At 70.4% G+C, this 95,605-nt stretch carries 80 protein-coding genes and 1 riboswitch (2 of these 81 running past the window's edge); of the genes, 44 read left to right on the forward strand and 36 right to left on the reverse strand.

The window, feature by feature from the left end; translation table 11 throughout:
* Positions 1–771, forward strand: the 3' portion of a protein-coding gene (locus tag ACSHV8_RS49080; RefSeq protein WP_436527355.1) for an intradiol ring-cleavage dioxygenase. It extends 273 nt beyond the left edge of the window; 771 of the gene's 1,044 nt are visible here — the last part of the coding sequence; the start codon falls outside the window, past its left edge; the stop codon is at positions 769–771.
* Between the two features lie 90 nt (positions 772–861).
* Here ACSHV8_RS49080 and ACSHV8_RS49085 read toward each other — a convergent pair whose 3' ends face one another.
* Complete coding sequence (locus ACSHV8_RS49085; RefSeq protein ID WP_436527356.1) at positions 862–1,110, reverse strand: SCO4226 family nickel-binding protein; 249 nt, start codon at positions 1,108–1,110, stop codon at positions 862–864.
* Between the two features lie 115 nt (positions 1,111–1,225).
* On the opposite strand from ACSHV8_RS49085, the gene ACSHV8_RS49090 reads away from it, so the two are divergent.
* Both ACSHV8_RS49090 and ACSHV8_RS49095 read left to right on the forward strand, forming a co-directional pair.
* Positions 1,226–3,970, forward strand: coding sequence for an ATP-binding protein (locus tag ACSHV8_RS49090; RefSeq protein WP_436527357.1), 2,745 nt, complete (start codon positions 1,226–1,228; stop codon positions 3,968–3,970).
* Positions 3,971–4,033: 63 nt separating this feature from the next.
* The gene (locus ACSHV8_RS49095; protein ID WP_436527358.1) at positions 4,034–4,756 is read left to right on the forward strand and encodes a hypothetical protein; all 723 of its coding nucleotides are present in this window, start codon (positions 4,034–4,036) and stop codon (positions 4,754–4,756) included.
* Positions 4,757–4,822: 66 nt separating this feature from the next.
* On the opposite strand, the gene ACSHV8_RS49100 is transcribed toward ACSHV8_RS49095, so the two are convergent.
* From ACSHV8_RS49100 to rnhA, 3 genes are read right to left on the reverse strand one after another with little or no spacing between them, the layout of a single operon-like run.
* Positions 4,823–5,407 (reverse strand): TIGR03086 family metal-binding protein, encoded by a 585-nt coding sequence (locus ACSHV8_RS49100; RefSeq protein WP_436527359.1) that lies wholly within the window; start codon positions 5,405–5,407, stop codon positions 4,823–4,825.
* Between the two features lie 54 nt (positions 5,408–5,461).
* The gene (locus tag ACSHV8_RS49105; RefSeq protein ID WP_436527360.1) at positions 5,462–5,881 is read right to left on the reverse strand and encodes a MarR family winged helix-turn-helix transcriptional regulator; all 420 of its coding nucleotides are present in this window, start codon (positions 5,879–5,881) and stop codon (positions 5,462–5,464) included.
* 60 nt (positions 5,882–5,941) lie between these two features.
* Positions 5,942–6,406, reverse strand: a complete 465-nt coding sequence (gene rnhA, locus ACSHV8_RS49110) for a ribonuclease HI (RefSeq protein ID WP_436527361.1) — start codon at positions 6,404–6,406, stop codon at positions 5,942–5,944.
* 249 nt (positions 6,407–6,655) lie between these two features.
* Between rnhA and ACSHV8_RS49115 the strand changes: the two genes are divergently transcribed.
* The 8 genes from ACSHV8_RS49115 (at position 6,656) to ACSHV8_RS49150 (ending at position 16,098) form a co-directional block, all read left to right on the forward strand.
* Complete coding sequence (locus tag ACSHV8_RS49115) at positions 6,656–7,576, forward strand: ABC transporter ATP-binding protein (RefSeq protein WP_436527362.1); 921 nt, start codon at positions 6,656–6,658, stop codon at positions 7,574–7,576.
* Entirely contained in the window at positions 7,573–8,334 is a 762-nt protein-coding gene (locus tag ACSHV8_RS49120) for an ABC transporter permease (protein WP_436527363.1), read from the forward strand. The genes ACSHV8_RS49115 and ACSHV8_RS49120 overlap by 4 nt, the downstream gene beginning before the upstream one ends.
* 196 nt (positions 8,335–8,530) lie before the next feature.
* Positions 8,531–9,367 carry an ABC transporter ATP-binding protein gene (locus ACSHV8_RS49125; RefSeq protein WP_436527364.1) on the forward strand — a complete coding sequence of 279 codons (837 nt, stop codon included), beginning with the start codon at positions 8,531–8,533 and terminating at the stop codon, positions 9,365–9,367.
* A complete protein-coding gene (locus ACSHV8_RS49130; RefSeq protein WP_436527365.1) occupies positions 9,364–10,182 on the forward strand; it encodes an ABC transporter permease in 819 nt (272 codons plus the stop codon). The genes ACSHV8_RS49125 and ACSHV8_RS49130 overlap by 4 nt, the downstream gene beginning before the upstream one ends.
* Positions 10,179–11,315 carry a sensor histidine kinase gene (locus tag ACSHV8_RS49135; RefSeq protein WP_436527366.1) on the forward strand — a complete coding sequence of 379 codons (1,137 nt, stop codon included), beginning with the start codon at positions 10,179–10,181 and terminating at the stop codon, positions 11,313–11,315. The genes ACSHV8_RS49130 and ACSHV8_RS49135 overlap by 4 nt, the downstream gene beginning before the upstream one ends.
* Positions 11,312–11,929 carry a response regulator gene (locus tag ACSHV8_RS49140; RefSeq protein ID WP_436527367.1) on the forward strand — a complete coding sequence of 206 codons (618 nt, stop codon included), beginning with the start codon at positions 11,312–11,314 and terminating at the stop codon, positions 11,927–11,929. The genes ACSHV8_RS49135 and ACSHV8_RS49140 overlap by 4 nt, the downstream gene beginning before the upstream one ends.
* A 305-nt stretch (positions 11,930–12,234) precedes the next feature.
* On the forward strand, positions 12,235–12,399 hold the full coding sequence (locus ACSHV8_RS49145) for a hypothetical protein (protein WP_436527368.1): 165 nt from the start codon (positions 12,235–12,237) through the stop codon (positions 12,397–12,399).
* A 218-nt stretch (positions 12,400–12,617) separates the two neighbouring features.
* A riboswitch (cyclic di-GMP riboswitch) is annotated at positions 12,618–12,696 on the forward strand.
* A gap of 15 nt (positions 12,697–12,711) precedes the next feature.
* Positions 12,712–16,098 carry a Calx-beta domain-containing protein gene (locus ACSHV8_RS49150; RefSeq protein ID WP_436527369.1) on the forward strand — a complete coding sequence of 1,129 codons (3,387 nt, stop codon included), beginning with the start codon at positions 12,712–12,714 and terminating at the stop codon, positions 16,096–16,098.
* 54 nt (positions 16,099–16,152) lie between these two features.
* Here the strand turns inward: ACSHV8_RS49150 and ACSHV8_RS49155 are convergent, their stop codons facing one another.
* From ACSHV8_RS49155 to ACSHV8_RS49165, 3 genes are read right to left on the reverse strand one after another with little or no spacing between them, the layout of a single operon-like run.
* Entirely contained in the window at positions 16,153–18,129 is a 1,977-nt protein-coding gene (locus ACSHV8_RS49155) for an ABC transporter ATP-binding protein (protein WP_436527370.1), read from the reverse strand.
* Positions 18,126–19,862 carry an ABC transporter ATP-binding protein gene (locus tag ACSHV8_RS49160; RefSeq protein ID WP_436527371.1) on the reverse strand — a complete coding sequence of 579 codons (1,737 nt, stop codon included), beginning with the start codon at positions 19,860–19,862 and terminating at the stop codon, positions 18,126–18,128. The genes ACSHV8_RS49155 and ACSHV8_RS49160 overlap by 4 nt, the downstream gene beginning before the upstream one ends.
* A complete protein-coding gene (locus ACSHV8_RS49165) occupies positions 19,853–20,470 on the reverse strand; it encodes a TetR/AcrR family transcriptional regulator (protein WP_436527372.1) in 618 nt (205 codons plus the stop codon). Before ACSHV8_RS49165 ends, ACSHV8_RS49160 begins: the two co-directional genes overlap by 10 nt.
* A gap of 97 nt (positions 20,471–20,567) precedes the next feature.
* On the opposite strand from ACSHV8_RS49165, the gene ACSHV8_RS49170 reads away from it, so the two are divergent.
* Positions 20,568–22,223 (forward strand): sulfatase-like hydrolase/transferase, encoded by a 1,656-nt coding sequence (locus tag ACSHV8_RS49170; protein ID WP_436527373.1) that lies wholly within the window; start codon positions 20,568–20,570, stop codon positions 22,221–22,223.
* A gap of 232 nt (positions 22,224–22,455) precedes the next feature.
* Here the strand turns inward: ACSHV8_RS49170 and ACSHV8_RS49175 are convergent, their stop codons facing one another.
* Complete coding sequence (locus ACSHV8_RS49175) at positions 22,456–23,427, reverse strand: Acg family FMN-binding oxidoreductase (protein ID WP_436527374.1); 972 nt, start codon at positions 23,425–23,427, stop codon at positions 22,456–22,458.
* 302 nt (positions 23,428–23,729) lie between these two features.
* Between ACSHV8_RS49175 and ACSHV8_RS49180 the strand changes: the two genes are divergently transcribed.
* Positions 23,730–24,443 carry an adenosylcobinamide amidohydrolase gene (locus ACSHV8_RS49180; protein WP_436527375.1) on the forward strand — a complete coding sequence of 238 codons (714 nt, stop codon included), beginning with the start codon at positions 23,730–23,732 and terminating at the stop codon, positions 24,441–24,443.
* A 326-nt stretch (positions 24,444–24,769) separates the two neighbouring features.
* Here ACSHV8_RS49180 and ACSHV8_RS49185 read toward each other — a convergent pair whose 3' ends face one another.
* Positions 24,770–25,354: a DUF1684 domain-containing protein gene (locus tag ACSHV8_RS49185; protein WP_436527376.1), complete on the reverse strand. Its 585-nt coding sequence runs from the start codon at positions 25,352–25,354 to the stop codon at positions 24,770–24,772.
* Between the two features lie 97 nt (positions 25,355–25,451).
* On the opposite strand from ACSHV8_RS49185, the gene ACSHV8_RS49190 reads away from it, so the two are divergent.
* Entirely contained in the window at positions 25,452–26,429 is a 978-nt protein-coding gene (locus tag ACSHV8_RS49190; protein WP_436527377.1) for a class I SAM-dependent methyltransferase, read from the forward strand.
* Here the strand turns inward: ACSHV8_RS49190 and ACSHV8_RS49195 are convergent.
* Complete coding sequence (locus ACSHV8_RS49195) at positions 26,426–27,220, reverse strand: HAD family hydrolase (protein WP_436527378.1); 795 nt, start codon at positions 27,218–27,220, stop codon at positions 26,426–26,428. The genes ACSHV8_RS49190 and ACSHV8_RS49195 overlap by 4 nt on opposite strands.
* Before the next feature lie 138 nt (positions 27,221–27,358).
* Between ACSHV8_RS49195 and ACSHV8_RS49200 the strand changes: the two genes are divergently transcribed.
* From ACSHV8_RS49200 to ACSHV8_RS49215, 4 genes are all read left to right on the forward strand, one after another.
* A complete protein-coding gene (locus ACSHV8_RS49200) occupies positions 27,359–28,507 on the forward strand; it encodes an NAD(+)/NADH kinase (RefSeq protein ID WP_436527379.1) in 1,149 nt (382 codons plus the stop codon).
* A 4-nt stretch (positions 28,508–28,511) separates the two neighbouring features.
* Complete coding sequence (locus ACSHV8_RS49205; RefSeq protein WP_436527380.1) at positions 28,512–30,170, forward strand: FAD-dependent oxidoreductase; 1,659 nt, start codon at positions 28,512–28,514, stop codon at positions 30,168–30,170.
* A gap of 2 nt (positions 30,171–30,172) precedes the next feature.
* Positions 30,173–31,642, forward strand: coding sequence for an ATP-binding protein (locus ACSHV8_RS49210; RefSeq protein ID WP_436527381.1), 1,470 nt, complete (start codon positions 30,173–30,175; stop codon positions 31,640–31,642).
* Between the two features lie 205 nt (positions 31,643–31,847).
* Complete coding sequence (locus tag ACSHV8_RS49215) at positions 31,848–32,237, forward strand: SRPBCC family protein (protein ID WP_436537330.1); 390 nt, start codon at positions 31,848–31,850, stop codon at positions 32,235–32,237.
* Positions 32,238–32,431: 194 nt separating this feature from the next.
* Here ACSHV8_RS49215 and ACSHV8_RS49220 read toward each other — a convergent pair whose 3' ends face one another.
* The 4 genes from ACSHV8_RS49220 to ACSHV8_RS49235 all read right to left on the reverse strand — a co-directional run bounded on the left by ACSHV8_RS49220 (position 32,432) and on the right by ACSHV8_RS49235 (position 36,095).
* Positions 32,432–33,298, reverse strand: coding sequence for a class I SAM-dependent methyltransferase (locus ACSHV8_RS49220; protein ID WP_436527382.1), 867 nt, complete (start codon positions 33,296–33,298; stop codon positions 32,432–32,434).
* A 155-nt stretch (positions 33,299–33,453) separates the two neighbouring features.
* On the reverse strand, positions 33,454–33,957 hold the full coding sequence (locus tag ACSHV8_RS49225; RefSeq protein ID WP_436527383.1) for a mycothiol transferase: 504 nt from the start codon (positions 33,955–33,957) through the stop codon (positions 33,454–33,456).
* A gap of 13 nt (positions 33,958–33,970) precedes the next feature.
* Positions 33,971–34,738 (reverse strand): hypothetical protein, encoded by a 768-nt coding sequence (locus ACSHV8_RS49230; RefSeq protein ID WP_436527384.1) that lies wholly within the window; start codon positions 34,736–34,738, stop codon positions 33,971–33,973.
* Positions 34,739–34,748: 10 nt separating this feature from the next.
* Positions 34,749–36,095 carry an MFS transporter gene (locus ACSHV8_RS49235; RefSeq protein ID WP_436527385.1) on the reverse strand — a complete coding sequence of 449 codons (1,347 nt, stop codon included), beginning with the start codon at positions 36,093–36,095 and terminating at the stop codon, positions 34,749–34,751.
* A gap of 142 nt (positions 36,096–36,237) precedes the next feature.
* Between ACSHV8_RS49235 and ACSHV8_RS49240 the strand changes: the two genes are divergently transcribed.
* Entirely contained in the window at positions 36,238–36,996 is a 759-nt protein-coding gene (locus tag ACSHV8_RS49240; protein ID WP_436527386.1) for a Clp protease N-terminal domain-containing protein, read from the forward strand.
* A 30-nt stretch (positions 36,997–37,026) separates the two neighbouring features.
* On the opposite strand, the gene ACSHV8_RS49245 is transcribed toward ACSHV8_RS49240, so the two are convergent.
* From ACSHV8_RS49245 to ACSHV8_RS49255, 3 genes are read right to left on the reverse strand one after another with little or no spacing between them, the layout of a single operon-like run.
* Positions 37,027–38,784 (reverse strand): prolyl oligopeptidase family serine peptidase, encoded by a 1,758-nt coding sequence (locus ACSHV8_RS49245; RefSeq protein ID WP_436527387.1) that lies wholly within the window; start codon positions 38,782–38,784, stop codon positions 37,027–37,029.
* A gap of 10 nt (positions 38,785–38,794) precedes the next feature.
* On the reverse strand, positions 38,795–40,567 hold the full coding sequence (locus ACSHV8_RS49250; protein WP_436527388.1) for an N-acetylglutaminylglutamine amidotransferase: 1,773 nt from the start codon (positions 40,565–40,567) through the stop codon (positions 38,795–38,797).
* Positions 40,567–43,137: a glutamate--cysteine ligase gene (locus ACSHV8_RS49255; protein WP_436527389.1), complete on the reverse strand. Its 2,571-nt coding sequence runs from the start codon at positions 43,135–43,137 to the stop codon at positions 40,567–40,569. Before ACSHV8_RS49255 ends, ACSHV8_RS49250 begins: the two co-directional genes overlap by 1 nt.
* A gap of 177 nt (positions 43,138–43,314) precedes the next feature.
* Between ACSHV8_RS49255 and ACSHV8_RS49260 the strand changes: the two genes are divergently transcribed.
* Together ACSHV8_RS49260 and ACSHV8_RS49265 are read left to right on the forward strand one after the other, a co-directional pair.
* A complete protein-coding gene (locus ACSHV8_RS49260; RefSeq protein ID WP_436527390.1) occupies positions 43,315–44,385 on the forward strand; it encodes an NAD-dependent epimerase/dehydratase family protein in 1,071 nt (356 codons plus the stop codon).
* 231 nt (positions 44,386–44,616) lie between these two features.
* Entirely contained in the window at positions 44,617–46,785 is a 2,169-nt protein-coding gene (locus ACSHV8_RS49265) for a SulP family inorganic anion transporter (RefSeq protein WP_436527391.1), read from the forward strand.
* Positions 46,786–47,184: 399 nt separating this feature from the next.
* Here ACSHV8_RS49265 and ACSHV8_RS49270 read toward each other — a convergent pair whose 3' ends face one another.
* The 5 genes from ACSHV8_RS49270 to ACSHV8_RS49290 are packed head-to-tail and all read right to left on the reverse strand — an operon-like array spanning position 47,185 to position 51,559.
* Entirely contained in the window at positions 47,185–48,540 is a 1,356-nt protein-coding gene (locus ACSHV8_RS49270; protein WP_436527392.1) for an amidohydrolase family protein, read from the reverse strand.
* Positions 48,541–48,545: 5 nt separating this feature from the next.
* Positions 48,546–49,763, reverse strand: coding sequence for a kynureninase (gene kynU / locus ACSHV8_RS49275; RefSeq protein ID WP_436527393.1), 1,218 nt, complete (start codon positions 49,761–49,763; stop codon positions 48,546–48,548).
* Complete coding sequence (locus ACSHV8_RS49280) at positions 49,760–50,611, reverse strand: tryptophan 2,3-dioxygenase (protein WP_436527394.1); 852 nt, start codon at positions 50,609–50,611, stop codon at positions 49,760–49,762. The genes kynU and ACSHV8_RS49280 overlap by 4 nt, the downstream gene beginning before the upstream one ends.
* 30 nt (positions 50,612–50,641) lie before the next feature.
* Complete coding sequence (locus ACSHV8_RS49285; RefSeq protein ID WP_436527395.1) at positions 50,642–51,031, reverse strand: YchJ family protein; 390 nt, start codon at positions 51,029–51,031, stop codon at positions 50,642–50,644.
* 15 nt (positions 51,032–51,046) lie between these two features.
* Complete coding sequence (locus tag ACSHV8_RS49290) at positions 51,047–51,559, reverse strand: methyl-accepting chemotaxis protein (protein ID WP_436527396.1); 513 nt, start codon at positions 51,557–51,559, stop codon at positions 51,047–51,049.
* Positions 51,560–51,889: 330 nt separating this feature from the next.
* Between ACSHV8_RS49290 and ACSHV8_RS49295 the strand changes: the two genes are divergently transcribed.
* From ACSHV8_RS49295 to ACSHV8_RS49325, 7 genes are all read left to right on the forward strand, one after another.
* A complete protein-coding gene (locus ACSHV8_RS49295; protein WP_436527397.1) occupies positions 51,890–52,885 on the forward strand; it encodes a LacI family DNA-binding transcriptional regulator in 996 nt (331 codons plus the stop codon).
* A 294-nt stretch (positions 52,886–53,179) separates the two neighbouring features.
* Positions 53,180–54,559, forward strand: a complete 1,380-nt coding sequence (locus ACSHV8_RS49300) for an ABC transporter substrate-binding protein (protein ID WP_436527398.1) — start codon at positions 53,180–53,182, stop codon at positions 54,557–54,559.
* 55 nt (positions 54,560–54,614) lie between these two features.
* The gene (locus tag ACSHV8_RS49305) at positions 54,615–55,553 is read left to right on the forward strand and encodes a carbohydrate ABC transporter permease (RefSeq protein WP_436527399.1); all 939 of its coding nucleotides are present in this window, start codon (positions 54,615–54,617) and stop codon (positions 55,551–55,553) included.
* Between the two features lie 14 nt (positions 55,554–55,567).
* Positions 55,568–56,455, forward strand: a complete 888-nt coding sequence (locus ACSHV8_RS49310) for a carbohydrate ABC transporter permease (RefSeq protein WP_436527400.1) — start codon at positions 55,568–55,570, stop codon at positions 56,453–56,455.
* 79 nt (positions 56,456–56,534) lie between these two features.
* Positions 56,535–58,088: an alpha-amylase family glycosyl hydrolase gene (locus ACSHV8_RS49315; RefSeq protein ID WP_436527401.1), complete on the forward strand. Its 1,554-nt coding sequence runs from the start codon at positions 56,535–56,537 to the stop codon at positions 58,086–58,088.
* Positions 58,089–58,166: 78 nt separating this feature from the next.
* Positions 58,167–60,935: a galactose-binding domain-containing protein gene (locus ACSHV8_RS49320; protein ID WP_436527402.1), complete on the forward strand. Its 2,769-nt coding sequence runs from the start codon at positions 58,167–58,169 to the stop codon at positions 60,933–60,935.
* A 71-nt stretch (positions 60,936–61,006) separates the two neighbouring features.
* Positions 61,007–64,828 (forward strand): discoidin domain-containing protein, encoded by a 3,822-nt coding sequence (locus ACSHV8_RS49325; RefSeq protein WP_436527403.1) that lies wholly within the window; start codon positions 61,007–61,009, stop codon positions 64,826–64,828.
* Positions 64,829–65,134: 306 nt separating this feature from the next.
* Here ACSHV8_RS49325 and ACSHV8_RS49330 read toward each other — a convergent pair whose 3' ends face one another.
* Both ACSHV8_RS49330 and ACSHV8_RS49335 read right to left on the reverse strand, forming a co-directional pair.
* A complete protein-coding gene (locus ACSHV8_RS49330; RefSeq protein WP_436527404.1) occupies positions 65,135–66,157 on the reverse strand; it encodes a Gfo/Idh/MocA family protein in 1,023 nt (340 codons plus the stop codon).
* A 97-nt stretch (positions 66,158–66,254) separates the two neighbouring features.
* Complete coding sequence (locus ACSHV8_RS49335) at positions 66,255–67,130, reverse strand: hypothetical protein (RefSeq protein WP_436527405.1); 876 nt, start codon at positions 67,128–67,130, stop codon at positions 66,255–66,257.
* A 125-nt stretch (positions 67,131–67,255) separates the two neighbouring features.
* Here ACSHV8_RS49335 and ACSHV8_RS49340 point away from each other — a divergent pair, with 125 nt between their 5' ends.
* Complete coding sequence (locus tag ACSHV8_RS49340) at positions 67,256–68,077, forward strand: methyltransferase domain-containing protein (RefSeq protein ID WP_436527406.1); 822 nt, start codon at positions 67,256–67,258, stop codon at positions 68,075–68,077.
* Here ACSHV8_RS49340 and ACSHV8_RS49345 read toward each other — a convergent pair.
* The 4 genes from ACSHV8_RS49345 to ACSHV8_RS49360 form a co-directional block, all read right to left on the reverse strand.
* Positions 68,074–69,561, reverse strand: coding sequence for a glycoside hydrolase family 130 protein (locus ACSHV8_RS49345; protein ID WP_436527407.1), 1,488 nt, complete (start codon positions 69,559–69,561; stop codon positions 68,074–68,076). The genes ACSHV8_RS49340 and ACSHV8_RS49345 overlap by 4 nt on opposite strands.
* A complete protein-coding gene (locus tag ACSHV8_RS49350) occupies positions 69,558–70,640 on the reverse strand; it encodes a glycosyltransferase (protein WP_436527408.1) in 1,083 nt (360 codons plus the stop codon). Before ACSHV8_RS49350 ends, ACSHV8_RS49345 begins: the two co-directional genes overlap by 4 nt.
* Positions 70,637–71,803 carry a glycosyltransferase gene (locus tag ACSHV8_RS49355; protein WP_436527409.1) on the reverse strand — a complete coding sequence of 389 codons (1,167 nt, stop codon included), beginning with the start codon at positions 71,801–71,803 and terminating at the stop codon, positions 70,637–70,639. Before ACSHV8_RS49355 ends, ACSHV8_RS49350 begins: the two co-directional genes overlap by 4 nt.
* 158 nt (positions 71,804–71,961) lie before the next feature.
* Positions 71,962–72,963, reverse strand: coding sequence for a glycosyltransferase family 4 protein (locus ACSHV8_RS49360; RefSeq protein ID WP_436527410.1), 1,002 nt, complete (start codon positions 72,961–72,963; stop codon positions 71,962–71,964).
* A gap of 82 nt (positions 72,964–73,045) precedes the next feature.
* On the opposite strand from ACSHV8_RS49360, the gene ACSHV8_RS49365 reads away from it, so the two are divergent.
* Positions 73,046–74,752 carry a glycoside hydrolase family 13 protein gene (locus ACSHV8_RS49365; protein WP_436527411.1) on the forward strand — a complete coding sequence of 569 codons (1,707 nt, stop codon included), beginning with the start codon at positions 73,046–73,048 and terminating at the stop codon, positions 74,750–74,752.
* A 962-nt stretch (positions 74,753–75,714) separates the two neighbouring features.
* Here ACSHV8_RS49365 and ACSHV8_RS49370 read toward each other — a convergent pair.
* A complete protein-coding gene (locus tag ACSHV8_RS49370; RefSeq protein WP_436527412.1) occupies positions 75,715–75,861 on the reverse strand; it encodes a hypothetical protein in 147 nt (48 codons plus the stop codon).
* 61 nt (positions 75,862–75,922) lie between these two features.
* Positions 75,923–77,506, reverse strand: coding sequence for a CocE/NonD family hydrolase (locus ACSHV8_RS49375; RefSeq protein ID WP_436527413.1), 1,584 nt, complete (start codon positions 77,504–77,506; stop codon positions 75,923–75,925).
* A gap of 55 nt (positions 77,507–77,561) precedes the next feature.
* Here ACSHV8_RS49375 and ACSHV8_RS49380 point away from each other — a divergent pair, with 55 nt between their 5' ends.
* The gene (locus ACSHV8_RS49380; RefSeq protein WP_436527414.1) at positions 77,562–78,185 is read left to right on the forward strand and encodes a TetR/AcrR family transcriptional regulator; all 624 of its coding nucleotides are present in this window, start codon (positions 77,562–77,564) and stop codon (positions 78,183–78,185) included.
* Between the two features lie 116 nt (positions 78,186–78,301).
* Positions 78,302–80,362, forward strand: a complete 2,061-nt coding sequence (locus ACSHV8_RS49385; RefSeq protein WP_436527415.1) for a peptidoglycan recognition protein family protein — start codon at positions 78,302–78,304, stop codon at positions 80,360–80,362.
* Here the strand turns inward: ACSHV8_RS49385 and ACSHV8_RS49390 are convergent.
* Positions 80,355–81,545: an FAD-dependent monooxygenase gene (locus tag ACSHV8_RS49390; protein WP_436527416.1), complete on the reverse strand. Its 1,191-nt coding sequence runs from the start codon at positions 81,543–81,545 to the stop codon at positions 80,355–80,357. The two genes, ACSHV8_RS49385 and ACSHV8_RS49390, sit on opposite strands and share 8 nt — an antisense overlap.
* Before the next feature lie 104 nt (positions 81,546–81,649).
* On the opposite strand from ACSHV8_RS49390, the gene ACSHV8_RS49395 reads away from it, so the two are divergent.
* From ACSHV8_RS49395 to ACSHV8_RS49415, 5 genes are all read left to right on the forward strand, one after another.
* Positions 81,650–82,549, forward strand: coding sequence for a TetR/AcrR family transcriptional regulator C-terminal domain-containing protein (locus ACSHV8_RS49395; RefSeq protein ID WP_436527417.1), 900 nt, complete (start codon positions 81,650–81,652; stop codon positions 82,547–82,549).
* A 29-nt stretch (positions 82,550–82,578) separates the two neighbouring features.
* On the forward strand, positions 82,579–83,148 hold the full coding sequence (locus tag ACSHV8_RS49400) for a hypothetical protein (RefSeq protein ID WP_436527418.1): 570 nt from the start codon (positions 82,579–82,581) through the stop codon (positions 83,146–83,148).
* 63 nt (positions 83,149–83,211) lie between these two features.
* Positions 83,212–83,844: a bifunctional 4-hydroxy-2-oxoglutarate aldolase/2-dehydro-3-deoxy-phosphogluconate aldolase gene (locus ACSHV8_RS49405; RefSeq protein WP_436527419.1), complete on the forward strand. Its 633-nt coding sequence runs from the start codon at positions 83,212–83,214 to the stop codon at positions 83,842–83,844.
* Between the two features lie 131 nt (positions 83,845–83,975).
* Complete coding sequence (locus ACSHV8_RS49410) at positions 83,976–84,872, forward strand: sugar kinase (RefSeq protein ID WP_436527420.1); 897 nt, start codon at positions 83,976–83,978, stop codon at positions 84,870–84,872.
* Positions 84,873–85,089: 217 nt separating this feature from the next.
* Positions 85,090–85,506, forward strand: coding sequence for a PRC-barrel domain-containing protein (locus tag ACSHV8_RS49415; RefSeq protein ID WP_436527421.1), 417 nt, complete (start codon positions 85,090–85,092; stop codon positions 85,504–85,506).
* 53 nt (positions 85,507–85,559) lie between these two features.
* On the opposite strand, the gene ACSHV8_RS49420 is transcribed toward ACSHV8_RS49415, so the two are convergent.
* A complete protein-coding gene (locus ACSHV8_RS49420) occupies positions 85,560–86,255 on the reverse strand; it encodes a MerR family transcriptional regulator (protein WP_436527422.1) in 696 nt (231 codons plus the stop codon).
* A gap of 61 nt (positions 86,256–86,316) precedes the next feature.
* Here ACSHV8_RS49420 and ACSHV8_RS49425 point away from each other — a divergent pair, with 61 nt between their 5' ends.
* From ACSHV8_RS49425 to ACSHV8_RS49440, 4 genes are read left to right on the forward strand one after another with little or no spacing between them, the layout of a single operon-like run.
* Positions 86,317–86,787 (forward strand): DUF6194 family protein, encoded by a 471-nt coding sequence (locus ACSHV8_RS49425; protein WP_436527423.1) that lies wholly within the window; start codon positions 86,317–86,319, stop codon positions 86,785–86,787.
* Between the two features lie 39 nt (positions 86,788–86,826).
* Entirely contained in the window at positions 86,827–87,411 is a 585-nt protein-coding gene (locus ACSHV8_RS49430; protein ID WP_436527424.1) for an isochorismatase family protein, read from the forward strand.
* 7 nt (positions 87,412–87,418) lie between these two features.
* On the forward strand, positions 87,419–88,303 hold the full coding sequence (locus ACSHV8_RS49435; RefSeq protein WP_436527425.1) for a GlxA family transcriptional regulator: 885 nt from the start codon (positions 87,419–87,421) through the stop codon (positions 88,301–88,303).
* Positions 88,300–88,965 carry an HAD family hydrolase gene (locus ACSHV8_RS49440; protein ID WP_436527426.1) on the forward strand — a complete coding sequence of 222 codons (666 nt, stop codon included), beginning with the start codon at positions 88,300–88,302 and terminating at the stop codon, positions 88,963–88,965. Before ACSHV8_RS49435 ends, ACSHV8_RS49440 begins: the two co-directional genes overlap by 4 nt.
* Here the strand turns inward: ACSHV8_RS49440 and ACSHV8_RS49445 are convergent.
* The 4 genes from ACSHV8_RS49445 to ACSHV8_RS49460 are packed head-to-tail and all read right to left on the reverse strand — an operon-like array spanning position 88,956 to position 92,765.
* Positions 88,956–89,759 (reverse strand): pectate lyase, encoded by an 804-nt coding sequence (locus ACSHV8_RS49445; RefSeq protein ID WP_436527427.1) that lies wholly within the window; start codon positions 89,757–89,759, stop codon positions 88,956–88,958. The two genes, ACSHV8_RS49440 and ACSHV8_RS49445, sit on opposite strands and share 10 nt — an antisense overlap.
* Before the next feature lie 36 nt (positions 89,760–89,795).
* Positions 89,796–90,809, reverse strand: coding sequence for an XdhC family protein (locus ACSHV8_RS49450; RefSeq protein WP_436527428.1), 1,014 nt, complete (start codon positions 90,807–90,809; stop codon positions 89,796–89,798).
* Positions 90,802–91,365, reverse strand: a complete 564-nt coding sequence (locus tag ACSHV8_RS49455) for a nucleotidyltransferase family protein (RefSeq protein ID WP_436527429.1) — start codon at positions 91,363–91,365, stop codon at positions 90,802–90,804. The genes ACSHV8_RS49450 and ACSHV8_RS49455 overlap by 8 nt, the downstream gene beginning before the upstream one ends.
* A 47-nt stretch (positions 91,366–91,412) precedes the next feature.
* Positions 91,413–92,765, reverse strand: a complete 1,353-nt coding sequence (locus ACSHV8_RS49460; RefSeq protein ID WP_436527430.1) for a hypothetical protein — start codon at positions 92,763–92,765, stop codon at positions 91,413–91,415.
* 141 nt (positions 92,766–92,906) lie between these two features.
* Between ACSHV8_RS49460 and ACSHV8_RS49465 the strand changes: the two genes are divergently transcribed.
* The 3 genes in view from ACSHV8_RS49465 to ACSHV8_RS49475 are tightly spaced (at most 5 nt apart) and all read left to right on the forward strand, a layout consistent with a single transcriptional unit that may run on beyond the window.
* Positions 92,907–93,830, forward strand: a complete 924-nt coding sequence (locus ACSHV8_RS49465; protein ID WP_436527431.1) for a hypothetical protein — start codon at positions 92,907–92,909, stop codon at positions 93,828–93,830.
* Positions 93,827–94,267 carry an ABA4-like family protein gene (locus ACSHV8_RS49470; protein WP_436527432.1) on the forward strand — a complete coding sequence of 147 codons (441 nt, stop codon included), beginning with the start codon at positions 93,827–93,829 and terminating at the stop codon, positions 94,265–94,267. The genes ACSHV8_RS49465 and ACSHV8_RS49470 overlap by 4 nt, the downstream gene beginning before the upstream one ends.
* Before the next feature lie 5 nt (positions 94,268–94,272).
* Positions 94,273–95,605, forward strand: partial view of a sensor histidine kinase gene (locus ACSHV8_RS49475; RefSeq protein WP_436527433.1) — the 5' portion only. It continues 32 nt past the right edge of the window; 1,333 of the gene's 1,365 nt are visible here — the first part of the coding sequence; the start codon lies at positions 94,273–94,275; its stop codon lies off the right edge, out of view.

The following is a 95,605-nucleotide window of genomic DNA, read 5'->3' on the forward strand; positions in this document are numbered from 1 at the left end:
GACATCCGGTCGTCGTTCGGCACCTCGACGACCGTGGCCGAGGGCGTCCCGCTGGAGTTCTCGATCACCGTGGTGGACCTGGAAGGTGCGCCGGTGACCGGGGCGGCGGTCTACGCCTGGCACTGCGACCGGGACGGGAACTACTCGCTCTACTCCACCGGGATCACCGGCGAGAACTACCTGCGCGGCATCCAGGAGACCGACTCGACCGGCACGGTCACCTTCACCAGCATCTTCCCGGCCTGCTACTCGGGGCGCTGGCCGCACATCCACTTCGAGGTGTACTCGTCACTGGCCAACGCGACGAGCGGCGACGGACCGATCGTCAAGACCTCACAGATCGCTATCCCGGAGGAGTTCGCCGACCTGGTCTACGCCACCGACGGCTACAGCAGGAGCGTCACCAACCTCAGCCAGGTCACCCTGGCCACGGACAACGTGTTCGGCGACGACTCGGCGGCCCGGGAACTGGCCACCGTCACCGGCAGCGTCTCGGCCGGCTTCGTGGCGAGACTGACCGCCGCGGTCGACCCGGCCGGGACCGAGCAGAGCGGTGGCACGCCGCCCTCCGGGGCCCCGTCCGGTGCGCCGCCCTCGGGAGCGCCTAGCGTGTCGCCGAGCGCGAGCGCCGGCGCGTCGACCAGGGCCGGTGCGTCCGCCAGCGCGACGGCGAGCGCGACCAGGACCGCCGCCGCTCCGAAGCCGACCGGGAGGCAGCAGCAGCCGCAGAAGAAGAAGGAACGGCACTGGTGGAACCCGTTCAGCTGGTGACGGGCTCACGACGTACCCGATAATTGTTTTGATCGTGAAAACCGGGACGCGGGCCGGCCCCCAAGCGAACCCGCGTCCCGGTCATCCCACTCAGACCTCGGCGGTCAGCTCGAAGACCTGCGTGGTGGGGTGGCCGGCGCGCTCGTGCACGCGCATCACGGCCTCCTTGCTCGGACCGGTGCTCAGGCAGAAGACCTTGCCGGCCTCGGGGTCGAGCCAGGCGCGCTCGAAGTGCACGCCCTCCTCACCCTCGATCTTGAGATCGGCGTCGTGCGCCGCGTTCAGCTGCTCGGCGGTGACCCCGAAGAAACCGTCGTGCACGTCCATGAACTTCGCCATCGGAACATCCCCTCGCTGTGGCGTTGTGCCTGTCGCTACAGCCTGCCCCCGGCGGCGCCGTCGGACATCGGTCATAACACCTAGGAAGCCGAAGTTCGCCTCCTAAAGTTCCGCTGTGACCCTCAGTAGTCCGGTCCTGATCGGACGGAACGACCTGCTCGAACTCGCCGACCGGCGACTGTCCGAAGCCGCCCAGGGCCGCGGCGAGCTGCTCCTGCTGGCCGGCGAGGCCGGCATCGGCAAGACCCGCCTGCTCCGGGAGATCAGCCGGCGCGCCGGCGCGGCGGGCTTCACCGTGCTCGGCGCGGCCGCCGTCCCGGGCGACACCGAAGTGGCCGGGGGCCTGCTCACCGACCTCGGCGCCGCCCTGCGACGGGATCCGTCGACCGCGGCCACGGGCGACCGGATCCGGCTCCGGTTACGCGACGGCGCCGAGGGCGACCCGGAACGCCACCGGCGGCTGCTGGTGGCCGACCTGACCGAGATGATCGAGCGGGTCGCCGCCGCCCCGCGTCCGATGCTGATCACCCTGGAAGACCTGCACTGGGCCGACGACCTCACCCTGGACGTGCTCGCCCGGCTGGCCACGCGCGCCCGGGCGCTGCCGATCCTGCTGGTCGGGACGTACCGCAGCGACGAGTTGTACCCGCGCGTGCCGATGCGGATGTGGCGGACCCGGCTGCTCACCCAGCGTCACGCCGAGGAGATCCGGCTGCCGCGGCTCGGGCGCGACGACACCGCGGCACTGGCGGCCGCGATCACCGGCACGATCCCGGCCCGGATCGCCACGGTGTTCGACCGCAGCGACGGCATCCCGTTGCACGTCGAGGAGTTCCTGGCCGCGCCCGACGGGGTGCCGGACACCCTGGCCGACGCCGTTCTGCTCCGCGCCGAGCAGCTCGGCCCGGACGCCCGCGAACTGGCCGGGGTGGCGTCGGTGCTGGGCCGGTCGTTCGACCTGGACCTGCTGGTGGCGATCACCGGTCTCGCGCCCGCGACGATCGACGCGGCGCTGCGTGAGCTGGGCGAACGGTTCTTCGTGCAGGCGCGCGGGGACGGGCTGGCCTACGACTTCCGGCACGCGCTGATCCGGGACGCGCTCTACGCCGACCTCACCCCGCTGCGGCGGCGTGACCTGCACGGGAAGGCGGCCGAGGCCGCGGTCCGGGCCGGGTTCGCGGCGGCCTTCGTCAGCGACCAGTTCGAGCGCGCACAACGATTCCCCGACGCTTTCCCGTACGCGGTGAGCGCCGCCGCCGAGGCCGCCGCGCTCTTCGCGCACCAGGAGGCGGCCGAGCTCTACCGCCGCGCGCTGCGCACCGCCGCCCCCGGGGCCGACCGGGCGTCGCTGCTGGCCGCCTACGCCGCCGAACTGGCCGCGATCGACGACAACCTCGGCGCCGACCGGGCGTACTCACAAGCTCATGAACTGTGGATCGAAGCGGGCGACCCGGACGCGGCGGCGGGACTGCTGCCCGGCTGGGTCGCGGTGCGGCACCTGCTCGGGGACGGCCTCGACGAGCGGGTCTCCGCCCTGCGAGCCGGGCTGGCACAGTCGGCCGGGGTGACCCGCGCCCGCCTGCACGCGGCGCTGGCCGCGGCCTACATGCTGGACCGGCGGCTGACCGAGGCGCTGGCCGACGGCTCGATGGCTCGCCGGCTCTACGGGGCCATCCCGGACCTCGACCTGGACGCCACGGTCGGATCCGTGCTGCTCTTCCTGGGCCGCCTCGACGAAGGCTGTGAGCTGCTGGAAAGCGTCATCGAGCGGGCGCGGGCGGCCAACCTCGAACGGGAGGCCGCGCGGGCGTACCGGATGCTCGGCTCGTCCACGTCGGTGCTGGTCGAATACGACCGGGCGGAACGCTGGCTGACCGCCGGCATCGCCTACGCGGAACGGGTCGAACGGTTCAACGACCGGCACTACATGGCCGCCCACCTGGCCCACGTCCGCTGGGCGACCGGGGACCTGGCCGGTGCCGAGACGCAGGCGCGGGCCGCCCTGGCCGACGGGCGGGGCGGGATCACGACCCGGATCACCGCATTGCACGTACTGGGATATGCCGCTCTTGTCAGTGACCCGGCGGCGGCCCGGACCGCCCTGACCGAGGCCGCTGAGCTCGGCGGGGCCATGCGCGAGCTGCAGCGCGTCTCGCCGGCCTGGTGGGGGCTGGCCGAGCTGGCGCTCCTGGCCGACGACCCCGGCGCGGCCATCGCCCGGTGCGAGGAGGGCTGGGCGGCCTCGGCCGCGGTCGGGGACGCTTCCTACCTTTTCCCGTACGTCGTGACCGGCACCCGGGCATACCTGGGGAGTGGGGGACCCACCGCGGCCCGGGAGTGGGTCACCCGGGTGTCGGAACCGCTCCTCGAACGGGGGATTCCGGGAACCCTGGGCGCGCTCGACCACGCCTGGGGGTTGATCCACCTGGCCGAGGGGCAGACCGGGAAAGCCCGCACGGCACTGGCCGCGGCGGCCGAGTTCTGGACCGCCCGCCGGCGCTTCTGGGAAGGCACCGCGGTCCGGCTCGACCAGGCCCGATGCGCCCACCGGTCCCGGCGGCCGGGCGAAGCGGCGGCCCTGGTCACGGCCGCCCGATCGACGTTCGGGGTGCTGCCCGCGGCGTGGCTCGCCGGAACCCCGGCGGCCGCCGACTCGACCGAATCGTCCCTGCTCACGGCCCGGGAACTCGAAGTGGCGCGGCTCGTCGCGGCCGGGCGGACCGACCGGGAGATCGCCGGGCAGCTGGTGATCTCGCCGCGGACCGTGGCCGCCCACGTGGAACACATCCGGACCAAGCTCGGCGTGGCCCGGCGGACCCAGATCGCCGGATGGCTCGCCACGGTTGAGCCGACAAGCTAATTCCATCGGGGTAATTCAAACGGGCCATAGCTCGTGGTCTATCCCATCGGCACAATCTCCCGCATGAGCGCACCGGGGAACACCGTCATCCTGCTCGTCCTGGTCGGCCTGTTCATGGGCTGCGCCGGGTATGCGCTGGGGCGGCTGCACGAGCGGCGGATGAGCGGGGAGGAGCGGGAAGAGGCGTACCGGGACGGGTATGACCATGCCGCCCGCAGGGTGTTCAGCATGGCGGCCCGGGTGGCCGGGCCCCGGCGGCGCGGGGCGGTCCGGGCGTCCGCGGTGGTGGGGGAGGAGGGTGCCCGATCGGGTGAATCGGAGCCCGTCGAGGAGGTGTCGGCGCCCATGCCGGCCGCTTCGGCTCCCGCTCCGGCCTCTCCCTCGGCTCCCGCTCCCGGCTCGGCTGCGGCCGGGCCGGTGGGGATGCCGCCGGGCTTCGGGTTTCCGGCACCGGCGCCGCATGTGGTTCCGGGGCTGCCCGTTCCGGCCGCGGAGGGTGGGGTGAGCTACTCGTCGCTGCCGGATCCGCAGTGGTCCGCGGAATCCACGCCCCTGCCGGCTTCTTCGCCGCAGTCGGCCGTTCCGGCCTCTGACGGTGGGGCGTCGGTGCCGCAGCCTCGGGCGCGGCACTCGGCCGAGCCGGAGCGGGGCGGGCGGCACACCGTGCCCGACGAGCTGGTGCAGGCGGCGACCTACAAGCTGGCCGCTGATCGGGTGGCGCGGGCCAAGGTGCGGCGGCCCGAGGATCCGGCCGATCCGCCGGTGCCGCGTCCGCGCGGGCAGTGAGGCTTCCCGGCCGCTGATCTGGATTGGCTTTTGGCCAGCGTCGGCTTTGGTCGGGGCCGGCTTTGGTCAGGGCCGGCGGCCCAAGAGCAGGAGGATCTCGGTGAGAGGGTCGGTGCCGGGGGTGATCGGGTGGGCCGGGGCGAAGGCCGCGCCCGGGGCCAGCCGTTCCGGGCCGTTCGGCACGGAACGGGCGATCGGGAGGGTGGTGGCCAGGACCTCGGCGGGCGGGCTGAACGGCCGGGACAGCGTGGTGGCGACGTCCCAGCCATGGACGACGTAGTCGACCAGGTGGAACGCGAGCGCCATCCGGGCCGGGAAAGTGCGGTCGGTGCTCAGTTCGGGCAGGTGGACCTCGCGGTCGAGGGCGTCCGGGGCGGCGAAGGCCTGCAATACGGTCTCGGCGGCTTCGGTGTACCGGTCGGAGAAATCGGCGCCCGGCCTGACCGGCTTCCATCGGGCGAGGTCGGGGCCGTGGCCCTCGACGGCGGCGGCGAAGCCCAGGTGCTGGACGGTCATGTGGGCCAGCAGGTCGCCCAGGTCCCAGCCGGTGCACGGGGTCGGGCGGGTCAGGTCGGCGACGGTGGCCCGGGCGACCAGGTCGATCGTGGCGCGGACGACGGAGGCGTGGAGTTCCGGAGTAATCGTAGGCATGAGCTTACGATCTACCTGTGCCTACGATTAGTCAACCTCGTGAAGGCGCCGCGATCAGGTGGCTGGGTGGTCGGCCAGGGCGGACAACGTACGCAAGAAGGCGTCTTTGTCAGGTTGGGAAACGGTGACCATCAGCAGGTCTTCGGCCGCCCGGATCTCCTGCCGGATCGCCCGATGCACGTCGCGGCCCTCCGGAGTCAGGCCGAGGAGCCGGACGCGTCGGTCGGCCGGATCCGGCTCGCGCTCGATCAACCCGCGTTTCTGCAGGTCGTCGAGGACCGGGATGAGGCGGGTCTTGTCCGCGCCGATGCTCGTGGCGAGCGCCGCCTGAGTCCGGACCGCGCCCTCGGCCAGCCCGTTCAGGACGACGTAGGCCCACATGGTCACCCCGTGGCGAGCCAGAATCGGCTGTTCCATCGCGATCAGGCGGCGCACGAGCCGGGCCGCCATCGCGCCGAGATCTTCCCTAGCCATCCGCGCAGCTTTTCACGCCGTAGCGGTGGGTGGCTCTTCCCGGGCCGTGGGCTCGGTGGGTCAGCGGGCGGCGGCGACCGCTTCCTGGAGGCCGCGGGCGGCGAGGCGGTCGGCGCGCTCGTTCTCGGGGTGGCCGGCGTGCCCCTTCACCCAGTGCCAGCGGACCTCGTGCCGGCGGACCGCCTCGTCGAGACGCTGCCAGAGGTCGACGTTCTTGACCGGCTGGCGGGCCGACGTCAGCCAGCCGTTGGCCCGCCAGCGCGCGACCCACTTGGTGATGCCGTCCCGCACGTAGACGCTGTCGGTGTAGATGTCGACGGTCAGCGGGGCGCGGTTCAGCATCTCCAGCGCGCGGATCGGGGCCATCAGCTCCATCCGGTTGTTCGTCGTCGAGGTCGCCTCGCCGCCGCACAGATCCTTCTCGGCGCTGCCCCAGCGCAGGACCGCACCCCAGCCGCCCGGTCCGGGATTCGGCGCGCAGGCCCCGTCGGTGTAGATCTCGACGACGTGGCTCGGCTCACTCATGCCGCGAACCCTATCGAAACCGCCGGCCCGGAGAAGGAGGGCGACCGGCCGAAAGTACGGGTGGGGGGTTCTTCGGTAGGGCGCGGCGGCGCGGCCGGAGGAGAAGAGTGGTGGCAGACATCGAGGGGGTGAAGGCACGTGACGAGTGAGAGAGGCCATCCACGGGCCGCCCCGGGCGGGCCCCGGTCACGGCCGCCGTATCGTGGCCGGAGGCGGATCGGATGGGCGGAGCTCATGGTGGGTGGCGACGTGGCCGCGGTTGAGGTACGAGACGTCGTGGTGCGCTACGGCGACACGACAGCCGTCAAAGGGGTGTCGCTGTGCGCCCCGCGCGGGCGGGTGCTCGCCCTGCTGGGGCACAACGGCGCCGGCAAGACCAGCCTGCTCCAGGTCTGCGAGGGCTTCCGCCAGCCGGACGCCGGCACGGCCCGCATCCTCGGGCTGGACCCGGTCGCCGAGCACGACGCGCTGATGCCGCGCCTGGGCATCATGCTGCAGTCCGGCGGCGTCTACCCGTGGGCCGCGGCCGGGGAGATCCTCCGCCTGTTCGCCTCGTTCGCGGCGAACCCGCTGGACCCGGACATGCTGCTCGACCGGCTCGGCCTCCGCAAGGTGGAGAAGACGCGGTTCCGTCGCCTCTCCGGCGGCGAGCAGCAGCGGCTCAGCCTCGCGGTCGCGCTGGTCGGGCGCCCCGAGCTGGTGTTCCTGGACGAGCCGACCGCCGGCATGGACACCGAGGCCCGGCACACCACCTGGCAGCTGATCGAGGAGCTTCGCGGCGACGGCGTCTCCGTGCTGCTCACCACCCACCTGCTGGACGAGGCCGAGCGCCTGGCCGACGACGTGGTGATCATGCGGTCGGGCGAGGTCGCGGCCACCGGGACCCCGGCCGAGCTGACCGCGGCGGCCGGCATCGACCTGCTCGAGGTCCGCGCCGACCCGGGGCTGGACCTGGTCCCGCTGAAGGCGCGGCACGAGGTCACCGAGACCTCCCCGGGGGAGTATGCGATCACCGGCGCCCTGGACACCCACGCCCTGGCCGACATCCTGGGCTGGTTCGCCTCGGCGGACGCGCACGTGACCGCGGTGAGCAGCCGCCGCCGCACCCTTGAGGACGTCTACCTGTCCCTGACCCGCCAGCACAGCACTGCCGTAGGAGCCACCAAATGAGCGTCGGAACCTTCACCCCGGCGCCCGGGCGGGCGCCCATGCGCACCATCATCGGCAAGCAGATCCGGATGGAGCTGCTGCTCACGGCCCGGCGCGGGGAGGCCGTGGTGCTGGCCATGGGCGTGCCACTGCTGGTGCTGCTCGGCGCCGGCCTGACCCACGCGACGAACCTGCCGACCGACGACCGGCTGGGCTTCGTCGTTCCCGGGGTGCTCGCGCTGACCGTGATGTCGACGGCGTTCACCGGGCAGGCGATCACGACCGGCTACGAGCGGAGTTACGGGGTGCTCAAGCGCCTCGGCGCCTCCCCGCTGACCCGGCCCGGGCTGCTGCTGGCCAAGGTCGCGGCCATCCTGGTCCAGATCGTGCTGCAGGTGCTGTTCCTCGGGCTGGTCGGGGTGCTGGTCGGGTGGCGGCCGCAGTTCGGCGACATCCTTCCGGCCGCCGGGGTGACCGTGCTGGCCGCGGCCGGGTACAGCGGGCTGGCCCTGCTCCTGGCCAGCGTCCTCAAGCCGGAGACGACGACCGGCGCGGCCACGCTGATCTACGTGCTGATGCTCTCGGTCGGCGGGATCATGTTCGCCGCACCCGACCTGGGCACGGTCGGCTGGTTCCTGCTGCCGCTGGCCGCGCACGCGCAGGCGCTGCGGGACACCCTGATGAACGGCACGAGCATTCCACTGTCGATCTGGCTGGCGCTGGGGGCGTGGGCGGTCGTCTGGCTGACCATCGCCGCCCGCAAGTTCCGCTGGGAGTGACCCACCGCCGCTGAGGCGCCCCTCCGCCTCTGCGCGCCGCGCGCCTGCGCCTTGCGCGCTCGCGCCCTGCGCGCCCGCGCCCTCCGCGCCCGCGCGCGCCTCCCGGGGGGAGCGGCGTGTCCATCGATCGGTGGACACGGGGTGACGGTCGCGTGGTCGTTCCGGGGGAGGGGCTGCGGGCGGGACGATCGTCGGCATGGAAGCCATTGAGGTGACCGGACTCCGGAAGACCTACCGGGGCCGGGAAGCGGTCGGCGGGATCGACCTGGTCGTGGCCCGGGGGGAGATCTTCGCGCTGCTCGGGCCGAACGGGGCCGGGAAGACCACGAGCGTGGAGATCCTGGAGGGACACCGGCGGCGGGACGGCGGGGAGGTCCGGGTGCTCGGGGAGGACCCGGGCACGGCCGGGCGGGACTGGCGGAGCCGGATCGGGATCGTGCTGCAGGACGCCGACGACGCGGCCGATCTGACCGTGGCCGAGATGGTGCGGCACGTGGGCGGGTTCTACCCGCACGCGCGGGGCGCCGACGAGTTGATCGAGCTGGTCGGGCTGACCCCGAAACGGGACAGCAAGATCCGCACGTTGTCCGGGGGACAGCGACGACGGGTGGACGTGGCGCTGGGCATCGTCGGGCGGCCCGAGCTGCTGTTCCTGGACGAGCCGACTACCGGGTTCGACCCGGAGGCGCGGCGGCAGTTCTGGGACCTGATCCGTACCCTGGCCGGCGACGGCACGACGATCCTGCTGACCACGCACTACCTGGACGAGGCGGAAGCGCTCGCGGACCGGCTGGCCGTGCTGGCCGACGGGCGGATCGTGGCCGAGGGCACCCCGGCCACGCTGGGCGGGCGGGCCGCGGCCGGCTCCAAGGTGTCCTGGCAGGAGGACGGGCGCACCCGCACCGAGCAGCTCGCCGACCCGAGCGACCTGATCCGCAAGCTGGCCGCCGACGGCACCGACCTGCGGACCCTGACGGTCACCCGGCCGACCCTGGAAGACATCTACCTGACCCTGATCGGAGCGCGGCGATGACGACCACGACCACAGTCGAGCGGGTGCCGGTCACGACGATGAGCCTGAGCCGCGGCCGGGTCGAGGTGCGGCAGTTCTTCCGGGACCGGACCGCGGTGGTGTTCACGTTCCTGTTCCCGGCGATGCTCCTGCTGCTGTTCGGGACGATCTTCGGGGACTCCTACGACCAGACCGGGGTCGACGCGAGTCAGGTCTACGCGGCCAGCATGCTGGCCTACGGCATCCTGACCACCGGTTTCGTGACGATGGGCACGGGGCTGGCGCTGGACCGGGAGGACGGCACGCTCAAACGCCTGCGCGGAACGCCTCTGCCGGTGACGTCGTACCTCATCGGGAAGTTGATTCTGGTTCTGGTTCTGAGCATCGCCGAGGCGGCGCTGCTCATCCTGGTCGGCACGCTCGTCTTCGACATGCCGCTGCCGGACGCGAGCCACTGGTTGACGTTCGCCTGGCTGATGATCCTGTCGGTGACCGCGTGCTCGCTGCTCGGGGTGGCGGTCAGCGCGATCGTCAAGCACGCCCGCAGCGCCGGCGCGATCCTGAACGTGCCGGTGGTGGCGCTGCAGTTCATCTCCGGCATCTTCATCCACCCGATCACCCAGCTGCCGTCGTGGCTGATCACCGTGGCGTCGTTCTTCCCGATCAAATGGATGGGCCAGGGCTTCCGGTACGTGTTCCTCCCGGACAGCATGAAATCCCTGGAAGCGGCCGGGGCGTGGGAGCTGGGCCGGACGGCGTTGGTGATCGGCGCATGGTGTGTGATCGGATTGGTGCTGTGCCTGGCGACCTTCCGGTGGAGCGAAAAGGACCGATGAGCGAGTCGGCCGAGGTCCACGTCGCCTATTCGCGCCTGTGGGACGTCTACTTCTTCGTGATCGCGGCCGCCAACGCGGCCGCGGTTCTCGCCTCGGGCGAGCCGATCGGCGACGTGGTGGCCGCGGGGACGGCGATCGTGGCCCTGGCGGTCGTGCACGCGACGATCGGCTGGCGGGTGGCCCGCGGCCCCGACGGTCCGCTTTCGATCACTGTCCTCGCCGTGCAGGTCGGGCTCTTCGTGGTGGCCGCGTCGACCGTTCCGGCCGCGTCCTGGCTGCTGTTCGCGATGATCCCGCTGATCTTCCAGATGGCCCCGGTCCGAGTCGCGATCGGCGCGGTTGTGCTGGTCACGCTAGTTCCGTCGATGGTCGACCTGGTGACCGGGCAGGGCGACCTGAAGCACGACCTGGTGATCTCGGCGATCTCCGCGATGGCCGGCATCTGGCTCGGGATGTGGATCATCCGGGTGATCCAGCAGAGCACCGAGCGGGCGAAACTGATCGCCGAGCTGGAGGCCAGCCGGGCCGAGGTGCAGCGGCTCTCCCATGAGGCCGGGGTGACCGCCGAGCGCACCCGGCTGGCCGGTGAGATCCACGACACCCTGGCCCAGGGCTTCACCAGCATCATCACGCTCATCCAGGCGTCCGATCCGGAGTTGCGCGACGAGCGGCTGGCGCTCGCGGTGCGCACCGCGAAAGAGAATCTGGCCGAGAGCCGGGCCATCGTCGCTGCCCTCTCACCCTCCGCTCTGGCTTCCGGTTTGCTTGATTCGGTACGGCGTCAAGCGTCCCGTTTCACCGAGGAGACCGGCGTGCCGGCCGGCTTCCGGGTCACCGGTGAACCGCGTGACCTGCCCACCCCGGTCGAGGTGGTGCTGCTGCGGGCGACCCAGGAGGCGCTGACCAACGTGCGCCGGCACGCTCACGCGAACGAGGTGGCCGTGCTGCTCGCGTATTCTCCGGTTTCCGCGCGAGTGGTCGTGCGGGACGACGGCCGCGGGTTCGACCCGGACGGCACCGACGGGTTCGGGCTGCCGGGGATGCGCCAGCGGGCCGAGCAGGTCGGCGGCACGCTCACCGTCCGCAGCGACCCGGACACCGGCACGACGATCGAACTGGAGGTGCCCGCATGATCCGGATCCTGCTGGTCGACGATCACCCGGTGGTCCGGATGGGGTTGCGCGGCATGCTCGACGCCGAACCCGACCTGACCGTGATCGGCGAGGCGTCCGACGGGGCCGAGGGCGCCGAGATCGCGCTGCGAGAACGACCCGACATCGTGCTGATGGACCTGCGGATGCCCGGCGGGGACGGGGTCGAGGCGACCGGGCGGATCCTCGCCGGGAACCGGGACATCAAGGTGATGGTGCTCACCACCTACGAGTCGGATCGGGACATCCTGCGCGCGATCGAGGCCGGCGCCAGTGGATACCTGCTGAAGGACGCGTCCCCGGCCGAACTCGCCGACGCCGTGCGGGCGGCCGCGCGCGGGGAGACCGTGCTCGCGCCCAGCGTGGCGTCGACCCTGGTCCGGCAGGTGCGCAGCCCGGCGCCGCCGGCCCTGTCGGCCCGCGAGACCGAGGTGTTGAAGCTGGTGGCGGCCGGGCTGACCAACGCCGACATCGGCAAACGGCTGTTCATCTCCGAAGCCACGGTCAAGACGCACCTGCTTCGCGTCTTCAACAAGCTCGACGTCGCCGACCGCACCGCCGCCGTGACCACGGCCATGCGCCACGACCTGCTCTGACCGGCCGCTCCCGGCTGTGGGCGGGTTTGTTGCTCTGACCGCGACCAACCGACCACGTCGCCCTGGAGGGTTTCGCGTTCTGGGCGCGCCAGCGCCCTGCGAAGCCCGGAAGGGTCCCCGCGGGAGCGACGGTCTGTACCCCGGCGGACCTGGGACATAAAGATTTTTTCCGGGCGGCGCAGCGCGCAGGTAAATCGATGAACGAGAGAAACCGGTAATAGCCGGATATGTGGTCCAGCGGGCGTCCATAATTACCGGGATTCGTCTGTTCTCGCAGCTCAGAGGCCTGTCAGGAGAGTTCTCCCATGGATGAGCCGGCGCGAATCGGTCAGGCTTTTGCTGTTGTTGTCGTGGTGTTTCCGGCATGCTCGGCGGTGTTTGTCCCGCCCGCGTGGTCCGGGGTCTCGGTGACCGTTCCCGAGGCCGGCCTGGTCGCCGGGGCGGAGCCGGGCGGCGGCCGAGAGCGCTGACCGGGACGGTTCGGGGGACGGGTTCACGCGGCCGGCCGGTGCGCTTCGCCGGGGCAAGTGATGGTTTCTCGGATTGTTCGCCGGAAAAAGGCGTTCCGCCAAAAAGGGTCCGTTATGCCGGTTAGATTACGGATGGCTCCGCCTCACGTGGCTCGACAGTCCCGTGTTTGCGCTGCTGAGGGCCGGTTTCGCCGGCGCCCCGACCGCCCCAAGGTGCGGTACCGAACAGGCAACCTCGTCGGGTGACGAGGACGCAAAGCCAGGGGCCTCCCCGCTGGAGGTTGCCCAGCCGCCGAAGGAGACAGGAAGAGAATGCGTCATCGACCAATCCAAACGGCGCCGCACGAGCGAGTGCCGCTCACGTTCTGGGGACGGCAGCGGATCCGGACAGTTCTGGCGACCGTCGCTGCCGCCGCGACGGGTCTGATGCCCGTTGTCATGGTGCCGACTCCGGCGCTGGCGGCGAACGCGTCCTCCGTCGACAACCTGACGATCAGCGACGCCGGCAACTGGGAGGGTGGCAAGATCACCTTCACTGTCACCTACACGGGTTCAGCTCCTGGTGACTTCACATTCGCGACCGCCGACGGCACCGCTCTGGGCGTTGCCTCCTACGCGGGCGGCAGTTCCTCGATCGGCACGAACGACTACCTGACCGGTCTGAGCCGGACCGGGACGATCACCTTCCCCGGGACGGCGGCCGGCACGTCCAACACGATCACGATCACCGCGGACACCCAGAAGGACGCGGACACCGCCGACGAGACGTTCAGCCTGGTGGCGACCGACACGCTGGGTAACAACAAGTCCGGTACCGGAACGATCTGGGCGGCCAGCAGCTATCCGACCTTCGCGCTGTCGCCGGTGACGTCCACCGTCGCCGAGACGGCGACCAAGAACTCGTCGGGCACCCTGGTCCAGAAGACCGTCGCCATCACGGCGAAGCTGACCAGCCCCCTGCCGCATCCGGTCACCCTCCCGGTGAAGACGGTCGACGGCCCCGCCGGTATCACGGGCGCCACGTCCGCCGGTGGCGAACTGCGCGACTTCGACGCGCTTCCGGCCACCGCGACGATCACCATTCCGGCCTTCACCTACACCGGCAGCACCTCGGTTCAGCTCTACGACGACGCGGTCGACGAGACGAACGTCGGCGGGCAGACCTTCACCGTCGTGTCCGCGGGCACGCCGACCGTGCTGGCGACCACGCCGTCCACGACGGACACGAGCACCATCACCATCACCGATGATGACGACCCGCCGGTGGCTTCGGTCGGGGATGCCACCGCGCCGGCGGACGAGGGCGGCTACCTCACCTACCCGGTGACCCTGGATCACCCGTCCGACTCGCCAAACCTGTCGGTGTCGTACTACAACTCGCCGGGCACGGCCATGACCGGCTCGAACGCGAGCGCCCTGGCCGACCTCGACACGCCGGACAGCACCTACATCAGCAGCGCACCGCACGCGGCGCCGATCCCGGCGTACGCCCCGGGCCGGAACATCTCCGTGAAGACGGCCACGGACAGCGCGTTCGAGGGTGCGGAGAACACCAAGCTGACGCTCTCCGCGCCGGTCACCGACCTGACGGTCAGCACCACGAAGGCCTCCGGTGTCGGCATCATCAACGACCTTACGGCCGGCCCGAACATCACCCTCGCGACCGTCATCGCGGCTCCGGGTAACAACGGTGACCCGCTGCCGGAAGGCGACTCGGGCGAGAAGGTCCAGAAGATCAAGGTCACGGCCGCGGCCGGCACCTACCCGGTCCCGATCAAGATCGACTGGACGACCAAGGACGGCACGGCCAAGGCCGGCTCGGACTACAAGGCCGCTTCGGGGAGCATCACCATCCCCGCGAACACGGACACCACCAACTGGGCCGACTACATCCCGGTCACGATCCTGGGCGACACGGTCCTGGAGGGTCCCGAGAACTTCAAGATCACGCTGTCCAGCTCGACCGGCACCATCGGCAACGCTGGGGACTCCACCATCGGCATCACCGAGGCCGGGGAGGCCGACGCCAAGCCCACGTTCAACGTGGGTGACGTCTCGGTCAAGGAGGGCAACAGCGGCACCACGCTGGCCCAGGTGCCGATCACGCTGAGCGCGCCGTCCGCGTCGGACACCACGTTCACCTACAGCTTCCCGAACGGTGCGGACACCGCGGTGTCCACGGGCAGCCTCGCGGGTGACAAGGACTACGACCAGCCGTCCGCCACGACCGTGGTGATCAAGGCCGGTGACAAGACCGGGACGCTGAGCATCCCGATCAACGGCGACACGGTGTACGAGAAGGACCAGTCGCTGAGCGTTCTCGTGGCGACGAGCAGCTCCGACGTCGACTTCGCGAGCACGCCGTACGTCAAGCACACCGCTGTGGTCACGATCGGCAACGACGACGCGCTGCCGACCCTGACCTTCAACAACAGCAACGTGACCGAGGGCGGGGACCTCACCGTCACCGGCAAGATCGTCGGTGTCTCCGAGTACCCGTACATCCTGGGTCTGACCGTCGGCGGCGCCGACAAGGACCCGGCCACGCCGGGCGCGGACTTCAAGGCGCCCGACTCGCTCACCGCCACCAAGCTCAGCATCCCGCGTGGGTACTCGGGTGCGCTGACCGAGATCACGCCGGCGACGACACCGACCTACAGCTGGACGGTGCCGACCCTGGAAGACCAGATCGACGAGCCGACCGAGTCGTTCATCGTCACGGCGAACGAGATCACCGGTGCGCTGACCGGCTTCGCGCCGGCCATCGGGACCTACAAGATCGCCGACGACCCGCTGGACACTCCGCCGGCGTCCACCATCGGCGACGTGACGGCCAACGAGAAGGACGGCTGGGCGCAGGTTCCGGTCGACCTCAGCTTCACCGGTGACGCGACGTCGACCACGCAGAACGTGACGCTGCAGTACAACACCGCGGACGGCTCGGCCAAGCAGGGCAAGGACTACGTCCTGACCAAGGGTGTCCTGACGGTCCCGCCGGGCACGATGAAGGCGTGGATCAAGGTTCCGCTGCTGGACGACATGGACCAGGAGAGCGACGAGACGTTCTCGGTCCGGATCAGCAACCCGAACCCGCTCGGCGCGCAGATCATCAACGGCGACTCGACGGTCACCATCAAGTCGGACGACACGGTTCCGCCGATCGCGCCGACCCTGACCCTGACCGGTCCGGCGAAGGGCACCGGTTCGGTCACCGCGTGGGGCCGGGCGACCCCGGGCTCCGAGGTCGAACTGCACGGCGCGGCACTGCCCGCGATGGACAAGCAGGGCATGAAGGTCCTGGCCACGACCATGGCCGACCACGACGGCAACTTCCGGTTCTCGCCGCGGGCGATCACCTCGGGCTGGTCGTTCTGGGTGCGGACCGGGGACTGGACCACCTCGCTGCGGACGATCAAGCTGACCCAGTCGCCGGCACTCACCGTGTCGACGACCAAGGGCAAGCTGACCGCCGCGGTGGCGGGTAACCCGAAGGCTTCCGGCCAGACGGTCACCATCCAGCGCAAGAGCGGCAACTCGTGGGTGACGGTCGCCTCCGGCAAGACCACGGCGACCGGCTACAAGGGGACCTGGAGCTTCCGGTCGGGCACCAAGCTGACGCTGCGGGCCCTGGTCTCCGGCAACACCGGTATGGGCATCAACGCCGGCTACTCGGCCACGAAGACCATCACCATCAAGTAAGCATCAACTGACCCGAAACAACGGGGGCGGCCTCACGGCCGCCCCCGTTCCATGTCAGTCCACCTCGGCGACGGCCTGGGCGAACTGCGCCGAGTACAACCGCGCGTACGCCCCCTCGGCCTCGATCAGCTGATCGTGTGTCCCCTGCTCCACGATCGTCCCGTTCTCCATCACCAGGATGAGGTCGGCGTCGCGGATGGTGGAGAGCCGGTGCGCGATCACGAAGCTGGTGCGTCCGGTCCGCAGCGTGTTCATCGCCCGCTGGATCAGCACCTCGGTGCGGGTGTCGACCGAGCTGGTCGCCTCGTCCAGGATCAGGATGCTGGGTTCGGCCAGGAACGCCCGCGCGATCGTGATCAGCTGTTTCTGACCGGCGCTGACGTTCGACCCCTCCTCGTCGATCGTCGTCTCGTAGCCCTCGGGGAGCATCCGGACGAACCCGTCGACGTGCGCGGCCTCGGCCGCCCGGACGACTTCCTCCTGGTCGTGGGAGTCGGCGCCGTACGCGAGGTTCTCGGCGATCGTCCCCCCGAACAGCCACGTGTCCTGGAGCACCATCCCGATCTGCTCGCGCAGCTGTTCACGGGGCATGGTCGCGATGTCCACCCCGTCCAGGGTGATCCGTCCACCGGTCACGTCGTAGAACCGCATCAGCAGGTTGACCAGTGTGGTCTTGCCGGCCCCGGTCGGCCCGACGATGGCGACGGTCTGTCCGGGCTCGACCGACAGCGACAGGTTCTCGATCAGCGGCTTGTCCGGCGTGTAGCGGAACGACACGTTCTCGAACGCGATCCGCCCCTCGACCCGGGGGATGTCCACCGGATCCGGGTCCGGGGTCTGCTCGTCGGCGTCGAGCAGGGCGAACACCCGCTCGGCGGACGCCACGCCGGACTGCACCAGGTTCGCCATGCTGGCCACCTGGGTCAGCGGCTGGCTGAACTGCCGCGAGTACTGGATGAAGGCCTGCACGTCACCCAGCGACAGCGACCCGGAGGTCACCCGCAGCGCGCCGACGACCGCGACCAGCACGTAGTTCACGTTGCTGATGAACATCATGGCCGGCTGGATCAGTCCGGAGATGAACTGCGCGCGGAAACTGGACGCGAACAGCTTGTCGTTGTGTTCCCGGAACGTCGCCTCGGCCTCGTGCTGGCGCCCGAACACCTTGACCAGCGAGTGCCCGGTGAACATCTCCTCGATGTGCCCGTTGAGCTGGCCGGTGGTCTTCCACTGGGCGACGAACTGGGGTTGCGCCCGCTTGCCGATCGCCTTGGTCAGGAAGAACGACACCGGGATGGTGATCAGCGCGATCAGGGCCAGCAGAGGCGAGATCCAGAACATCATTCCCAGTACGCCGACGACCGTCAGCAGGGCGGTGATGAGCTGGGCGAACGTCTGCTGCAGGGTCTGTGCGATGTTGTCGGTGTCGTTGGTGGCCCGGCTCAGGACCTCGCCGCGCGCCTGCTTGTCGAAGTAGGACAGCGGCAGCCGGGACAGCTTGGCCTCGACCTGGTTGCGCAGGTCGAAGACGGCGGTCTGCACGACGCGGGCGGTGACCCGGCCCTGGAACACGCCGAACACCCAGGCGAACAGGTAGATCACGGCCACCCAGGCCAGCACGTGCATCAGCTTGTCGAAGTCGATGCCCTGTCCGGGGACCACGTCTTTCGTGGCGGCCAGCAGGTCGGCCATCTTGTTCTGACCGCTCTGGCGCAGGATCTCGACGGCCTGTTCCCGGGTGGTGCCGGGCGGCAGCGACTCGCCGAGCTTCTTGCCGAGCACACCGTTGAAGATCACGTCGGTGGCGTGCCCGAGCAGCCGCGGCCCGAGCACCGACAGGGTGACCGAGGCCACCCCGAAGAGCAGCACCAGGCCGACCAGCATCCGCTGCGGCGCGAGCATCTTGAGCAGGCGCTTGGTCGAGCCCTTGAAGTCCTGCAGTTTCTCCGGCGGACCGCCGGCTCCCATCATCATCCGGGCGGCCGGCGGGCCACCCATCGGTCGCGCGGGCGGCCGGTTGGGCGCGGTCATGCGTTGGCCTCCTGCTCGGTGAGCTGGGAAAGAACGATTTCCCGGTACGTCGGATTGCCGTCCATCAGTTCCTCATGCGTCCCGGTCCCGACCACGCGGCCGTCGTCGAGCACGACGATCCGGTCGGCGTCCCGGATCGTGCTGACCCGCTGCGCGACGATGACGACCGTCGCGTCGGCGATGTGCTCGGTGAGCGCGGCCCGCAGCGCGGCGTCGGTGGCGTAGTCGAGCGCCGAGAACGAGTCGTCGAACAGGTAGATCTCCGGCCGGTGCACGAGCGCCCGGGCGATGGCGAGCCGCTGCCGCTGGCCGCCGGAGACGTTGGTGCCGCCCTGCGCGATCGGGGCGTCGAGCTGCCCGTCCATCGCCTCGACGAAACCCTTGGCCTGCGCGATCTCCAGGGCCTCCCAGAGGTCCTCGTCGGTGGCGTCCGGGTTGCCGTAGCGCAGGTTGGTGGCGATCGTGCCGGTGAACAGGTACGGCCGCTGCGGCACGATGCCGACCAGCCGGGACAGCAGGTCGACGTCGAGCTCGCGCACGTCCACGCCGTCGACCAGCACCGAGCCCTCGCTGACGTCGAACAGCCGGGGGATCAGGTTGAGCAGGGTGGTCTTGCCGCTGCCGGTGGACCCGATGATCGCGGTCACCTCGCGGGGCCGGGCGATGAGACGTACATCGGAAAGCACTGCGGCCTCAGCCCCGGGATAGCGGAAGCTGACATCGTTGAGTTCCAACTCGCCATGTCTGATCACCTCGGTGATCGGCGCCGCAGGCGGCGTCACCGAGGTGTCGGTGCCGGTCACCTCCTGGATGCGCTCGGCGCAGACCTCGGCCCGCGGGATCATGATGAACATGAAGGTGGCCATCATGATCGACATCAGGATCTGCATCAGGTAGCTCAGGAACGCGGTGAGCGCGCCGACCTGCATGTGGCCGCTGTCGATCCGGTGCCCACCGAACCAGAGCACAGCGATGCTGGAGATGTTCACGATCAGCATCACGGTCGGGAACATCAGCGCCATGATCTTGCCGGCCTTCAGCGAGACCTGGGTGAGGTCGTCGTTGGCGACCTCGTAGCGCGCCTTCTCCCGGTCGTCGCGGACGAACGCCCGGATCACCCGGATGCCGGTGATCTGCTCGCGCATGACCTGGTTGACCCGGTCGAGCTTGACCTGCAGGCTGCGGAAGAGCGGCCGCATCCGGCTGATGATCAGGGCGACCACGCCGATCAGGATCGGGATGATCACCAGTAGGAGCGAGGAGAGCGGCACGTCCTGGCGCAGCGCCAGCACGATGCCGCCGACGCACATGATCGGCGCCGAGACCATCAGCGTGAACGTGAGCAGCACCAGCATCTGGATCTGCTGCACGTCGTTGGTGGTCCGGGTGATCAGCGAGGGCGCGCCGAACTGGCCGACCTCGCGGGCCGAGAACGTCTGCACCCGGCTGAAGATCGACTCGCGGACGTCCCGGCCGACCGCCATGGCGGTGCGCGCGCCGAAATACACGGCGACGACCTGCGCCGCGATCTGCAGTACGGTGATGCCGAGCATCCCGCCGCCGACCCGCATCACGTATCCGGTGTCACCCGCGATGACACCCTTGTCGATGATGTCGGCGTTCAGGGTTGGTAGGTAGAGCGTCGCGAGCGTCTGCAGGAATTGGAAGAGCACGATCAGGCCGATCGTGTTCCAGTACGGCCGCAGATGGACGCGAAGCAGTTTCATGAGCACTTCGCTTGCTCCCCCTCGTCGATGAGAATGCCGTCGAGCAGCAACGACGCCAGCTCCGAGCCGCTGAACTGCTCGCTGTCGCCGAACGGTCCGAACGTGTTGGCGCCGCAGTAGAGCAGCAGGAGCCGCGCCGCCTTGGCCGGTGAGACCCGCAGCCGGGCCGCGTCCGGCTCCAGAACCTCGGTCACCGCGGTCATCAGCTGCCCGCGGGTGGAGGTCATCCGGTCCCGCGCCTCCGGGCTGCTGTCGCCGGTGATGATCAGCCGGCGCGCGGCGTGCATCAAGCTCGCGTTCTCGGTGAACCGGGCGTGCACGATCTCGGCCGCGGCCAGCAGCCGGACCCGCAGGGCGGCCGCCGGGTCGATGGCGGCCAGCGCGTCGAGCGTCGGCTGCACGTCGAGCGCCTTGACCACGGAGCAGACCACCAGCTCGTTCTTGTTGCTGAAGACGCCGAAGATGGTGCCCTCGGCGACCCCGGCCGCGGTGGCGATCTGCCGGGTGCTCACCTCGACCCCATGCTCGTGCAGCAGCGGGATGGTCGCGGCGATCAACGCGGCCCGCCGCTCGTCCGGCGCCAGGGCCGGTTGCCGTCTGCGTCTGTTCTCCACGGCGCACAGCCTAATGAGCGAGCACTCACTCATCCACTGACTTTTGTCATGGGGCCCCTGTCGAACCAGAACCGGGACGAGGGCGTATCAAGTAAACGTGAGCCAACCAAGCAAGCCGTACCGCCGGGTCATCCGCCATGTGACCACGGGTTTCGCCGCAGTCCTCGTCTTCCTCGCGCTGATCCTGCCGGACCAGATCACCCGTCTCCCGCCGGGCAATCACTGGTACACCGCGCTGGTGCGGATCCCCGTCGAGGGCCTGATCGCCGGCGCGGTTCTGCTGGTCACTCCCCGGAAGTGGCGCCGCTGGCTGGCCGCCGGCCTGGGCGTCCTGCTCGGCGGGCTCACCGTCATCAAGCTCGTCGACATCGGCTTCTTCTACGTCCTGGCCCGGCGCTTCGACCCGGTCCTGGACTGGACGCTCTTCGACGACGGTTTCAACTTCCTGATCGACTCGATCGGCAAGGCGTCGTCGATCGGCGTCGCGATCGGCGCCATCCTGCTCGCGGTCCTGCTGATCGTGGGCATGACCTGGGCGTTGATGCGCCTGACGGTGGTCGCGATCGGTCACCGCCGGATCGCCTGGAGCGGCCTGGGCGCGGCCGCGGTCGCCTGGGTCGCCCTGTTCACCATGAGCTACCAGCTGATCGGCGGCATCCCGGTCGCCGCCCACGCCGCCTCCGACCTGGCCCAGGACACCGCGCTGGCGCTGCCCAAGGACCTCGCCGACAAGCGGAAGTTCGTCGCCGAGGTCGACAACGACGCGTACCGGGACCGCCCCGGCGACCAGCTGCTCACCGCCCTGCGCGGCAAGGACGTGGTCATCTCGTTCATCGAGAGCTACGGTCGGGACGCGGTCGAGAACCCGGCGTTCAACGGTTCCGTGCTGACCGCCCTGGCCGACGGTGACCAGAAACTGGCCAAGGCCGGCTTCGCCGCCCGCAGCGGTTTCCTCACGTCCTCCACCGCCGGTGGCGGCAGCTGGCTGGCCCACTCGACGTTCCTGTCCGGGATGTGGGTCAACAACGAGTCGCGCTACCGCAGCCTGATGGCCACCGACCGGCTCACCCTGACCAAGACGTTCAAGAGCGCCGGGTACCGCACGGTCGGCATCGAGCCGGGCGTCATCTACGCCTGGCCGGAGGGCCAGTTCTACGGCTACGACCAGGTCTACGACAAGGCCGCGCTGAACTACCACGGCCCGCAGTTCAGCTGGTCACCGATGCCCGATCAGTACGCCCTGGCCCAGTTCCAGAAGAACGAGTACTCCCGCGCCGGCCGCGGCCCGCTGCTCGCCGAGATCACCCTGACCTCCAGCCACACCCCGTGGGCCCCGGTCCCCAGCATGCTCGACTGGGACCAGCTCGGCGACGGCAGCGTCTACGGCCCGCAGGCCAGGACCACCGACCCGAAGACCGTCTGGAAGGACGACAGCAAGATCAAGACCGAGTACGCCCGCTCGATCGCCTACTCGGTCGACAGCCTGATCGACTGGGCCACCAAGTACGGCGACGACAACCTGGTCATGGTCTTCCTCGGCGACCACCAGCCCGCCTCGGTCGTCGTCGGCCAGAACGCCACCCACGACGTCCCGATCACCATCGTCGCCAAGGACCCCAAGGTCTTCGACCGCATCACGTCCTGGGGCTGGACCAGCAGCGTCAAACCCGCCCCGAACGCCCCGGTCTGGCCGATGAACGAATTCCGCGACCGCTTCCTGACCGCCTTCGGCCCCGAGGGCGACCCCCATTAGTCAGGCGCGAGTTCGCTTCGTCCTTCACCTCAAAATCAAGATCACATTCTTCATTGCCTCGGTCCGCCGGGGTACAGACCGTCGCTCCCGCGGGGACCCTTCCGGTCCTCGCAGGGCGCTGGCGCGCCCAGGACGCGAGGCCCGCAAGGGCGACGTGGTCGGGTGGTTGCGGTCAGAGCAACAAACCCGCCCACGCCCGCATCCTTTCGACCAAGCCCAGAGGGAGCCGGGGTTACTCCTCGACGGTGATCACCTGGGTGGCCGGGAGGCGCGGGGTGTGCGGGGGCGCGGCCTGGGCCGGATCCTGGAGTCCGAGGCGGAGCGCCAGGTACGGAACGCCGGTACCGCCGAGCATCCGGGTCAGCGCGGCCCGGGTGAACGGCACCTCCACCGGCCCGCTGAGCGGCAGCACACTCACCGCGTGCTCGGTGGCGGCCAGCCACAACCGGCTCAGCGACTCACCGGCCCGCAGCCAGTCGGACTCGGCGTCGCCGGGGCCGTGGAGAACGCCGTACACCGCTGAATTGTCGTGTCCGTCGCCCGCAGCGACCGTACCGGCGGTCTGGAAGTCACGCTCCGCGACCGTGGTCAGTGGCACTTCCGCGGGCAGCGCCGACGACGGGATGCCGGTGCCGTCCGGCCGCTCGCCGCCGACCCAGCCGGCCAGCTCGGCGCGGGCCCGATCGTCGGCGTCCTCCGCCGATTGGGCCCGTTCCACCGCCACCGCGAGGTCGAGCACCTGGTCCCGGCCGAGCAGGTGCAGTCGCGCCCCGGCCGGCTCGGCCGCCTTGACCAGCTCGTCGAGCACCGGCTCGGGCACGGGTTCGTCACGGACGGTCCGCCGGTCGGTACGTCGTACCTGAAGCATCTGCAGGTGCCGCACAGCCTCCGGCTCGGCCGTCCGGCGCTCACCGGGCGTGATGACCGCGAGCGGCGCGTCCGAAGTCAGGGAACCGGGCCGAGCAACCGTGTACCCCCAGCCCTCCGCGTCCAGCGCCACCTGGGCGTGATGCAGCGCCGCGCCGCAGCTGACCAGCAGCATCCGGGCCTCCGGGTCCTGCGCCCGGAGCTGCCGTCCGGTCACCGCGAACAGCTCCAGCCGCCCGCCCCGGACCACCCACCGCCACGGCTGGGTGTTGTGGATCGACGGGGCGTACCGGGCCGCGTCCGCCGCTTGCGCCAGTGCCTGCTTGACCTCGCTCATAACCCTATGGTCACCGCGCCGGCCGGACCCCGTTAAGGCCAAAGGTCCCGCCCCCACCGGCTTTCCGCCCACCCTGCCCCCACCGGCTTTCCGCCCATCCCGCAGCCGCCTTTTCCTCCCGCGATTTCCTCCCGCGATGGCCGGTCGCAGCCGCCGCCGAAATCACCCGTCCCCCGGCGCCGAACGCTCCGCAGCCGCCCGCCCGAGTCGCCCGCTCCGCAAACCGGGTGAACCACGCAATCTGCTCCGCCTCGACAGCCAGGCCCGCCGGGTTTCCGAGGTCCCCCCGATAGGCTTTCCGGGTGTTCGCCGAGCCGTCCCTGACCCACCGCACCGAGGACGGCGCCGAGGTGCCGCTCCTGCTCTGGCGCTTCCCGGAACCGGTCCTCGCGGCCTCCAGCGCAGTCCTCGGCGGCGGCGTAGGCCCCCGCGAGTGGCTGATAAACGCCAGCGTCCCGATGTCGTACGCCCGCCCCGACCCGGAGACCCACCTGACCGAGCTGGCCACCGCCCTCGACCTCACCGGCCCGGGGATCGGCCTGCTCACCGGCGTCGACGTACACGACGTGGTGTCCGCCTCGGAGGACGGCGTACACGTCTACGCCACGGTCGGCCTGGGCGCCCCGATCCGCGCCGCCGAACCCGGCGTGACCGGTTTCGCCCACCGCCCCGGCACCATCAACATCGTCATCTGGATCCCCCAGCGTCTCTCCGCCGGAGCCCTGATCAACACCGTCGCCACCGCCACCGAGGCGAAAGTCCAGGCCCTGTCCGAACTGGGCCTGTCCGCCACGGGCACGGCCACCGACGCGATCTGCGTGCTCTGCCCGGCCACCGGCGATCCCGCGGCCTACGGCGGTCCCCGTTCCCACTGGGGCGCCCCGATGTCCCGGGCCGTCCTCACCACCGTCCGCACCGGCGGCGCCACCAACCTCACCACCGCCCGCTCCTGGTCCACCCACCACGACCAGCCCCCAGACCACCAGCACCAGCCAAGCCCTCCCAGCTGGCGCTGACGGTCGTCCCAGAGGGTCGGAGCCAACCGCCAGCCCCAGCCGAGCCCTCCCAGCTGGCGCTGACGGTCGTCCCAGAGGGTCGGAGCCAACCGCCAGCCCCAGCCGAGCCCTCCCAGCTGGTGCTGAGGGTTGTTCCCGGCGGTCGGAGCGACCGCCAGCCCCAGCTGAGGCTTGTCGGCTGGTGCTGACGGTTGGTTCCAGGTGGTCGGAGCGACCGTCAGCGCCAGCTGAGGCTTGTCGGCTGGTGCTGGTGGTCGTGTGGCGGCCGTGAGTGCCGGCTGAGGCCGGGAGCGGCGTCGGCCGGCGAGTTCAGCCGGGCCTGCCCGCTAGTGGTAGGTCTTCTCGCCCGCTTCCAGCGCGTGAGTGATGCGATTCTCCGGCGGGGCGAGCGGACAGGCCCACTCCGGGTCGTACGCGCAACTGGGGTTGTAGAGATAGTTGAAGTCGAGCCGGACCCGATCCGAGCCCAGCCATTCCACGCCCCGCCCATGGGTGCCTTTGACCGTGTCGGTCAGGTACCGCCCACCGCCGTACGTCTCGGTGCCGCATGTCCCGTCGCGGACCGGCAGGAAGAGGCCGCCACCGTAGGCGGCGATCCACCAGAGCGTGAGCTCACCGTAGGGCGTCTCCAGGATTCCGGATCGGTGATAGCGGACGACCCCGTCCGGCCCGCCGGTGTCGATCGTCAGCTCGCCCTCGGCCGGGCGCACCGGCACGTCGATGATCGCGTCCGGGTTCTCCGGGTAGTACCGCAGGCCGGCGAATCCGGCACGCTCGGAAGCCGGGATCGGTGACTGCGGGTGGGTGGCGAAGAGCTCGTCGCGGCGGGTGCGGAAATCCGACAGATCGGCCGCGTCGAGGTAGTTGCGGGCGACCACGGCCCGGAAATCGGCCAGCTCCAGTGACTCCATGCCGGGAACGGTAGCCGCGGATTCCCGCAGCTCACACCGGCGTAGTTGAATGAGTGAAACGTTGCGCACGTCACATGTGAGCTGCATCCTGGTGGGCGTGCCGGAACGGATTAGCGAAGTCACCGCCCTGCTGGCCGAGGTGCTGGCGCCGCGGGCGCCGCTCACCGTGATCGTCGACGGCGGTGATCCGGGCGCGGCGGCCGGCTTCGCGGCCAGACTCGCCGCGGCTTTCCCGGCCAGTTCCCGGGCGTGGAGCATCGACGCCGTGCTCGGGCTGACCGGGCCGGGCGGCGGCGGGGTCGACTCGGCGCTCAACGTGCTCGAACCGGCCACCGATCAGGTGCTGGTCTACCTGCGCGGCGGCCCGCGGAACCGGTTCGGCGGCGGCGACGGCGAGCGCCGGGCCCAGGTGGTGATCGATCACCGCGACCCGGACTGGCCGGTGATCCGGCACCTGCATCCGTCGCTGGCCGACCCGGATCGGTGGTACCTGTCGGAGAGCCGGGCGTTCTTCACCGCCCGGGCCGCGAATTGGGACGTCAAATTCGGAGACGATCTTCCGGCGTACGCGAAGGCGGTCCATGAGGCCGGCGTACGCCCCGGCGACGTGGTTCTCGACGTCGGCTGCGGCACCGGCCGGGCGCTGCCGGCGCTGGCCGGGGCGGTCGGGCCGGACGGCCGGGTGATCGGTCTCGACTTCACCCCGGACATGCTGGCCGAGGCGTCCCGGGCCGGGCGCGACAGCGCGGCCACGCTGCTGGTCGGCGACGCGCGCCGGCTGCCGATCGCGGACGCGGCGATCGACGTGATCTTCGCGGCCGGCCTGGTCAACCACCTGCCGGACCCGGCCGCCGGGCTGACCGAGCTGGCCCGGGTGACCCGCCCCGGCGGCACGCTGGCGATGTTCCACCCGGTGGGCCGGGCGGCGCTGGCGACCCGGCACGGGCGGACGCTGCGACCGGACGAGGCGCTGGCCGAGGCCCGTCTGGCCCCGCTGCTGGCCGGCGCCGGGTGGGTGCTGACCGCGTACGAGGACGGCGACGACCGTTTCCTGGCCCTGTCGACCCGGCTCTAGGCGCTGATCAGGCCGAGCTCGGTCAGGTAGCGGGCGAAGTCGCCGAACGGCACGTGCGCGCCGGCCGCGGCCAGCACCGCCGGATGGGCCGAGCCGATCGCGACCGCGTGCCCGACCAGCGCGAACATGCTCAGATCGTTGGGCATGTCCCCGAACGCGACGGTCTCCGCCGGTGAGACGCCGAGCCAGTCCAGGGCCCGGGACACCCCGGCCGCCTTGTCGACCCCGAGCGGCCCGGCCTCGATCAGGTGCGGCGCCGAGTAGGTCAGCGTGGCGCGCTCGGCGAAACCGGCCGCGGACAGTTCGGCGATCATCTCGTCCGAGGTCAGCGTCGCGTGACGGATGGCCACGCCGTACGCGGGCTGGTCGGCGATTTTTTCGATGGTGACCGATCGCCAGGGCTCGGCCGGCGGCCGGCCGCGCAGCGTCAGGTACTCCGGCGTGAGGTCCCAGGAGGCGACCCCGAAGACGGCCAGTCCCATCCCCGGCCGGGTGCGGACGTACGCCGCCAGGTCGCGCAGCGTGCCGACCTCCAGGGTGCGCTGCCAGAGCGTCCGGTTCTCGGACGGCGACCAGCCGAGCGCGCCGTTGTGCCCGACCGCCACCGCCAGGTGCCCGACGAGCCCGGTCAGGCGCTCCACCCCGTTGCGGGTCCGGGCCGTCGCGGCGAGCAGCGGCACCCCGCGATAGCGCAGCTGAGCGGCCGCGTTCAGCGTGGCCGGGCTCACCTCGTCGCCCGGTCCGACCACCGTGCCGTCCAGATCTGTGACCACCGCACGCCACTGAGTCATGACGGGCATTCAACATCATGTGTACGGGGTTGCGCCCGCCCACAGATTTTCAAGTGCTTCCCGCCACGCTGGCGAAGGTCGCCGATCTTGCGTACGACATGGAAGGCTGGCACCGAACGAAGGGGGACGCGGATGGGCATGATCAAAGTTGTCGGCCTGGTGCTGCACCCGCGCCGCGACTGCGGTTCGGCGGTCGACACCATCGTGTCCTGGGCCGCCGCGCGCGGGGTGACCGTGCTCGGCCTGCCCGACGAGATCACCCGGATCGACTGCAGCGCCGTCGCGGTCTCGTCCGAGGAGATGGTCGAGCGGGCCGGCCTGCTGGTCAGCCTCGGCGGCGACGGCACCATGCTGCGCAGCATGCGACTGGTCGAGGGCCGCAAGACCCCGGTCCTGGGGGTGAACGTGGGTCGTCTCGGCTTCCTGGCCGAGGTCGACCTGCCCGATCTGCAGGACGCGCTGTCGGCCATCGACGACCACTCGTACCGGATCGAGTCGCGCACCGCCGTGCGCACGGTCCTGCCGGACGGGCGCACGGTGACCGCGTTCAACGACATCGCCCTGGTCCGGGTCCCCGGGCACGGGCTGGCCGCGGTCGGGATCCGGGTCGAGGGCAAGCGGTTCGTCAACTACGCGGCCGACGCCGTCCTGGTCTCTACCCCGACCGGCTCGACGGCGTACAGCTTCTCGGCCGGCGGCCCGATCGTCTCGCCGAACGTGGAGGCCCTGATCGTCAGCGCCGCCGCCGCGCACTCGTCGTTCAACCGCTCGCTCGTCCTGGACACGTCCGAGCACCTCAGCCTGGACGTGCTGCCGACCAGCGGCCGCCTGGCGATCGAGGTCGACGGCATCATCGAGGGCTATGCGGAGGCCGGTGACGCCGTCGAGATCCAGCCGATCCCGGCCGCTGCCCAGGTGATCCGTTTCGGCCGCACCTCGTTCTACGAGCGGGCCCGGCGCAAGCTGCGGGTCGAGGGCAGCGCCCAGGCGGGCGACTTCGACGCCTCCGACGCGTCCGTGGTCGACAGCTTCGAGCAGCAGAGATATGAGGTGCTGGTCGGCGGCGAGGTCGCCGGGATGCTGCACTACCGCCGGCAGCTCGACCGCGTCGAGCTGCTGCACACCGAGGTCGACCAGGCGTTCTCCGGGCGCGGGCTGGCCGGCCGGCTGGCCGCGGCCGCGCTCGCCGATGCCCGCTCCCGGTCCCTCCCGGTCACCGCCACCTGCCCGTTCGTGGCCGGTTATCTGGAACGCCACCCCGAGCTGAACGATGTGGAGCTGAGGTAACGACATGGGCCAAGCCGCTATCCTCACCGTCGACGACGACCCGTCGGTCTCCCGCGCGATCGCGCGTGACCTGCGCCGGCGCTACGGCGACCACTACCGGGTCATCCGGGCCGGCGGCGCCTCCGAGGCGCTGGACGTGCTCAAGGAGCTGAAACTGCGTGGCGCCCGCGTCGCCGTGATGCTGGCCGACTACCGGATGCCGCAGATGAACGGCATCGAGTTCCTGGAGCAGGCGATGGACCTGTTCCCGCACGCGCGCCGCGCACTCCTGACGGCGTATGCGGACACCGACGCCGCGATCCAGGCCATCAACGTGGTCGACGTCGACCACTACCTGCTCAAGCCCTGGGATCCGCCGGAGGAGAAGCTCTACCCGGTGCTGGACGCGCTGCTCGACGCGTGGCAGGCCACCGGCGACCAGGAGCTGCCGGACATCCGCCTGGTCGGGCACCGGTGGAGCGAGCCGTCCTTCCAGATCCGTGACTTCCTGGCCCGCAACCTGGTGCCGTACAAGTATTTCGGCGCCGACGAGCCCGAGGGCCGCCGCCTGATGGAGGCCGCCGACGCCGGGCCGGAGTCGATCCCGCTGGTGGTGACCGCGGACGGGCGCGCCCTGCCCCGCCCGAGCGTGCAGGAGGTCGCCGAGGCGGCCGGCCTGTCGACCAACCCGGGCCGCGACTTCTACGACCTGATCATCGTGGGTGGCGGTCCGGCCGGGCTGGGCGCCGCGGTCTACGGCGGCTCGGAGGGGCTGAAGACGCTGCTCATCGAGCGGCAGGCGGTCGGCGGCCAGGCCGGTCAGAGCTCCCGGATCGAGAACTATCTGGGCTTCCCGGACGGGATCTCCGGCGCTCAGCTCACCGACCGCGCACGCCGGCAGGCCGACAAGTTCGCCGCCGAGACGCTGAACACCCGCGAGGTCGTCGGCCTGCGGGCGGACGGTTCGGCGCGGACCCTGACGTTCGCCGACGGCGGTGAGATCTCCGCGCACGCGATCCTGCTGGCCACCGGCGTCTCGTATCGACCCCTGGTCGCCGAGGGTGTCGCCGACCTGACCGGCTCGGGCGTCTTCTACGGCTCGGCCGCGACCGAGGGCCCGGCCTGCTCGGGCAGCGACGTCTACATCGTCGGCGGGGCCAACTCGGCCGGCCAGGCCGCGCTCTTCTTCTCGAGGTATGCGCGGAAGGTCACGCTGCTGGTGCGCGGCGACTCGCTGGAGTCCTCGATGTCGTTCTACCTGATCCAGCAGCTCGCCCAGGTGGAGAACATCGAGGTCCGCACCCGGTGCGAGGTGATCGGCGCGCAGGGCGACGGGCACCTGCAGGCGATCACGATCTGCGACAGCAAGGACGGCACGAAGGCCACGGTCGAGTGCGGCTACCTTTTCGTGTTCATCGGGGCGGAACCACGGACCGATTGGCTCGGTGACGCCGTCGCAAGGGACGGTAAGGGCTTCATCCGTACGGGATCGGATCTCCTCGCAAACGGTGAGCGCCCGCGGGGATGGGATCGGGACCGCGATCCGTTCTATCTGGAGAGCAGTGTTCCCGGCATCTTCGCCGCCGGCGACGTCCGAGCCAACTCGATCAAGCGGGTGGCCTCGGCGGTCGGTGAGGGCGCGATGGCCGTCGCGCTGGTCCATCGTTACCTGGAGGCGCAGTAACCATGACCACGGAGACCGAAGAGATCCGGCTCGAACCCTGCGAGCCCGGCCGGCTCACCCCCGCCGACCTGAAGACCCTGTTCCTGTTCGAGAAGCTCACCGACGAGCAGCTCGCCTGGATCGCCGACCACGGCTGCACCATGCGGGTTCCCGGCGGCGGCCTGGTGCTGCGCGAGGGCGACCCGGCCACGCAGTTCTTCGTGCTGCTGACCGGCACGATCGCGCTGAGCCGGCGGGTCGGGCAGGACGACGTGCAGACCAGCCGCACCGAGCAGCGCGGCGTGTACATGGGCGCCACGAACGCGTACCTGCGCGACGACGGCGTGCCCCGCAACTACATGGGCTCGATGCGGGCGCTCTCCGACTCCGAGTTCTTCGTGCTCTCCGAGCGGGACTTCAGCCGGATCATGCGCGAGTGGTTCCCGATGGCCACCCACCTGCTGGAGGGCCTGGCCCTGGGCATGCGCAGCTCCCAGGCGGCGATCGGTGAGCGGCAGCGTCTCCAGGCGCTCGGGGCGCTCTCGGCCGGCCTGATGCACGAGCTGAACAATCCGGCCGCGGCGGCGTCCCGGGCCACCGGCGCGCTGCGCGAGCGGGTCGCCGGGATGCGGATGAAACTCGGCAAGCTGGCCAAGGGCAAGGTCCCCCCGGACCGCCTGATCGCCCTGCTCAACCTCCAGGAGGAGGTCATCGAGCGGGCGGCCAAGGCACCGGTGCGCACCGCGATGGAGATCGCCGACCTGGAGGACGAGCTCGGCGACTGGATGGAGCAGCACGGCGTCACCGGCGGGTGGGACGTCGCTCCGATCTTCGCCCAGGGCGGCATCGACACCGACTGCCTCACCGAGATCGAGTCCCGGCTGGAGTCGCCGGAACTGCTCGACCAGGCGATCCACTGGATCGGCTACGCCCTGGAGACCGAGCAGTTGATGAGCGACATCGAGGACGCCACCGGCCGGGTGTCGTCGCTGGTCAACGCGGCCAAGCAGTACTCGCACGTGGACCGTTCGGCCCACCAGTGGATCGACGTGCATACCGGGCTGGACAGCACCCTGGTGATGCTCGGCCACAAGATCGGCGACGGGATCCGGGTGGTCAAGGAGTATGACCGGTCGCTGCCGCAGATCCCGGTCCACCCGGCCGAGCTGAACCAGGTGTGGACGAACCTGATCGACAACGCCGTCCAGGCGATGTCCGGGGCGGGAACGCTGACGATCCGGACGTACGAGGAGGACGAACGCGTCGTCGTCTCGGTCGGGGACACCGGTCCCGGCGTGCCCGACGAGATCAAGAAGCGGGTGTTCGAGCCGTTCTTCACCACCAAGCCGGTGGGTGAGGGGACCGGGCTCGGGCTCGACATCTCGTACCGCATCGTGGTCAACGGCCACGGCGGCGACATCTCGCTGCAGTCCACGCCCGGTGATACGAGGTTCCTGGTGCGGCTGCCGATGAGCGAGCCCGCGTCGGCGTAAGTCGTTTGGAGTCGCTCGTCGCCGCCCCCTAGGATCGGGGTCGTGCGATGGGCGGCTCCTCGCGGCGCTTCCTTCTCTTCCTTCGCTGAAAACGAAATATAGCGCCGCGGCTCTCCGCCCATCGCCGCCATCAGCGACGCCGGGTCGACGGCTGGTGCTCGGTCGGATTGCCCGCCCTCACCTTGGAGTCGACCTCTTGGCCACCGTGTCGGTCGCGACGTTCGTGGATGTTCCCGCTGCTCAGGCCTGGGAGGCGATCGCCGATGTGGGCGCGGTGCACGAGCGGCTGCTGCCCGGGCGGGTGGCGTCGGCCGAGATCGACGGCGACATCCGGATCCTGACGATGCCGGGCGGCGCCCGGATCCGTGAGCTGATCATCGCGATCGACCATGAGCTGCGCCGGCTGGCCTACTCGGTGATCGAGGGGCAGGCCATGCCGCTGACCTATCACCACGCGGCGTTCCAGGTGGTCGAGGTCGACGGGCGTACTCAAATAATCTGGACCACCGATGTCCTGCCGCACGCTCTCGCGGGCGCGGTCCAGGCCCGCGTCGAACGCGGCATCGTGGAGATGAAAGCGGTCCTGGAACGCTGACCGGCTGGTCCTCACGGCTGCTTCAACCGGCCCGAGACAGCCCTGAGCACCAGCCGGAACCCGGGCGCGCGCGGCGGCCGGTGGCGGGCTGAGCGGGCGGCTCGTCAGATGTCGGCGACGGCGGCGTGGGCGGGTCAGATGCTGGCGACGGCGAGGTGGCCGGGTCAGATGTCGGCGACGGCGGCGTGGGTGGATCAGATGTCGGCGACGGCGACGTGGCCGGAGCGGAACGAGATCGTGTCCGAGGTCGCGTCCAGCATCCCGGCGGCCAGGTCGAGCAGGTGGTTGTCACGGATCACGGTGAAACCATGCCGCCGCAGCAGCCCGCCCATCGACTCCGGCGTCCAGGTCGAGAGCCACGGCTCGGCTGTCCACGGGCTGGTCCGCCCGGACATGCGCGCCAGCGTGTGCACGACGAACCGCCCGGCCCGCGCCGAGATCGACACCGCTTGGTAGTTGACGATCAGCCGGCTGCCCGCCGCGGACAGCGAGGCGATCGCCTGCACGGTCGCGGTGACCTGCTCCCGGGTCAGGTAGGGAACCACGCCCTCCCACACCCAGGTGGTCGGTTCGGCCCCCCGATGCCCGGCCGCGGCCAGCGCGTCCCCGAGCCGGTCCCGCGCGAAGTCCACCGGCACGAACGTCGGCGGTTTGCCCTCCAGAGCCGCCGCCCGGTCGCGTTTGTCCTGCTGGGAGGCGGGCTGGTCGACCTCGTAGACGTCCGCGTCGGCCAGCTCGGGCATGCGCCAGGCGCGTCCGTCCAGACCCGCGCCGAGGATCACCACCTGCGGGGTACGGCTTTCTCGCACCGCGTCGTCGATCGCCACCGTCCGCGGGACCATCATCTGGCCGCAGCGCAGCACCATCTCGTACCCGAACCGGTCGTTCCAATCGGTTGGCTCCTTGCCCGCCAGCACCTGGTCGACCAGTTCCAGTTCATCGTCCCGGAGCAGGACACGCGCGGTCGGATCGGCATACCGCCCGGCCGTGACCTGTCCGTCGGCCACCGCCCGCCCCTGGCACACGAGGACCGCGGTCTGACTCGCCTGATACTCGGGCATGACCCCGACCGTAGCCCGTGCGGCCCCACCGGACCGCTGACACCTGTCACTCGATGCACGCCACGATCTCCCGCAGGATCAACGCCCGCCCTCCAGCTCGGTGGCCAGGTCATGGTCGAGGTCGCCGCCTGGGGAGCAGGCCTTGGGAAGCAGGCCTAGGGGAGCAGGCCGCGGACGTAGGCGGCCTGGCCCGCGTGCTGGGCGCAGTCGTCGTAGACGCTGACCAGCCGGACGCCCATGGTCACCGGCGGATCCCAGCGGCGGTCGACGATCCGGTCCAGTTCCGCTTCGGTCAGGCCACGAACAAAATTCACGGTCCTTTCGTGTACGGCCCGGTAGTACTCGGTCAGCGCCGCCGCGCTCTCCGGCACGACCGCGGCGACGTCGGCTGCCGTGTGCGCGTAGCCGGTCTCGGACGGATCGGGCTTGAGGCCGAACCGGCCGGCCCAGTCGCCGCCGACGTAGATCTGTTCGCTGCCCATGAGTTCGGCGACGTGATGATCGTGCACCCGGGTGAGGTGCCAGATGAGCCAGCCGATCGAGTTGGCGCCCGGCTTCGGCGCCCAGTGGAGCTGCTCCGGGCTCAGGCCGCCGATGGCGGTGTCGATCAGGTCGGGCACCCGCCCGAATGCCTCTTCGAGTACGCCCTTCGCGTCCATTCTCGATCTCCTCCTACTTCTGCGACTGGTCGGTGGTGTCCGTGCCGGTGCCGGTGCCGGTGTCGGTGCCCTGATCGGTTTCGGTCCCGCCGCCGGTGTCGCCGGTGTCGGTGCCGCCGGTCGGCTGCGGGTCGGCCGGTGCCTCGGTGGTCGGCTGCTGGGTCGGCTCGGTCGTCGCCGCCGTCCCGGACTCGCCCGGGGTCGAGGTGGTGGTCGCGGTCGGGTCGGCCTTGGCCGGCGTGTCCGTCGTGGCCGACGGGGCCGGCGCCGGGGTCCGGTTGTCGGAGTGGTTGCCGGTCCAGTTGAACACGGTCGGCGCCCCGCCGTCCCGCCCGCTCGTCGCATCGGCCGCGGACCGGCCGGCCAGCAGCTCGGCCGCGGTGAGGGTGCCCATCGCGAGCACGAACAGCGCGCCGGCCACCGTCGCGACCCGCTTCCAGCGGATCGTCTTGAGCCCGGCCCCGGAGGAGGATCCCGAGTCGGTGACCTCGGTGTCCGGGGTGGCCGGGGAGGCCGGTGCGGCGGCCACCTCGGGTGTGCCGACCGCGGCCGGCGCGGTCACGAACGCGGCCTGCAGCTTCTTCGTGCCCCGGTCCAGATAGCGGTGGTACAGCTCGGTGCCGACCGAGCTGATCAGGCTGGCCACTGCCGCGCCGACGATCGTGCCGGCGACGCCGAGGAACGAGCCGACCACGGCGGCCGAGACCGCGGCCAGCGTGCCCGCGATGGTTTTGGGAATGTCGATACCGCCGATGTGGCGGGGTTGCGCGTCGTCAGTCATGGGCCCCCTCTCAGTCGCGCCAGCTCTGAGCCTTAACCCCACGGCCGATCGCCAAACCCCGGCGCTCGGCGATGACCACCCGCAGCGGGCGGATGACGATGCCTTCTTCCTCCTCCAGGCGGCGACGGGCCAGTTTCCGGCTGCGAAGGATGCCGGTCAGGCCGATCGCGGCGATCAGGAACTGGACCGACATGGCGACCCGGAAATCGGCGATGTGATAGTCGGCACTGCCGCCGGTGCGGGCGTCCAGGATCAGCCCGACGAGCTCGATGGTCAGCAGGGAGGCGACGAACCCGCCGACGTTGACGACGCCGGTCGCGGTGCCGAGGCGGTGCGGTGGATTGAACGTACGCGCGTAGTCGAAACCGATCATGGAACCGGGACCACCGGAGCCGAGCGCCACGACCAGCAGGATGAGGACGGGCAGCGGCGCCCGCCCGGGCCAGAGGATGACCAGGGCCCACGCGCCCAGGTTGATCCCGACGATGCCGAGCACGAGCAGCGACCGGCGTAGCGGATAGCGCTGCACGAGCGCGCCCAGCACCGGGCCGGTCACCATGCCGACCAGCACGAAGAGGGTGAGCAGGGTGCTCGCCGTGCCCCGGCTGACGCCCTCGCCGGCGATCAGGAACGGGACGCCCCACATCAGGGCGAAGACGGTGCCGGTGAACTGGGTGGTGAAGTGGGTCCAGAGGCCCAGCCGGTTGCCCGGGTGCTTCCAGGCGATCGCCACGTCCGTGCCGAGTTTGCGCAGGTTGATCGGGTCGCCGCTGGTCATCCGGCGTTCCGGGGTGTCGTGCAGGGCGGCCAGCGCGGCCAGGGCGACGAAGACCCCGGCGCCGCCGGCCGCGAGGAACGCGGTGGACCAGCCGGGCCCGGCCAGCAGGGCGGCCAGCGGCACGGCCGAGAGCACCTGCCCGAGCTGCCCGACGATGCCGGTGAGCTGGGTCAGCACCGGCACGCGGCGGGCCGGGAACCAGCGCGGGACCAGCCGCAGGACGCTGATGAAGGTCATCGCGTCGCCGGCGCCGACCAGGACGCGGGCGACGACCGCGCCGGTGATCCCGTCGGTGAACGCCATCAGGGTCTGCCCGGCGGCCATCACGAGCGCGCCCGAGACGACCAGCCGCAGTGATCCGAATCGGTCGAGCAGCAGCCCGACCGGGATCTGCAGGCCGGCGTAGACGAGCAGTTGCAGCACGGCGAAGCTGGCCAGCGCGCTCGCGCCGACGTCGAAACGGTGCTGCGCGTCGAGCCCGGCGACGCCGAGCGAGGTGCGGTTGAGAACGGCGATGACGTACGCGGCGAGGCCGGCGGCCCACACCGCCCAGGCCCGGGCTCCGGGTCGCAGGGACATGTGGCGCCTTCCACTCGTTTGTGTCTCCAAGCCTTCTCCGCAGCTCCGCGCGTTGCAACGTGCGTTTGCCCACTGAGCCCGTTGCAAGTAACCCCAATGGGGGTATAGCGTTGTAACCCCAAGCCTGACGGAGGTGTGCGCGATGCCGAAGATCAATGTGTATCTGCCGGACGAGCTGGCCGAGGCGGTCCGCGAGACCGGGCTGCCGGTCTCGGCGATCTGCCAGCGGGCGCTGGAGCAGGCGGTCCGCCGGGTCACCGCGATCCGGGAGACCTCGCTGGCCGAGCTCTCCGGCGCCGACCTGGAGGAGCGGTTCCCGCTGATGACCGGCCGCAGCCGTACGGTGCTCGGCCTGGCCGTCGAGCGCGCCGCCCGCGGTTCCCGGGCCTCGGTCGGCAGCGGCGACCTGCTCGGCGCGATGATCGAGGAGGGGACGAATCTGGCCATGCACGTGCTCCAGGCCCTGGAGATCGAGCCGGCCCGGCTCGCCCGTGACCTGGAGCATGCGACCGGCGAGGAGCCGGCCGGCCCGGGCGCCGGCGTGCACTTCAGCGTCCCGGCGGCCGGCGCGCTGGAGCTGGCCGTGGGCGAGGCGGTCGGCCTCGGGCACAACTACGTTGGCTGCGAGCACCTGCTGCTCGGGCTGGCCGCCGAGCCGGACGGGGTGGCCGGTCAGGTCCTGCGCGCGGCCGGCGCCGAGCCCCGCCTCACCCGCCGCGCGGTCGCCTCGGCCCTGGCCGGCTACCGCCACCTGCAGGCCAACACGGCCGCCGCCTCGGGCTACTCCGACCTGCGGAACGCGGGCAACGCCGACCCGGCCCAGCTGTTGGCCACCGCTCTGCAGCCGCTGCTGGCCCGGATCGAGCGCCTGGAGCAGCGCCTGGCCCCGGGCGGCGAGTGAGGCGCCGCAAAAGCCGCAAAAGCCGCAACTCTAGCGCAGGTGGGTCACCAGCCAGGAGACCGTCTCGCGCAGGAACTCGGCCCGCGACGACCGGTGCAGCAGATCGTGCCCCTCGCCGGGGAACAGCAGGTACCGGTGTGGGGCGCCCCGCGCGGCCAGCGCGGCCGCCACCTGCGCGGCCTCGATCACCGGCACGTTGCTGTCGTTCTCCCCGTGCACGATCAGCAGCGGCGCCCGCAGCCGGTCGATCCGGTGGATCGGTGACAGCTCCCGCAGCAGCTCGGCGTCGGCCACCGGGTCGCCGTACTTGCTGATCGCCGCCGCCGCGATCCACGGCTCGGTGTGCTCGTAGAAGGTCGCGAAGTCCGACATCCCGCAGATGTCGACGCCGACGTCGAACAGTTCCGGGAAGGCGCAGAGCGCGGCCAGGGTGAGGTAGCCGCCGTAGGAGCGGCCCATCACCCCGACCGGCCCGGCGATCCCGGAGTCCCGCAGGTAGCCGACGCACGACCGGACGTCCTCGATGGCGTCGTGGCGCAGCGGCCCGTTGTCGGCGTTCACGAACGTGTGCCCGAAGCCGGACGAGCCGCGGACGTTGGGGGCGAACACGGCGATGCCCCGCTCCACCAGCGACTGGAAGAGCGGACCGTGCCCGGGGCGTTCCTGCGCCTCGGGGCCGCCGTGCAGCCAGATCACCGCCGGGTGCGGCCCGTCGCCGGCCGGCGTGAACAGCCACCCGGTCAGCGGGAGCCCGTCGTGCGCGCTGAACTTCTCCAGCGTCGGGCGTACGGTGCCGCCGGCGGCGGGCTCGGCCGAGATCGCGCGCACGGCCGACCCGTCCCGGTCGCAGGCCCAGACGCCCTGCGGCTGCCCGGGGCCCTCGGCCGTGAAGGCCAGCGTGGAGCCGTCGAAGCTCCAGGTGAGCCCGGCGGCCACGGTTCCGGGCAGCGGCACGGTCCGGCTCTCGACCGGCGAGTTGTGGTCGAGGTCGAACAGTTCCAGGACGGACTCGCCGCCGCGGACGTTCCAGAGCACGGCCGCGGTGCGCCCGTCGGCGGTCACGGCGAACGACTCGACCTCGGCCGACTCCCCGGCCATCACCTCGGACGTGTCGCCGGTGATCCGGATCAGGGCCGGGAACTCGCCGGTCTCGTCGCGGGCGTAGACACAGCCGCCACCCGGGCTGAAGATTGCGTGCTCACCGCGGGTGACCTGCTCCTCCGTACCGGAAACCAGGTCTTTGAGAAAGATCTGGCGAGCACCGCGCGGACCGTGGCGCAGCAACGCGAACCGGCCGGCCGGGTCGACGTCGCAGAGCGAGATGAGGTCCCCGGAGGCGACGACGGTCCTGGTCCCGGCGACGACGTCGATCAGGACGGCGGCGGTCAGGTTCTCGGTCAGTGCGAGCACCGGGCGCCCGGGAAGCCACCGCATGTTCTCCGCGGTGTCGGCGCCGAACCCGGCCACCTGATGCGGGTCCGAGCCGTCCGGCCGGACCAGCCACACCTCGTGCCGGGGCGCCCCGCCCGGGGTGATCTGGCAGGCCAGCCAGCCGCCCCCGGACGACCAGGCCACCGCCGTGACCGGTTCCGGGAAGGCGACCTGGAAGGCCAGCTCGCTGCCGACCGGTTGCACCCATACCGCTGGGGTCCCGCTGCGATCGGAGACGTAGGCGGCGTGCCGGCCGTCCGGCGACAGCGCCGCCGACCAGTTCCCGGCGATCTCGGCGGCCGGGTGCAGAAAGACCGGCAGCACGGTCACGTCGACGCGGTGGAGCTGACCCTCCAAGACGTACCTCCTAAAGCTTTTTGTCCTGCAACCACATCTCCAGCAGCGCCAGCTGCCACAGCTGGTTCGCGCCGAGGGTGGTCCGCGGTGTGTTCGGATCGGCGAGCAGCGCGTCGACGTACTCCGGCCGGAACAGCCCGCGATGACGGGCGGCCGGCGCGTGCAGGGCGTCGCGCACCCTCGACAGCATCTCGCCCTCCAGATGCCGGATCCCGGGAACCGGGAAGTAGCCCTTGGTCCGGTCGATCACCTCGTCCGGGACCAGGCCACGGGCCGCGTCCTTGAGCACCCCCTTGCCGTCCGAGGCCAGCTTCAACTCCGGTGGGCAGGCCGCGGCCAGCTCGACCAGCTCGTGATCGAGGAAGGGTACGCGCGCTTCCAGTCCCCACGCCATAGTCATGTTGTCGACCCGTTTGACCGGATCGTCGACGAGCATCACCTGCGAGTCGATCCGCAGGGCGGCATCGACCGAGGTCTCGGCGCCGGGGCGTCCGAAACTGTCCGCCACGAACTCGCGCCCGTGGTCCCGGTCGAGGAACCAGGCCGGGTTGAGCTGCCGGGCCAGGTCGCCGTGCGGCCGATCGAAGAATTCTTTCGCGTACGCGTCGACGGCCTGTTCCCGAGGCACCCCGGCCAGCGGCGGATACCAGCTGTAACCGGCGAAGATCTCGTCCGCGCCCTGCCCGGACTGCACGACCGTGACCTGCTTGGCCACGTCCTCGCTGAGCAGGTGGAAGGCGATGCAGTCGTGGCTGACCATCGGCTCGCTCATCGCCGCCACGGTCCGGTCGACCGCCGGCAGGAAGCGGTCCTGTCCGATCCTGATCTGGTGGTGCTCGGTGCCGAACTGCTTGGCGATCAGATCCGAATAGGCGAACTCGTCACCGCTCTCCCCGCCGGCCGCCTCGAATCCGATGCTGAACGTGGTCAGCCCGTGCTGGCCCTGCCCGGCCAGCAGCGCCACGATCAGGCTGGAGTCCAGGCCACCGGAGAGCAGCACGCCCACCGGCACGTCGGCGACCATCCGCCGGCGGACGGCGAGATCCAGTTTCTCCCGCACGGCTGCGGCCCAATCACCCTGGGCGATCGATGGCGTACGGCGGAAATCGGCTTCCCAGTAGCAGCGGTCGGTGACCGAGCCGTCGGCCTTGACCACCCGTACCGTCGCCGGGGGAAGTTTCCGGATCCCGGAGAGGATGGTCCGCGGCGCCGGCACCACCGAGTGGAACGTCATGTAGTGCTGCAGGGCGATCTTGTCGATCGTCGTGTCCACCCCGCCGGCCGCGAGCAGCGCCGGCAGCGTCGACGCGAAGCGCACCCCGCCGGGCGTCTCGGCCAGGTACAGCGGCTTGATCCCGAGCCGATCCCGGGCCAGCATGACCGTCCCGCTCTCGTGCTCGGCGATCGCGAAGGCGAACATCCCGAGGAAGTGGGTGACGCAGTCGGCACCCCACCGGTGGTACGCCTTGAGGATCACCTCGGTGTCCGAGGTCGAGAAGAACCGGTAGCCCAGCCCCTGAAGCTCCTCGCGCAGCTCCCGATAGTTGTAGATGCACCCGTTGAAGACCACGGTCAGCCCGAGCTCGTCGTCGATCATCGGCTGCGCGCCGTTCTCGCTCAGGTCGATGATCTTCAGGCGCCGGTGACCGAGAACGATCCGCCCGTGCTCCCAGATGCCGGAACCGTCCGGCCCGCGGGACTCCATGGTGGGCAACATCCGGCGGACCGCTTCGACGTCCGCGGCCCGCTCCCCGTACCGGATATCTCCGGCTATGCCACACATCATTCGCCTCCCAGAAGCCAGGTGTCCTTGGACCCGCCGCCGCGCGACGAGTTGACGATCATGGAGCCGGCCGGGGCCACCCGGGTCAGCGCGGCCGGCGCGACGACCGGCTGCCCGGCGCCGGAGATGACGAAGGCCCGCAGGTCCACGTGCCGGGGCGCCAGCTGGTGGCCGTCGAAGACCGGGTGGGTGGAGAGCCGGACCAGTTCCTGCGCGACCCAGCGGTGCGGGGCGGTGTGGATCTGCCGGCGCAGCGCGTCCAACTCCTCGGCCGAGGCGTGCGGGCCGATCACGATCCGGTCCCCGCCGTAGCCGTCGACCGGCTTGCAGACCAGCTCGTCGAGCCGGGCCAGCACCTCGGCCCGCTGCTCGGCCAGCCCGCACAGGTAGGTCGGCACGTCGGCCAGCAGCGGTTTCTCGCCCAGATAGAACTCGATCATCTTGGGCACGTAGGCGTAGACGGCCTTGTCGTCGCCGATCCCGTTGCCCAGCGCGTTGGCCAGCGTGATCGTCCGCGCGTGCAGGGCGGCGACCAGACTCGGGCCCAGCGGCATCCCGTCCGCGCCGGGGGAGTGGACCAGGCTGTCCTCGCCCATCCGCAGGTAGATCACGTCCACCGGGTAGCGCTTGCCGTCGCGCAGCCGCTGCACCCGGCCGTCCTCGACGAACAGTTCCGTGCTGCGCACCACCGGCACGCCCATCGCCTCGGCCAGCATCCGATGCTCGAACCAGGCCGAGTCGTCCGGGCCCTGACTGAGCACCACCAGCGCCGGATCGTCACAGGTGGCGGCGGCCAGCAGTGCCTCCTTGAGGAGACGCGGGGTGTCCTCGACCGGGATCAGGTTCTCCGGGCGGGGCAGCTCGGGCAGGATGCTCTCGGTCAGGCGTCGATTCTGCATCGCGTACGCGATCCCGGACGGCACCCGCAGGTTGTCCTCCAGCACGCACCACTTGCCGTCGGAGTCCCGGACCAGGTCGACCCCGGCCACCTGGGCCCGGATCGCGGTATCGGACACGAGCGCGCCACTGGCCCGCAGCTCGGGCGAACCGTCGATGACCCACTCCGGGATGACGCCGTCGGCGACGATCTGCCGCCCGTCGTAGACGTCGGTCAGGAACGCGTTGAGCGCCCGGGCCCGCTGGATCAGGCCACCCTGCAGCGCGGTCCAGTCGTCGGCCGGGACGACCCGGGGGACCAGGTCGAACGGGAACAGCCGGGTGGCCGCCTCGCCGGCCACGCTGAACGTGACACCGTTGGCCCGCTGCTCCTCGTCCCGGGCGTCCTCGCGGTGCCGCAGGCCGGTCGAGCCGAGCGCGGTCAGCACCGGCACGAGGGCCGTGTAGTCGGGCGCGACCGTCTCCACCGGGAACGCCTCGTCACCCTCCACCCCGTACGGGCTGAGCCGGGTCGGCGCCACCGGGGTGTGCACCGCGGTGCCGCCCCGTGTCTCGGACACCAGCAGGTCCACCACGTCGGCGATCCGGCCGCGCCGGGCCAGTGCCCGCCGTTGCCGCGACGCCGAACTGCCCGCGCTCAGCGCCCGCGCCGACAGGTCGACGACCTGCTCCCAGTCGCCGAGCGCCTCCAGATGCGGCCGCAACTCGCCGATCAGGTGCTCGACGGCGAGCGCGGCCGGGACCGGCACCGGCGAGCGGGGCAGGTCGAGCAGGTCGCCCTCCAGGCCGGAACGCGCGGCCCGCCACATCGCGGCCCGGTGCAGCGGAGGCCGGGCGACCGGCAGCGGCACCCCGGCCCGATGCTCCTGCTGGGCCCGCCGGACCAGCGCCCGGAACAGGCCGGCCAGCAGCACCACGGTGTCCACGTCCGGGCAGGCGTCGGTGACGCGCAGCTCGACGGTGGGCACGTGCGCGGACGGGCGCACGTCGAAGTAGACCATCTTCGGATCGCTGATCGTGCCGGACGCGATCAGGTCGTTGACCAGCATGTCGAACTCCTCGGCGGAGTTCAGCCGGCCGCTGTCGCCGGCCGTCGGCCAGCGCGTCCAGACCAGGGAGCGGGCACTGGCGTACCCGGAGTCCTCGCCCATCCAGAACGGCGAGCTGGCCGAGAGCGCCAGCAGCACCGGCAGCGACGGCGCGACCCGCTGGACCACCGAGACCGCCTCGTCCCGGTCGGGCACCCCGACGTGCACCTGGGCGCCGCAGATCAGCTGCTCGCGGACGAGCATCTGGTACTCGTGCAGCATCCGCCGGTACCGCGTGGTCGGGGTGACCGGCAGCGCGTCCAGGTCGACCAGCGGCACCGTACCGGCCGCGACCAGGCCCAGCCCGAGCGATTCGGCGACCCCGACGGCCGTACGGCGGCGGGCCTCGATGCCCTCGCGCAGGCCGTCCAGGGTGCTGCTGACCGGGGTGTTCGTCTCCACCACGGATCGGTGCAGCTCGGCCGAGAAGTGTTCGGGGTCGAGCCGGCTGAGGATCTCGGGCGCGCGGGGCACCAGCTCCCGGGTGGCCAGATCGACCACATGGAGTTCTTCCTCCGCACCGAGCGTGAGCGAACCGAGATCGTCGGGCAGGGGGGATTCCAGCGCCGGAAGGGACTCCGTCATGGTGACCGCCTTTGTCTAGAGTCCGGTCTAGCGTTTACACCTCATGTGGCAGATGTGTGACGTGCCCATTTCCCGCACTCGCCAAGCATCGTGATCGCTGTCGCCCGGACCGGTGGACGGTGAGGTTCGTCGCTACCGGTAACCTCGGGCGTCGGCACCACTCCAGCGGAGGTCTTGATGGGCAGCGTCGTCGTCATCACCGGCTCGGCCGGTCTGATCGGATCCGAGTCGGTCCGCCACTTCGCCGCCCTCGGCATGGACGTGGTCGGCGTCGACAACGACATGCGCGGCTATTTCTTCGGCGCGGACGGCTCCACCAAGTGGAACCTGGACCGCCTGACCAAGGACATCGGCGCGAAGTACACGCACTACTCGCTGGACATCCGCGACCGTGAGGGTCTGGGCCGGCTCTTCGCCGAGTACGGGAAGAACATCGGCCTGGTCGTCCACGCCGCCGCCCAGCCCAGCCACGACTGGGCCGCCCGCGAGCCGTTCACCGACTTCGACGTGAACGCGGTCGGCACGCTCAACATGCTCGAAGCGGCCCGCCGGCACGCGATCGACGCGCCCTTCATCTTCACCTCGACCAACAAGGTGTACGGCGACACGCCGAACTCGTTGCCGCTGGTCGAGAAGGAGACGCGCTGGGAACTGCCCGAGGACCACAAGTGGTTCGGTGGCATCGACGAGACGATGACGATCGACAACAGCATGCACTCGGTCTTCGGCGCCAGCAAGGTCGCCGCCGACGTCATGGTCCAGGAGTACGGGCGGTATTTCGACATGCCGACCGCCGTGTTCCGGGGTGGCACGCTGACCGGCCCGGGTCACTCGGCGGCCGAGCTGCACGGCTTCCTGGCGTACGTGATGCGCTGCGTCATGGAGGGCCGGCTCTACAAGATCTACGGCTACAAGGGGAAGATGGTCCGCGACGCCATCCACTCGCACGACCTGGTCTCCGCGTTCGAGGCGTTCCAGCGGGCGCCGCGGGTCGCCGAGATCTACAACATGGGCGGCGGCCGGTTCTCCAACTGCAGCCACATCGAGGCGTTCAAGATCGCCGAGGAGATCACCGGTCTCGAGGCGCGGACGGAATACGTCGACGAGAGCCGGATGGGCGACCACCAGTGGTGGATCAGCAGCACCGCCCGCTTCGAGGAGCACTACCCGGAGTGGAAGCTGACCTACGACGTCCCGGCGATCCTGCGCGAGATGTACGAGGCGAACCAGGACGTCTGGAAGGCCTGACCGTAGGAGGGCCGTAACAAGCCGGCGGGGCTGCCCGGGGACTTTCCCGGATTCCGCTGCGAAAAGGGCCGCGAGGCCCTTTTCTTATTTCCGGAGCATCTTTTCCGCGGTAGCGCACACGGTGTGCGACTTTCTCTCACTGGCTGAGAATGTGTCGGCAATTCGCTGTGGTTTACCTGGAAGTGCGCGTCTGCTAATCCCTGGTTAATGATTTTTAGGTATTTTTACCTAATGTCCGACTTGACGCAGTTGTTGCGCCGGGACTTGCCGGCGTCCATCGTCGTGTTCCTGATCGCCATCCCGTTGTCGCTCGGTATCGCCGCGGCATCCGGGGCCCCGCTGCTGGCGGGGTTGGTCGCCGGAGTTGTCGGCGGCATCGTCGCGGGCGCCCTAGGCGGCGCCCCCTTGCAGGTCAGCGGCCCGGCCGCCGGTCTGACCGTGATCGTGGCGGGAGCCGTGGCGGACTTCGGGTTCGCCGGCACCGCGGCAATCGTGGCCGTCGCCGGAATCGTCCAGATCCTGCTCGGCGTGTCCCGCCTGGGACGCGCCGCCCTCGCCCTCTCACCCGCCGTCGTCCACGGCATGCTGGCCGGCATCGGCCTGGTCATCGCCCTGAGCCAGACCCACGTGCTGCTCGGCGGGGCACCACACAGCAACGCCTGGGACAACCTCCGGCAGCTGCCCGCCCAGATCGCCGACCACCACGGCCTGGCCGCCCTGCTCGGTCTGCTCACCGTGGCGATACTCGTGCTCTGGCCCCGGGTCGTGAAGATCTCCGTGCTGCCGGCCGCCCTGGTCGCCGTCGTCGGCGTCACCACCCTGGCCGCGGTGACCGGCGCCGACGTGGTCCGGGTCAACCTGCCCGAGGAGCCCCTGGCCGAGCTGATCACCCCGGTCTGGCCGGACGCCCCGATCCACAAGATCACCGTCGCGGTGCTCACCATCGCGCTCGTCGCCAGCGTCGAATCGCTGCTCTCGGCCGTCGCCGTCGACCGGATGCACGACGGCCCGCGCGCGCGACTCAACAAGGAACTGGTCGCCCAGGGCGCCGCCAACACCGTCTCCGGACTGCTCGGCGGCCTGCCCGTGACCGGCGTCATCGTCCGCAGCTCGACCAACGTGGCGGCCGGCGCCAAAACCCGCGCCTCGGCGATCCTGCACGGCGTCTGGATCGCGGTGTTCGTGCTGCTCTGCGCGTCACTGCTGGAAATGATCCCGATGGCCGTACTCGCCGCGGTACTGATCGTAGTCGGGGTGAAGCTGATCAACCTGGCGCAGATCCGCACCTACGCTCGGCACGGAGAACTACCCACGTACGTCGTCACCGCCCTTGGTGTTGTCTTTGTCGACCTCCTCACGGGCGTGGCGCTCGGCATGGCCACCGCGTCCGTGCTCATCCTGTGGCGACTGACCCGCTGCGAGATCCACACCGTCGAACGCGGCCCCGGCGAGTGGCTGATAACGATCAGCGGCACGCTCGCCTTCATCGAATCGGCCCGCCTCACCCGCGAATTCGGCGCCGTCCCGCCCGGCGGCCACGTCGACGTCGAACTGCACCTCGACTACCTCGACCACGGCGCCTTCGAGACGATCAAAACCTGGGAAGACGCATACGTACGGGCGGGCGGCCGCGTCCGCATCCACGAAGTCCACGACTCGTGGTTCCACCGCGCCACCTCCGGGCGGCTCGGCGGCGGCAAGAGCACACCCCGCCTGCTCGGCTCCTGGTCCCGCTGGCAGGGCATCAACGAACAGCGCCGCGGCGCCATGGCCGCCGGCATCGCCGAATTCGAACGCAACGTGGCCCCCATGGTGCGGCCCCACCTGGCCGCCCTGGCCCGCGACGGCCAACGCCCCGAACAACTCTTCATCACCTGCGCCGACTCCCGACTCGTACCGAATCTGATCACCGGCAGCGGCCCCGGCGACCTGTTCTGCGTCCGCAACGTCGGCAACCTGGTCCCGGCCCACCACACGGCCGGCGCCCAGCGCCCACCCGGCGAATCCGGACCACCCGAAGTCGGCGACGCGTCCGTCGGAGCAGCCGTCGAATACGCGGTCGACGTACTCGGCGTCACCACGATCACCATCTGCGGACACTCCGGATGCGGGGCCGTCCGGGCCCTGATGTCCGGAGCGGGAACACCCGGAACCTCCCTCGGAGACTGGCTCAGCCTGTCCGGCGTCCACTTCACCGAACCCGACGATGAAGAACGGTGCTGCGTGGACAATGTGGTTCAACAGATGGCCAACCTGCGGACCTATCCGGTGGTGCAGGCGGCCGAAGCGGCCGGGAATCTGCGGCTGACCGGAATGTATTTTGATATCGCGCAAGCCCGGATGTATGAGGTGGACCCGATTCTTGGGGGGCATCGGCCGGTGCATACCAAGGCTGCTTGAGCTGGGTTCGGTAATCGGCGTCCGCCCCGGAATGGTTCGGGGCGGGCGCCGATGCGGTTTGCCGGGGTCGTGATGCCATGTTCGCGCACGTCGGCGCTGGTCATCTCCACGCCCCGCCCCAAGATGGACCCCGCCCGCCCCAAGACGGACCCCGCCCTCCTCAGGGGGCTGACCTCCACCGACCATTATCCCGGAAAAGCGCAAGATCCCGCAGGCGGCCTGTGGATAACCCGCCATTGTGGATAACTAAATTGATCACTGGAATGGGCATACGATGGGCGCCTCGGCCGGCTCCGCATTTCCGGGAGCAATTCGCAGAGCCGGGCGAGGTGCCGGCCGGGTCGAACGGATCCGGCCGGCGGGCGGTCAAAGGGAACGGGGGTGTCTACCGTGTGGGCGTCAGAGCGGACGGGGGTGGGTTGAGTCGTCCACCACGCGGGCGGTGGCCAGGACATCGGCGAACGCGTCGGGGGACAGGTCGAGGCCGCTCGGGATCCAGGTGATCGCGGGGCTGTCGGTTTCGGTCATGGAGAGGAGGATCTCGTCCGGGGTCAGCCCGGCTGCGCGTAGTGCGCGGAGCTCACGCGGGTTCACGCCGAGCGGCAGCGGGCCGTTGCCGAGGTCGGTGCCGTAGCGGACGGTTCCGCCGTGCTCGACGAAACGCCTCAGGTTGTCGATGGCGATCTCCTGGGCCGGGTCCGGAGTGCCGTAGCCGTGGATGTCCAAGGTGCTGATCCAGGTCATCCGGGTGGCGCAGGCGCGGATCAGGTTGTCCGGGAGCGGCTCGGTCCACGGGGTGTGAGCGAGCATGTCTGCGCCGGCTTCGAAGGCTGAGGCCACCGTGCCCGGGCCTTCGGCGTGCACGACCACCTGAAGTGCGGAGGCGTGCGCGGCGTCGACCAGGGCGCGCAAGGTGGGCTGGGGGAGCATCGGTCCGCCGGCGTGGGCGGTCACCTTGATCAGGGTGGCGCCGGCCGACCAGAGCTCGGCCACCGCGGCGCCGGCGTCGGCGGGGGAGGTGATCTCGCGCCAGCTTCCGGTGGGGGCCCAGGCGCGGTCGCTCGGGTAGCCGCCGGGAGCGATCAGGAACGGCCCGGCATACCGGATCCGCGGCAGCTTCGGCGGCTCGGCACCGGTCGGCGTGGTGACGGTCGGCTCGCCGCCGGTCGGCGTGGTGCCGGTCGATGTGGTGCCGGTCCGCGTGGTGGCGGTCGATGTCGTGCCGGTCCGCATGGTGACGGCCGGCGAGCTGCCGGTCAGCGCCGGGTCGACTGATGCGGCCCGGGCGGCCAGCTGCCGGAGGACGGCGGGGACGCCGCCGAGGTCCCAGACTCCGGCGACACCACCGGCGCGGACGGTGGGCAGGTCGACCAGGGCCGAGTGGACGTGGGCGTCGACCAGCCCCGGCAGCAGCGTCCCGGGAAAGCGGCGGACCCCGTCGGCCGGGGCGAGTTCGGCCGGGACGGGCTTGGCCAGGCCGTCCGGGCCGATGCGGAGGGCCGCGCCCTTGCGGAGGCGGCCGCCCCACCAGATCGAGTCGGCGGCCAGCCAGGCGATGCGGGGTGGCTCCGGCGCCCGGGTGACCGTGGGGCGGGGCTCGCCGGGGCGCGGCGTTCGGGCCGTACGGGAAAAGCAGGCCTCGCCGCCGCAGCCCGCGCCGCCACAGGGGCTGGTGGTGGGGGCGCAGGACGGGTCGGCGGCGGATGGAGCGGCTGAGGATGTGGGGGCCGCGGGGGAGAGGGGAGAGTCCGGCATGCCGGTCACCGGTGCTTCTCGGCCAGGTCGCGGAGGACCGACAGGCCCTGGTGGACCTCGGTGAAGCTGGTGCTCAACGGGGCCGGGCCGATGCGGAGGCCGTCCGGGCGGCGGTAGTCGGGGATGACCCCGGCGGACCACAGCGGTTCCAGCAGCTGTTCGAAGCCGGGGCGGCGCAGCGTCACGTGGCCGCCGCGGCGGGACGGGTCGCGGGGGCTGACGACTTCGACGCCGAGTGGGGTCAGCCATTCGTCGGCCAGGTCCAGCACGTACTCGGTGAGCTGCAGCGACTTCTCGCGGACGGCGTCGATGCCGGCGGCGGCGAGCACGTCCAGGTTGGCGTGCATCGGGACCATCGCGAGGATCGGTGGTGTGCCGCTGAGCAGGGCGCGGATGCCGGGGGCGGGTTCGTACCCGGGGCCCATCTCGAACGACGCCCGGTGGCCCATCCAGCCTTGGATCGGCTGGCGCACCGAGGACTGCAGCGAGCTGTTCAGGTAGGCGAACGCGGGCGCGCCCGGCCCGCCGTTGAGGTACTTGTACGAGCAGCCGACCGCGATGTCCACGCCCCACTCGTCGAGCCGGATCGGCACCGAGCCGGCCGAGTGGCACAGGTCCCACAGGGTCAGAGCGCCGGCCTCGTGGGCGATGCGGTTGATCTCCGGGATGTCGGCCAGCCAGCCGGAGCGGTAGGCGACGTGCGAGAACAGGACCAGGGCGGTGTCCTCGTCGACCGCGTCGAGGACCTGTTCGGGGTGGATACCGGTGGTGGGGTCGGTGTCGATCCAGTGCAGGTGCAGGCCGCGTTCGGCGGCGATGCCTTCCAGCACGTACCGGTCGGTGGGGAAGTTGTCGGTGTCCAGGATGACCTTGCGGCGGCCGGGCCGGGCGTCGACCGCGGCCCGGGCCAGCTTGTACAGCAGCACCGTGGTCGAGTCGGCGACCACGGTCTGGCCGGGTGCGGCGCCGAGCGCGATCTCCCCGAGGCGGTCACCGAGGGTGAGCGGCCATTCCAGCCATCCGTCGGTCCAGCCCTGGATGAGGCGTCCGGCCCACTGGTCGCGGACGAACTCGTCCATCAGGGTGGCGGTGGCCGCGAGGGGGCGGCCGAGCGAGTTCCCGTCGAGGTAGGAGACGACCGACGGCGCCGGCAGGAACCGGGCCCGGTAGGACGCCAGCGGGTCGGCGGCGTCCAGGGCCTCGGCGCGGGCGAGCAGGCTCAACGCGGGACTCCGATCTCGGTGCGTACGGCGTACAACTCGGGGAAGAATGTCAGATCGAGAGCCGCTTTCAGGAACGAGACCCCGCTGGAGCCCCCGCTCCCGCGCTTGAAACCGATCGTGCGTTCGACCGTCTTGAGGTGCCGGAAACGCCAGAGCTGGAAGTTCTCCTCCAGGTCGACGAGCTCTTCGCAGGCCTCGTAGGCCTCCCAGTTCTGCTCGGCCTTCTCGTAGATGGTCTGGAAGACCGGGACGAGGTCCTCGGCGAACGACCACGCCTCGGTGATGTCCCGCTCCAGGATCGGCGCCGGGATCGGGTGCCCGTGGCGGGCCAGGTAGCGCAGGAACTCGTCGTACACGCTGGGCGTGCCGAGCAGGTCCTCCAGCAGGGCCCGGGCGGCCGGCTGGTCGTCGAAGATGGCCAGCATGTGCCGGTCCTTGTTGCCGAGCAGGAACTCGACCGCCCGGTACTGGTAGGACTGGAAGCCGGACGACGTGCCGAGGAAGCTGCGGAACTGCGCGTACTCGGTCGGGGTGAGGGTGGCCAGCACCGACCACTGTTCGGTCAGTGTGCGCTGGATGTGCTTGACCCGGGCCAGCCCCTTGAGCGCCGGTTTCAGCTCGTCCTTGCCGAGATGGGCCAGCACCGCGCGCAGCTCGTGGATGATCAGTTTCAGCCACAGCTCGGACGTCTGGTGCTGGAGGATGAAGAGCAGCTCGTCGTGGTGCTCGGGGACGCTGACGGGGTGCTGGGCGTTCAGGATCTCGTCGAGGTGCAGGTACTCCCCGTACGAGAGATTGACTTTGAAGTCACGGACGATCCCGTCCTCGATCGGCCTCGTTGCCGACATGTGATCACCTACCTCGTTTGGACCAGGAGATCACATCGGGCCGTGGTAGACCCATCGGGCGTTGTGCCGGACGAATCTGCTCGTCTCGTCCAGCACCCCGGGGGTGCCGTCGTCCCGGAAATGGGCCCGGAACGTCACGGTCCCCTCGGCGTCGAACAGGGTGCCGCCGGTGCTCTCCAGCACCTCCAGGCGTACCCAGCGCAGGCCGGGATCACTCTCGAGCGTCGCCGGGCGCGTGTCCGGATGCCAGGTGTCGAGAACATAATCGGTCAGATCAAGGGCGAACGCGCTGAAGCGCGATCGCATCAGAGCTTGCGGGTTCTCCGCCGGCTTGCCGTCATGCAGGGGTCCACAACATTGCGCGTACGTCGGTGAACCGCACGGGCACGCTCTCGCGCGGGGAGCTCGCTTGCCAGCCATGCCGGACAGTCTTCCTCAGCCGGCCTGTTGCTCCACGACGATCCCGCTGATCACCTTCTGGCAGCGGTCCAACTCCTCGATCAGTCCCTGCATCTCCTCGATGGCGTCGACCGCGTTCTGAGTGTCGTTGCGGATCCCGCCGACCTGGGTGCCGATCTCGCTGGTGGCCGTGGCGGTCTCGTTGGCCAGGTCCTTGACCTCGCTCGCGACCACGGCGAAGCCGCGGCCGGCCTCGCCCGCCCGGGCCGCCTCGATGGTGGCGTTCAACGCCAGCAGGTTCGTCTGCTTGGCGATCGTGGCGATCAGCTGGACCACTTTGCCGATCTCGGTGCTGCTCGCCTCGAGTCGCTGGATCACCTGTACGGCGGTCTCCGCCGCCCGGACCGCGGCCTGGGTGGCGGTGGCCATGTCGTTGCTGACGTTGGCCAACCGGTGCACCGAGTCGCGTTGCCGGTCCTGAGCCGACCAGTCCTCCTGGCCGCCGCCGCTGCCGGACGACCAGTTGTTGTTCTGATCCCAGTCGGTCATGTCGTAGTGATCCCTTTCTTACCGGTAGCTCACAACATCCCACCCGGCGCACCCGTCGCGTAGCGTTTTCCCTGATCTGGTGGGGCGTCGGGACGGGCCGGTCCCGGCCGGGCGCCGTTATGGAAGCGTGAGGTAAGCCCGGTCAGTACGAAGCGCGACGACTGAACCGGGTAAGTTCGGGAGCGGCGGTCACCAGGCGTGAAACATCGCCGAAACCTGGGCGCACAACAGTTAAGACTCCTGCAAGGATCAGTAAGCACTGTCATCGATTTCAAAAGATGGTGCAAACCATGGTTCAGTTTTTGCAAGGACTTGACGTAGGATTCCGTCGTGACCAAACGTCTTGCCGAGGTGGCAAAGAAGGCCGGGGTCAGTGAGGCGACCGTCAGCCGGGTCCTCAACGGGCGCGACGGCGTCTCCGAGGCCACCCGGGCGTCGGTCCTCACCGCCCTCGATGTGCTGGGCTATGAGCGGCCCACCAAGCTGCGCGGCGAGCGAGCCCGGCTGGTCGGCCTGGTGCTGCCCGAGCTGCAGAACCCGATCTTCCCGGCGCTGGCCGAGGTGGTGACCGCCTCGCTGGCCCAGCGCGGTTTCACCCCGGCCCTGTGCGCCCGGACCATCGGCGGCGTCCCCGAGTCGGACTATGTCGAGATGCTGCTCGACCACCAGGTCTCCGGCGTCATCTTCGCCGGCGGGTCGTACGCGCTGGCCGACGCCTCGCACGAGCACTATCGCCGGCTGACCGACCGTGGCCTGCCGGTCGTGCTGGTCAACGCGGGCGTCGACGAGCTGGGTTTCCCCCGGGTGTCGACCGACGACGCGGTCGCCGTCGAGCAGGCGTACGGGCATCTGAAGTCCCTCGGTCACGAGCGGATCGGCATGGTGCTCGGCCCGGAGGGGCACATCCCGTCCCGCCGCAAGATGGCCGCGATGATCCAGGTCGCCGGCTGGGGTGACGACGCCTGGGTGGAGCGCTCCAGCTTCTCCATGGAGGGCGCCCGGGTCTCGGCGACCAAGCTGATCGAGCGCGGCGCGACCGGCATCATCTGCGCCAGCGACGTGCTCGCCCTGGGGGCGATAAGGGCCGCCCGCCGGCTCGGCCGCTCGGTGCCGGCCGACGTCTCGGTGGTCGGCTTCGATGATTCCGCGTTCATGACCTGCACCGATCCGCCGTTGACGACGGTCCGGCAGCCGATCGAGACGATGGGCCAGTCGGCCGTCGACATCCTGGTCAGCCAGATCGAGGAGGCCGGCGTGCTGCACGACGAGCTGCTCTTCGAGCCGGAGCTGGTGGTCCGGGGTTCGACCGGACCCGCACCCCGGTAAGCGCTGCAAAAACCGAACGGCCGAGTACCGCACTTTGCGGTACCCGGCCGTTTTTTCGTGTCCGCAGGTCGGTCGAAACCTGACATCCCTACCTGAATCAGCAAACGGTCAACATCTGCCACCTCATTGTCGTGTCTTTTCAGCGCACGATCGAAACCTTGCGGAAATGAGTCTGCCTCGCTACGGTGACTCCACTCACAGAGCTGACCACGGCGAGTGCCGATGGGCGGCTGTGACACCCCGAAGCAGATCAATGAACGTCCTGGATAGAACCGTTCCCGAAGGGATGGACAGATGTCCGCACCGCAGTACCGGAGGGTCGCGGCGTTCGCGCTGGCGGCCGGCCTGGGACTTGGCCTGGCGGCGTGCTCCACGAAGAGCAACGACGACAACACCAGCGCAGACGGCAAGGTCACCATCACGGTCGACTGCATGCCGGTCGGCACCGAGAAGGACCTGCTGGCCAACTGGAACGCGGACGTCGCCGCGTTCCAGAAGGACAACCCCGACATCACGATCAAGAGCGTGAGCGTCGGCACCCAGTGCAACAACCCGCCGGACTTCACCGCCCGGCTGGCCGGTGGCACCACCACGGACGTCTTCTACGGCTACATGACCGACCTGCAGCAGGTGCTGGACTCGGGCCAGGCCATGGACATCACGTCCTACGTCAACAAGGACACCATTCCCACCTGGGACGACGTCGACCCGGCGCTGAAGACCGTCTTCACCGACGGCGGCAAGGTCTACGGCGTGCCGGTGAAGAACTACTCGATGGGCCTGGTCTACAACAAGGTCCTGTTCCAGAAGGCCGGTCTCGACCCGGCCAACCCGCCGAAGACCTGGGCCGACGTGCGCACCGCGGCCAAGAAGATCGCGCAGGCCGACCCGAGCGTCGCCGGTTACGCCGACTACAGCGCCGGCAACACCGGTGGCTGGCACTTCACCGCCGAGATCTACTCGCAGGGCGGTCAGATCCTGAGCGAGGACGGCAAGAAGGCCGACTTCAACAACGCCCAGGGCAAGCAGGTCCTGCAGAACCTCAAGGACATGCGGTACGGCGACAACTCGATGGGCAGCCGCCAGCTGCTCCAGTGGGGCGACCTGCTGACCAACGCCGCGGCCGGCAAGGTCGGCATGTTCGTCGGCGCGCCCGACGCCACCCAGGCGATCGTCTCCCAGTTCAAGGGCAAGTACGAGGACTGGGCCGTGGCCCCGCTGCCCGGCCAGGACGGTCTGGGCAAGGCCACCCTCGGTGGCGGTGAGGGCTACTTCTTCAAGAAGGGCCTGACCGACGCGCAGGTCAAGGCCGGCCTGAAGTGGGTCGCCTACGAGAAGCTGACCGTCGGCAAGGGCCAGTTCGACTACCCGCGGGCCAAGCCGCAGAACTACCCGGTCGGTGTGCCGCAGCCGCTGCTGTTCACCAAGGACAGTGCGACCGCCAAGGCCGAGTACGACCTGCGCAAGGCGAACGCGAACGTCGACCCGGCGATCTACTCGCAGTTCGAGAACCAGCAGCTGCCGATCAAGGGTGAGCCGCGCAACGCGCAGGCCATCTACGCGGTGCTCGACTCGACGATGTCGGGGGTCCTGACCGACCCCAACGCCAACGTCGACGCGCTGCTCAAGACCGCTGAGGAGAAGGTCAACCAGCTGCTGGCCGCCGGTAGCTGATCCGAGCGGGACGGGGGCCCCGGCCCCCGTCCCCGTCTATCCCAGGAGTCTTCCCTTGGCGATCATCACCGCCACCCGACCGGTGGGCCGCAGCGCGGCGGAGGCGCCGGCCCGGGCCCGCCGCGGGCGCAAGATCCGCGACAACATCACCGGGTACGCGTTCCTGGCCGGGGCCATCCTCTGCTTCGCCGTCTTCACGTGGTACCCGATGATCCGCGGGATCATCATGAGCTTCCAGAAGACCCGGCGCGGCGTGACCACCTGGGTCGGCTGGGACAACTACACCCGGATCTTCGCCGACCCGAGCTTCTGGCCGGCCTGGAAGAACACCGTCTACTTCACCGTCCTGGCCCTGATCGTCGGGTACGCGGTGCCGTTCTTCGTGGCGATCCTGCTCAACGAGTTGCGCCACGCCAAGGGCTACCTGCGCATCCTGGTCTACCTGCCGGTGATGCTGCCCCCGGCCTCCGCGCTCTTCCTGTTCAAGTTCTACGCGTACGACCCGAGCGACGCCGGCCTGTTCAACGCGATCCTCAAGTTCCTGCACCTGCCCACCTCGCAGTGGATGCAGTCGCCGAGCGCGACGATGCCGGCCATGGTCCTGGCCTCGACCTGGATGAACATGGGCAGCGCGGTGCTGATCTACCTGGCCTCGCTGCAGAACATCCCCGGCGAGCTGTACGAGGCGGCCGAGCTGGACGGCGCCGGGCTCTGGCGGCGGATCTGGAACGTGACGATCCCGCAGACCAAGCTGATCCTCGGCCTGCTCGCGATGATGCAGATCGTCGCCACCATGCAGGTCTTCGTCGAGCCGCTGATCCTGGCCAACGGGGCCGGCACGCAGGACTCGGCGACCACCGTGGCGTACCTGATCTACCAGCACGGCTTCTTCCAGAACGATCTCAACGGCGCCGCGGCGCTCGGGGTGATCATGCTCGGGGCACTGGCCGTCTTCTCCGCCGTTTACCTGCGCCTGACCACCAAGAACGACTGAGGACGGACGGATCGATGGCACAAGACTCCGGCTCCCGCACGCTGATCTCGGCGGCCCAGCTGCAGCGCGGCAAGGGCAAGTACATCTACTGGACGCTGCTGGCGCTCGTCGTCCTCGGCTTCACCCTGGTCTTCATCGGCCCGCTGTACTGGATGGTCACCGGCGCGCTGAAGACCGGCCAGGAGGTCGCGCAGACCCCGCCGACGCTGTGGCCGAAGCACCCGAACTTCAGCAACTACGTCAGCGCGTGGAACAACCTGAACCTGTCCAAGCTGCTGTTCAACACGTTCTACTACGCGGCCGGCGCGGTGCTGTTCCAGCTGGTCCTGGACACGGCCGCGGCGTACGCGTTCTCCAAGCTGCGCCCGGCCCTGGGCAACGTGATCCTCGGCGCGATGCTGGCCACCCTGATGATCCCGACCATCGTCCTGGTCGTCCCGCAGTACGTGACCGTGATCGACCTGCCGGTCCTGCACATCAACATGCTCGACTCGCCGTTCGCGATCTGGCTGCCGCTGGTCACCAACGCGTTCAACATCTTCCTGTTGAAACGGTTCTTCGACTCGATCCCGGACGAGCTGATGGCGGCCGCGCAGGTCGACGGCGCGGGTCCGCTGCGCACGCTCTGGTCGATCATCCTGCCGATGTCCCGGCCGATCCTCGGCGTCGTGTCGATCTTCGCGGTCACGTACGTCTGGAAGGATTTCCTCTGGCCGAAGCTGGTCATGCCGTCACCGGAGACGCGCACGGTCAGTGTCGGCATCTACGCCTTCTCCGGCGGCTCGTCGCAGAACGAGATCATCGCGGCCTCGGTCATCGCGGCCATCCCGACCGTGATCATCTTCCTGATCTTCCAGCGGAACATCATGTCCGGCCTGACCGCAGGCAGCGTCAAGGGCTGACCGGGAGGCGCCGAGCGCCCCTGAGAAAGCCCATTGAAGCGCAAAAAATGCTGCAATAATACGCAGAAAGCGAGTTTTCGTGTCCGCAAAAGACAGTGCGTGGTGGCGCGACGCGGTCATCTACCAGGTGTACCCCCGGAGTTTCGCCGACTCCGACGGTGATGGCGTCGGCGACATCGACGGCATCCGGGCGCACCTGGGCCACCTCCGCGATCTCGGGGTGGACGCGATCTGGATGAGCCCGTGGTATCCGTCGCCGATGGCCGACGCCGGCTACGACGTGGCCGACTTCCGCGACATCGACCCGGCCTTCGGCACGCTGGCCGGGGCCGAGGCGCTGATCGCCGAGGCGCACGCGGCGGGCATCCGGATGATCGTCGACATCGTGCCGAACCACATCTCCTCGGAGCACAAGTGGTTCAAGGCCGCGATCGCCTCGCCGGACGCACCCGAGCGGGACTACTTCTGGTTCCGGCCCGCGTCGGAGGCGATGCCGACCAACTGGACCGGAGAGTTCGGCGGCACCACCTGGTCGAAGGCGCCCGACGGCTCGTGGTACCTGCACCTGTTCACCCCCGAGCAGCCGGACCTGAACTGGGAGCACCCGGACGTCCGGGCCGAGTTCGAGGACATCCTGCGGTTCTGGTTCGACCGGGGCGCCGACGGGATCCGGATCGACTCGGCCGCGCTGCTCTTCAAGGACACCGACCTTCCCGAGGTACGGGACGGGGAGCCCCACCCGTTCCACGACCTCGACGCGGTCCACGACGTGTACCGGGCCTGGCGCCGGGTCGCCGACGAGTACGAGGGCCGCGCGCTGATCGGCGAGGTCTGGATGCCGGACGTCGAGCGCTTCACGAACTACCTGCGGCCGGACGAGCTGCACGCGGCGTTCAACTTCGAGCTCCTCGGGTGCGCTTGGGATCCGTACCTGATGAAGGCTTGTATCGATCGGACCCTGGACTCGCACGCGAAGGTCGGCGCGCCGCCCACCTGGGTGTTGTCGAACCACGACGTGACCCGGCACGTCACCCGCTACGGGCGCGCCGACACCACGTTCAGCTTCGACAACAACCTTGACGGCACCCCGGTCGACCTGGAACTCGGCACGCGGCGGGCCCGCGCGGCCGCCCTGCTCTCGCTCTCGCTGCCCGGCGCCACCTACGTCTACCAGGGCGAGGAGCTGGGTCTCTGGGAGAACGAGAACATTCCAGAAGATCAAATTCAGGATCCGATGTACGTACGCCGTGGGCACACCCGGGACGGCAGCCGCGTGCCGATTCCCTGGGCGGGTGACGAGCCCCCGTTCGCGTTCAGCGCCGCCACCCCCTGGCTGCCCCAGCCGGCCGAGTGGAAGGACCGCACGGTCCAGGCACAGACCGGGGACCCCAACTCGATGCTCGAGCTGTATCGCTCGGCGATCCGGCTACGGCGTACGCAAAAAGCGGGTTTTTCCTGGTTGGAAAGGGGTGAAGGGGTTCTCGCCTTCACCCGCGGCGACGACTTCGCCTGCCTGCTGAACCTCTCCGGCGCTCCCGTTCCCCTGCCGGAGCACCGGACCATCCTGCTCGCCAGCGGCCCTCTCGACGGTGACCTCCTCCCCCAGGACACCGCGGTCTGGCTGCAGCTGTAGGCGATGGGCGCCTCCGGTTCCACCGCCGGGGGCGCCTGGAGAAATATCCGGGGGCTGGCCACACCAAGGAAGGGACCCATGGCCAACCGCACCGCCCCACTCGCTGTAGCAGCCGCCGTCCTCGCGGCTGCCGTCACCACGGTGGTGACCTGGCAATCCACCCCGGCGCAGGCCGCCGGACTGTCCCCGTTCGACGTCGCCGGGCGGGGCGCGACCGTGCCGTTCACCGAGATCGAGGCCGAGAAGGCCGCGACCAACGGGACGTCCACCGGCACCGACCGGACCTACGGCACGCTCTCCTCCGAGGCCTCCGGCCGGGAGGCGGTCACCCTCGACGCCGCGGGTGAGTACGTCGAGTTCACCCTGACCAAGCCGGCCAACGCGGTCACCTTCCGCTACAGCGTCCCAGACGGCAAGAGCGCCTCGCTCGACCTGCGCACCGGGTCCACGCTGATCAAGACCGTGCCGGTGACCTCGAAGTACAGCTGGTACTACGGCTACTACCCGTTCACCAACAACCCCGGTGACGGGCGGCCGCACCACTTCTACGACGAGGCCCGGGCGATGTTCGGGACCACGTACCAGGCCGGCACCAAGATCCGGATCCAGGTCAGCTCGACCGCGCAGTCGCCCAGCTTCACGATCGACCTGGCCGACTTCGAGAACGTGCCGGCCGCGATCGCCAAGCCGTCCGGCGCGATCGACGTGGTCGCCGACTACGGCGCCGACCCGACCGGCGCCACCGACTCCACCGCGAAGATCCAGGCCGCGGTCGACGCCGGGGCCGCCGCGGGCCGGGTCGTCTACATCCCGCAGGGCAACTTCACGCTCTACAGCCACGTGATCGTCGACCGGGTCACCCTGGCCGGGGCCGGACCCTGGTACACCGTGCTCGGCGGGCGCCACCCCACGCAGCGCAACCTGGCCGCCGGCATCTACGGCAAGTACGTCGGCCAGGGCGGCCCGAGCCAGAACGTCACCGTCAAGGACCTCGCGGTCATCGGCGACATCCAGGAGCGGGTCGACGAGGACCAGGTCAACGCGTTCGGCGGGGCCATGTCCAACTCGACCATCGACAACGTGTGGATGCAGCACACCAAGGTCGGGGCCTGGATGGACGGGCCGATGGACAGGTTCACCATCAAGAACAGCCGGATCCTGGACCAGACCGCGGACGGCGTGAACTTCCACATCGGCGTCACCAACTCGACCGTCACCAACACGTTCGTCCGCAACACCGGTGACGACGGGCTGGCCATGTGGGCCGAGAACACGCCGAACGTCGGCAACGCGTTCACCCACAACACCGTGGTCGCGCCGATCCTGGCCAACAACATCGTCAGCTACGGCGGCCGGGACATCACGATCAGCGACAACGTGATGGCCGAGACCGTGTCCAACGGCGGTGGCCTGCACGTCGGCAACCGGTACCCGGGTGTCCAGGGACCGACCGCGGTGGCCGGCACCTGGACGATGGCCCGCAACACCCTGATCCGCACCGGCAACTCCGACTACAACTGGAACTTCGGGATCGGCGCGCTCTGGTTCTGGCCGGACTCGGGGGCGATCAGCGGGGCGACCCTCAACGTCACCGACACCGACATCCTGGACAGCTCGTACTCGGCGATCCAGTGGATCGGCAACGGGACCAGCGGGCTGAACCTGACCAACGTGAACATCGTCGGTGCCGGCACGTTCGCTCTGCAGGCGCAGGCCCCGGCCACCGCGACGTTCACCAACGTCAAGGCCAGCGGGATCGCCCAGAACCCGCCGACCTACAACTGCACGGGCGCCGGGCTGGCGATCACCGACGGTGGGGGCAACTCGGGGTGGCAGACGGCGACGCCGTACTGCGGTCCGTGGCCGGCACCGAAGTGGGGCAACACGACCACGACACCGTCCAACCCTCCCACCTCGTCGCCGACGCCCTCGCCGTCGACCAGCACCACGCCGCCGCCGTCCAACGGCAACCTGGCGCAGGGCAAGACCGTGACCGCGACCTCGGCCAACGGTCAGTACACGGCGGCGAACGCGGTGGACGGCAACGCGGCCACCTACTGGGAGAGCGCGGGGAGCACGTTCCCGCAGACGTACACCGTGGATCTCGGCTCGGCTCAGACGGTCGGTAAGGCCGTACTGAAGCTGCCGGCAGGCTGGGAGAAGCGGACCGAGACCGTCGGGATCAGCGGATCCACCGATGGGTCTTCCTGGACCCCGCTGGCCGGGGCGACCGGAGTAGTCCTCGACCCGGCCGGCGGCAACACCGCAACCATCGGACTGCCGACCAGCACCGCCCGTTATGTCCGGCTGACCTTCTCGGCCAACACGGGATGGCCGGCCGCGCAGCTCTCCGAGCTGGAGCTCTATGCATCGGGCGGCACCACCACCAGCCCGACGCCGTCACCGAGCACTTCGACCACCCCCGCTCCGACCGGCAACCTCGCGGCCGGAAAGTCCGCAACGGCGACGAGCCAGGCCGACGTCTACGCCCCGGCCAACGTCACCGACGGCAACGCCAACACCTACTGGGAGAGCAGCAGCAACGCGTTCCCCCAGTCGGTCACGGTTGATCTCGGCCAGAGCCGGACGGTCGCGCGAGTCGTGCTCAAGCTCCCGCCGGCCACGGCGTGGGCGACCCGCACCGAGACCCTGTCCGTCCTGGGCAGCACCGACGGGTCGAGCTACAGCACGGTCAAGGTGAGCGCCGGCTACGCGTTCAACCCGGCGTCGGGCAACACGGTCACCATCCCGGTCAGCACCACCCAGCGCTATCTGCGACTCACTTTCACGGGGAACACCGGCTGGCCCGCGGGTCAGCTCTCCGAGTTCGAGGCCTACGCCTCCTGAGAAACCCCGGCGGGCGGCCATCCACCAGGTTCGCCCGCCGGTTCCCGAATGGCAGAAAGGTGCGCTCCCGCATGTCCAGAATCAGGCTCTTAGTGGCGGCCACGGCCGCCGCGAGCGTGGTCGCCGCCCTCGTCCACGCGCCGGCGGCACTCGCCGCCGGACCCAACCTCGCCGCCGGCAAGACCTTCAGTGCTTCGAGTTACACCGACGTCTACCCGGCCGGCAACGCCGGTGACGGCAACGCCAACACGTACTGGGAGAGCAACAACAACGCGTTCCCGCAGTGGCTGCAGGTCGACCTGGGCACCGCCACCCAGGTCAACCAGGCCGTCCTCAAGCTGCCGCCGGCCACCGCCTGGAACACCCGCACCGAGACGCTGTCGATCCAGGGCAGCACGAACGGCACCTCGTTCAGCGACCTGAAGTCGAGTGCCGGCTACACGTTCAACCCGTCCTCCGGCAACACCGTGACCGTGGACTTCACCGCGGCCAGCGCCCGGTTCGTGCGGCTGAACTTCACCGGGAACACCGCGTGGCCGGCCGGTCAGCTCTCCGAGCTGGAGGTCTACGGCCCGGTCAGCGGGGACAGCCAGGCGCCGAGCGCGCCCGGCAGCCTGACCTACACCCAGCCGGCCAGCGGGCAGATCCGGCTGAACTGGAACGCGTCCACCGACAACGTGGGCGTGACCGGTTACGACGTCTACGCCAACGGCGTGCTGCGGACCAGCGTCGCCGGCAACGTGCTCACCTACACCGACAGCCAGCCGGACTCGGCGACCGTGGCCTACTACGTCCGGGCCAAGGACGCGGCCGGCAACGTGTCCGGCAACAGCAACACCGTGACCCGTACCGGCGCGACCGGGGACACCCAGGCGCCGACCACGCCGGGCACGCTGTCCTACACGACGCCGGCCAGTGGGCAGATCCGGCTCAGCTGGGGTGCGTCGACCGACAACGTGGGCGTGACCGGCTACAACGTGTACGCCAACGGGACCCTCAAGACGACGGTCACCGGTACGACGTACACCGACAGCCAGGCCGACACCGCGACCGTCTCCTACTACGTGAAGGCGCGCGACGCGGCCGGCAACGAGTCGGCCGCCAGCAACACCGTGACCCGGACCGGCAACCCCGGCACCGGCACGAACCTCGCGGTCGGCAAGCCGATCGACGCCTCGTCGACGGTGTTCACGTTCGTCGCCACCAACGCGAACGACAACGACACGGCCACCTACTGGGAGGGTTCGGCCTACCCGGCGAACCTGACGGTCAAGCTGGGCGCGAACGCGAGCGTCTCCTCGGTCGTCGTGAAGCTGAACCCGGGCACCGACTGGGGGACCCGGCAGCAGACGTTCTCGGTGCTCGGCCGGGAGCAGTCCTCGTCGAGCTACACCACGATCGTCGGTTCGGCGACGTACACCTTCAACCCGGCCGGTGGGAACACGGTGACCATCCCGGTCTCCGCGACCACGGCCGACGTCCGGTTGTCGTTCACCGCGAACACCGGCGCGCCCAGCGGCCAGGTCGCCGAGCTGCAGGTCATCGGCACCCCCGCGCCGAACCCGGACCTGACCGTCACCGGCATCACGACCTCGCCGGCGTCGCCGGTCGAGACCGACGCGATCACGCTGTCGGCCACGGTCCGCAACGCGGGCACGGCCGCCTCGCCGGCCTCCAACGTCAACTTCTATTTGGGTACGACCAAGGTCGGCACCGCATCGGTCGGCGCTCTCGCGGCCGGGGCCAGCTCGACCGTCTCGGCGTCGATCGGCGCCAAGGACGCGGGCACCTACGCCGTCAGCGCCGTCGTCGACGAGGCGAACACGGTCGTCGAGACGAACGACGCCAACAACTCCTACAACAGCCCGACCAGCCTGGTCGTCGCCCCGGTCAGCAGCTCCGACCTGGTCGCCTCGGCGGTCTCCTGGTCGCCCGGCAACCCGTCGGCCGGTCAGACGGTCAGCTTCTCGGCGATCCTGAAGAACCAGGGCACCGCGGCGTCCGGCAGCGGCGCGCACACCGTGACGGTGACGGTCCTGAACGGGTCGACCACGGTCAAGACGTTCACCGGGTCGTACACCGGAACCCTGGCCGCCGGCGCCTCCTCGCCGTCGATCAGCCTGGGCACCTGGACCGCGGTCAACGGCAAGTACACCGTCCACACGGTGGTCGCCGTCGACACCAACGAGCTGCCGGTCAAGCAGGCCAACAACACCAGTGACAAGTCGTTCTTCGTCGGTCGCGGCGCCAACATGCCGTACGACATGTACGAGGCCGAGGACGGCACCACCGGTGGCGGCGCGGCCGTCGTCGGCCCCAACCGCACGGTCGGCGACCTGGCCGGTGAGGCGTCCGGCCGCAAGGCGGTCACGCTGAACCAGACCGGCTCGTACGTCCAGTGGACGACCCGCAACCCGACCAACACGGTCGTCGCGCGGTTCTCCATCCCGGACGGCACGACCAGCTCGATCAACGTGTACGTCAACGGCACCCTGAACAAGACCCTGCCGCTGACCTCGAAGTACGCGTGGCTCTACGGCAACGAGACGGCGCCGCAGAACTCCGGCACCGGGCCGCGCCACATCTACGACGAGGCCAACACCCTGCTGACCGGCTCGTTCCCGGCCGGCAGCACGATCAAGCTGCAGAAGGACTCGGCCAACAGCGGCAGCATCGCGATCGACTTCATCAACCTGGAGCAGGCCGACCAGATCGCCAACCCGGACCCGACCAAGTACGTGGTCCCGGCCGGCTTCGACCAGCAGTCGGTGCAGAACGCCCTGGACACCGCGCGTCAGGACAGCACCAAGGTCGGCGTCTACCTGCCCGCCGGCGACTACGCCACGTCGAACAAGTTCCAGGTGTACGGCAAGGCGCTCAAGGTCGTCGGCGCCGGACCCTGGTACACCCGCTTCCACACGCCCGACTCGCAGACCGAGACCGACGCCGGCTTCCGGGCCGACGCCACGGCCAACGGCTCGACGTTCGCCAACTTCTCGTTCTGGGGCAACTACACGATCCGGATCGACGGGCCCGGCAAGGTGTTCGACTTCGCGAACGTCTCCGGCATCACCATCGACAACATCTGGGCCGAGCACGTGGTCTGCCTGTACTGGGGCGCGAACACCGACAACATGGTGATCAAGAACTCGCGCATCCGGGACACGTTCGCCGACGGCATCAACATGACCAACGGCAGCACCGGCAACCTGGTCGACAACAACGACGCCCGGGCCACCGGTGACGACTCGTTCGCGCTGTTCTCGGCGATCGACGCCGGCGGCTCGGACGAGATCAACAACACCTTCTCCAACCTGTCGTCGACGCTGACCTGGCGGGCCGCCAGCGTCGCCGTCTACGGCGGCTACGCCAACACGTTCAAGAACATCTACATCGCGGACACGCTGGTCTACTCCGGCATCACGATCAGCTCGCTGGACTTCGGATACCCGATGAACGGCTTCGGCGCCAACCCGCCGACCGTCTTCGACAACATCTCGATCGTCCGGGCCGGCGGCCACTTCTGGGGCGCGCAGGTCTTCCCGGCGATCTGGATGTTCAGCGCGTCCAAGGTGTTCCAGGGGATCCGGGTCAGCAACGTCGACATCGTCGACCCGACCTACTCCGGGATCATGTTCCAGACCCAGTACATCGGTGGAAACCCGGTCAACCCGATCACCGACTCGGTCTTCACCAACGTCAGCATCACCGGCGCGCAGAAGAGCGGCGACGCCTACGACGCCAAGTCCGGCTACGGCATCTGGGCCAACCCGCTGCCCGAGGCCGGTCAGGGTCCGGCGGTCGGCTCGGCCACCTTCGCCAACCTCACCCTGAGCAACAACTACAAGGACATCGAGAACCCGACCTCGACGTTCACCATCAACCGTAACTAACCCTGTGTAGTCAGCACGCCTGTGCCCGCGGTCGCCGTCCGGCCGCGGGCACAACCATTTACCCCATATAAGTACGAGATGACCGGCCCGAACCCCAGCCGCGAACCACCACCACGGTCCGCGACGCCGCTTCCCACCGGGCCGCTAGCGCGCCGCCGCCACAGCGTCAGGCACGCGAGGCCCGCCCTGGCCGGCCTCGCAGCGCGCCGCGCGGTGGCCGGCTGGTGCTGAGGGTCGTGTTCCGGGCTTTTTACAGCCGTGAGCGCCAGCCGGCGACGGCGAGCCGCCGCCGGGGCCGGGCGTGCGTCAGAGGGTGACCGAGCGGCCCGTGGAGGCGCTGACGCGAGCGGCGTCGAGGACCTCCATGGCGCGGACCGTGTCCCACGGGTCGACCGGGAGCGGCCCGTTGCCCAGGATCGCGTCGGCCATCGCCGGGTAGAACGAGTCCCACCGGCCGCGGCAGCTCTCCACCGGGGCGCCGGTCGTGCCCCGCCACAGGTGGCCCCAGCGGTGCTGGTGCTCGATGCCCCAGCGGTCGCCCAGCTTGGCCGGGGTCTTGCCGGCCTTGAGCAGTTCCTCCTGGCCATCCAGCTCGGGGGAGATGAACGTGCCGGTGGTGCCGGTCACACGGAAGCGCGGGCCCGGACCGCCCTGGCGCCAGCTGCCCCACAGGTGCGACTCGACGCCGCTGAGGTGGTGCATGGCCAGGAAGAAGTCGTCGTCGAGCTCGGTGTCGCCGCGCATCTCGGCGTAGACCCGCTGGGCCGGCCCGTGCAGTTTCAGCGCCTGGTCGACGAGGTGCGAGCCGAAGTCGAGCAGCGTGCCGCCGCCGGCCGCGCCGGGCAGACGGTCGGGCGCCCAGCGTTCCATCCGGGACTCGAAGCGGCGGATCGTGCCGAGCGAACCGTTCTCGATCAGCTTGCGGATGGTCAGGTAGTCCGAGTCGTAGCGCCGGTTCTGGTACACGGTCAGCGGGACCTCGGCCGCCTCGGCGGCCTTGACCAGCTCGCGCGCGGTCGGCGCGTCCAGCGTGAACGGCTTGTCGACGACCACCGCGAGCCCGAGCCGGATGGCTTCGAGGGCCAGGTCGGCGTGGGTGGCCGCGGGCGTGGAGATGCTGACACCGCGCACCCCGTCGGCGGCCATCGCGGCCAGCGAGTCATACGTCCCGACGCCGGGGAGCTGCTCCGCGACCTGCTTGCGGCGCTCCTCGTCGGTGGTGACGACACCGGCGAAATCGATGTTCGCCGCCGACGCGATCAGGGGGGCGTGGAAGATCCGCCCACCGCTGCCGTACCCCACCAGCCCGAACCGCACCTGCTCGATCATGCCGGAAGTTTTTCACATCGATTGCCGGACCGTTACGGGTGCACCCGGCCGTTACTTGTGATAACGGCCGCATGACGTGGCGTCACGAAATGTGGTATCAGCGGCGCAGTCCCAATGCGGCGCGCACCACAGTCCCGGCCGGGCGCAGGATCTCGTCGCGCAGCCAGCGGCCGGTGACCGCGATCCCGCGGAACAGCGCGCCGAACGTGTACCGCCAGGTGAACGCGACGGCGATCCCGATCGGCCGCAGCACGAAGCGGTAGATCACCCGGGAGGCCCAGCCGATGGCGAGTCCGATCGGGCGGAGAATCCAGCGGTACGTGGCCAGGACAGACCAGGCGACGGCGAGCCCGATCGGGCGCAGGATCCACCGGTACGCGGCCAGGGCCGTCCACCCGATGCCCAGGCCGATCGCCCGGATCAGCCAGACGACGGCCAGCCCGGCCGGGCGCAGGATCCACCGGTACGACGCCTGCGACGCCCACACGATCGCCTGCCCGAGCGGGGTGAGCACCCACCGGTAGAGGGCGATCAGCAGCCACGCGCACCCCCGCCCGAGTGGCGCCAGCACCCAGTTGTAGACGAACCGCCCGACCGGCAGCAGCACCCACCGCCCGAGCAGGACCAGCACCGCGACGACGGCCATCGCGACCGGCCGCAGCAGGTGACGCAGCAGCATCCGGAGAACCCAGGCGACCCCGGTGACCAGGGCGGCGGCCGTCCAGCGCAGCGCGTGCCAGATCGGCAGCAGCACCCATTGCAGGATCTGGCGGACCAGCCAGAGCAGCGGCGCGAGCAGGAACGTACGCATCAGCCAGCCCAGCGCCCGCCCGACCGGCACCAGCACGAACCGCTTGACCAGCACCGCCAGCTCCCAGAGCAGGCGGAAAGGGAACACCACGATCAGGGCGATCGCCCGGATCGGCCAGGTGATCCAGGCCGGCATCTCGGGCGCCGGCTGGGGTGTGGTCATCGTGGGCTCCTCGTTCACAAGCGCCTCACGGTACTGGAACGGATCAAAAGAAAAGCAGGTGGAGCCCCCTGTCGGATGGATGACGAGGACTGCGCATCGCTGTGTGCCCGGAGAACAATCGCGGCATGGAACCCGCTCAGAAGGAACGTACGCCGTTCTCCGACATCGACGGCCTGACGACCGAGATGTCGGAGGTCGTGCTGGCCGCGCTGATCGAGATGGGCCGGCACCCGGAGATCCGGCGGGTGCGCCGCACCGGGTTCGACGCGCTCAAGCCGGCTCTCGGCGCGCGGGTGCTGGACGCGGGTTCCGGGAACGGGGAGATGGCCCGGAAGCTGGCGGCCGAGGTCGGCCCGCGCGGCGACGTGATCGCGCTGGACCAGTCGGCGGCGATCAGCGCGGTCGCGGCCGCCCGGCACGACAACAGCAACGTGGAGTACGTGACCGGCGACATCGGCGCGCTGGCCCTGCCCGACGACTCGGTCGACGGCGTGTGGTGCGAGCGGGTGCTGCAGCACGTCGACGACCCGGATCAGGCCATCGACGAGTTGCGCCGGGTGACCCGTCCCGGCGGCCGGATCTGCCTGATCGACACCGATTGGGAGTCCCTGGCGTTCGACGGGGTTCCGCGTGCTCTTCAGAACACCCTTTTGGCGTACGCGGGTGGCCACTTCATGCCTCCGGCCCGGGACATGGGCCGGACCCTGCGCCGCCGGCTGGTCGCGGCCGGCCTGTCCGGCCTGACCGCGACCCCGGTGACGTGCCTGTTCGGCAGCCCCGACTCGGCCGCCGTGGTGCTCCCGATGGTCAATCCGCGCGTCCCGGCGGCCGCCTGGCGGACACCGCCGGGACTACGTGAGGAGTGGCTGGCCCACGTCGAGGCGGCCGGCGCCCGCGGCGACTTCCTGGCCGTCCTGACCATCTGGGTCGTCGCCGGGGTCGTCTAGCGCTCGATCGGGACCATGCGGTGCAACAGGCGGTCGAGCGGCATGCTGGCGAAGCTGATGCGGACGTCGCTGGACGCGTAGGGCAGCCAGAACCGCCCGTCGTGCACCATCCCGCCGCAGGAGTAGAGCACGTTCGGCACGTACCCCTCGCGTTCGATCTCGTCCGGGTCGATCAGGCCCTGCGGCAGGTCGGCGATCACCCGCGACGGGTCCTCCAGGTCGAGCAGCATGGCCCCGATCGCGTACCGCCGCATCGGCCCGACGCCGTGGGTGAGCACGAGCCACCCGGCCTCGGTCTCGATCGGTGACCCGCAGTTGCCGACCTGGATCAGGTCCCAGCCGCGGTGCGGCACGAGCAGCGGGCCGGCCGGCTGCCAGCGGTGCTGGTCGTCGCGGACGGCCAGGCCCAGCGTCTCGCCGTCGGAACGGCAGAGCGCCATCTTCCGGCCCTTGATGTAGCGCGGGAACAGCGCCATCCCCTTGTTCCGCGCGGCCGGTCCGTGCAGTGCGGTCACCTCGAAGTGCCGCAGGTCGCGGCTGTAGATGACCCGCCCGGAGATGTTGAACCCGTCGTACGCGGTGTAGGTGGCCTGATAGGCGGGCCGCCCGTCCGGGTCGATGACCTGCACGAACCGCGCGTCCTCCATGCCCCGGCTCTCGCTCGGGGTGGCCGGCCAGAGCACCCGCTGGTGCAGCGGCATGGTGGCCGGGAAGGTGACCGCGTAGTCGTCGCCGACGATCCGCCGGATCAGGTCCATCGTCATCGGCGTGGTCGGCCGGGCCGCCAGCTCGTGCGGCAGGTGGCTGAGGATGTCCTCGAACTCGGCGTCGTCGTACCGGTCGGGCAGGGCGTTGAGAATGTACGCGGACGCCTCGTTGTCGATGTCCTCGTCCCCGAGCGCGGCGAAGAGCTGGTGTTTCATGTGCTTGGCGCCGACCCGGGTGCCGATCGCCAGCGGACCCTCCCGGTCCTCCAGCCGGATCGACGCGCCCGGCCCGAGGATGACGCTGCAGAACCCGATCGACGAGATGTGCCCCTCGCCGATCTGCCGCAGGCTCAGCGCCGCCCGCAGCTCGCCCGGGGCCAGGTCGCTCTGGTCCGGGTGCGGGATGATCGACGGGTTGCAGAGCGCGGCCGCCTCGACCGAGAACTCGTGGCTGAAGTAGGCCCCGATCAGCGTCCGAGCCTGTGGCGAGAGCTCGATCTCGGGTGGCACGCGGTGCTGGACGACCTCGTAGTGGTGCTGGAAGACCGACAGGATGTCGTGATGCCGCCCGGCGAAGCGGTTCAGCACGTCGTCCAGCAACGTGGTGATGTCGGTCTCGTCGAGCTGGAGCATCCGCTCGATCATGCAGGCGGCGCGGTTGTGGGTGGCGTGGGCGTCCTCGCCGGGCACGAACAGTTTGACGACCACACGGCGTCCGTCGGGCTGCATGGTGATGTTGTGGCGGGTGATGTCGGTCGAGTTCACAGTCGCTGTCACGCTGGACCGCCTGACGGTCGGGTCGCGCTCCGGCTCGCCAATGTGCGGGCATGCTGCAGCGTGGAGACGAGCGCGAGGGTGGATTCGGCTCCTTGATTCAGATTAGGGCCATCAACCGTCAATCCGTCACAACAACCGCAAGTCTCGCTGTCGTACATCACCGTTCCGGTGTCGTTGTCGCCCAGGAACCACGCGATCGACTGAAACAGCGGGGCGTCCCAGCGTTCGTCGCCGGTGACCGCGGCGGCGGTGGCGCAGGCGTCCGCGGTGGCCGCCGCCTCGATCGGCTGCTGGTCGTAACGGTGCTTGGGTACGCCGGGGCGCCAGCCGCCGACCGGCACGGTCGACAGGTGACCCTGGTGCTCCTGGGTGTCGCAGAGCCAGGCCAGCATCCGCAGCCCGTCGGCGAGCAGTGCCTCGTCGCCGAGCAGGTCGCCGGCCGCGATCACCACCTCGGCCAGCGCCGGGTTGGCGTAGGTGAGCTCACGCTCCGGCCACCGCCAGTCCGGGTCGGAGCCGGGCAGCCCGATCACCGTGGCCGCGTCGCCGAGCAGCTCGGCGGCCTCCCGGTCGCGCGGGTCGGCCCGCAGCACCTCGGCCGCGCCCAGTCCGGCGAAGGCCATCGCCCGCGGCCACGGGGAGCGGCGGCGGGCGCCGAGGCGGAAGGCGTGCCGGGCCTCCCGCCGGATCCACCCCGAGCCGGAGCGGGCCGCGGCCGTTCCCAGCCCCCACAGCGCCCGGCCCCACCAGTCGCCCAGCGACGGCTCGTCCAGCCAGCGCCGGTCGTAGCTCATCCGGTTGCGGAACGCGCCGTCGGCGTCCTGCGCGTGGGTGAGGAAGGCCAGGTAGCGCTCGGCCGCCCGGAGCACGTCGGGCGCCGGGGCGGGTTCGCGGCTGACCACGAGCAGGCCGCGGGAGACGTCGTCGACGCAGTAGCCGTGCTCACGCCGGGCGATCGCGTTCCGGGCGTGTTCGAGCAGACCGGTGTCGTCGGAGAGCCGCAGCACGTGGTCGAAGCGGGGTTCGGGAACGTCGGTGAGCCGGATCGGCGGCGGAATCAGCCGCAACCCCTGGCTCATGCGGGGACGGTGGCCGAGGCGAGCGGCGCGCGGTCGGCCAGCAGCCGGGCGGCCAGGGACTGGTACCGGGCGGCCACCGCGGGCCAGCGCAGGGTCGGCCCGCCGGCCAGCCCGGCCAGCCGCCCGGGAAGCCCGGGTTCGGCCAGCACATGCCGGATCGCGCAGGCCATCGCCTCCGGGTCCTGGTGCGGCACGAGCAGCCCGGGCCCGCTGGCCAGCAGTTCGACGGCGTGCGGGAACTCGGTCGCCACGACCGGGATCCCGGCGCCCACGGCCTCGATCAGCACACCGGAGGTGACCTGCTCGGTCGAGTCGTACGGCAGCACCACCGCATCGGCCGAGCGGATCAGCCGGGACAGCTCGGCCGGCTCCAGGTACGCGTCGACCCAGCGTACCGAGTCGGTCACGTCCAGTTCCTCGGCCAGGTCGACGAGCGACGACCGGTACACGTCGCCCTGCTGTTCGAGCACTTTCGGGTGGGTCCGCCCGGCGACCGTGTAGATCGGGGCCGGTCGCAGGTCGGCCAGCAGCGCCAGGGCCCGCAGTCCCCACTCGATGCCCTTGCCCGGCCCGAGCAGTCCCCAGGTGAGCAGGTTGGGCCGGTCGTGGTCCTCCCGGGGCACCCCGGCGTGGCTGGCCGCGCCGTGCGGGATCACCGTGATCTTGCGCGGGTTCACGTCGTAGTTCGCGGTCAGCCGCTGCCGGGCCGTGTCGGTCATGGTCACGATCGCGGCGGCCAGGTCGGCGATCTGTTCGAGGACGGCGCGTTGCAGCGCGTCGGGCTGGGTGAGGACGGTGTGCAGGACCACGATGGCCGGGTTCTTGAGGGCGCGCAGCAGCGGCAGGACCTCGGCGCCGGCGTCACCGGGGTAAATGCCGTACTCATGCTGGATGATCGTCACGTCGAAGCGGTTCAGCGCGGCGGCAGCGCCGGTCCAGCCGCCGGGGCGGTCGGTGTGCCAGGTGTGCACGACGCGCGGCGCGGCCCGGTCGAGTGCGATTCCGCCACTGGTGTTGTCCTGACTGAGCAGGCGCACCACGCCGGATCCGACGGTCGCCCCGGGCGTTCCGGCGGTCAGGTGCGTGGCGAGTGCGGCATTGAATGTCGCCAAACCACATTGAGTGGGCGGATACGTACTCAAAAACCCATATGTCGCGGGCATGACTGGCCTTTCTCTCTTTGGCCGGCTGCCTCCCCGCAGCGCGGACACCGCGCGCGGGCATCACGACGGGCACCGCGCGTGAACGGCGTAAAGGCGTTCCGGGAATTACCCCCGTTTAACGCGCAATTCACATTGGGACCGTAACAAGATCAAGCTATTCAACTGACGATTTTTCGGTAAATCGCCAGGTACTCCTCGACCATCCGATCCGCCGAGAACCGTTCCCGCGCGCGGGCCGAGCAGACTCCGCGATCCAGCCGCGCGACCTCGTCGATCGCGGCCACCGCCTCGTCCACCCCATCGACCAGGCGCCCGGTGACGCCCTCGTCCACCACTTCCGGCATCGAGCCTTTCCGGTACGCGACCACCGGCGTCCCGCAGATCATCGACTCGACCACGGAGAGCCCGAACGGCTCGGCGAACCGGATCGGATGCAGCAGCACGGCGCCCGAGCCGAGGATCGTCCCGCGCTCGTCCGGCCCCACCGACCCCAGGTAGACCACACGATCCCCGTCGATCTGCGGTTCGATCCGCTCCTCGAAGAACGCCCGGTCCTGCACGATTCCGCAGATGACCAGCCGCCGACCGGCCCGCCGGGCGATCTCGATGGCCAGATCGGTCCCCTTGTCCGGGTGGATCCGGCCGAAAAGGATCAGATCGTCCCCGCCGTCCGCGCGGAACGGCAGCCCGCTGACGTCCACGCCATGGTGCACGGTGGCCACGTAGTCCAGTTCGGGCGAACGGTCGCTGTCGGAGATGGACACGAAGAGCGACTTCGCCCTCCCGTACGCGGGCAGGATGTTCTGTCCGGAAAAGCCGTGAATGGTGGTCAGCATCGGTGCCGCACAGTGCGCCGAGAACGCCAGCGGCAGCCAGTCCAGGTGGTTGTGGACCAGGTCGAACTCACCGGACCGGGCCAGTGCGTGACTGACGTGGATCGCCTCCCAGACCCGGCCGTCGATGTCGTCGTGGTCCTCGTAACCGGCCCGGACCACGCCGTCCAGGGTGGCCTTGGTGACCGAGTCGAGAGTGGCGAACAGCGTGACGTCGACACCGCGCTCGGTCAGACCCTCGGCCAGCAGGCTGGTGATCAGTTCCCAGGGTCCGTAGTGCAGCGGGGGAGTTCGCCAGGCGATCGGCCCCAGCAATGCCACCTTCATGACAAAACCGATTTTCCGGTAATAAACACGTGGATAGTATGCCTGCCCGTTCCTGGACGCGTTCTCGTGTTAGAGAAGAGCAATGACGGAAACGTGGTGGAAGAAGGCGGTCGTCTACCAGATCTACCCACGGAGCTTCGCCGACTCCGACGGCGACGGCATGGGCGATCTGCGGGGGATCATCGATCACTTGGACCACCTCGCCGAACTGGGCGTGGACGTGCTCTGGCTGTCCCCGATCTACCCTTCCCCGCAGGACGACAACGGCTACGACATCAGCGACTACCAGAACATCGAGCCGCTCTTCGGTAGCCTGGAGATCTTCGACGAGTTGCTGACCGGCGTGCACCAGCGCGGCATGAAACTGATCATGGACCTGGTGGTGAACCACAGCTCCGACGAGCACGAGTGGTTCCTGGAAAGCCGTGCGGCCAAGGATAGCCCCAAACGGGACTGGTACTGGTGGCGCGCGGCCCGCGACGGCATGGCCCCCGGCACGCCCGGCGCCGAACCGACCAACTGGGGCTCGGTCTTCGGCGGCCCGGCCTGGGAATTCGACGAGAAGACCGGCGAGTACTACCTGCATCTGTTCTCGCGCAAACAGCCCGACCTCAACTGGGAGAACCCGGAGGTGCGGCAGGCCGTCTACACGATGATGCGCTGGTGGCTGGACCGGGGCGTGGACGGCTTCCGGATGGACGTCATCAACATGATCTCCAAGGTCGTGCCCCTGCCCGACGGGCGGCTCTCGGCCGGATCCGCGTACGCGGACGGCTCGGCCGGCTTCGTCGGCGGCCCCCGCCTGCACGAATACCTCCAGGAGATGTACCGCGAGGTCTTCGAGGGCCGTGAAGGTCTGCTGACCGTCGGCGAAATGCCCGGCGTCACCGTCGACGAGGCGAAACTGCACACCGACCCGGACCGGCACGAGATCGACATGGTCTTCCAGTTCGACCACGTCTGGGCCGACCGCGGGCCGGACCCCTGGCTGCTGCAGAAACTCCAGCTCACCAACCTCAAAGCGATCCTCGGCCGCTGGCAGGCCGGACTCGCCGAAGTCGGCTGGAACAGCCTCTACTGGAACAACCACGACCAGCCGCGGATCGTCTCCCGCTACGGCGACGACTCGCCGGAACACCGGGTCGCCTCGGCCAAGATGCTCGGCACCGTGCTCCACCTGCACCGCGGCACGCCCTACGTCTACCAGGGCGAAGAACTCGGCATGACCAACTACCCGTTCGGCGGCATCGCCGACTTCCGCGACATCGAAGCGCTCGGGCAGTACAAACAAGCCCTCGAACTCGAAGGACGCACACCGGAAGAAGTGCTGACCGTGCTGCGCGCCCGGGGGCGGGACAACGCGCGCACCCCCATGCAGTGGGACACCACGGCCCAGGCCGGCTTCAGCACCGGCACACCGTGGCTGGCCGTCAACCCGAACTACCCGCAGATCAACGCGGCCGACCAGCGCCAGGACCCGGACTCGGTCTTCCACTACTACCGGCAACTGATCGCCCTGCGGCACCGCGAACCGGTGATCGCCGAAGGCGACTTCACCATGCTCCTGCCCAACGACGAGCGGCTGTACGCCTTCACCCGGCGCCTCGGCGACACCGAACTCCTCGTGATCGGCAACTTCACCGGCGAGAGCGTCCAAGCCGAGATCGAGGACGCGGCGAGCTGGTCGGGCGCGGAACTGCTGCTCACCAACCTGCCGGGAGCGTCGTCGAGCGCGCTGACACTTGCCCCGTGGCAGGCCGTGATCTACAAGCGGAGTTATCCACACTGACGGGTTGTCCACAGGGCGTCCCCGCGCCCCGCGGTTTCCCCGCCACAATTACGGCTGAGGCGGTGGCCCCCCCGGGGCTTCGTTTCAAGCGATCGTCGCAACACCTGATTGTTCTTGGGGTGTTCGTGTGGTGGATCGTGTGGGTGGTCAGGGAACCGGGCCAGTGGGGGCGGGCCGGCGGCAGGCATTCTTGGATCTTGTGGCTGCGGGTACGGGTACTAACGAGGCGTGTCGTCTGGTCGGCGTGAACCGTAAGACCGGTTATGAGTGGCGTCATCCGGGATTCAAGCGGGCCAAACAGGACCGGGCCCGGGAACGTCAGCGTGTGCGGCGTGAGCGGGAACAGGCAGCGGAGCAGGCGCGGGCCGCTGCCCGCAGCTGGCCCTGACGGTTGTCTCGCGGCTCGGGAAGCAGCCCTCAGCGCCAGCCGGCGGCCCGTAGCTCGGGAAGCGGCCCCAGCCGGCCAGCGGGCGGCGCGCAGCTGGCGCTGGCGGTTGTCTTCCGGCTCGGGAAGCAGCCACCAGCGCCAGCTGGCGGCCCGCAGCTGGCGCTGACGGTTGCCTCCCGGCCCCGGGATCAGCCCTCAGCGCCAGCTGGCGCTGCTCAGCTGGTGCTGGTGGTTGTCTCGTGGTCTGGGAAGCGGCCGTCATTGCCAGCTGGCGGTGCGCGGCTGGTGCTGAGGGCTGTTGTGGAGCGGCGTCGGCGGACGTGGATGCCGGCTGGTGCTCAGGGTCGCTGGGCGCGTGAAAAGCGACCGCCAGCGCCAGCCGATCGTGCCTGGCTGGTGCTGGCGGTCGCTGTCGGGGCCGGGGCCGGGGTCGCGCGGGGCCATGGGGCCGGGGCCGGGGCCGGGGCCTGGCGGTCCGACATCCGGTGGTCCGGCGGTCTGGCGGTCCGACGTCCGGTGGTCCGACGTCCGGTGGTCCGACGTCCGGTGGTCCGGCTGTCCGGCGGTCCGGGGGTTAGGCGGTGAGGGTGGGCCAGGAGTAGGCGAGCAGCGCGAACGCCGCCCCGAGCAGCGCCAGGCTGAACCCGCGGCTGGGGATCGGCAGCGCGGCCAGGACCAGCAGGATCACCGCGATGAGATAGAAGACGCCCTGAGTGGACATTGGTGCTCCTCGAAGCCGTGGGGATGGGGGCGGCGACGCATTACCCCACGGCTTCGAGGTGCTAAACCACGGTCAGTTCCAAAGTCGAGCTGTGCTGGACCGTCGTCTCGCCGGCGACCATCCTGGTTGCGGTGGCCGCGGGCTCGCCGGTGCCGTAGTTGCGCATCCAGCGCGGGTAGGATCCGCCGGCCACCAGCAGCCGGATCCGGTGCCCGGTGCGGAACCGGTGGGCGGTGGGGCCGAGTTCCACCGCGGTCGGCCCGTCCGGTGTGATCCGGGCCAGGCCGTCGCAGATGTTGATCGACTTTCCGGACGGGTCGACGTCGCACAGGCGGGCGAACAGGTCGCCGTCGGCCGCGCTGGTGGTGGCGTCGAACGTCGCGCGCACCGGGCCCATCACCTCCACCGCCCCCGTGAGCGGTGGTGACGTGAAGACCAGCACGTCGTCGCGACGTTCCAACTCGGCCATGTCGCGGGTGCCCTGGGTGGGTGACTGCAGGGCGCCGCCGATGGACGGGGTCGGGTCTTCGGGGTCGTACCGGAAGCGGCTCGAACCTGGACCCGGGGAAAGCGTGAGGGCCGCCGGGCCGAGGTGGAAGCGATGCGGGCGGACGCCCGGCGGTGGCCAGTCGGGCAGCTCGCGCCATTCGTCGGCGCCGCCGACGTGGACGAGGACGGGTAGTTCGGGGGAGCCGCCGCGCAGCCGCCGCAGCGCCTGGGTCATGTATCGCTCCCAGTCCCGCTCATACCCGTTGGTGTGGGTCCACGGGCCGATCATCAGGTCGGTTTCCAGGCCGGCGGCGCGACGTCGCTGATACAGCTCGATGGTCTGTTCGGGGGCGAGGTCGTGCCAGCCGGTGGAGAGGCTGACCGGGATCGGCAGGGTGGCGCCGAAATCGGTCTTGTCGGCGCCCGCCCAGTACGGGTCGTCGGCCGACGGGCTGCTGATCACGCTCTCCAGGTCGGGCCGGCGCCGGCCGCCGAACAGCGACGGGTAGGCGTCGATGAGCGGCACGCGCCGTAGTGTCCCGCGCAGGTGCATCTGCATCCGGGCCATGGCGCCGAGGCTGGCCCGGAACGTCCGGGACTGGGCGAAGATGAGGCCGCCGACCAGGGAGCGTTCCAGGGCGAGTTGCCCGCCGGTCCAGTAGAACCGGTGCGGGTCGGCGACCGCGATCTGGATGACCGCGGCCCGCCACTCCGGGGGTGGCCGCTCGGCCAGGGCGAGCTGGGAGTAGGCCATGTAGCTGCCGCCGACGGTGTACAGGTCGCCGGTGAAGAACTCCTGTTTGCGGAGCCATTCGACGCTTGCCTGGCCGTCCGGCCCGTCGTTGTGCCAGAAGACGAACTCGCCGGTGGACCCGCTCAGGCCGCGGCTGCTCTGCATCAGCACGTGGTAGCCCTGCTCGGCGAAGAGGACGCCGAACAGCCAGTTCCACGGAAAACCGCCGCGAATGTACGGCGCGCGGATCAGCACGGTCGGGCACGGCTCGGTGGTGACGGGGGCGTAGTGGTCGGTGAGCAGCGTGGTGCCGTCGGCTCCGGGCACCGGCACGGCCGGTTCCCAGCGGACGTCGTACCGTGCGGCGGGGCCTTTCCGGGTCCTTCGCCGCAGCATCCGGAGAGACCAGGGCAGCTCTTTCATCGATCAAACCCCTTTCCCGTACGTTGTACCAAAAATATTAGCAGGAGGAACGTCGATGCCGCGAGGGCGACCACCGGCCTATACGCGTGACCAGGTCCTGGCCGCGGCGGTCACCGTGGCCGACGCCGAGGGACTCGAAGCGGTGACCATGCGCCGGATCGCCACCGAGATCGGCGCCGGAGCGATGTCGCTCTACACGTACGTGCCGGACCGCGAGCACCTGATCGATCTGATGGTCGACCGGGTCGCCGGCGAGCCGGTCCCGCCCGCGGTCACCGGCGACTGGCGGGCCGACCTGCTGGCCCTGACCGCCGTGCAGCGGGAGCTGATGCTGGCCCACCCGTGGCTGCCGTACGTGCTGGCCGGTCGCCGGCTGACCGGGCGCAACCTGCTCAGCTTCCTGGAGCACGGGTTGCGCGCGCTGGCCCCGGCCGGCCTGTCCGGGATCACCAAGATGACCCTGCTCGGCCTGGTCACCGGTTTTGTCGCCTCGTACGTGACGAGCGAACTGGCCGGGGCCTCGGACGACGTGGCCGCCGAACTGGGCCTGGCCGTGGCCAGCGGCGACTTCCCGGAACTGGCCGGAGCGTTCGCCGAGGGCGGCGGATCACCACCGGACTTCCGGACCATTGCCGACTGGATGATCACCGGTCTGGTCGAACAGGCCCGGCGCGGGTAAGTGGAGCTTTTTTCACAGAAAACCCCACAAGCCACTCAAGTCCCCGGCAAGGTGTCAGATGGTCGCCGGTTCAATCCCGAATTGACCCCTTCCTCCGGTGGCCGGGGAGTCTTCGCATGCGCCGGAACAACCGCCTCGTCACCGCCGCGATCGCCGCCACCCCGGTGATCGCCCTGGCCGTCGCGGCCGGGCTGAACCGGTCACCGGAGGCCGGCCCGGTGCTCCAGACCTTCCCGTTCAGCGCCACCGGCGCCGGGCTGCGACTGGTCGCGGAGACCGGCGCCGACGAGGTCGCGGCCGTGGTCCCGGAGCGCGACACCAAGCGGTTCAGCCTGGTCGGCGTCACCTGGGACGACCCGCGGGCGGTGGCCGGCGGGACGATCCAGGTACGGACCCGGCCGGTCGGCGCCCGGAGCTGGGCGCCCTGGCAGACGCTGGAGACCGACGCGCCCGACGAGTCCGGCGGTGCCGACGGCGGCCCGACCCGGGGCGCGAGCGACCCGCTCTGGGCCGGCCCGTCCGACGGCGTGCAGGCCCGGGTGGTCACCGGGGACGACGTACGGCCGCTGCCGGCCGGGATGCGGGTCGACCTGATCAACCCGGACGTGGTCGGCACCCCGCGCCCCGACCTGGTCCCGGCCGCGCTGGAACGGCCGCGACGGGTCAATGGTGTGGAGATACCGGCCCGCCCGGTGCCCCGGCTGATGACCCGGGCCGCGTGGGGCGCCGACGAGAGCATGGTCAAGGAGCCGCCCACCTACACCGGGCCGGTCCAGGTCTTCTTCGTGCATCACACCGCGACCGGCAACGACTACAGCTGCCAGTCCTCGACCGGCGTGGTCCGCGGCATCGAGGCGTACCAGGTGAAGAGCAAGGGCTGGAACGACATCGGCTACAACTTCCTGGTCGACAAGTGCGGCACGATCTTCGAGGGGCGCCGGGGCGGCGTGGACCGCAACGTGCTCGGCGCGCACACGCTCGGCTTCAACACCAACGCCAGCGCGGTCGCGGTGATCGGCGACTTCCGGTCCACCCCGATCTCGGCGGCCGCGCGGCTGTCGGTGGCGCAGCTGGCGGCCTACAAGCTGGGCGGGGCCGGGAACGCGCCGTACAGCCGGGTGGCGCTGACCTCGGGCGGTGGCCCGAAGTTCGCGGTCGGCCGCCGGGTGCTGCTGAACCGGATCTCCGGGCACCGCGACGCCGGGCTCACCGAATGCCCCGGGACGGCGCTGTACCGCCAGCTCACCGCGATCCGGCAGATCGCCGGCGGGGCGCCGGCCGGCCTGCGGGTGACCGGGCTGACCGGCGCGCAGGCGTGGGGAAGCACCTACTGGGCGCAGGGCGGGATCGTCCCGCTCTGGCGTCTGGCCACGTCCAGCCGGATGATCGACCGATTCGACGTGTACGTGGACGGCGAGCTCACCGCGTCCCGGGCCGGCGCGATGCGCAGCGCCGGGCTGCGGCTCGGCGCCGGCCTGCACCGGATCGAGGTCCGGGCGCGGCACCTGTCGGGCCGGACCGCCACCGCGTACGCGAAGGTGGTGGTGGATTCCGAGGAGCCGGTGTTCGCCTCGCCGCCCCAGGCCTACCTGACCGAGGGCACGGTCGGGACCACCGCGCCGATCCGGCTCGACTGGTCCGCGACCGACCCCTCCGGGATCCGCTCGGCCCAGGTCGGCGGGGCCGGAGCCGCGCTGCTGGGCGGGACGGTCAGCAGCCTGACCGGGTCGGCGCCGGTCGGGACCGAGAGCACCTGGACGGTCGCCGTGACCGATCACGCCGGCAACCGGCGTACGGCCTCGGTCAGCCGTACGCCGGAGGTGTTGCCGGAGAGCGAGGCGACGCGGACCGGGAGTTGGCGGGCGGTCGCGGACGGAAATCATCTCGGCGGCGCGGCGGTCGCCGCCGCGACGGCCGGATCGGCGCTGACCTGGACCGTGACCGGCCGCTCGGTCGGCCTGATCGCGGCCCGGTCGTCCACCTCGGGCCGGGTCAAGGTCTCGGTCGACGGCGAGTCGATGGGGTACGTCGATCTCCGCGCGTCCTCGCCCCAGTACCGCCGCCTGGTGTTCAGCAAGTCCTGGCCGGACTCGGCCACCCGCACGGTCAGGGTCGAACCGGAGGGCACGAGCGGCCGGCCGACGGTGATAGTCGACGGTCTGGCCAGCCTCAGGTGAGGGAGGCCACGCCGTAGTCCTTCAGCGTGATCGCGTCGGCCTTGGCGAACTGCTTGGCCATGATGTCCCGCAGCGGCCAGCGGGTCATCATGGCCATCGACCGGCCCCGGGTGCGGATCAGCAGCCGGCTGTTCGGGGCCATCCCGGCCGCCCCGCCCGGCGGCAGCTTCAGGCCTTCGGCGACGTAATCGGCCATCACGTTCTGGTACGCGGCGAACGCCCGCTCCGGGTCGGCGCCGCCGGCCAGCTCGCCGGCCAGCACGTACGCCCCGACCAGGCTCATGCTGGTGCCCAGCCCGGCCAGCGGCGACCCGCAGTAACCGGCGTCGCCGACCAGCGCGACCCGGCCGCGCCACCAGCGCTTCACGTGCACCTGGTTGAGCGAGTCGAAGAAGAAGTCCGGCGCGTCCGGCATCTGCGCCAGCAGCTCCGGGACCTTCCAGCCGGCGCCGGCCAGCCGCTCGGCGATCACCCGTTTCTCCTCGTCGCGGGTCAGGCGCTCGTACCGGGCCTGCGGCTCGCGGAAACCGAGGTGGGCCTTGGCGGTGCCGCCGCGCTCCGGGCGCAGGCCGGCGACGATGCCCGGCTCGTTGTACATCTGGTACCAGTTGTCCAGGTCGCCGGGATCGGTCACCGTGAAGTAGGCCGCGTAGAGGCCCAGGTAGCGGACATAGTCCGAGTCCGGGCCGAAGGCCAGCGAGCGAACCCCGGAGTGCACGCCGTCGGCGCCGATCACCAGGTCGTAGCGCTCCTTCAGACCGCTCGCGAAGGTGACGTCGACGCCGTGCGGGTCCTGGGACAGCTCGGCGATCCGGTCGCCGTACCGGTAGTCGGTGAAGCCCGTCGTCACGTCCCGCAGCACCTCGGCCAGGTCACCCCGGGAGATCTCGATCTCGGCGATGATGCCCTCGCCGCCGAACGCCTCGGCCGGCATCCGGCCCATGACCCGGTTCCGGCCGTCGACCAGGGCCCAGCCGCGCTCGTCGACCTGCCGGGCCCGGATCGCCTCGCGGATCCCCATCCACTCGACGACCTGCCGGGCCACGCCGCGGATGTCGACCGCGTGCCCGCCCGGACGCGGCGCCCGGGACTTCTCCACCACGGTCACCTCGGCGCCGATCCGGTGCAGCCAGAACGCGCTGGCCGGCCCGGCGATGCTGCTCCCGGAAATCAGTACCCGCATCTCCCCGCTCCTCTGCGTACTCTGTATATCGATGTACTAGGGACGGTAGGCGCGCCGCTCTGACCAGGGCAAAGTGCACTAGTACGGGAGAGTGGGTGTACTAGGTGGCCGAGACGGCGTACACGCGGATCGTGGCCGAGCTCAAGCGCCGGATCGAGGCCGGTGAGCTGCGGCCGGGCCAGCGGGTCCCGTCCGCGCGGGCGATCACGCGGGAGTGGGGTGTCGCCATCGCGACCGCGACCAAGGCGCACGCCGTACTACGCGACGAGGGGCTGACCGTGGCCCGCCCGGGCGTCGGCACCGTGGTGGCCGGTCCGGCCGTGCGCCACGACACCGACCTGGGCCTGGAACGGATCGTGACGGCCGCGATGGGGATCGCCGACCGGCACGGCATGGCCGAGCTGTCGATGCGCCGGATCGCCACCGACCTCGGCGTCGCCACCATGTCGCTCTACCGGCACGTGCCCAGCCGGGAGGATCTGGAGGTGGCGATGATCGACGCGGCGCTGGGCGAGCTGCGGGTGCCGCCGCGGTACTCGGGCGACTGGCGGGCCGACCTGGAACAGTGCGGCCGGGTCATGTGGGAGCTGTTCCAGCGGCACCCGTGGCTGGGCGCGACGATGTCGCTGACCCGGCCGCAGCTGTCGCTGAACGGGATGCGGCTGGGCGAGTGGATCATGGGGTCGCTGACCCGGACCGGACTGGGCGCGGGCGACCGGATGCTCGTGCAGGTGCTGCTGTTCAGCTTCGTGCGCGGCATCGCCGAGGCCATCCAGCCGGAGGCCGAGGCGATGCGCGACACCGGGCTGACCGGCGACGAGTGGATGGAGACCCAGGAGGCGGTGTTCCATCGGTTCGTGGCCGAGCACCCGTCGCCGACGTACGAGGAGCTCTTCCTCCGTACGCCCGACTTCGAATTTGATCTTGAAGTGCTCTTCGAGTTCGGACTGGCGCGATTCCTCGACGGCATCGGCGTCTGGATCGACGGACGGGGGTGTGGTTGACAGACCGCACGGCGCGGGCTCGATACGGTATGCGGGTGTCTCAGATCCCGTGGTGGGGGCTGCCCCTGGTCGCCGCCGTGTTCGCCCTGGCCGGCGCCGCTGCGGTCCGTTACGTGGCCGCTCGTGACAACCTTCTGCTGAGCCGTCGGCGACGCACCCGCCGGTGGTACGAGGAACGCAAGGAGGCGTACGTCACTCTGCTGGCCGGCTTCGAGCGCGCCACCGTGCGGCTGCGGGCGACCTTCGAGGCCGGGGAGAAGCCGCCGACGCTGCTCGCCTACGTCGACGAGATCGGCCCGGCGCTGATGCCGGTGCGGCTGCTCGCCTCCGGACCGGTCCGCAGCGCCGCCCTGGCCGTGCACCTCCAGCTCGAACGGCTGCACGGCCAGATGAACCCGGCCGCCGTCAGCGGCGTCCGGCCGGAGACCCACTTCCGTGAGCTGCTGGCCCAGGTTCCGCTGGTCATGCAGCAGTTCGAGGCGGCCGTCCGGGAAGAGCTGGGCATCGAGGAGAAGCCGCCGGCGGCACTCGCGCACACCTCGAACGGCAAGATCCGGCGGAAGGACCCGATCAGCCGCCCGGACGTCGAGCATCGGTGATCGAGCAGCGGGAATGCGCTTTCCTCTGGTCTTGGGGGCAATCCATCGGGCAGGATCGAAGGCGTGACCGACACGCTTGATCCCGTCTCCGCCGCCATCGTCGACAGCGGCATCGTCGCCATCCTCCGAGCCCCGTCCGCCGGCGGGTTCGCCGCGGTCGCCGACGTGCTCGTCGACGCCGGCATCACCGCCATCGAGGTCACACTGACCTCGGCCGGCGCGCTCGAAGCGATCTCCGGGCTGCGCCGGCAACTCCCGCCCGGCGCGGTCATCGGCGCCGGCACCGTCCTCACCCCGGACGACGCCCGGGCGGCGATCGACGCCGGGGCATCCTTCCTGGTCTCGCCGGTGCTGGACACCCTGGGCGGGGCGAGCGTGCCCGGCTATCCGGGGGCGTACACGCCGACCGAGGTCTACGCCGCCCATCGGGCGGGGGCGCCGCTGGTCAAGCTGTTCCCGGCGGGGGGATTGAAGCCGGCCTACCTCAAGGATCTCCGCGGTCCGCTGCCGCAGGTGCGGATCATGCCGACCGGGGGGATCAACCTGGACGACATCGCCGACTGGCTGGGAGCGGGGGCGGCGGCGGTCGGACTCGGTGGGCCGCTCGTCGGGGACGCCGCGACCGGGGGCAGCCTGGCCGCGCTGGCGACCCGCGCTCGCCGGGCGGTCGACGCTGTCGCTTTCGCCCGCTCATGACGTCCATGACGCCGCCGTCAGCCGGCTCGGCTGCTTCCTCGCCTACTCCCGGGGCTGCTTCCGGCCCGGGCGACATTTCCGATTTGTCGGAGAGGGCGGCTTCCGGGGGGCTGTTCACGCTCGGTGAGGCCATGGGCGTCTTCGTGGCCGACGGGATCGGCCCGATCGAGCACGCCCGCGGATTCACGCTGGCCATGGGCGGCGCCGAGAGCAACGTCGCGGTCGGCGTCGCTCGCCTCGGCGGCTCCGCCGCCTGGCTCGGCCGGCTCGGTCCCGATTCCGCCGGGTCGCTGATCAAAGGGCGTTTGAGAGCTTCCGGCGTACGGGTGGTAGCCGTCCCCGACGAGGCCCCCACCGGCCTGATGATCCGCTACCGCCGGTCGGCCCAGTTCATCCACGCCGACTACCACCGCGCGGGCAGCGCCGGCTCCCGTCTCACCCCGGCCGATCTGCCCCGCGCGGACGTGGAAGCGGCCGGCGTACTCCACGTCACCGGCATCACCCCGGCCCTGAGCGACACCGCTCGCGCCACGGTGTTCGCCGCCGTCGAGACCGCCCGGGCGGCCGGCGTCCCGGTCTCCCTGGACGTCAACTACCGCGGCAAACTCTGGTCCCGTTTCGATGCCGCCCCGGTGCTGCGTGACCTCGCCGCCCTGGCCGACATCGTCTTCGCCGGTCCCGAGGAGGCCGCCCTGTTCGTCGACCCGGCCGCCCCGCTGGAAGCCCTGGCCAAGCTGGGCCCGGCCGAGGTCGTCCTGAAGGACGGTCCCCGAGGCTGTACCGCCCTGATCGACGGCGTCCCCTACTCGGTGCCGGCGCTCCCGGTGACGGCGATCGACCCGGTCGGCGCCGGCGACGCCTTCGTGGCCGGCTACCTGGCCGACCGCCTCCTCGGCGCCCCACCGGCCGACCGCCTCCGGACCGCGATCGCCGCCGGCGCTTTCGCGGTCACGGTCCCCGGCGACTGCGACGGCGCCCCCACCCGATCCGACCTCGCCGCCCTCACCGGCGCCGACATCAACCGCTGACCCCACCCCGCTGCTCAGAACCGCCGAGCCCGGTCCGCCCGGGCCGGCGGCAGCGGCGGGGGTTGCGGTCGGCCGGCTGGTGCTGAGGGTTGGGTTCGGGGCTTCCGGACAGCACTGAGCGCCAGCCGGGACGCGGTTTGTGCCAGGTGTGATTGGTGGGGCGAGGAACGGGTAGGCAAAGAGGAGCGGCAATTTCATCGATTTCGAGGAGGCCGTGATGCAACCTACGCCGTTCACTCCGTGGTCCTGGCGTGATCCGTCCAGTCTGTCCGGCGGATACGAGCCGGTCGACGCCGACGTGGTCGACGAGGCCGGGCGAATCGGCGTGGATCTGGTCGGTTTCAAGGTCGAGGCCACCGATGGTCACATCGGCTCGATCGACCAGGCCAGTTACGACGTCGGAAGCTCCTATCTGGTGGTGGACACCGGGCCGTGGATCTTCGGCCGCAAGGTGCTGCTGCCGGCCGGCACGGTGCAGAACGTCGACCACAGCGAGCGCAAGGTCTACGTGGACCGGACGAAGGACCAGATCAAGTCGTCTCCGGAGTACGACAAGGAGACGTTCGAGACTGCTTCGTACCGCGAGCAGGTCGGCGACTACTACACCGGCAGCTACCGGGATTACCCGCGCTGATCCGCGGATGATGCCCGCCGCCCCCGCCCGGACCCCCACGGGCGGGGGCGGCTCTATGTCGTGAGGAAGTCGGACAGGCGCGCGGCCGCGGTCAGCATGGCCTGCCCGCGGCCGGTCAGCCGGGTCCGCCATGCGGCCAGGGACGCGGCCAGCGATTCCGCGCTCCCGGCGGTGCGCACCTGGCCCAGCACCGTCGCGATGTGGGCCAGCCCGTAGCCTCCGCGCCGGAGCAGGTGGGCCAGGTCGGCGTCTCGGACGTCGTCGGGGGAGTAGAGGCGCTGCTGACTGGCCCGGTCCCGGGCCGGCACCAGGATGCCCGCCTCTTCCCATTTGCGCAGCGTGGCCGGGGTGACTCCGAGCCGGTGGGCGAGCGCGCCGACCGGCAGCGGTCGTTCGGTGCCGCGGGCCGGGCGGGTGAGCAGCCCGGCGGTGGATTCGACGGCGGCCAGGGTTTCCCGGTCCCGGATGAGTGCGGCGTGACCGGCGTCGATGGTGGCGAACGCGACGTCGAGCTCACCGTCGAGGACGGCCCGCATGATCGTGCCGGCCGGGCCGTGACCGTACGCGGACACCAGCGAGAGGAACGCGGTGACCGCGACCATGTGCCGTTCGCCGTAGGTGCGGTAGCCGCTCGCGGTGCGCTGCGCCGGCGGGATGACCCCGTCGCTCTCGTAGTTGCGGATCGCCTGCGCGGACAGGCCGTGCCGGCGGGCCAGGTCCACCGGGCGATAGCTTTGAGGCTTCGGCACGTCCGTCCAGGCCTTTCTCGGCTGAACCTTCACCGGGTCAGTCAACGATACGGTGGAGGTCATGACTGATCGCCACGCCGACGCGCTCGAAGATCTCTCCGCGTCGATCCGCCGCCTCCCGGACGTCTTCGAGCTGATCGCCGGCCCGGGCACCGGCGCGCCCGAGCTGAGCTGGGGCGATCGCTTCTACTTCGTCGGCGACGAGCGGATGCGCCCGTTCGCCACGATCGTCGTCCGCAACGTGCCCGGTTTCGACGAGCGCTCCGGCCTGGACCGGCCGGGCGTGTTCCGGCTCAACGTCGAGCTCGGGCGCGCGACCTTCAAGGACCTTTTCGGGTACGGCCCGGAGGAGTTCACCGCCCACGAGTCCGGTATCGACTTCGCCACGCCCGATCGATGGTTCCCGCATCCGGTCTACGCGGTCCAGGGTTGGGGGTCGATCGTCGTCCCGGGCCCGGGCACCGCCGACGATCTGATCGCCCGCGCCCACGCCCGTTCGCTGACCAGATCGTTCCGGCCGCGGTCCGGATGATGCCTGTCCCGGCCCGCCCGGCGGGGGTGGAATGGAAACATGACTGAAGCCCTGATCGTCATCGACATGCAGGAATCGTTCCGGGCCCGCCCGCTCTGGTCGACCCTGAACAACCCCGACGTGATCGCGAACGTGCAGCGCCTGGTCGACCACGCCCGCACCACCGGCACGCAGGTCATCTGGGTGCTGCACTCGGAGCCGGGCAGCGGTGGCACGTTCGACCCGGCCAACGGTTTCGTCCGCCTGGTCGACGAGCTGGTCCCGGCCGACGGCGAGCCCACCCTGATCAAGTTCGTGCACAACGCGTTCACCACCACCGACCTGCAGTTCCGTCTCACCTCGGCCGGAGTCCGCAAGATCACCGTGTGTGGTCTGCGGACCGAGCAGTGCGTGGAGACCACCGCCCGGGTCGCGTCCGACCTGGGCTACGAGGTCACCTACGTCACCGACGCCACGGCGACGTTCCCGATCCCGCATCGGGACGCCCCGGAGGACCGGACCGTCGAGGAGTTGCTGGCCGACCCGCGTACGCTCGCGGCGGCGGACATCGTGACCCGTACCGAGTTCGCGCTGGCCGGCCGTTTCGCGACGATCAGAACCACCGCCGAGGTCGAGAAGGGGTGACCGGATCGTGAGTCAGGTGGTCTTCGTGCTCACGCCGCAGGTCCACCTGCTCGACCTGGCCGGTCCGGCCCAGGTCTTCTCCACCGCCCCCGGCTACACGCAGCGTTACGTGGGGGAGAGTCCGAGCATCCCGACCTGGCAGGGCGTGATCCTGCAGGCCGACCTGGAGTGGCCCGCGCTGAGCCCGGACGATCTGGTGGTCGTTCCGGGCTGGCGCGACGGTTACGGCTATTTCGGCGCCGAGACCCTGCGGCGGATCCGCCGGCACCACGACGAGGGCGGCACGGTCGCCAGTGTCTGCGCCGGCGCCGACGCGCTGGGCCGGGCCGGACTGCTCGACGGCCGGCGATGCACCACCCACCACGATCTTCAAGACCTTCTCGCGCGTACGTATCCCCGCGCCGGTGTCGTCCGCGACGTGCTCTACGTGTCGGACGAGCGGGTCGTCACCTCGGCCGGCATCGCCAGCGGTATCGACCTGGCCCTGCACCTGGTCGCGCTCCGGCACGGCCCCGCGGTGGCGGCCCAGGTGGCCCGGGAGATGGTCGTCTACGCCCGCCGCAACGGCGACGAGATGCAGGCCAGTGCGATGCTGCGGTACCGCGCGCACCTGTCCGACGTGGTGCACCGCGTGCAGGACCGGATCGACGCGTCGTTCGCCGAGCCGCTGCTGCTGGCCGAACTGGCCACCGCCGCGGGCGTCAGCGAACGCACTCTGACCAGGCTTTTCACCGCCGCGACGGGGCGCACGCCGCTGCGTTACCAGCAGACGCTGCGGGTCGAGCGCGCGGAATATCTCATCGGCCACGGCACGACGATCGAGGCGGCCGCCCGCGCGGTAGGTTTCGGCGACGCGCGCATGCTGCGCCGGCTGAGAGCGAGGGTGACGTGACACTGACCGGGGTGCTCTTCGATCTGGACGGCACGCTCGGCGATCACGACACGTCGGTCGCCACGGCGTTGACGGCCTGGCTGCCGACCGTCGGGATGGTGGCCGACGACGCCACGATCGCCCGCTGGCACGAGGTCGCGGAGACGCATCTGGCCGCCTGGCGCCGCCGCGAGGTCGACTATCCGGAGCAGCGCCGCCGCCGATTGCGGGACCTCGGATTCGCGTACGGAAATCCGGCTCTCGATCAGATTTTCGCCGGTTATCTCGTCGAGTACGAGAAGGCCTATCACGCCTATGACGACGTGACCGAGGCGCTGGCGGAAATCGCTGAGCGGGATCTGAAGGTCGCCGTTCTCACGAATGGTTCGGCGCAACAGCAGCAGGGAAAACTCGCCCGGATGGGCCTGGCCGATCTGGGGCCTGTGTGGACCCCGGATGATCTGGGGATGGCCAAGCCCGATCCGGGCGCGTTCCGCGGGGCAGTTGCCCGCTGGGGACTGAGGCCCGGGGAGGTCCTCAGTCTTGGGGACAGGCATGATCTGGACGTGCTGGCCGCTCGCGCGGCCGGGCTGCGGGCGGTTCACCTGGACCGGCCGGGGATCGGGCCGATGGACGAACCGCACCGCATCCGCTCGCTGCGCGAACTGACCGACTACTTGTAGGTCACATTGGCGGCAGTGAATTTGCAGTTGACGCCGTCGCCACCGGTCGCGCCGGTGAACGTCTTCAACTTGGTCGGCTCGGCGCCGGTGTTGTTGCCCTTGAACGTGATGCAGACGGCCAGCTTCTTCTTGGTGTCGTTCACGATCGTGATGTTGGACAGCGTCGCCGTGTCGCCGTAGTTCGAGTTGATGCCGACCAGCGACAGACCCGGGTAGGTGGCGGTGACGTTGTCGATCACGACCTTGCGCTTGTACTGCGTCTTGCAGTTACCGCACGACCGGTAGAGCTTGCCGAAGTCGTCGACCTGGAAGTTCTTGATGGTCAGCGTGCCGCCGCCGTTGTGCTGGAACACCTTGTCGTCGGCGCCCTTGGCCCCGCCGCCGCTGACCGTGTAGACCGCCGACGTGCCGCCCTTGAAGGTGGCCGCGTCCTCGCCGACGTTCTCCCACCACACGTTGGTCAGCGTGCAGGAGCCCTTGCAGTGCACGCCGTCGGCGGCCGGGTCGCCCAGGATCACGTTCTTCAGCGTGGCGCCGTCGGCCAGCTCGAACAGCGGGTCCTGGTCCTCGTCCTGCGAGTCGGTGCCGAGCGCGCCACTGCCGACGAACCGCTTCAACCCGCCGTCGAACGTGCCGGAGACCGCCTTGGTGGCGGTGAGCTTGGTCGTGCCGGTGGCGGTCGGCCAGGTCGCCGCCGAGGCGCCCTGCGTGTAGACGACCGCGCCGAGGCCGAGCCCGACCGCGGTGATCGCCACGAGGCCGGCGCGCCAGCGCTTCCGCAGATTCTTGAACACAGGGAATCCTTCGGGGGTGGGGGAACTGTCACCACCTCAGTGATCGAACGCCCCGGAAAGGTTGCTCGCCGTCGAAGAATTTTTGTGGACCGGCCCGTCGGACGCCGACAGCCGCACGCCCGAGCCGCCGTGACGCAGCGCGACGATCTCGGCCGCGATGCTCACCGCCGTCTCCTCGGGGCTGCGCGCGCCCAGGTCCAGGCCGATCGGCGAGCACAGCCGGCCCAGCTCGGGCTCGGACAGGCCGGCCTCGCGGAGCCGGTCGAGCCGTTCGCCGTGGGTGCGCCGGGAACCCATCGCGCCGACGTAACCGACGTCCAGCCGGAGCGCGAGTTCGAGCGTGGGCACGTCGAACTTCGGGTCGTGGGTGAGCACGCAGAGGACCGTGCGCCGGTCGATCCGGCCAGCCTCGGCCTCGGCGGCCAGGTAGCGGTGCGGCCAGTCGACGACCACCTCGTGCGCGCCCGGGAAGCGGCGGGCGGTGGCGAAGACCGGACGGGCGTCACAGACCGTGACCCGGTAGCCGAGGAACGCGCCGATCCGGGCGACGGCGGCGGCGTGGTCGGTGGCGCCGAAGACCAGCATGCGCGGGGGTGGGAGGAAGGCGATGACCGTCTGGCTTGTCCGTACGTCCACATCGTCTTTTGAAAGGGAATATCCGTTTTCTCCGACGATCAGCGTGACCGGCCGCTCAGCCGACACCGCTTCCACCAGATCCGGCAGATCCGGAAATGTCGACCGGTCGACGCGCCCGATCGTCAGGTCGATCGTGCCGCCGCAGGGCAGGCCCACGCCCAGCGCCAGATCGTCGGCCACCCCGAAACTGGCCGTCCGCGCGACGCCGCTCTCCGCGACCTCCAGGCACAGGTCGTAGACCGCGGCCTCGACACACCCGCCGGACACGCTGCCCACCACCACACCGTCCGGACCGACGGCCATCGCCGAACCGGCCGCCCGCGGCGCGCTGGACCATGTCCGGGTCACGATCGCGAGCCCGGCCGGCGTGCCCGCCGACCACCAGCGCAGCAGGTCGTCGAGCACGTCACGCATCGAGGTCCTCCGGGCGGTCCACATCCCGGTCGTCGGCCACGTCACCGACGTCGACCACCAGTACCTCGTGAGCGCGCAGGTAATCCCGCGCGCCGCGATCACCGGTCGCGCTCGCGGCGACCCCGGCCCAATGCTCACGGCCGAGCAGCACCGGATGCCCGCGCCGCCCCTGATAACCGCCCATGACCAGCGCTTCCGGGGCCGCGTGGGCGGCCACCCGCCGCACCGCCTCGGCCGTCACGCCGGGCATGTCGACGAGCAGCACCACCACCGCGTCCAGCGCCGCGTCCGCGGAAAGTTCCGACAGGCCGGCGCGCAGCGACGAGCCCATGCCGGTCGCCCAATCCGGGTTGATCACGGTCGTGGGCAGGCTCGCCGCCGCGAGCACGTCCTCGGCGCGAGCGCCGAGAACCACCAGGGTCCGCCCACATCCGGCATTCCCGAGGGTCTCGGCCGCGTGTTCCACCAAGAGCCGATTACGGTACGGAACGAGCGCCTTCGCCATCCCGAACCGGCGTCCCGCCCCGGCCGCGAGCACCAGACCGGCCGTGATCATCCCCCGACATTAGCCAGGTCGTGTTACCGGCGTGGTGCCCTCGTCTGTTACAGGAAACCTCGCACGGCAGCCAGCGGCAACGCCGTACGCGGGAAATAGGCCGTGCGCCAGAGCCCGCCGTGCGCCGCGGCAACGGTCTCGTCCCGCCACGCCGCGGGGTCGGCCGCCCGCGGTTTGCGGATCTGATGAATCATCAGCACGGCCATCAACCGGCTCGCCGTGGCCGGGTCGAAAACCTCGACGTCGAACAGATGCGCCCCGGCGTAGGCGGCCTTGAGCAGCCGATTCTGCAGCACCGACCGGGTCCGCGTCGGCGGCGCCACCGCGAAGCTCACCACCCCGTCGCGCCGCGCGAGCGTCGCCCGCCACCGGTGGATCCGCTTGGCCAGCGCGTAGTTCGGCCCCTGCTGCGGCACCAGACTGTCGTTGATCCCGGGCACGGCCGGCAGCGGATAGTTCGCCCGCAGCACCCCACTCGCCAGCTTCGCCCGCAGGCCACGCGTCGCGAACCGCTCCCGCGACTGCCGCACCGCCTCCTCCGGCACCGCGTAGACGTCGGTCGGCGTGGCCAGCACCGCGAGCGCCGTGTCCGGCCGCTGCTGCCGCAGATGCACGGCGAGCGCGTCGACGGCCGCGGCCAGCCTCGGATAGGCGCCACCGGGCGCGTACCCGTAGTTGCCGAGCACCAACTGCCCCTCGAATCCGAGCAACCAGCTCGCCACCTGCGGGAACTCGGCGCCCAGATCGGCGCCGGGCGTCCCGTCGGCGTTCACCGGGGCGATCAGCCGACCGGCCGACGCCCTCGCGACCCCGGCGATCCGCTCCCACAGGTCGGGCCGGGGCAGATCCACCGCCAGCACGGTCGCGCCCCAGCTCAGCAGCCACTTCAGCGGGCCCATCTCGGCGCCCGCCCCGAGCATCGCAAACGTCAGGTCACCCAGATCCAGCCAGTCCGGATTCGCGGCGACCTCGCGCACCGCCTCCGCGCACGACTCCTCGATCACCCCGGCCGCCACCCAGGCGTCCAGCCTCGGCACCAGGTCCAGCTCGCGGTCCGGTTTCTCAGAACCAAGAACCTCGATCTTCCCGTACGGGCGGTCCGGCTCACCCGGCAGCGCCTGGGCCAGCGTGAACTCGCCGTCGGGGCGCACGTACCGCATCCGCGCGTGCAGCGACAGCAGCCCGGCCTCGGCGATCTCGTAACCGGCCGTGCCGTCCGCGCTCAGCCCGGCCTCGACCAGCGCACGGAAATGGCGCAGGTAGCCGCGCCGCCAATCGGTCTCACGCTCGGCCGCCGCGGCGGCCGCCGGGTCGACCGGGCGCAGCGCGTCGGCGACCACCGCGCGGCCCAGCGCCGCACTGCTGCGACGCCCTTCGGAGTCGGTGGGGAAATCGGTCACGCCAGGGGTGTGGGGGTGCACCGCGCCAGTATCCCTAGGGGCCGCTACTCCTACCGCGGTAGGAGACCCCTCCGGCTCATCGGCGGCAGGTGCGGCCGGTGGGCGGGCGATTCGAACGCCCGGACATACGAGTCTGTCGACATGACAGTCCTCGAAGTCCTGAACCCGCCCCGCCGGCACCGACCGTTGAGGCTGCTGACCTGGGCGTCCGTCGCTCTCGTGGCCATCACCGCGGTCGGCCTGCTCGCCGACTCCCGCATCCTGACCGGGGTGCCGATCTGGCTCAAACCGTTCAAGTTCTCCGTCTCGTTCGTCGTCTACACCTGGGCCCTGTCCTGGATGCTCTCCGTCCTGCCCAAGCGCAGCCGGGTCGCCGAATGGGCCGGGACGATCATCGTCGGCATGCTGATCTCCGAGATGGTGGTCATCGTGACCCAGGTGATCCGGGGCACCACCAGCCACTACAACGAGTCGACGCCGCTGAACGCGACCCTCTGGTCGATCATGGGGGCATCGATCATGGTGCTGTTCCTGGCCCAACTGGCGATCGGCGTCGTCGCGCTGATCCAGCGGATCCCGGACCGGCCCACCGCGTACGCGATCCGCCTCGGCCTTTTTCTCTCCCTGCTGGGCATGGCCGTCGCGTTCCCGATGACCAGCAAGCAGACCGGCATCGACGGGGTGGCCGGGGCGCACAGCGTCGGCGTGCCCGACGGCGGACCCGGAATGCCGCTCACCGGGTGGAGCACGGTCGGCGGCGACCTGCGGATCGGGCACTTCGTCGGACTGCACGCACTGCAGGCGCTGCCGCTGCTCGCGTACGCGCTCGGCCGCTGGGCCGGCGACCGCCTGGACGAACTGACCCGGGCCCGGCTCGTGCTCGTGACCGGACTCGGCTACGGCGTACTCGTGCTGCTCCTGACCTGGCAGGCCCTGCGCGCCCAACCGCTGCTGGAACCGGACGCGACGACCTCGCTCGCGTTCGCCGGCCTGGCCGCGGCCACACTGGCCGGCCTCGGCCTGGTCTTGTCACGCCGCCGTCGGACCGCGATGGTGACGGCATGACCGGCGCCCTGTTCTCCCTCACCTTCCTGGTCGCCGCGCCGTTCTGGGCGCTGATGATCCTGCTCCCGGGCTGGTCCTGGACCCGCCGGATCGTCGCCTCGCCACTGATCGCGCTGCCCGTCGTGCTGATCTACGCACTGCTCGTCGTCCCGGCGTTCGGCGACGTCCTGCCGGCCGTCACCAACCCCACCCTGGGCGGCGTGCGCGAACTCCTCGGCACCGCGAACGGTGCGGCCGCCGGCTGGGCCCACATGATCGCCTTCGACCTGTTCGTCGGCCGCTGGATCTGGCTCGACGCCCGCGAACGCGGCCTGCGGCACGCCGTCGTCGCCCCGATCCTGCTCCTGACCATCCTGCTCGGGCCGCTCGGGCTCGCCGCCTACCTCGGAACGCGGGAAATCGTGACCCCCGTACCGGAAACGAAGGTCCTACGCTGAGCGCCATGGCCAGGTTCCTCGACGCGCGGGACACGCTCCCGCGCATGGTGCTGCTCGACGCCAGCGGAGTCGGGTACCTGCTCGTCATCAGCCACGGCGACCACCCACCGACCGCACTGCAATGGGCCCTCGCCGTGCCCGCCTTCCTCTCCGCGCTGCTGCTGCACCGCCGCCCGCCGATCAACCTGCTGGTGCAGACCGCGTTCTTCGCGGTCGCGATGGTCGTGCTCGACGACTCGACCATCAACCAGGTCGGCACCGCCTGGGCGATCGGCGAACTCGCCCTCTGGGCCCCCCGCGCCCGCTACCTGGTCGCCGGCGTCAGCCTGGTCACCGCCGTCTACGTCGTGTGCGACCTCCCGCAGCAGACCGACCAGATCCTCGAATCCGTCGTCGGCCTCGTGATCAATCTCGGACTGCCGATCCTGCTCGGCCTCGTCGTGCGCACCACCCGGGAACTCGGCGTCCAAGCCGAACGCCGCGCCCTCTCCGAACAACGGGCGGCCCGGTCCGACGAACGCAGCGCCATCGCCCGCGAACTGCACGACGTCGTCGCCCACCACGTCGCCTCCATGGTCCTGCGCGTCGGCGTCGCCCGGCACGTCATGCCCGAGGCCGACCCGCGCGTCACCGACGTCCTCGACGACGTCCACCGGACCGGGACGGCCGCACTGGCCGACCTGCGCCGACTGGTCGCGGTGCTGAGAGACCCCGATCGCGTACGCGGCGACGCCGCGCTCACCGCGATCGACCCGACCGCGCTGCCGGCCGCACTGGACGGGGCGGTCGAGACCGCCCGGCGCTCCGGGGTGATCGTCGAGGCCGAGATCGACCCGGCGATCGTGACCCTGGACGCGGTCCGGGGACTCGCACTGCTCCGACTCACGCAGGAGGGGCTGACCAACGTGGCCAAACACGCCGGACCGGAAGCGCGGGCCTCCCTGCGCGTCGCAATGGACGGGCCGGACCTGCACTGGTCGGTCACCGACGACGGAGGCCGGGGAACGCCCTCGGCACCGTCCGTTCCCGGCGGCGAGCACGGGCTCACCGGAATGCGAGAGCGAGTGGCAGTTCTCGGCGGGACGCTCAGCGTCGGGCCCTCCGGCGCGGGCTGGCGGGTGGCGACCATGCTGCCCGGAAGCCTTCCCGGCGCGTCGCCGGTGTTGCTCGCTTCTGCTTCAGCGCCCGTCCCGGCTCCTGCTTCCGCCCCGGCTCCTGCCTCTGCCCCGGCTCCTGCCTCTGCCCCGGCTCCTGCCTCTGCCCCGGCTCCTGCCTTTGCCCCGGCTCCTGCCTCTGCCCCGGCTCCTGCCTCTGCCCCGGCTCCTGCTTCCGCCCCGG

The organism is Actinoplanes sp. HUAS TT8, from assembly GCF_051380535.1.
Taxonomy (GTDB): Bacteria; Actinomycetota; Actinomycetes; order Mycobacteriales; family Micromonosporaceae; genus Actinoplanes.

Coding starts and splice junctions, on each gene's coding strand:
- ACSHV8_RS49290 (WP_436527396.1), bottom strand. CDS start 51,559: ATGACCGACTGGGATCAGAACAACAACTGGTCGTCCGGCAGCGGCGGC.
- ACSHV8_RS49185 (WP_436527376.1), bottom strand. CDS start 25,354: ATGGAGTCACTGGAGCTGGCCGATTTCCGGGCCGTGGTCGCCCGCAAC.
- ACSHV8_RS49230 (WP_436527384.1), bottom strand. CDS start 34,738: ATGACTGACGACGCGCAACCCCGCCACATCGGCGGTATCGACATTCCC.
- ACSHV8_RS49450 (WP_436527428.1), bottom strand. CDS start 90,809: ATGCGTGACGTGCTCGACGACCTGCTGCGCTGGTGGTCGGCGGGCACG.
- ACSHV8_RS49280 (WP_436527394.1), bottom strand. CDS start 50,611: ATGTCGGCAACGAGGCCGATCGAGGACGGGATCGTCCGTGACTTCAAA.
- ACSHV8_RS49335 (WP_436527405.1), bottom strand. CDS start 67,130: ATGACCACACCCCAGCCGGCGCCCGAGATGCCGGCCTGGATCACCTGG.
- ACSHV8_RS49390 (WP_436527416.1), bottom strand. CDS start 81,545: ATGCGGGTACTGATTTCCGGGAGCAGCATCGCCGGGCCGGCCAGCGCG.
- ACSHV8_RS49260 (WP_436527390.1), top strand. CDS start 43,315: ATGGGCAGCGTCGTCGTCATCACCGGCTCGGCCGGTCTGATCGGATCC.
- ACSHV8_RS49125 (WP_436527364.1), top strand. CDS start 8,531: ATGGAAGCCATTGAGGTGACCGGACTCCGGAAGACCTACCGGGGCCGG.
- ACSHV8_RS49320 (WP_436527402.1), top strand. CDS start 58,167: ATGGCCAACCGCACCGCCCCACTCGCTGTAGCAGCCGCCGTCCTCGCG.
- ACSHV8_RS49470 (WP_436527432.1), top strand. CDS start 93,827: ATGACCGGCGCCCTGTTCTCCCTCACCTTCCTGGTCGCCGCGCCGTTC.
- ACSHV8_RS49410 (WP_436527420.1), top strand. CDS start 83,976: ATGGGCGTCTTCGTGGCCGACGGGATCGGCCCGATCGAGCACGCCCGC.
- ACSHV8_RS49255 (WP_436527389.1), bottom strand. CDS start 43,137: ATGACGGAGTCCCTTCCGGCGCTGGAATCCCCCCTGCCCGACGATCTC.
- ACSHV8_RS49340 (WP_436527406.1), top strand. CDS start 67,256: ATGGAACCCGCTCAGAAGGAACGTACGCCGTTCTCCGACATCGACGGC.
- ACSHV8_RS49105 (WP_436527360.1), bottom strand. CDS start 5,881: ATGGCTAGGGAAGATCTCGGCGCGATGGCGGCCCGGCTCGTGCGCCGC.
- ACSHV8_RS49195 (WP_436527378.1), bottom strand. CDS start 27,220: ATGACTCAGTGGCGTGCGGTGGTCACAGATCTGGACGGCACGGTGGTC.
- ACSHV8_RS49250 (WP_436527388.1), bottom strand. CDS start 40,567: ATGTGTGGCATAGCCGGAGATATCCGGTACGGGGAGCGGGCCGCGGAC.
- ACSHV8_RS49375 (WP_436527413.1), bottom strand. CDS start 77,506: ATGAAAGAGCTGCCCTGGTCTCTCCGGATGCTGCGGCGAAGGACCCGG.
- ACSHV8_RS49150 (WP_436527369.1), top strand. CDS start 12,712: ATGCGTCATCGACCAATCCAAACGGCGCCGCACGAGCGAGTGCCGCTC.
- ACSHV8_RS49240 (WP_436527386.1), top strand. CDS start 36,238: ATGCCGAAGATCAATGTGTATCTGCCGGACGAGCTGGCCGAGGCGGTC.
- ACSHV8_RS49175 (WP_436527374.1), bottom strand. CDS start 23,427: ATGAGCGAGGTCAAGCAGGCACTGGCGCAAGCGGCGGACGCGGCCCGG.
- ACSHV8_RS49300 (WP_436527398.1), top strand. CDS start 53,180: ATGTCCGCACCGCAGTACCGGAGGGTCGCGGCGTTCGCGCTGGCGGCC.
- ACSHV8_RS49155 (WP_436527370.1), bottom strand. CDS start 18,129: ATGACCGCGCCCAACCGGCCGCCCGCGCGACCGATGGGTGGCCCGCCG.
- ACSHV8_RS49325 (WP_436527403.1), top strand. CDS start 61,007: ATGTCCAGAATCAGGCTCTTAGTGGCGGCCACGGCCGCCGCGAGCGTG.
- ACSHV8_RS49370 (WP_436527412.1), bottom strand. CDS start 75,861: ATGTCCACTCAGGGCGTCTTCTATCTCATCGCGGTGATCCTGCTGGTC.
- ACSHV8_RS49210 (WP_436527381.1), top strand. CDS start 30,173: ATGACCACGGAGACCGAAGAGATCCGGCTCGAACCCTGCGAGCCCGGC.
- ACSHV8_RS49310 (WP_436527400.1), top strand. CDS start 55,568: ATGGCACAAGACTCCGGCTCCCGCACGCTGATCTCGGCGGCCCAGCTG.
- ACSHV8_RS49455 (WP_436527429.1), bottom strand. CDS start 91,365: ATGATCACGGCCGGTCTGGTGCTCGCGGCCGGGGCGGGACGCCGGTTC.
- ACSHV8_RS49200 (WP_436527379.1), top strand. CDS start 27,359: ATGATCAAAGTTGTCGGCCTGGTGCTGCACCCGCGCCGCGACTGCGGT.
- ACSHV8_RS49085 (WP_436527356.1), bottom strand. CDS start 1,110: ATGGCGAAGTTCATGGACGTGCACGACGGTTTCTTCGGGGTCACCGCC.
- ACSHV8_RS49425 (WP_436527423.1), top strand. CDS start 86,317: ATGACTGATCGCCACGCCGACGCGCTCGAAGATCTCTCCGCGTCGATC.
- ACSHV8_RS49365 (WP_436527411.1), top strand. CDS start 73,046: ATGACGGAAACGTGGTGGAAGAAGGCGGTCGTCTACCAGATCTACCCA.
- ACSHV8_RS49145 (WP_436527368.1), top strand. CDS start 12,235: ATGGATGAGCCGGCGCGAATCGGTCAGGCTTTTGCTGTTGTTGTCGTG.
- ACSHV8_RS49135 (WP_436527366.1), top strand. CDS start 10,179: ATGAGCGAGTCGGCCGAGGTCCACGTCGCCTATTCGCGCCTGTGGGAC.
- ACSHV8_RS49360 (WP_436527410.1), bottom strand. CDS start 72,963: ATGAAGGTGGCATTGCTGGGGCCGATCGCCTGGCGAACTCCCCCGCTG.
- ACSHV8_RS49350 (WP_436527408.1), bottom strand. CDS start 70,640: ATGAGCCAGGGGTTGCGGCTGATTCCGCCGCCGATCCGGCTCACCGAC.
- ACSHV8_RS49140 (WP_436527367.1), top strand. CDS start 11,312: ATGATCCGGATCCTGCTGGTCGACGATCACCCGGTGGTCCGGATGGGG.
- ACSHV8_RS49120 (WP_436527363.1), top strand. CDS start 7,573: ATGAGCGTCGGAACCTTCACCCCGGCGCCCGGGCGGGCGCCCATGCGC.
- ACSHV8_RS49235 (WP_436527385.1), bottom strand. CDS start 36,095: ATGTCCCTGCGACCCGGAGCCCGGGCCTGGGCGGTGTGGGCCGCCGGC.
- ACSHV8_RS49285 (WP_436527395.1), bottom strand. CDS start 51,031: ATGGCTGGCAAGCGAGCTCCCCGCGCGAGAGCGTGCCCGTGCGGTTCA.
- ACSHV8_RS49415 (WP_436527421.1), top strand. CDS start 85,090: ATGCAACCTACGCCGTTCACTCCGTGGTCCTGGCGTGATCCGTCCAGT.
- ACSHV8_RS49400 (WP_436527418.1), top strand. CDS start 82,579: ATGCGGGTGTCTCAGATCCCGTGGTGGGGGCTGCCCCTGGTCGCCGCC.
- ACSHV8_RS49355 (WP_436527409.1), bottom strand. CDS start 71,803: ATGCCCGCGACATATGGGTTTTTGAGTACGTATCCGCCCACTCAATGT.
- ACSHV8_RS49465 (WP_436527431.1), top strand. CDS start 92,907: ATGACAGTCCTCGAAGTCCTGAACCCGCCCCGCCGGCACCGACCGTTG.
- rnhA (WP_436527361.1), bottom strand. CDS start 6,406: ATGAGTGAGCCGAGCCACGTCGTCGAGATCTACACCGACGGGGCCTGC.
- ACSHV8_RS49095 (WP_436527358.1), top strand. CDS start 4,034: ATGAGCGCACCGGGGAACACCGTCATCCTGCTCGTCCTGGTCGGCCTG.
- ACSHV8_RS49430 (WP_436527424.1), top strand. CDS start 86,827: ATGACTGAAGCCCTGATCGTCATCGACATGCAGGAATCGTTCCGGGCC.
- ACSHV8_RS49205 (WP_436527380.1), top strand. CDS start 28,512: ATGGGCCAAGCCGCTATCCTCACCGTCGACGACGACCCGTCGGTCTCC.
- ACSHV8_RS49130 (WP_436527365.1), top strand. CDS start 9,364: ATGACGACCACGACCACAGTCGAGCGGGTGCCGGTCACGACGATGAGC.
- ACSHV8_RS49225 (WP_436527383.1), bottom strand. CDS start 33,957: ATGGACGCGAAGGGCGTACTCGAAGAGGCATTCGGGCGGGTGCCCGAC.
- ACSHV8_RS49330 (WP_436527404.1), bottom strand. CDS start 66,157: ATGATCGAGCAGGTGCGGTTCGGGCTGGTGGGGTACGGCAGCGGTGGG.
- ACSHV8_RS49270 (WP_436527392.1), bottom strand. CDS start 48,540: ATGCCGGACTCTCCCCTCTCCCCCGCGGCCCCCACATCCTCAGCCGCT.
- ACSHV8_RS49100 (WP_436527359.1), bottom strand. CDS start 5,407: ATGCCTACGATTACTCCGGAACTCCACGCCTCCGTCGTCCGCGCCACG.
- ACSHV8_RS49220 (WP_436527382.1), bottom strand. CDS start 33,298: ATGCCCGAGTATCAGGCGAGTCAGACCGCGGTCCTCGTGTGCCAGGGG.
- ACSHV8_RS49385 (WP_436527415.1), top strand. CDS start 78,302: ATGCGCCGGAACAACCGCCTCGTCACCGCCGCGATCGCCGCCACCCCG.
- ACSHV8_RS49265 (WP_436527391.1), top strand. CDS start 44,617: ATGTCCGACTTGACGCAGTTGTTGCGCCGGGACTTGCCGGCGTCCATC.
- ACSHV8_RS49380 (WP_436527414.1), top strand. CDS start 77,562: ATGCCGCGAGGGCGACCACCGGCCTATACGCGTGACCAGGTCCTGGCC.